Annotated in this window: 89 protein-coding genes and 2 riboswitches (2 of these 91 running past the window's edge); of the genes, 43 read left to right on the forward strand and 46 right to left on the reverse strand. The window is 59.1% G+C overall.

The window, feature by feature from the left end:
• Positions 1–301, forward strand: the 3' portion of a protein-coding gene (locus KYT97_RS27025; RefSeq protein WP_033236054.1) for a DUF6328 family protein. Its footprint begins 161 nt before the window's first position; only the last 301 of its 462 coding nucleotides appear in the window; its start codon lies off the left edge, out of view; the stop codon is at positions 299–301.
• A 3-nt stretch (positions 302–304) separates the two neighbouring features.
• On the opposite strand, the gene KYT97_RS27030 is transcribed toward KYT97_RS27025, so the two are convergent.
• Positions 305–1141, reverse strand: a complete 837-nt coding sequence (locus KYT97_RS27030) for a sulfurtransferase (protein ID WP_116104370.1) — start codon at positions 1139–1141, stop codon at positions 305–307.
• Between the two features lie 24 nt (positions 1142–1165).
• Positions 1166–1789 carry a LysE family translocator gene (locus tag KYT97_RS27035; protein ID WP_116104311.1) on the reverse strand — a complete coding sequence of 208 codons (624 nt, stop codon included), beginning with the start codon at positions 1787–1789 and terminating at the stop codon, positions 1166–1168.
• A gap of 102 nt (positions 1790–1891) precedes the next feature.
• On the opposite strand from KYT97_RS27035, the gene KYT97_RS27040 reads away from it, so the two are divergent.
• From KYT97_RS27040 to KYT97_RS27050, 3 genes are read left to right on the forward strand one after another with little or no spacing between them, the layout of a single operon-like run.
• A complete protein-coding gene (locus KYT97_RS27040) occupies positions 1892–2365 on the forward strand; it encodes an Lrp/AsnC family transcriptional regulator (RefSeq protein WP_045071385.1) in 474 nt (157 codons plus the stop codon).
• Between the two features lie 36 nt (positions 2366–2401).
• Entirely contained in the window at positions 2402–3625 is a 1224-nt protein-coding gene (locus KYT97_RS27045; RefSeq protein ID WP_116104312.1) for a benzoate/H(+) symporter BenE family transporter, read from the forward strand.
• Complete coding sequence (locus tag KYT97_RS27050; RefSeq protein ID WP_116104313.1) at positions 3622–4086, forward strand: acyl-CoA thioesterase; 465 nt, start codon at positions 3622–3624, stop codon at positions 4084–4086. The genes KYT97_RS27045 and KYT97_RS27050 overlap by 4 nt, the downstream gene beginning before the upstream one ends.
• On the opposite strand, the gene KYT97_RS27055 is transcribed toward KYT97_RS27050, so the two are convergent.
• Complete coding sequence (locus tag KYT97_RS27055) at positions 4083–5111, reverse strand: phosphotransferase family protein (RefSeq protein WP_219111151.1); 1029 nt, start codon at positions 5109–5111, stop codon at positions 4083–4085. The two genes, KYT97_RS27050 and KYT97_RS27055, sit on opposite strands and share 4 nt — an antisense overlap.
• Before the next feature lie 233 nt (positions 5112–5344).
• Between KYT97_RS27055 and pdhA the strand changes: the two genes are divergently transcribed.
• From pdhA to KYT97_RS27080, 5 genes are all read left to right on the forward strand, one after another.
• Positions 5345–6439, forward strand: coding sequence for a pyruvate dehydrogenase (acetyl-transferring) E1 component subunit alpha (gene pdhA / locus KYT97_RS27060; protein WP_219111154.1), 1095 nt, complete (start codon positions 5345–5347; stop codon positions 6437–6439).
• Positions 6436–7413, forward strand: coding sequence for an alpha-ketoacid dehydrogenase subunit beta (locus tag KYT97_RS27065; protein WP_095888617.1), 978 nt, complete (start codon positions 6436–6438; stop codon positions 7411–7413). The genes pdhA and KYT97_RS27065 overlap by 4 nt, the downstream gene beginning before the upstream one ends.
• Complete coding sequence (locus KYT97_RS27070; protein ID WP_219111157.1) at positions 7410–8423, forward strand: dihydrolipoamide acetyltransferase family protein; 1014 nt, start codon at positions 7410–7412, stop codon at positions 8421–8423. Before KYT97_RS27065 ends, KYT97_RS27070 begins: the two co-directional genes overlap by 4 nt.
• Before the next feature lie 113 nt (positions 8424–8536).
• Positions 8537–9637, forward strand: a complete 1101-nt coding sequence (locus tag KYT97_RS27075; RefSeq protein WP_245006186.1) for an MFS transporter — start codon at positions 8537–8539, stop codon at positions 9635–9637.
• 40 nt (positions 9638–9677) lie between these two features.
• Positions 9678–10316, forward strand: coding sequence for a hypothetical protein (locus tag KYT97_RS27080; RefSeq protein ID WP_219111159.1), 639 nt, complete (start codon positions 9678–9680; stop codon positions 10314–10316).
• Positions 10317–10374: 58 nt separating this feature from the next.
• Here the strand turns inward: KYT97_RS27080 and KYT97_RS27085 are convergent, their stop codons facing one another.
• The 3 genes from KYT97_RS27085 to KYT97_RS27095 are packed head-to-tail and all read right to left on the reverse strand — an operon-like array spanning position 10375 to position 13237.
• Entirely contained in the window at positions 10375–11805 is a 1431-nt protein-coding gene (locus KYT97_RS27085) for an NAD(P)(+) transhydrogenase (Re/Si-specific) subunit beta (protein ID WP_033236043.1), read from the reverse strand.
• Positions 11805–12128 carry an NAD(P) transhydrogenase subunit alpha part 2 gene (locus KYT97_RS27090; protein ID WP_033236042.1) on the reverse strand — a complete coding sequence of 108 codons (324 nt, stop codon included), beginning with the start codon at positions 12126–12128 and terminating at the stop codon, positions 11805–11807. The genes KYT97_RS27085 and KYT97_RS27090 overlap by 1 nt, the downstream gene beginning before the upstream one ends.
• On the reverse strand, positions 12128–13237 hold the full coding sequence (locus KYT97_RS27095; protein ID WP_045071404.1) for a Re/Si-specific NAD(P)(+) transhydrogenase subunit alpha: 1110 nt from the start codon (positions 13235–13237) through the stop codon (positions 12128–12130). Before KYT97_RS27095 ends, KYT97_RS27090 begins: the two co-directional genes overlap by 1 nt.
• 276 nt (positions 13238–13513) lie before the next feature.
• On the opposite strand from KYT97_RS27095, the gene KYT97_RS27100 reads away from it, so the two are divergent.
• Positions 13514–13879, forward strand: coding sequence for a DUF488 domain-containing protein (locus KYT97_RS27100; RefSeq protein ID WP_245005931.1), 366 nt, complete (start codon positions 13514–13516; stop codon positions 13877–13879).
• Positions 13880–13886: 7 nt separating this feature from the next.
• On the opposite strand, the gene KYT97_RS27105 is transcribed toward KYT97_RS27100, so the two are convergent.
• A complete protein-coding gene (locus tag KYT97_RS27105; protein WP_219111165.1) occupies positions 13887–15425 on the reverse strand; it encodes an AMP-binding protein in 1539 nt (512 codons plus the stop codon).
• Positions 15426–15587: 162 nt separating this feature from the next.
• Here KYT97_RS27105 and KYT97_RS27110 point away from each other — a divergent pair, with 162 nt between their 5' ends.
• A complete protein-coding gene (locus KYT97_RS27110; RefSeq protein ID WP_219111167.1) occupies positions 15588–16406 on the forward strand; it encodes a maleylpyruvate isomerase family mycothiol-dependent enzyme in 819 nt (272 codons plus the stop codon).
• Between the two features lie 13 nt (positions 16407–16419).
• Entirely contained in the window at positions 16420–17061 is a 642-nt protein-coding gene (locus KYT97_RS27115) for a Type 1 glutamine amidotransferase-like domain-containing protein (RefSeq protein ID WP_045071407.1), read from the forward strand.
• 23 nt (positions 17062–17084) lie between these two features.
• On the opposite strand, the gene KYT97_RS27120 is transcribed toward KYT97_RS27115, so the two are convergent.
• Positions 17085–17414: a hypothetical protein gene (locus KYT97_RS27120; protein ID WP_033236037.1), complete on the reverse strand. Its 330-nt coding sequence runs from the start codon at positions 17412–17414 to the stop codon at positions 17085–17087.
• A gap of 559 nt (positions 17415–17973) precedes the next feature.
• Here KYT97_RS27120 and KYT97_RS27125 point away from each other — a divergent pair.
• Both KYT97_RS27125 and KYT97_RS27130 read left to right on the forward strand, forming a co-directional pair.
• Positions 17974–18249 (forward strand): GNAT family N-acetyltransferase, encoded by a 276-nt coding sequence (locus tag KYT97_RS27125; RefSeq protein WP_095888612.1) that lies wholly within the window; start codon positions 17974–17976, stop codon positions 18247–18249.
• Positions 18250–18383: 134 nt separating this feature from the next.
• Entirely contained in the window at positions 18384–19631 is a 1248-nt protein-coding gene (locus KYT97_RS27130) for an MFS transporter (protein WP_233364420.1), read from the forward strand.
• A 3-nt stretch (positions 19632–19634) separates the two neighbouring features.
• Here KYT97_RS27130 and KYT97_RS27135 read toward each other — a convergent pair whose 3' ends face one another.
• The gene (locus KYT97_RS27135; protein WP_045071410.1) at positions 19635–21203 is read right to left on the reverse strand and encodes a carboxylesterase/lipase family protein; all 1569 of its coding nucleotides are present in this window, start codon (positions 21201–21203) and stop codon (positions 19635–19637) included.
• 105 nt (positions 21204–21308) lie between these two features.
• A riboswitch (TPP riboswitch) is annotated at positions 21309–21404 on the forward strand.
• Here KYT97_RS27135 and KYT97_RS27140 point away from each other — a divergent pair.
• The 7 genes from KYT97_RS27140 (at position 21392) to KYT97_RS27170 (ending at position 27706) form a co-directional block, all read left to right on the forward strand.
• Positions 21392–22150: a TenA family protein gene (locus KYT97_RS27140; protein ID WP_045071412.1), complete on the forward strand. Its 759-nt coding sequence runs from the start codon at positions 21392–21394 to the stop codon at positions 22148–22150. Its footprint overlaps the riboswitch before it by 13 nt.
• Positions 22147–23166: an ABC transporter substrate-binding protein gene (locus KYT97_RS27145; RefSeq protein WP_219111170.1), complete on the forward strand. Its 1020-nt coding sequence runs from the start codon at positions 22147–22149 to the stop codon at positions 23164–23166. Before KYT97_RS27140 ends, KYT97_RS27145 begins: the two co-directional genes overlap by 4 nt.
• Complete coding sequence (locus KYT97_RS27150) at positions 23144–23947, forward strand: ABC transporter permease (RefSeq protein WP_045071416.1); 804 nt, start codon at positions 23144–23146, stop codon at positions 23945–23947. Before KYT97_RS27145 ends, KYT97_RS27150 begins: the two co-directional genes overlap by 23 nt.
• On the forward strand, positions 23944–24747 hold the full coding sequence (locus KYT97_RS27155; protein ID WP_219111173.1) for an ABC transporter ATP-binding protein: 804 nt from the start codon (positions 23944–23946) through the stop codon (positions 24745–24747). Before KYT97_RS27150 ends, KYT97_RS27155 begins: the two co-directional genes overlap by 4 nt.
• A gap of 226 nt (positions 24748–24973) precedes the next feature.
• The gene (locus KYT97_RS27160; RefSeq protein ID WP_045071421.1) at positions 24974–25582 is read left to right on the forward strand and encodes a LysM peptidoglycan-binding domain-containing protein; all 609 of its coding nucleotides are present in this window, start codon (positions 24974–24976) and stop codon (positions 25580–25582) included.
• Between the two features lie 172 nt (positions 25583–25754).
• The gene (locus tag KYT97_RS27165) at positions 25755–26243 is read left to right on the forward strand and encodes a hypothetical protein (protein WP_045071422.1); all 489 of its coding nucleotides are present in this window, start codon (positions 25755–25757) and stop codon (positions 26241–26243) included.
• A 116-nt stretch (positions 26244–26359) separates the two neighbouring features.
• Entirely contained in the window at positions 26360–27706 is a 1347-nt protein-coding gene (locus tag KYT97_RS27170) for a T3SS (YopN, CesT) and YbjN peptide-binding chaperone 1 (RefSeq protein WP_045071423.1), read from the forward strand.
• A 10-nt stretch (positions 27707–27716) separates the two neighbouring features.
• On the opposite strand, the gene KYT97_RS27175 is transcribed toward KYT97_RS27170, so the two are convergent.
• Positions 27717–28835: a methyltransferase gene (locus tag KYT97_RS27175; protein ID WP_116104326.1), complete on the reverse strand. Its 1119-nt coding sequence runs from the start codon at positions 28833–28835 to the stop codon at positions 27717–27719.
• A 150-nt stretch (positions 28836–28985) separates the two neighbouring features.
• The gene (locus tag KYT97_RS27180) at positions 28986–30104 is read right to left on the reverse strand and encodes a Glu/Leu/Phe/Val family dehydrogenase (RefSeq protein ID WP_095888749.1); all 1119 of its coding nucleotides are present in this window, start codon (positions 30102–30104) and stop codon (positions 28986–28988) included.
• 209 nt (positions 30105–30313) lie between these two features.
• Between KYT97_RS27180 and KYT97_RS27185 the strand changes: the two genes are divergently transcribed.
• A complete protein-coding gene (locus KYT97_RS27185) occupies positions 30314–30826 on the forward strand; it encodes an Lrp/AsnC family transcriptional regulator (RefSeq protein ID WP_033236034.1) in 513 nt (170 codons plus the stop codon).
• A gap of 46 nt (positions 30827–30872) precedes the next feature.
• The gene (locus tag KYT97_RS27190; RefSeq protein ID WP_033236033.1) at positions 30873–31334 is read left to right on the forward strand and encodes a 6,7-dimethyl-8-ribityllumazine synthase; all 462 of its coding nucleotides are present in this window, start codon (positions 30873–30875) and stop codon (positions 31332–31334) included.
• A 56-nt stretch (positions 31335–31390) separates the two neighbouring features.
• Here the strand turns inward: KYT97_RS27190 and KYT97_RS27195 are convergent, their stop codons facing one another.
• From KYT97_RS27195 to KYT97_RS27215, 5 genes are all read right to left on the reverse strand, one after another.
• On the reverse strand, positions 31391–31732 hold the full coding sequence (locus tag KYT97_RS27195; protein ID WP_245005932.1) for a hypothetical protein: 342 nt from the start codon (positions 31730–31732) through the stop codon (positions 31391–31393).
• A gap of 19 nt (positions 31733–31751) precedes the next feature.
• A complete protein-coding gene (locus tag KYT97_RS27200) occupies positions 31752–32312 on the reverse strand; it encodes a DUF3558 domain-containing protein (protein WP_245005933.1) in 561 nt (186 codons plus the stop codon).
• Positions 32313–32688: 376 nt separating this feature from the next.
• Positions 32689–33246 (reverse strand): DUF3558 domain-containing protein, encoded by a 558-nt coding sequence (locus KYT97_RS27205; protein ID WP_116538763.1) that lies wholly within the window; start codon positions 33244–33246, stop codon positions 32689–32691.
• The gene (locus KYT97_RS27210) at positions 33206–33595 is read right to left on the reverse strand and encodes a hypothetical protein (protein WP_230590324.1); all 390 of its coding nucleotides are present in this window, start codon (positions 33593–33595) and stop codon (positions 33206–33208) included. Before KYT97_RS27210 ends, KYT97_RS27205 begins: the two co-directional genes overlap by 41 nt.
• Positions 33596–33625: 30 nt before the next feature.
• Positions 33626–34150 carry a DUF3558 domain-containing protein gene (locus tag KYT97_RS27215; protein ID WP_219111176.1) on the reverse strand — a complete coding sequence of 175 codons (525 nt, stop codon included), beginning with the start codon at positions 34148–34150 and terminating at the stop codon, positions 33626–33628.
• Between the two features lie 180 nt (positions 34151–34330).
• Between KYT97_RS27215 and KYT97_RS27220 the strand changes: the two genes are divergently transcribed.
• The 3 genes from KYT97_RS27220 (at position 34331) to KYT97_RS27230 (ending at position 37871) form a co-directional block, all read left to right on the forward strand.
• Complete coding sequence (locus tag KYT97_RS27220) at positions 34331–36007, forward strand: NAD(P)/FAD-dependent oxidoreductase (protein WP_033236032.1); 1677 nt, start codon at positions 34331–34333, stop codon at positions 36005–36007.
• A gap of 9 nt (positions 36008–36016) precedes the next feature.
• The gene (locus KYT97_RS27225; protein WP_219111179.1) at positions 36017–37456 is read left to right on the forward strand and encodes an ATP-binding protein; all 1440 of its coding nucleotides are present in this window, start codon (positions 36017–36019) and stop codon (positions 37454–37456) included.
• A gap of 61 nt (positions 37457–37517) precedes the next feature.
• Positions 37518–37871, forward strand: a complete 354-nt coding sequence (locus KYT97_RS27230) for a UBP-type zinc finger domain-containing protein (RefSeq protein ID WP_219111182.1) — start codon at positions 37518–37520, stop codon at positions 37869–37871.
• Between the two features lie 17 nt (positions 37872–37888).
• Here KYT97_RS27230 and KYT97_RS27235 read toward each other — a convergent pair whose 3' ends face one another.
• Positions 37889–38785, reverse strand: coding sequence for an MBL fold metallo-hydrolase (locus tag KYT97_RS27235; protein ID WP_219111185.1), 897 nt, complete (start codon positions 38783–38785; stop codon positions 37889–37891).
• Positions 38786–39143: 358 nt separating this feature from the next.
• Between KYT97_RS27235 and KYT97_RS27240 the strand changes: the two genes are divergently transcribed.
• Positions 39144–40199, forward strand: a complete 1056-nt coding sequence (locus KYT97_RS27240) for a 2,3-butanediol dehydrogenase (RefSeq protein WP_219111188.1) — start codon at positions 39144–39146, stop codon at positions 40197–40199.
• A gap of 52 nt (positions 40200–40251) precedes the next feature.
• Here the strand turns inward: KYT97_RS27240 and KYT97_RS31215 are convergent, their stop codons facing one another.
• Complete coding sequence (locus KYT97_RS31215) at positions 40252–40734, reverse strand: ribbon-helix-helix protein, CopG family (protein WP_342393898.1); 483 nt, start codon at positions 40732–40734, stop codon at positions 40252–40254.
• A 38-nt stretch (positions 40735–40772) separates the two neighbouring features.
• On the opposite strand from KYT97_RS31215, the gene KYT97_RS27250 reads away from it, so the two are divergent.
• From KYT97_RS27250 to KYT97_RS27260, 3 genes are read left to right on the forward strand one after another with little or no spacing between them, the layout of a single operon-like run.
• Entirely contained in the window at positions 40773–41039 is a 267-nt protein-coding gene (locus KYT97_RS27250; protein WP_033236027.1) for a helix-turn-helix domain-containing protein, read from the forward strand.
• Positions 41036–42265, forward strand: a complete 1230-nt coding sequence (locus KYT97_RS27255) for a type II toxin-antitoxin system HipA family toxin (protein ID WP_219111191.1) — start codon at positions 41036–41038, stop codon at positions 42263–42265. The genes KYT97_RS27250 and KYT97_RS27255 overlap by 4 nt, the downstream gene beginning before the upstream one ends.
• Before the next feature lie 24 nt (positions 42266–42289).
• Positions 42290–42670, forward strand: coding sequence for a helix-turn-helix domain-containing protein (locus KYT97_RS27260; protein WP_033236025.1), 381 nt, complete (start codon positions 42290–42292; stop codon positions 42668–42670).
• On the opposite strand, the gene KYT97_RS27265 is transcribed toward KYT97_RS27260, so the two are convergent.
• The 5 genes from KYT97_RS27265 to KYT97_RS27285 form a co-directional block, all read right to left on the reverse strand.
• Positions 42667–44460: an AMP-dependent synthetase/ligase gene (locus tag KYT97_RS27265; RefSeq protein WP_172936824.1), complete on the reverse strand. Its 1794-nt coding sequence runs from the start codon at positions 44458–44460 to the stop codon at positions 42667–42669. The two genes, KYT97_RS27260 and KYT97_RS27265, sit on opposite strands and share 4 nt — an antisense overlap.
• On the reverse strand, positions 44457–44918 hold the full coding sequence (locus tag KYT97_RS27270; RefSeq protein WP_245005934.1) for a MarR family winged helix-turn-helix transcriptional regulator: 462 nt from the start codon (positions 44916–44918) through the stop codon (positions 44457–44459). The genes KYT97_RS27265 and KYT97_RS27270 overlap by 4 nt, the downstream gene beginning before the upstream one ends.
• Positions 44919–45003: 85 nt before the next feature.
• Positions 45004–45135 carry a putative transporter small subunit gene (locus KYT97_RS27275; protein WP_003941363.1) on the reverse strand — a complete coding sequence of 44 codons (132 nt, stop codon included), beginning with the start codon at positions 45133–45135 and terminating at the stop codon, positions 45004–45006.
• Between the two features lie 27 nt (positions 45136–45162).
• Complete coding sequence (locus KYT97_RS27280; RefSeq protein WP_179300873.1) at positions 45163–46815, reverse strand: sodium:solute symporter family protein; 1653 nt, start codon at positions 46813–46815, stop codon at positions 45163–45165.
• A 390-nt stretch (positions 46816–47205) separates the two neighbouring features.
• Complete coding sequence (locus tag KYT97_RS27285) at positions 47206–48462, reverse strand: plasmid pRiA4b ORF-3 family protein (protein ID WP_219111194.1); 1257 nt, start codon at positions 48460–48462, stop codon at positions 47206–47208.
• A gap of 374 nt (positions 48463–48836) precedes the next feature.
• Between KYT97_RS27285 and KYT97_RS27290 the strand changes: the two genes are divergently transcribed.
• The 3 genes from KYT97_RS27290 (at position 48837) to KYT97_RS27300 (ending at position 52567) form a co-directional block, all read left to right on the forward strand.
• On the forward strand, positions 48837–49433 hold the full coding sequence (locus KYT97_RS27290) for a T3SS (YopN, CesT) and YbjN peptide-binding chaperone 1 (RefSeq protein ID WP_219111195.1): 597 nt from the start codon (positions 48837–48839) through the stop codon (positions 49431–49433).
• A 199-nt stretch (positions 49434–49632) separates the two neighbouring features.
• Entirely contained in the window at positions 49633–50403 is a 771-nt protein-coding gene (locus KYT97_RS27295; protein WP_219111198.1) for an 8-oxoguanine DNA glycosylase OGG fold protein, read from the forward strand.
• Positions 50404–50710: 307 nt separating this feature from the next.
• Positions 50711–52567, forward strand: coding sequence for an AAA family ATPase (locus KYT97_RS27300; protein ID WP_219111199.1), 1857 nt, complete (start codon positions 50711–50713; stop codon positions 52565–52567).
• A gap of 108 nt (positions 52568–52675) precedes the next feature.
• Here the strand turns inward: KYT97_RS27300 and KYT97_RS27305 are convergent, their stop codons facing one another.
• From KYT97_RS27305 to KYT97_RS27335, 7 genes are all read right to left on the reverse strand, one after another.
• A complete protein-coding gene (locus KYT97_RS27305; RefSeq protein ID WP_245005935.1) occupies positions 52676–54847 on the reverse strand; it encodes a UvrD-helicase domain-containing protein in 2172 nt (723 codons plus the stop codon).
• Positions 54844–61194 (reverse strand): DEAD/DEAH box helicase, encoded by a 6351-nt coding sequence (locus tag KYT97_RS27310; RefSeq protein WP_219111201.1) that lies wholly within the window; start codon positions 61192–61194, stop codon positions 54844–54846. Before KYT97_RS27310 ends, KYT97_RS27305 begins: the two co-directional genes overlap by 4 nt.
• A complete protein-coding gene (locus KYT97_RS27315; RefSeq protein ID WP_219111204.1) occupies positions 61187–65902 on the reverse strand; it encodes an Eco57I restriction-modification methylase domain-containing protein in 4716 nt (1571 codons plus the stop codon). The genes KYT97_RS27310 and KYT97_RS27315 overlap by 8 nt, the downstream gene beginning before the upstream one ends.
• Before the next feature lie 3 nt (positions 65903–65905).
• Positions 65906–68701 carry a DEAD/DEAH box helicase gene (locus KYT97_RS27320; RefSeq protein WP_219111206.1) on the reverse strand — a complete coding sequence of 932 codons (2796 nt, stop codon included), beginning with the start codon at positions 68699–68701 and terminating at the stop codon, positions 65906–65908.
• A 133-nt stretch (positions 68702–68834) separates the two neighbouring features.
• Positions 68835–70559 carry a DUF1998 domain-containing protein gene (gene drmB, locus KYT97_RS27325; protein WP_219111208.1) on the reverse strand — a complete coding sequence of 575 codons (1725 nt, stop codon included), beginning with the start codon at positions 70557–70559 and terminating at the stop codon, positions 68835–68837.
• Positions 70559–73282, reverse strand: a complete 2724-nt coding sequence (locus KYT97_RS27330) for a helicase-related protein (RefSeq protein WP_245005936.1) — start codon at positions 73280–73282, stop codon at positions 70559–70561. The genes drmB and KYT97_RS27330 overlap by 1 nt, the downstream gene beginning before the upstream one ends.
• A gap of 470 nt (positions 73283–73752) precedes the next feature.
• Complete coding sequence (locus tag KYT97_RS27335) at positions 73753–75576, reverse strand: UvrD-helicase domain-containing protein (RefSeq protein ID WP_219111211.1); 1824 nt, start codon at positions 75574–75576, stop codon at positions 73753–73755.
• A gap of 337 nt (positions 75577–75913) precedes the next feature.
• On the opposite strand from KYT97_RS27335, the gene KYT97_RS27340 reads away from it, so the two are divergent.
• The 5 genes from KYT97_RS27340 to KYT97_RS27360 all read left to right on the forward strand — a co-directional run bounded on the left by KYT97_RS27340 (position 75914) and on the right by KYT97_RS27360 (position 84127).
• A complete protein-coding gene (locus tag KYT97_RS27340) occupies positions 75914–76990 on the forward strand; it encodes a DNA cytosine methyltransferase (RefSeq protein ID WP_245005937.1) in 1077 nt (358 codons plus the stop codon).
• 77 nt (positions 76991–77067) lie between these two features.
• Entirely contained in the window at positions 77068–78021 is a 954-nt protein-coding gene (locus tag KYT97_RS27345; RefSeq protein WP_219111217.1) for a GTP pyrophosphokinase, read from the forward strand.
• Between the two features lie 34 nt (positions 78022–78055).
• Entirely contained in the window at positions 78056–79234 is a 1179-nt protein-coding gene (locus KYT97_RS27350; RefSeq protein WP_219111222.1) for a DUF6361 family protein, read from the forward strand.
• Positions 79221–80987 (forward strand): phospholipase D family protein, encoded by a 1767-nt coding sequence (locus tag KYT97_RS27355; RefSeq protein WP_219111224.1) that lies wholly within the window; start codon positions 79221–79223, stop codon positions 80985–80987. The genes KYT97_RS27350 and KYT97_RS27355 overlap by 14 nt, the downstream gene beginning before the upstream one ends.
• Positions 80984–84127 (forward strand): helicase-related protein, encoded by a 3144-nt coding sequence (locus tag KYT97_RS27360; protein WP_219111227.1) that lies wholly within the window; start codon positions 80984–80986, stop codon positions 84125–84127. The genes KYT97_RS27355 and KYT97_RS27360 overlap by 4 nt, the downstream gene beginning before the upstream one ends.
• Here the strand turns inward: KYT97_RS27360 and KYT97_RS27365 are convergent.
• Positions 84103–86007: a TerD family protein gene (locus tag KYT97_RS27365; RefSeq protein WP_219111230.1), complete on the reverse strand. Its 1905-nt coding sequence runs from the start codon at positions 86005–86007 to the stop codon at positions 84103–84105. The genes KYT97_RS27360 and KYT97_RS27365 overlap by 25 nt on opposite strands.
• Before the next feature lie 122 nt (positions 86008–86129).
• A complete protein-coding gene (locus KYT97_RS27370; protein WP_219111235.1) occupies positions 86130–89027 on the reverse strand; it encodes a DEAD/DEAH box helicase in 2898 nt (965 codons plus the stop codon).
• Between the two features lie 99 nt (positions 89028–89126).
• Between KYT97_RS27370 and KYT97_RS27375 the strand changes: the two genes are divergently transcribed.
• Complete coding sequence (locus tag KYT97_RS27375; protein WP_219111238.1) at positions 89127–91469, forward strand: GmrSD restriction endonuclease domain-containing protein; 2343 nt, start codon at positions 89127–89129, stop codon at positions 91467–91469.
• A 770-nt stretch (positions 91470–92239) separates the two neighbouring features.
• Here the strand turns inward: KYT97_RS27375 and KYT97_RS27380 are convergent.
• The 6 genes from KYT97_RS27380 to KYT97_RS27405 form a co-directional block, all read right to left on the reverse strand.
• Positions 92240–92737 carry a hypothetical protein gene (locus tag KYT97_RS27380; RefSeq protein WP_219111241.1) on the reverse strand — a complete coding sequence of 166 codons (498 nt, stop codon included), beginning with the start codon at positions 92735–92737 and terminating at the stop codon, positions 92240–92242.
• Entirely contained in the window at positions 92734–93588 is an 855-nt protein-coding gene (locus KYT97_RS27385; RefSeq protein ID WP_045071458.1) for a ParA family protein, read from the reverse strand. Before KYT97_RS27385 ends, KYT97_RS27380 begins: the two co-directional genes overlap by 4 nt.
• A gap of 33 nt (positions 93589–93621) precedes the next feature.
• The gene (locus KYT97_RS27390; RefSeq protein WP_219111244.1) at positions 93622–96546 is read right to left on the reverse strand and encodes a Z1 domain-containing protein; all 2925 of its coding nucleotides are present in this window, start codon (positions 96544–96546) and stop codon (positions 93622–93624) included.
• Positions 96543–98054: an ATP-binding protein gene (locus KYT97_RS27395; protein WP_219111247.1), complete on the reverse strand. Its 1512-nt coding sequence runs from the start codon at positions 98052–98054 to the stop codon at positions 96543–96545. Before KYT97_RS27395 ends, KYT97_RS27390 begins: the two co-directional genes overlap by 4 nt.
• Positions 98047–100140, reverse strand: coding sequence for a hypothetical protein (locus tag KYT97_RS27400; RefSeq protein WP_245005938.1), 2094 nt, complete (start codon positions 100138–100140; stop codon positions 98047–98049). Before KYT97_RS27400 ends, KYT97_RS27395 begins: the two co-directional genes overlap by 8 nt.
• Positions 100141–100238: 98 nt before the next feature.
• Positions 100239–101339, reverse strand: coding sequence for an LLM class flavin-dependent oxidoreductase (locus KYT97_RS27405; protein ID WP_219111249.1), 1101 nt, complete (start codon positions 101337–101339; stop codon positions 100239–100241).
• A gap of 300 nt (positions 101340–101639) precedes the next feature.
• Here KYT97_RS27405 and KYT97_RS27410 point away from each other — a divergent pair, with 300 nt between their 5' ends.
• Positions 101640–102641: an MBL fold metallo-hydrolase gene (locus tag KYT97_RS27410; protein ID WP_033236007.1), complete on the forward strand. Its 1002-nt coding sequence runs from the start codon at positions 101640–101642 to the stop codon at positions 102639–102641.
• 88 nt (positions 102642–102729) lie between these two features.
• Positions 102730–103584, forward strand: coding sequence for a hypothetical protein (locus KYT97_RS27415; RefSeq protein ID WP_219111252.1), 855 nt, complete (start codon positions 102730–102732; stop codon positions 103582–103584).
• A 51-nt stretch (positions 103585–103635) separates the two neighbouring features.
• Here KYT97_RS27415 and KYT97_RS27420 read toward each other — a convergent pair whose 3' ends face one another.
• Genes KYT97_RS27420 through KYT97_RS27440 form a run of 5 tightly spaced genes read right to left on the reverse strand, consistent with a single transcriptional unit; the run spans position 103636 to position 109822 of the window.
• Positions 103636–104610 (reverse strand): TauD/TfdA dioxygenase family protein, encoded by a 975-nt coding sequence (locus tag KYT97_RS27420; RefSeq protein WP_219111255.1) that lies wholly within the window; start codon positions 104608–104610, stop codon positions 103636–103638.
• 54 nt (positions 104611–104664) lie between these two features.
• Entirely contained in the window at positions 104665–106365 is a 1701-nt protein-coding gene (locus KYT97_RS27425) for an ABC transporter ATP-binding protein (protein WP_095888574.1), read from the reverse strand.
• A 33-nt stretch (positions 106366–106398) separates the two neighbouring features.
• Positions 106399–107253: an ABC transporter permease gene (locus KYT97_RS27430; protein WP_033236003.1), complete on the reverse strand. Its 855-nt coding sequence runs from the start codon at positions 107251–107253 to the stop codon at positions 106399–106401.
• Complete coding sequence (locus tag KYT97_RS27435) at positions 107253–108209, reverse strand: ABC transporter permease (RefSeq protein WP_033236002.1); 957 nt, start codon at positions 108207–108209, stop codon at positions 107253–107255. The genes KYT97_RS27430 and KYT97_RS27435 overlap by 1 nt, the downstream gene beginning before the upstream one ends.
• A gap of 8 nt (positions 108210–108217) precedes the next feature.
• Positions 108218–109822 carry an ABC transporter substrate-binding protein gene (locus KYT97_RS27440; protein WP_219111258.1) on the reverse strand — a complete coding sequence of 535 codons (1605 nt, stop codon included), beginning with the start codon at positions 109820–109822 and terminating at the stop codon, positions 108218–108220.
• A 378-nt stretch (positions 109823–110200) separates the two neighbouring features.
• Here KYT97_RS27440 and KYT97_RS27445 point away from each other — a divergent pair, with 378 nt between their 5' ends.
• Entirely contained in the window at positions 110201–110626 is a 426-nt protein-coding gene (locus tag KYT97_RS27445; protein WP_219111261.1) for a nuclear transport factor 2 family protein, read from the forward strand.
• A gap of 3 nt (positions 110627–110629) precedes the next feature.
• Here KYT97_RS27445 and KYT97_RS27450 read toward each other — a convergent pair whose 3' ends face one another.
• The 3 genes from KYT97_RS27450 to KYT97_RS27460 all read right to left on the reverse strand — a co-directional run bounded on the left by KYT97_RS27450 (position 110630) and on the right by KYT97_RS27460 (position 113557).
• Positions 110630–110863, reverse strand: a complete 234-nt coding sequence (locus tag KYT97_RS27450; protein WP_219111264.1) for a hypothetical protein — start codon at positions 110861–110863, stop codon at positions 110630–110632.
• Between the two features lie 80 nt (positions 110864–110943).
• Complete coding sequence (locus KYT97_RS27455) at positions 110944–112311, reverse strand: NtaA/DmoA family FMN-dependent monooxygenase (RefSeq protein ID WP_219111269.1); 1368 nt, start codon at positions 112309–112311, stop codon at positions 110944–110946.
• A gap of 19 nt (positions 112312–112330) precedes the next feature.
• Complete coding sequence (locus KYT97_RS27460; RefSeq protein ID WP_219111272.1) at positions 112331–113557, reverse strand: LLM class flavin-dependent oxidoreductase; 1227 nt, start codon at positions 113555–113557, stop codon at positions 112331–112333.
• Positions 113558–113646: 89 nt separating this feature from the next.
• Positions 113647–113760: riboswitch (SAM riboswitch) on the reverse strand.
• Between the two features lie 412 nt (positions 113761–114172).
• Here KYT97_RS27460 and KYT97_RS27465 point away from each other — a divergent pair.
• On the forward strand, positions 114173–115343 hold the 5' portion of the coding sequence (locus tag KYT97_RS27465; protein ID WP_425332411.1) for a stealth family protein. The gene runs 245 nt beyond the window's last position; only the first 1171 of its 1416 coding nucleotides appear in the window; the start codon lies at positions 114173–114175; its stop codon lies beyond the right edge, outside the window.

Genomic DNA, 115343 nt, shown 5'->3' on the forward strand with positions numbered 1-115343 from the left:
AACCATTCACTTGGTCACGGTCATGCTGGTTGCCATTTCCTTCGGCCTACTGATGGCACCGGCAGTGTGGCATCGAGTCCTCTTTCGGGGCGGATACCGTCAGCGCATCCTGACCATCTCCAACCGATTTGCCTTGTGCGGCACCGGTTTTCTCGCGGCGTCCATGACCGGCACAGTGCTCCTGATCGCCGAGATCGCTGTGGGTGGCGTCGGCGCAAAGATTCTGGCCGCCTGCGCCGCCGTCATGTTCACCACGCTCTGGTTCTTCGTCCCCGCACTGATCAGACGAGACGACAGCTGAGAACTACGCTCCAGTGGCTATCGGGCGCGAGCTGTCGTTGGACCATTGCGACCACGAACCGGGGAACAAGGCTGCGTCGTAGCCCGCTATCGCCAGGGCCGCAATCTGATGCGCCGCAGTCACTCCCGATCCGCAGTACACGGCAAAGCGGTCCCCGTCACCCGCTGCGGAGAACCGCTCACGCAAGGCAACGGTGCCGGCAAACTTTCCATTGCCGTCGATGTTCTCACCGGTCGGTGCACTGACCGCACCGGGAATGTGCCCGGCCACTGGGTCGATCGGCTCGACCTCGCCGCGGTACCGCTCAACAGCTCGCGCGTCGAGAAGGACACCACCGCTCGCCGACCACCCGGCCGCCTGGTCGATGTCGACAACCGGCATATGTCCGGCGTCGAGCGTCACGTTGCCCTCGGTGATTGCTGAACCTGCACCGACTGCAACCGGGAAATCGGCCGCTTCCCAGGCTTGCAACCCACCGTCGAGCAGACGGACATCAGCGAGTCCGGCCCATCGCAACAGCCACCACCCGCGCGCCGCGGCGGTGTTCCCCGTCGCGTCGTACAGGACTACCGAATCTCCGTCGTTGATTCCCCATCGACGTGCCGCGGCCTGCAGGTCCTCGATGGCAGGCAAGGGGTGACGCCCCGATTCCCTCGACGCCGGAGCGGCCAGTTCGGTGTCGAGATCCACGAATACCGCTCCGGCAATATGCCCTGACTGGAAGTGCTCGGCGCCGTGGGGATCACCCAGCGCCCAGCGAACGTCGAGCAGGACCGGCGCGGCGCCGGCCTCGATCAGTGAGGCCAGTTCGGTGACATCGACAAGAACGGGTGCAGTCATGTCCTTCATACTTGCACGGTCGTCTCAAGCAACACCGAAGAAAGCACCAAGCGCGACAAGTAGGACTCCACTCACCACGTCGATGCGCTTTCCGACGCCAGGTCGCCGCAGCTTGCGTCCGGCGCCGGCCGCGAGCACCACCACGACTGCCCACCACAGCGCAGCGGCAACCACTGTGGCGCCGGCCAACGTCAGGGTACGCAGGCCCGCGCCCTCGCCTGGTTCGACAAACTGTGGAAGCAGGCCGAGAAAGAACAACAGCGCCTTCGGGTTGAGAAGGTTGGACAGGAACCCGTAACGGTATGCCCGCAGCGGCGGGGTCGGCTCCGACGCGGCCACTAACGTGTCGCCACCACTTCGAGCTTTGAATGCACTACGAATTGCGGAGATCCCCAACCAGGTCAGATATGCCGCGCCGGCATAGGTGAGGGCCGAGAGCAGTTGCGGTCGAGTCGCGACAAGGGCCGACAGGCCGAGCGACGCGGCGGCCGTATGGACAACCAATCCCGTGATCACGCCCGCCGCGACCACGGCACCGGTCCGACGATCTGCCAGGGAATGCCGCAGGATCAGGACAAAATCCGGGCCAGGTGTGAACAAGACGATGGAAAGCAGGGAGCCAAAAGCTAGCCACTGAGTGGTACTCATCCGAATTGCCTCACACCCGAGCGGATTCGACACATGCGTTCATAGAGGGAGTGTGCAACTGGATCCGGATAGTTCAAAACAGATCCGGATACAATCCGGAGAATGACGAAGAATGAGCCTCTGGATTCGGTGGACTGGAAGATTTTGGCCGAATTGCAGAAAGATGCGTCGATCACCAACAAGGTTCTGGCCGACCGAGTGGGACTGGCGACGTCCTCGTGCCACGAACGTGTGCGGCGCTTGCGGGCAAACGGAACGATCAGCGGAATCCATGCCGTTGTCGACCCGGCCGCCGTTGGCCGGTCGATGCAGGCGATCATCGCCGTGCAATTGCGTCCCCACCGCCGCGATCTTGTCGACCGGTTCACTGCCGATGCGCTGGCGCTTCCGGAAACGCTTGCGCTGTTCAATGTCTCGGGGCCGGAAGACTTCTTTCTCCACGTCGCCGTGCGGGACAGTGCGCATCTGCAGAGGGTGCTGATCGATCACCTGGCCGCCCATCCGGAAGTGTGGCACGCGCAGACTCACCTCATCTACGGCAAAGCGGTCACAGCGCCCATCCGACCGGATCGCTGAGAACCGTTGCTCCGGCGTCGGGCAGAATCACTGACTATGTCGGACTCCCCATCTACGACCGAACCGGAAGCGACGGTAAGCAACGCACAGCCCATCAGCGCGGGGATCGTGACAGCGCTCGTGGGATTCACCAGTTCGTTCGCAGTACTCCTCACCGGCCTCAGCGCTGTAGGCGCCAACGCCACCGAGGCTGCATCAGGTCTGTTGGTTCTGTGTGTGACTCAAGCACTGGGCATGCTGTGGCTTTCCCGCCGGTACAAGATTCCGATCACCCTGGCCTGGTCGACGCCGGGTGCGGCACTGCTGGCCGGCGCCGGCGCGGTGCACGGCGGATGGCCTGCTGCGGTCGGCGCATTTGTCGTTGTCGGAATTGCCATTGTTCTCACGGGACTGTGGCCGACACTGGGCAAGATCATCGCGGCGATCCCGACACCGCTGGCACAGGCAATGCTCGCCGGGGTTCTCCTCCCCCTGTGCCTGGCTCCGATATTCGCGGTCCGGGACGCACCGCTGGCTGTAGTGCCGGTCATCGTGGTCTGGCTTGCGGCACAACGGTTCTCCAAACGGTGGGCGGTTCCACTGGCATTTCTGACCGCAGCCGTCGTGATCTGCATCAGCCTGACGACCACCGACAACAACACGCTCGACGTCGGTGCGATGATTCCCCGCGTCGATCTCACCATGCCGTCGTGGTCCTGGCAGGCGCTGATCGGAATCGCGATTCCGCTGTACATCGTCACGATGGCGTCGCAGAACATCCCCGGTGTAGCCGTGATGAAATCGTTCGGATACACGGTTCCGTGGCGACCGTCCATGCTCGTGACCGGCCTGGGCACCGTTCTCGGAGCCCCCGCCGGCGGGCACGCCATCAACCTCGCCGCGATCAGCGCCGCCCTCGCGGCAGCGCCGACGGCGCACCCTGATCCGAAGCGGCGGTGGATCGCGGCGAGCACAGCCGGTTGGGCCTACCTGGTGCTGGCCGCAGGTTCTGCCGCAGTCGCAGCTCTTGTTGCTGCGGCACCAGCCGGTGTAGTGGAAACCGTTGCCGGGCTTGCACTCATGGCAACCTTGGCAGCGTCGTTGACCGCTGCGCTCAGCGACGCCACCGAACGTGAAGGTGCGGTGGTCACGTTCCTCATCGCCGCGTCCGGCGTCAGCGTTCTGGGAATCGGATCGGCATTCTGGGCACTCCTCGTCGGGTTGATCGTCCGGGCCGTGCTGACGAGTGGTCCACTGACCTCGCTAAGGTCGAGATCGTGAGCGCAGCAGATACCGTCATCTCGATCGAGCAGTTTCCCGTCCGCTGGCCGGTACCGACCCGCTGGGACGACAACGACCACTACGGCCACGTCAACAACGTGACCTACTACTCGTACTTCGACACAGCTGTGAATGCGTGGCTCATGTCCGCCACCGGCGTCGACATCCGCACGCTGCCGGCCATCGGGGTTGTTGCGGAGACATCGTGCCGGTACTTGAGTGAACTCACGTTCCCGGAGCAGTTGCAGGTCGGCATCTCGATCGAAAAGTTGGGCACCAAGAGCATCGTGTACGCGCTCGCGATCTTCCACGAAGACGCCGCGGGGAGATGGGTCGCCGCTGCAACGGGACGGTTCGTCCACGTCTACGTCGACGCAGTCACTCGCACACCGGTCGCGATTCCGGCCGCGATCAAAGACGCGGCCGGTTCGCTTGTTGCCAGTGAGGTCAGTCCCGCTTAGTGCAATCCCAGCTTTTCGGCGGTCTCGACTGCGCGCGCAACAACTCCGTCGATCAGAGTCGAGGTCGGACCGCCGTGCTCGGCGCGGTTGCGTGGGTCGTCGAGAATGCGGCGCAGTACTCCCTCGGCGATGATCGACAACTTCCACAGCGCCAGCACGTGCCAGTAGCCCACGGCCGACACGTCGCGACCGGTGGCGGCAACATAGGCGTCGACCAGTTCGTCGCGAGTGGGGAAACCTTCGAGCGTCGACGCCATGAACGGCCCGGCAACTTTGTCGCCCGCTTCGGGCCAATACGCCAGTAGCGCACCAAGATCCGCCAGTGGATCACCCAGCGTGCACAGTTCCCAGTCCACCACTGCCAGCACCTGGCCTCGAGCCGGATCGGTGATGATGTTGTTGAGGTGGAAATCGCCGTGAACCAGGGTGACTTCGGTCTGCTCGGGAATGTTTCGGTGCAGAATGTCCGCGAGCCGCTCCACGTCGGGGATATCTCGGGTTTTCGACTTTTCCCACTGCGCTGACCATCTCTTGAGCTGCCGCTCCGCAAACGGCTTACGACTGGCCAGATCTTCCAATCCAGTCTCTTCGAGATCTACGCCGTGGATAGTGGCGAGAGCCTTGGGCAACGCCAACCCGACATTCCGCCGCTGCTCTACCGTCAATTTCTGCGCAACCGGTACACCGTCGATGACAACCCCGTCGACGTAACTCATGAGAACCAGCGGCGCATCCGTCACAGCCGGATCCTCGGTGATTCCGATGATCTTGGGCACCGGGACGGCCGTACCTTGCAGCGACGACAGGATTCGGTGCTCACGCACTACGTCATGCGCCGAGGCCAACAAGGTGCCGAGCGGAGGTCTGCGCAGCACCCACCGTGCACCGCCGGCATCGGTGACGGCATACGTGAGATTGGATTGACCGTTGCCGATCCTCTCGAAAGTCAGTGGCGTGGTGGCGCCGACGCCCAGCTCGGCGATCCACCCTGAAACAGCATCTTCGTTCAGTCCGACTGCGTTCACCGCACCGATGCTAGCCGGAGAAATCGTTGCGGCGGGTGGTTCCGACACCTTTGTTACCCACCGGTTCGGAAACTGTGACGGTCTGTCCCTCTTCGAAACCCGCAAGTACTTGCGGATTCTGCGTCGAGGGGGATGCTGGAAGTACAGCACCGAAAAACTGAATATCGCATCGGGATTGCTCGAATCGCCCACAAGGCGCGTCGGGCAGGAGCAGAAACCGAGGTGAACTCACGATGATCGACAACCTCGATTATCCAGTCCAACTCATTCAACCGGACGGCGCGCGGGTGTGCCGACCGGAATACGACCGTCTGATCGCAAACCTGGATCGAGACGATTACCTGTCGTTGTACCGCGACCTCGTGATCAGTCGCCGAATCGACACCACCGCGGTAACACTTCAACGCCAAGGCGAAATCGGTTTATGGGCACCGCTCTTGGGCCAGGAAGCCGCGCAGGTCGGATCAGCACGCGCTCTGAAGCCTGACGATTTTGCCTTCACCTCCTATCGTGAGCACGCCGTCGCCTACTGCCGCGGAGTTCCGCCCCACGCGCTGACGGTCTTGTGGCGCGGTTGCGCCCATTCTGCCTGGGACCCAGAAGAATTCAATGTGACCAACCCGGCAATCGTTGTCGGGTCCCAGGGACTTCACGCAACAGGCTACGCACTGGGTGCTCACCTCGACGGCGCAGAAATCGCCACCATCGCCTATTTTGGTGACGGCGCCACCAGCCAGGGCGATATCGCCGAAGCACTGGGATTTGCCGCCAGCTTCCGCGCCGGCGTTGTCTTCTTCTGTCAGAACAATCAGTGGGCCATCAGCGAACCGGTCTCACTGCAGTCCCGCACACCGATCTCACACCGCGCCGAAGGCTACGGCATTCCGTCGTATCGCGTTGACGGAAATGACGTACTCGCCGTCTTGGCAGTCACTCGAAAGGCGCTGGCCCACGCCCGTGAGGGAAGCGGGCCGACGTTCATCGAAGCGATCACCTGCCGCATGGGTCCACACACCACCTCCGACGATCCATCGAGGTACCGCTCCGACACGGACATGGCGCAGTGGCGGGCCCGCGATCCGATCGAGCGGATGCGGTTGTTTCTCACCTCGCGCGGACTTCTCGATGACAAGGTAGCCACCGAGATTGCCTCGGCTGCCGACGAAGTCGCTTCCGTTCTACGACGCAACACAATCGGCTTTCCTGATCCACCGCCCTCGGCACTGTTCGATCACGTCTACACCGGACCCCATCCGTTGATCGATCACGAACGTGCGCAGCACCAGGAGTATCTGGCAAGTTTCGACAATCAGGAGGTCGTGTCATGACGCTCGTCAATCTGGTGACCGCCCTCAACACCGGGCTACGACGCGCACTCGAGAGTGACCACCATGTCGTGATCCTCGGCGAGGACGTCGGCCGGCTCGGCGGCGTTTTCCGGGTCACCGATGCACTGCAGAAGGATTTTGGCGAGAACCGAGTCATCGACATGCCACTCGCCGAATCCGGCATCGTGGGAACCGCTTTCGGCCTGGCGCTGCGCGGCTACCGGCCGGTGTGCGAAATACAGTTCGACGGATTTGTCTACCCGGCCTTCGACCAGATCGTCTCGCAAGTCGCGAAGATCCACTACCGCACCCAGGGTCGGGTGCGCGCACCCATCACGATTCGCATCCCCAGCGGCGGCGGAATCGGTGCCGTGGAACATCATTCGGAATCACCGGAGGCCTACTTCGCCCACACTGCGGGGCTGAGGGTGGTGTACCCGAGCAATCCGGCCGACGGGTTCCACATGATCCGGCAAGCCGTCGAGTCCGACGATCCGGTGGTATTCCTCGAACCGAAGCGGCGCTACTGGGACTCGGCTGAGGTGGATCTGAGCGCGGAACCGCCACTGCCACTGCACAGTGCGCGGGTAATCCGCCCCGGCAGCGATGCCACTGTTGTTGCCTACGGATCTATGGTGGCTACAGCCTTGGAAGCAGCGGAAATCGCCGAGGACGAAGGCCATCACCTCGAAGTGATCGACCTTCGATCGCTCTCCCCGATCGACTTCGACACGCTCGACAAGTCGGTACGACGGACCGGGCGGCTTGTCATCGTCCACGAGGCACCGATGTTTCTCGGGATGGGCGCCGAAATCGCCGCGCATGCCGCATACGAGTGCTTCTACGACCTCAAGGCTCCTGTGCGACGCGTGACGGGTTTCGACATCCCCTATCCCCCAGCCAAACTCGAACAGTTCCACCTACCGGACGCGGATCGAATCCTCGACGCACTCGATGAAGTGCTGGCCGCATGACTACCGCGGAGTTCCGACTTCCCGATCTCGGTGAGGGTCTCACAAGCGCCGAATTGGTGTCGTGGCACGTTGATGTCGGCGAACACGTGCGCATCGATCAGGTGATTGCCGACGTCGAAACCGCCAAGGCACAAGTCGAACTTCCGTCGCCGTACGCCGGAGTTGTCACCGAACTTCTTGCCGAACCCGGCGAGTCCGTGCCAGTGGGGGCGGCGATCATTCGCATCGAGAGTACGGACTCGGCTGGTGCGAGTACGTCGACTCCGCCTGTCCTGGTCGGCTACGGGCCGCAGACGGCTCATGCAAGCCGCCGGCGCAAGCGAGTCCCGCCCGCACCCGCGCAGCACAGAGAGATGGCACGGGCGATGACCGGCAGCGCCCGCGCACCCCAGGCAACGGTATTCGTCACGATCGACGTCACCGCGTCGATGGAACTATTAGACACACTGCGCACATCCGCAGACTTCGAGAACTGCTCGGTCACGCCGTTGACTCTTGCCGCGAAATCTCTGGTGACTGCCATCGCGTCGCACCCGAGTATCAATGCGACGTGGGACGAGGCGGCCGCACGCAGTGTTGTGCATCCACGGATCAATCTGGGGATTGCCGTGGCGTCGGACCGCGGACTCCTGGTTCCCAACATCAAAGACGCAGGCAGCCTGACACTGCGAGAGATTGCGCGCCACATCACCGAACTGACCTCGATGGCCCGCGCCGGCCGAACCGACGTCGAGCATCTCACCGGCGGCACGGTCACGATCACCAATGTCGGGGTCTTCGGCGTCGACGGTGGTGTTGCACTCCTCAATCCGGGCGAGGCAGCCATCCTCGCTCTGGGTAGCGTGAACGAGCGACCGTGGGTTCGCGGCGGGCAGATTGTCATTCGACAGGTTGCGACCCTCTCGTTGACATTCGACCATCGCGCCCTCGACGGACAACAGGCGTCTCAGTTCCTCACGCTCGTGGCGTCGATGCTCGCCGACCCGGCGGTCCTTCTCGCCCATCTGTGACGCAACCTCAGTCCTGGCAGACTGTCACGGTGAGCATCGCCCCCTCTCCCACTCTGATTCGTGCACGCGCCGGCATTTTCGGCATCTTCGGTATCAACGGCTTCCTGCTCGCGATGTGGGTGGTGCACATCCCGTCGATCGAGCACCGCGTCGGCATCAGCCACTCCACGCTGGGGTCTCTGCTTCTCCTGCTTGCCGTGGGCGCCATTGCCGGCATGCAACTCAGTGGCCCGCTCGCCGACCGCTACGGGAGCCGAAGGATGGTAATCCTGGCGGGAACCGGCCTGTCCGCCGCCGTGCTCGGTCCGGGATTTGCCACCAACGCGTGGCAATTGGGCGCTGCACTGGTGGCTTTCGGTTTTGCCAACGGCGCCTTGGATGTCTCGATGAATTCCCAAGCCGTCGAGGCCGAACAGTTGTACCGGCGGCCGATCATGTCCGCGTTCCATGGCATGTTCTCTGTTGGCGGAGTGGTGGGTTCGGTCATCGGAGCGGGCACTCTGGCACTCGGCCTTGCACCCTCCGTGACGCTGACCGCCGCATCACTGGTCGGCTTTGGTGCCGTCACAATCTGCTCCCGGCCACTGCTGCCCCGCGCCCTGCACCACGCCGACGACGTCGCAACGGAACAACCGCACGGCCACTTCTCTGCCAAGGTGCTTGCGCTGGGCGCGCTGGCGTTTGTACTCATGCTCGCCGAAGGTGTGGCAAACGATTGGAGTGCACTGCAAGTCAAGGAAGATCTTGGCGTCTCGAATGCCGTTGCGGCCCTGTCCTTCGGAGCTTTCTCCGCGATGATGACAGTCGGCCGATTCACCGCGGATCGCATCAGCGCCGCCCTCGGCCCCGTCGCGGTTGTTCGCTACGGCGCCATGATCGCTTCGGTGGGAATGTTGACTGTCGTTCTTTCCGGGTGGCTTCCGCTCACGCTCTTCGGCTGGGCGCTCTTCGGCGCGGGACTGTCCGGCTGCATCCCCCAGATCTTCACGACCGCCGGCAACCTGGGCTCAGGATCAGCTGGTACCAACATGTCTCGGGTTGTGGGTTTGGGCTACATCGGGTTTCTCGCCGGCCCCGCGACGATCGGGTGGGCGACGCAGATTGTGCCACTCACCACAGCGATGCTCATCCCACTTCTCTGTGTGCTGGTCGCAGCACTGTCCGCCGGTGTCGTTCGTCGCGATTCTTCGACCACCCACCGAGATCACAGCTGATCCTCACGCTTGTCACAGACAAAGCAGGGATGCTGGACATGTGACCGTCTCGACCTCCGCCCCCCACTCCCCGTCCGCCACAACCCGCTTGCTCGCCCTTGCCGCATTCTGTGCCGCAGCGCTCGGTATTTTGTACTTTCTCCGACCTGATTCACCGACGGTCACTGTTCCGGAATCGTTGAGATCCGTTGCCGATCAGATCGTCCGCGTCGTGGACGTCACTGCGGTATTGACGGCCACCGCCGCCCTCGCCGCAGTATCGATGATCCGCACATTGCCGTACGGTATCGGCGCCATACTCATGCTTGGGGTGGGCGCAAATCTGACCAGTGCTGCGCTGGGTTCATGGCTCACGGATGCGCCGACGGCCTTGCTTCCCAGCGGGCATGTTGTTGCCGCAGCAGCGTTGTACGGTTCGGCGGTTCTGATCTCTGCGCCGCGGTGGCGACCCGTCATTGTCGGACTGGGCATCTCAGGAGTTGCCGTGGTCGCGGTCAGTGTGGTCGCCACCGAGATGAGCGGAATCTTTGGTGTGGTTGCCGGACTCCTGATCGCAGCGGCCTGGGGTTGTGTGGCAGCCATTCTGATGGAGCACTCGCCGGTCGCCGCGAAACGTGAAGCAGCACGACCTGATACGGCAGCCATCGCGTTCTCCCGCGATCGGCGCATCCACCTGTAAACCGAAAGGGCGCCTACTCACCCTCGTGAGTAGGCGCCCTTTGCTGCAGCAGAAAAACTTACAGAGCCTTGAGTTCTTCCGTGACCTCGGCGACGGACTTCTTCGCGTCACCGAAGAGCATCGAAGTGCCCTCGGCGAAGAACAGCGGGTTGTCGATACCGGCGAAGCCCGAGTTCATCGAACGCTTGAGCACGATGACGGACTTCGACTGATCCACGTTCAGGATCGGCATCCCGTGAATCGGCGAGTTCGGATCATTACGTGCCGACGGGTTGGTGACATCGTTCGCGCCGATCACCAACGTGACGTCGGTGCGGGAGAACTCGTCGTTGATGTCGTCCATTTCCTTCATCGCGTCGTACGAGACATCTGCCTCGGCGAGAAGAACATTCATGTGACCGGGCATACGACCGGCAACGGGGTGAATGGCGTACTTGACCTCGACGCCCTTCGACTCGAGCAACTTCGCCATGTCCTTGACGGCGTGCTGAGCCTGCGCCACGGCCAAACCGTAACCGGGAACCACGATCACCTGATTGGCGTACGCCATCTGGATAGCAGCATCGGCCGCGGAGGTCGCCTTCGCGGTGCGCACGACACCGTCGGAGGATGCGGCTTCTCCGCCGCCGCCACCGAAGCCGCCGGCAACAATAGCCGGGATGGAACGGTTCATGGCCTTCGCCATGAGGTTGGTCAAGATGGTGCCCGACGCGCCGACGATCATGCCGGCCACGATCATGGCCTGGTTGTCGAGCGCCAAACCTGCTGCAGCAGCCGACAAACCGGTGAGGGCGTTGAGCAGCGAGATCACGACGGGCATGTCGGCGCCGCCGATAGGCAGCACCACCATCAGCCCGAGGATGCCCGAGAGCACGAGGACACCGACGATCCAGAGGGAACTGGTCGGGCCTTCCGGGGAGATCGCCTTGATACCGATGATCACCGAGAACGCAACAGCGGCGATGAGCAGCAGAGCGTTGAGGGGTTGCTGCAACTTGCCGATGCCGATCGGACGACCCGGCAGGGTTTCCTGCAACTTCAGGAACGCGATCACGCTGCCCCAGAAGGAGATCGAACCGATCACCGCAGCAAAGAGAGATGCGATGACGATGTGCACCGTCGGGGACTCACCGTGCTGGAACGCGGTGAAACCGTCGGAGTCGAGGAATTCTGCGTACGCGATCAACGCGACGGTACCGCCGCCGACACCGTTGAACAGTGCCACCAACTGCGGCATGGCCGTCATCTTCGTGCGCAGCGCCGGCGGAACACCGAGCACAACGCCGATGATCAGACCGGCTGCGATGAGGATCCAGTTCCCCATCTCCGTGTCACGGATGGAGATCAGCGTCGCGATGACGGCGATGAGCATGCCGACAGCCGCGATCTGGTTGCCGCGCACCGCGGTCTTCGGGCCGGTAAGACCCATGAGACCGTAGATGAACATCGAGAACGCGACAATGTACAAACCATTGACCAGGTATTCCATTACTGGTCACCATCCTTCGAAACAGTCTTGGCGGCGGGCTTGGCCTTGAACATCGCCAGCATGCGGTCCGTGACCACAAAGCCACCGACAACGTTGACCGTTCCGAAGACAAGTGCGACAAACAAGATGATCTGCAACCCGATGGACGGATCGTGCACCTTGCCCAAAACCACGAGCGCGCCGAGAACGACGATGCCGTGGATGGCGTTGGTACCCGACATCAGCGGCGTGTGCAGAGTGTTCGGGACCTTCGAGATCACCGCGAAACCGACGAACCCGGACAACACCAGGATCGCGATATTCGACAACAACGATGTGTACATCAGGCGCCCTTCTCTTCACGGGTGACGCACGCACCGGCCAGAACCTCGTCGGAGAAATCGGGCGCGAGTGCGCCTTCCACCAACATCAGTTCGATCAGCGCGGAAATGTTCTTCGAGTACAGCTCCGAGGCATGCTCGGGCATCGACGCCGGCAAATTCAGCGGCGAGCAAATCGTGACGCCGTGCTTGACGACGGTCTGACCCGGCTCGGTCAACTCGCAGTTTCCACCCGTCTCACCGGCAAGGTCCACGACAACACTGCCGGGCTTCATACCCTCCACAGCGGCCGCGGTCACAAGACGCGGAGCGGGACGACCCGGAACCAACGCCGTGGTGATCACAACGTCGAATCCCTTGATGGCGTCTTCGAGAGCCTGCTGCTGCTTCGCGCGCTCGTCGTCGGTGAGCTCACGGGCGTATCCGCCCTCACCGGCTGCGTCGATACCGAGATCGAGCCACTGAGCGCCCACCGAGCGCACCTGATCGGCTACCTCAGGTCGCACGTCGTAGCCGGTGGCGCGGCCACCGAGACGCTTCGCCGTGGCCAGTGCCTGCAGACCGGCAACACCGACACCGAGAACAAGCACCGTCGCGGGCTTGACCGTACCGGCGGCCGTGGTGAGCATCGGGAAGAATCGCGTCGACTCCGACGCCGCCAGCAACACAGCCTTGTAGCCGGACACGTTTGCCTGCGAGGACAAAGCGTCCATCACCTGGGCACGAGAAATACGCGGAATGGCTTCCACCGCATATCCCTCGATCCCGGCAGCCTTGAGCTCGGCGATGCGGTTGTCCGCGTTGCGCGGGTTCAGGAACCCGATCAACTTGGCGCCGGAGCTGATCTTGCCGATCTCGTCCGACGACGGCGGCGCGACCTTGACGACAACATCGGCGGTCCACGGATCGCCGATCTTCGCGCCGGCAGCGGTGTACAGCTCGTCCGGGATCAACGCACCAAGACCGGCACCGGACTCGACAACAACGTCGACGCCCTTACCGATCAGAGCCGCGACGATCTTCGGCACCAACGCGACCCGACGCTCACCGTCACTCGACTCCCGAGGGACGCCGACCGACGGACGCACTTGTGCGCTCTTCGATGTTTCCATTTGTTCCATTACCTTCTGCGGTTGGTGGTTCGCCTGCTGCGATGAGCGGCGGCCAACATGGGATGAGCGGAAGATGACCCGCTTTTGGGTGAATGGTGACTGATACTAGCCAGACTTCTCCGTGGAAAGTGAACACGGAGAACTACTTTCTTCATCTGAATCGAGTCCGAACAGTATCTTTACCTAGATACAAGTCATTATAATGTGAGCCCCATCACATCGAGGTGTCGACCTATTCCACGATGTGAACCACAATCGATGCATGAGGTGTCGATCGTGAAGCGTCGAAAAATTGTCGTAGAACGGGTCTACGAAAAGTCCGACGCCGAAAAGTCAGTGCGACTGTTAGTGGATCGACTCTGGCCGCGCGGGATACGACGCGACGAGTTGCCGTTCGACGACTGGGCCAAGGAATTGACACCCTCTACCGAACTACGAAAGTGGTACGGCCACGACGCGACTCGCTTCGACACGTTTTCCGCAAAATATCTCGCAGAACTCGACGCACGTCCGGTCCGCGAGTACCTGGAGCGCGTCACACCCACAGCGGACACACGCCTCATCGTGCTGCTCACGGCGAGCAAGGACCTCGCCCACAGCCACGCGTCGGTACTGGCCGACTATCTCCGCACAATCGTGTAACGATTGGTCAACTATTCACATAGTGGGATCGCAGCTTGTGCTTGACAAGTTTTCCCGTGGCAGTTCGAGGCAATTCGTCGGCGAAGTCGATGGAACGCGGCGCCTTGAAATGCGAAACGCGGTCGCGCACGTACTTCAGCAATTCTTCGGCGACATCTGCCGAAGGTTCAATTCCGTCTACTAACTGGACGACCGCCTTGACTTGTTCACCCATCTCCTCGTCGGGCACTCCGATTACCGCGACGTCGAAAACCTTCGGATGGAGAGTCAGAACATTCTCCGACTCCTGCGGATAGATATTGACGCCACCCGAAATAATGGTGAATGCCGCCCGGTCGGTCAGATAGAGGAACCTCTCGTCGTCGATGTACCCGATGTCGCCGCTCGTGGTCCAGTTCGGATGATCGGGGTGCTGCGCGGACGCAGTTTTCTCCGGATCGTTGTGATAGCGGAATGGCAGCTTCTCACGTTCCCAGAAGACTGTGCCGATCTCACCGACGGGAAGGTCCGCGCCGGAATCGTCGCAGATATGGACAATTCCCATTACCCCGTCGCGACCGACCGAACCTGGGTGCGACAGCGACTGCTCACTGTTGATGAACGTCGCACCCGCGCCTTCCGTCGACGCGTAGTACTCGTTGATCACCGGACCCCACCAGTCGATCATCGACGCCTTGACCTCCGGCGGGCACGGCGCCGCGGCATGAATGGCCACCTTCATACTCGACACGTCGTATCCGAGTCGTGTCTCCTCGGGAAGTTTGAGCATCCGCACAAACATCGTCGGCACCCACTGACTGTGCGTGACGCCGTACTCGCCGATCAGAGACAGCGCCGTCTCGGCGTCGAAGCTGTCCATCAAGATCACAGTGCCGCCCACCGAGTTGATGACTCCGCAGAACCGCAGCGGCGCAGCATGATAGATCGGCGCCGGGCACAAATAGACTGTGCTGGAATCGAATCCGTACATCGGTGCGAACACCGCGGTGAACGGATCCATCGTTACGTCGACCTCGCCTTCCGGGAGGTCTCCCTTGATCCCTTTGGGGCGACCGGTTGTTCCCGAGGAATACAGCATGTCGGTGCCGCGGGGTTGCGAATCCAAAGGCTCCGTCGATTGCGCCGAGACAGCCGCGTCGTAGTCCTCGAATCCCGCCAGCTCACCCCCGTACGCCAATCTGTGGAGAACTCGCGGCGTCAGCGCCGGATCTGTCGGAACAGCGTGTGCTGCTCCAGCGGACGCGATCAGTACTTTCGCCTCGCAATCGTCGACGATGTACGCCGACTCCTGCGCCGTCAGGTGACAGTTGACTGCGGTGATGTAGAAGCCGGACCGCAGTGCGGCCCAATACACTTCGAACGCACGCAAGTCGTTGTTCGATATGAGCGCAACATGATCGCCAGGCTTCATCCCCAGCCCGCGCAGATGCCGGGCGAGTGCGATCGACCGCTCGTCGAGTTCCCGGTACGTGATCGACTCACCGGTCGACGGACGGACGATCGCCGGCTTGTCCGGTGTGGAAGCAACAAAATTTCCAGGAAACACGCGCACTCCTCAATCAGCTTCTCGTCCGTCCACCCCGGTCTATCACAAGGCGGCGCGGTCCGATTCGATTTCGGCAGAACGGCACCGTTGGCTCGGCGGCCGAACTTTCTCGCCCTACAGTGAGAAGTCAGTGAACCATCGAAATCTACGGAGAAAAGTCTTATGAGCGACTGGCCCCAGGAATCCGTCACCGGTTTGTTGATCGAGCAATGGCAGGTCATCGACTCGCTTTTGTCCGCCCTCGACGGCGACGGCTGGTTCTCCCCCACCAATCTGCCGGGCTGGACGGTGCACGACATCACCGCGCACCTGATCGGAACCGAATCGCTGCTCTCGGGAATCGAACCGCCGACCACAGACGTCAACGTTCACGCCCTCCCCCACGTTCACAACGAGATCGGCGCATTCAACGAGCGCTGGGTCGAGGGACTTCGACGGGTCCCGTCGCCGCAACTACTCGAGCAGTACCGCGAGATCACGACTGCTCGCACCGCTACCCTTCGCACTTTGAGCGAATCCGACTGGAATGCAGAGTCTTCCACTCCCGTCGGCCCGGCGCCGTACGGCCGCTTCATGCGAATCCGATTGTTCGACTGCTGGCTACACGAGCTCGACATCCGCGACGCCGTCAGCGCTCCCGGGGACGAGGGCGGTCCGCGCGCCGACATGGCGTTCAAGGAAATCTCGAGTTCCCTCGGATTTGTTGTCGGTAAACGGGGCAAAGCACCGGACGGCTCTCGCATCACCTTCGATCTCGGCGGCCCACTGGCCCGCGAACTACACATCGCCGTCGACGGTCGCGCCGCTCTGGTTCCCACGCTCGATGAGCCGCCCACCGTGACCGTGCGGATGAGTGCCTCGCTCTTCACGAGACTTGCCTGCGGACGGGTCCGCGCGGCTGATCATCTTGACGAGATCACGATCGTAGGCGATCACGCGCTCGGCAAACGGATTCTCGACAACCTTGCGTTCACGATCTGAACCACGCCGTCCGATGAAGTTGTTCCTGGCGTCGTACCGGTTCGGCGACCACCACACACGGTTCGCGGAACTGGTCGGCCCTGGCGCTCGGATCGCCGTCATCGCGGCGGCTGCAGACGCTTGGCCGGCAGCCGCCCGAGCGTCCGCGGTCACCAGCGAACTGACGCCACTACGCCGAGCGGGATACGACGCCGAGGAACTCGACATCCGCGACTACGCTCCCTCACCCGACGCACTGGAGCACGCACTGCGGACGTTCGACTGCGTCTGGGTCCGCGGCGGAAACACCTTTGTCCTGCGGGCGCAGTTAGCGCGGACGGGAGCGGACGACGTCCTCGAACGCCTTGTCCGTAATGGAGATCTTGCCTACGCGGGATACAGCGCCGGCGCTGCTGTGGCCACACCGACCTTGACCGGGTTGGACGTCACCGATGATCCGTCCGATGTACTGGCCACGTGCGGAATCGAGACGGTGTGGACCGGGCTCGGACTCGTCGATTTCGCGATTGTTCCACACGGCGGTGGTTCTGTACTCGAGGATCCTGCGGCCACGGCACGAACAATCGCCATACTTACAAAAGAACGGATTCCGTTCAGGGTGCTGAGCGATCAGCAGGTTGTGGTTGTCGACGGCGGCGAGGCAGACGTCATCTGACGACCTCAGTCGTCAGTTGCCCTTCAACCGTGCTCGGCGACGGGCGCCGGGTGAACGCTATGTGACTGGCGATCGAGTCGCGCCCACGCGATTTCCCACCGCTTGACCGACACTTCGTCCGCATCTTCGAGGAGCGCGTCGAGAAGGAGCCGTGGGTTCTTGTGCCACGCGAGTTCTGCCGCTCGAACCTCGGCCGCGGAAAAGAGTCCGGATGCCGCAAGGTCGCGGATCCAGTCATCGATCTCGCCGCGGTGAATGCGTGCAATCGTCTCGTATCCGATGTGCTCATCGAGGAAGTCGTACGAAAATATTGCAGCCAGGTAACTGTTCGACTCACGCTGTCCGAAAATCATGTGCGTTCCTTCCTCGAAGTGTTCGACGACGATGTGACGACTGCCCGTTGCCTGGATACACCCGAGACCTTTTTTCCGGTGACCCTGTAACGCTTCGTTTATCCCCGACGATGCACACGCTAACCCCCCAAGGCTTCGTTTGGGTTGCGCTCTGGAAAACGTTGCCGTGTCAGTGCCTATTCGAGACCTAAGGCCATCGCCTTCACGACATTGGTCCATATCTGGAGCCAGTCGGCCTGACCTGCGATTTGCCCGTTTTTTCGGCCTCCATGAGAGCAACACGCCCGGTTGCGAAAAAATCTTTTTCAACTATCTCATCAGGTGGGATCGTTACGGTAGCAAATCACGTGTATCGCCGTTTTCCCAGGCATCTTCACACCAAGAATCCCTAGTACACAGCCTATTTCTGACGACACAACGCCCTACACGATCAGCTTTGAACGGCTGTCCAATTGGGCGAGCAGCAATCGAAGAGCGCTGACTCGAAGCGCCTCCCGCGCCGTCCACAGACCCGGGTACCGTCGAGGAGACATCCCTCACCGATACGGAGCCACCAACAATGACCGACAAGATCGTGCACAACGTCGACGAGAGCCGCTTCGATATTTATTCGGACGACGAACTCGCAGGTTTTGCGGAGTATTCCGAATCGAATGGTGTGCGCGATTTCCACCACACCGTCACCTACCCGCAGTTCCGTGGCCGTGGGCTCGCTGCCGTCGTCGTGCGGCAAGCCCTCACACAAACGCAGTCGGACGGCAAGAAGATCGTCCCGTCCTGCTCGTACGTCGAAAAGTTCGTCGCGCAGAATCCGGAGTTTCAGATCCTCCTGTAACTCGCTTGTTGCCTCGGGGATAACTGACCCCGAGGCCGAGCGAGCCGTCAAAAATCAGTCGCGGACATGACGCGCGTCGGGCAGTGTTGGTGGAAACAGCACTTTTGCTGCCCCGCTGCCCGGAAGGAATGTCCGTGACTGTCACGCCCCGACTCGGACGCGCGGGCACGTCCGAACAGATCCACTACCTTCCGTTGGTTCTGATCAACCTCGCGACGCTGTTCTCCGCAATCGGAAACGGCATCTCCATGGTGGTCATCCCCTGGCTCGTTCTCGAGCGCACCGGGCGCGCCACCGACGCGGCAATTGTTGCCGGTGCCGCCGCCGTGCCCCTACTGATCGCAAGTTTGTTCTCCGGCACTCTCGTCGATCGATTCGGTCGTCGGCGCACCTCGCTGGTGTCCGACGCGTTGTCCGCTGTGTCAGCTTCGGCCATTCCCATCTTCGCGGTCACCTCAGGTCTGAGCATTCCGGTGATTGCCGCTCTCGCTGCGCTCGGTGCAACATTCGATCCGGCCGGCATGGCAGCGCGAGAATCGATGCTGCCGGCGGCGACGCGCGCCGCGGGGTGGAAGCTCGATCGGACCAACAGCCTGTACGAGGCGAACTACAACGTCGCGTATCTGATCGGTCCCGGAGTCGGCGGCGTCCTGATCGCCACGATCGGCGCGGTCAGCACCCTCTGGGTGACTGCGGCGGGGTTCGTGCTTTCGATCATCGTCGTTGCCTTCATCCGTCTGGCCGACGCCGGAACACCAGACCCCGGCCTACGTCCGGCGTCCATCTGGCACGGCACACTCGAGGGCTTGAAGTTCGTGTGGAACAACAAGCTTCTCCGAACTCTGGCACTGGTCGACATGGCCGTCGTGGCTTTGTACATGCCGGTGGAGAGTGTTGTTTTCCCCGTGTATTTCACCGAGCTCGATCAACCCGCACAGCTCGGGTCGGTGTTGATGGCGTTGGCGATCGGTGGAATCGTGGGCGCCTTGGCGTACGCGCCGCTTGCTCCCCTGATGTCTCGGCGACTGATCATGATCTGTGCAGTCGGCGTGCTCGGCGTTGCCATGCTCGCGATGGCCCTGCTCCCGCCGTTGTGGGTGATTCTGGTCCTGGCGGGCCTGCAAGGTCTTGTGTACGGCCCGGTGGGGCCGATAGCCAACTACGCCATGCAGACTCGCAGCCCCGAGCACATGCGAGGCCGGGTTGTCGGTGTGATGACGTCGACGGCCTACGCCGCCGGTCCACTCGGATACCTCGTTGTCGGCCCACTTCTCGATCAGCTCGGTATTGCATCAACCTTTGTGGCACTGTCGATTCCGATCGTTGTCATCGCGATCGTGTGCGCGGCGCTTCCGGTGCTGCGCGAACTCGATCACCCCTGACCGCTATTTGAATCCCATCACCTCGGTCCCCCAGGCGATGCGCAGCACCTCGTCAGCGTCGTGGACCAACGAGTCCGGCGAATCGATCAGTAGCGTGGATCGAGCCTCTTCGTCATACGGCGGCCAGTGTTTGGACCCGTCGAGCGCGGCCGGCACTCCATGCCGGGCAAATGCCAGCCACCGTCGTTGCATCCGACCGGCCACCTCCATTGCAGCCTTGCGTCCACCCAACCAGAATGTCGGATCGACGTCCAGGGTTCCGAAATTGCCGAATACATACGGCAATTCGGTTGCGTGCCCGGCTCCGATGCGCGCGGCCTTGAGCATGGGCGTGGCGTGGTCGAATCGATAGAGCCACGTCGGCGAGTGCCGTGCATGCGCGTCGGCAATCCATAGTGTCGGCATCCGAAACGCCGCGTCACGCGAGAGCGCCAAGGCACCGCTGGGTTTGGCGTGATCAGGATAGGCGGACATGATCTCGGCCAGCCGCGTCGGCGAAATGTCCGGGTGGTCGTCGGCCAGTGCCTGCAGCATCGCCTCCACCGACTGCGCACTCACCGGCATCAACGGCGATTTCATGAATTTGAAGATCGACGCCTCGTCCTTGTTCGATCCGATGATCAGTGGGATTCTGTGGGCATACCCCTTCTGGAAAGCTGCAACGGGGTAGTGCGGCACCAGATCTCGATCCACCACTGGGGCCATGGCGAGGGTTCCTGGAATGCGGGTCGGGATTTCGTTGACCAGTTCGTCACCGGCCTTGATGATCAGTTCGAGATCGGCGTCGATCAGATCGCCGGCATCGCCTGGGGCAATCGAGATCAGTTCGAGGAAGCGGAGTGCCACCGAGCGCGCGCGATCACGTCCGTATACCGATGTGGCCGGCGGGCTTTGAGCGATCGCGCGATGAAATAGGCCTTCGGCTGTTGGGCACGTCATCAACGTCGTGATGGAACCGGCACCCGACGACTCCCCGAATACCGTCACCTCACCCGGGTCACCGCCAAACGCAGCAATGTTGTCACGCACCCACTCGAGCGCTGCAATCTGGTCGCGCAAGCCACAATTCGACTCGAACACCACGTTTGGTGTCGAGAAGGAAGACAAGTCCAGGAACCCCATCGCGCCGACGCGGTAGTTGAACGAGACGAGAACAACGTCACCGGTCTCCGCCAGGTGCCGACCGTCGTAGATGCTTTGGGCTGCCGAACCCAGACAATAGGCACCGCCGTGAATCCACACCATAACCGGCCGCGGCGTGCCGTCTGGTCGTGGCGCCCACACATTGACGGACAGACAATCCTCGTCGACCACAAACGCCCGATCTATCGGCACCGCCGGGCTTTGCCCCTGCGGTGCGATGGGACCGAAGGCGCGGCCATCCCGCACGCCGTCCCATGGTTCGGCCGGTAGTGGCGCTCGGAACCTTCGCTCCCCGGTCGGGGCGGCCGCGTACGGGATACCCTTCCAGGCGAAAACCGAACCATCGGCATATCCCCGGACGTCACCGGCTGGGGTATGGACGACAAGGGTGCTCTCGCCTGTGTCTCCCGGTCGAATTTCGGTGTCCATGCCTGAATCTCCTCACGACCTCGACTTTGAGAGAATCTGTCCCAAACCTACCAATTTCCGAGAGGTGGGGACGAGCAACGAAAAGCGGCGGTGTTAAGGTCGCCTTGTTCTGACACGGGGTGCTCCGCATGGGCGGGGCTGAGATCAAACCCGGGAACCTGATCAGGTAATGCTGACGAAGGGATGTCATGGCTACCACACAGCCTGCATACAGTTCTGCCGAAAATACGTCCGTCTCGAACACGGCGCTCATCGAATCGACTTCGGACCGATTCACCGACCGCCTCTGGGACGAGACCAAAGTGCTGCGTGAGTCCATCGACTCACTCGAATTCCTGCGCCGACTCGGCGACGGCACCTTGCCGCTCGACGCGTTCCGCACCTACATCGAGCAAGACAAGCTCTATCTCGAGGGGTACTCCCAAGCGCTGTCTCTTGTTGCCGCTCACGCCCCGAACCCGCAGGCAGCGGGATTCTGGTCCAACTCCGCATCCACGGCAGCCACAGTCGAGTCGTCACTGCATGACGGCCTTCTCGCCGGCGGGATTCTGCCGGCCGAGACCAGTCGGCTCGAGCATTCACAAGCCTGCTTGGGATACGTGTCCTATCTGATCGCGACTGCCGCCACGGCGCCGTACGCCGTCTCGGCCGCTGCGGTACTCCCCTGCTTCTGGATTTACGCCGAGGTCGGCCGCGACCTGGCCGCGTCAGCGCGGGAAGTTCTGGACGCAGATCCGACGCATCCCTACGCGCAGTGGGTCAGCACCTACGACGCGCCGGAGTTCCACGAGTCCGTCGCGAAGGCACGGGAGCTCGTCGACGCAGCAGCCGACGCCGCTACCGAAGCAGATCGAGAAGCGATGAGCGAGGCGTTCCGAATCGCAAGTCGATTCGAGCTGATGTTCTGGGATTCGGCATTGCACCCGCAGCCTTGGCCCGCGTCATGATCTCGGTAAGGCGTGTTCTCGCCACGACCGCAGCTCTCGCAGCCACACTGACCATGATCAGTGGATGTTCCAGTGGCACAGAATCTTCGGATGCCATCCGGTTTGCACTCGACTGGACTCCCAACACCAACCACACCGGGCTCTACGTCGCGATGCAGGAGGGCTACTTCGACGACGCTGGACTGGACGTGTCGATCCTTCCCTACAACAACACCTCCCCCGACACCCTGGTGGATGCCGGCAACGCCGAGTTCGGGATCAGCACCCAGAGCCAGGCGACGTTCGCTCGCGCTGCGGGCGCGGACACTGTCTCCGTCATCGCGCCACTTCAGCACCGTGCCACGGGAATCGGCGTCAAAGCCGACCGATCGGACATCACCCGTCCGCGAGATCTCGACGGCAAGGTCTACGCCGGCTTCGGCGATCCCGGCGAGGTCGAAACGCTGCAACAGGTGATTCGCAATGACGGCGGGACCGGCGACTTCACGACCGTCACGTTGGGTACGTCGGCCTACGAAGCTGTGTATTCGGGGCAGGCTGATTTCACGGTGTCCTACTTTGCGTGGGAAGGTCTCGAAGCGGAGCGCAACGGAACCCCGATGCGGTACTTCCAGTACACCGATTACGGATTCCCCGACGCGTATTCCATTGTGATCAACGGTAATCAGCAGTGGATGAAGGATCACCCCGAGGAAGCTGCCAAGTTCGTCAAGGCCGTGCAGCGCGGATATCAGACCGCCGCCGAGAATCCCGATCGCGCTGCACAGGATCTCATCGATGCCAATCCCGGCGCCTTCACCGACGAGGACCTCGTGCGGGACAGCCAACGGATGCTTGCCGCTGATTACATGTTGGACGCAAACGGCGTTGTCGGAACCCAGAATCTCGAAACATGGTCCGGCTATTCGGGTTTCCTCTTCGACAACGGCCTACTGGCAGGCCCGGACGGCAATACGCTGACTCAGAAACCGAATTGGTCGGAATACTTCACCAATGAGTACCTCGACGCGCCCTGAAGTGGCGACTCGATGGGGATCCGTCACACGGCGAGCGTTGCCTGCGCTCGCCGTGGTGATCCTGCTCGTTGCGGCCTGGCAGATCTACGTCGATGTCAGCGGTATCCGTCCCCAAGTTCTGCCGTCGCCAGGCCGAGTGCTCTCGCAGGGGTGGAACAACCGCGACGTGATCTCCGGCCATGCGTTGTCGACGCTTCAGGTGACACTGATCGGATTCACCGTCTCTTTGGCACTCGCATGGATTCTTGCTGTGGTGGTGGACTTTTCACCATGGCTCTCGCGCGCGTTGGTTCCACTGTTTGTCGTCTCGCAGACGTTGCCGATCATCGCGATCGCCCCACTCATGATCATCTGGTTCGGATTCGGACTGTTGCCGAAGGTTCTGGTGATCGCGCTGGCAACGTTCTTCCCGATGACTATCGGTTTGATCGAGGGTTTTGCCGCGGCCGATCGTGAAGCCGGTGCCCTCCTGCGCAGCATGGGTGCCTCCCGCTGGCAAGAATTCCGGTACGTGCGACTCCCGTCGGCAATTCCACGGTTCTTCACGGCGCTGCGCATCGGTATCACCTACGCCGTCGTGGGGGCGGTGTTCTCCGAATACGTCGGCGCGACCTCCGGTTTGGGCATCTACATGAGCACCCAGAAGAATTCCTTCCGCACCGACCTGGTCCTTGCTGCGGTTCTGGTGACCGCTCTGATCAGTGTCACCTTGTACCTACTGACCTTTGCGGTGGAACGCGTCGTTGCGCCGTGGGCTCTGAGCGAAAGGACACCGCGATGAGCACCGAACGCATTGTCGACGTGGCCTCACTCAGCAAGGAATTCAGCACCCGGGCAGACACGCGACAGGTTCTCGACGACGTGTCGTTCTACGCTGCCCCAGGCGAATTCGTGTCGATCATCGGACCGAGTGGATGCGGCAAGAGCACCATCTTCAATGTCTTGGCCGGACTCGAAACACCCACGTCGGGAACCGTCTCCGTTGGTCTACCGGACTCGGGAAGCGGCATCCCGACTGCCTACATGCCTCAGAAGGATCTCCTGTTTCCGTGGCGTTCGGTTCTCGACAACACCGCACTGGGACTCGAAGTACAGGGTGTGCCGCGGAAAACCGCACGCAACAAGGCACGAGAGCTGTTTGCCGCCTTCGGACTGTCGGGTTTCGAGGATGCCACTCCGTCGCAGCTGTCGGGAGGCATGCGCCAGCGGGCTGCCCTGCTGCGCACCGTAGTTCAGGGCAAGCCCGTTCTGCTGCTCGACGAACCGTTCGGCGCCCTCGACTCGTTGACCCGAACCGAAATGCAGTCCTGGCTCCAGGATGTGTGGCAGCAGTATCGGTGGACAGTTCTGATGATCACCCACGACATTCGTGAGGCCATCTATCTGTCCGATCGCGTCGTCGTTCTCTCCGCAAGGCCCGCCACGGTCAAACGCGTCGTCGACGTGCCACTTCCGCGTCCCCGCGAACTGGACATGATCACCTCGCCAGAATTTGCCGCGGTCGAGCGCGAATTGCTCCGGGTACTGCACAGCGAGACTTTGGCCGCGTTGTCCGATCAGTCCCCTCCTGGCGATTACTGAAGATAAGCTGAGAGTCACACGCAGTTCACCGAGAGTTCAGGCCAGACCGATTGATCGACGCCCAGGTCAACCCCCGGAAAAATCTCTCGGCGACCAAAACTGCTCACTACCAGAGAGATCGCGCTCGCCGAAATTCAAGTATGTGTGTCGGACGTTCCACAAAACTCTCCGGTAACGTAGTGTGGACCGCCTACGCAACCACTCACCGCAAGGTAACTGGCGAGTGATGCTTGCGTGGCAGGACCCCACCGCAACAGATTTGGAAAGGGACAGTGTGAGCACACTGCAGTCAGGCCAGAGTCTCGCTATCGGCCAGGAACTCAAGTCCGACAACGGTTCCTACGCCCTCACCCTGCAGGAAGACGGCAACCTGGTTCTCTCCGAGGACGGCCGCGCAGTCTGGGCAGCCGGCACAAACGGATCGGGCGCTAACCGCGCGGACGTGCAGGCTGACGGCAACTTCGTCCTCTACAAGGACGGGGACGCAGTCTGGGCATCGCAGACCTCCGGCAACGAAGGGGTCTCCCTCTCGGTGCAGGACGATCGCAACGTCGTTCTGTCCGCAGGCGACCGCATCCTGTGGTCCACTGACACCGCCGTCGCAGCTCCCGCACCTGAGCCCACCCCGGAGCCTGCCCCGGCAGCACCGGAGCCCGAACCGGCTCCCGCCGCTCCGGCAGCGCAGACCTACACCGTCGAGGGCGGCGACACCCTCTGGGCGATCGCCGAACGCTTCTACGGCGACGGCAACCAGTACCAGCGCATCGCCGATGCCAACGGTATTGCCAACCCGGATCTCATCAACGCCGGCCAGGTTTTGACCATCCCGGCATAGCTTGTTTCGCCGCGAGGCCCCGGGCGTTCAACGCCCGGGGTTTTGCACGTGAAGCGGCCTTTGTGTTCTACAACACACTTATTCGCGTCCCACCCAATAGTTTTCGATGTGCCACTACTGTTCGATTTCGCCTACAGTGCTTTGCGTACTGCTCCCGGAGAACAGGTTGTGCATGAGAGACAGAACTGTCATGGTCGGCGCGCTCACAGTTGCCGGCATTTCTGTCGCTTCCGGCTTCCTCTTCGGTGGAGCAGCCGGAGCATTCGGCGGCGGCGGCCCGATCGTCACCCCGCCAGCGCTGGTATCCACGGTCACCGTCGACTCACTTGCGGATATCGAACCTGCCTCGTTCTACACCTCGATAGTCGTACCTACCGTCGTGATTCCACCGACACCGACGTGGCAGGTCGCACCCGAGCTCACGGCCCCGCGCAACGTACCGCTGACATCCGTAGTGGCGTCGACGACAACGTCCACCACCGCTGTATCAAGCACCAGTTCCACCACTGCAGTGTCATCGACGCCTGCTTCGTCCACTCCTGCGTCAGCGACGCCGTCGAGCGCACGCCCGTCCGGAACCGTGACTTCTACGACGGTCCCGACCAGCACGGGAATCCCGGTCGTCACCATCGATTCAGAGCGCCCGTCCAGCGGAGACTGACACATTCGCCGTGAACTATCACGGTGACCGGCGTTACATCCCCTACCTGCAAACAGCTGCTTTGTCGGCACCTCGCGTTACCGTATAGGTCTCAGCGTTGCGTTAGGAGGTGACTGATGGCCGTGCACGGATTCGACCTCGATATCAGTGTCGACCGAGCGTGGGCGGAATTTCAGGCACGCCTGGCCGACCACATCTCGATCATGGTGGACGGTGACGTCCTTGCTGTCGAGGCTGCAACCTCCGACATCGACACCGCTGAAGGCGGAGCGCCCTGCGTCCAGTTCCTGATCTGGGACACCGACATGGTGCGGTGTGAGGTTCCCTCCAACAATTTTCTGCACCCGCGGTTCGCCCTCGACGAGTCCGGCCTCGAGACTCTCGTCGCGCTCGGCTGGGCTCCCCCGTCGGACGGTCCCGATACCGACAACAGCTCCCCCGCCTTCTGCGTCGACAAGAGGCAGAACTGGTCGGACCAACTGGCTTCGATGACCGTTGCGGCATTTCGCACGGTTTTCGGCGTCCACCACCCGGCGTTTCTGTCCAGTGATCTCACCGGCAATCAGCTGACACCGGATTTCGATCCGTCGGCCACCACCGTCGACGAGTTACCGCTGCTCGATCCCGCTGCGGCGTACCTGCCCAACGACGTCGACCATCTCAAAGAACTTGTCACCCTTGCCCTGGTTCCCATGCTCGGCAGTCTCCCCGAACGCGACAGCGACGGAGACATCCCCATTCGCGTCGGCTCCACCGTCATGTTCGTCGGACCGCTCTCGGATTCGCTTGACGTTCAACTGTTCTCACCGCTGGTACAGGACATCAGCGATCGCACCCGCGCCAGCGAGGTCATCGCGGACCTCAACCGCAAATGGTCCCGGATCAAGTTCGTTCTGATCGACGACAGGTTGTCCGTCTTCCTCGAAGTCGCGGGCTCACCGTTTGTGCCCAAACATCTCACCGATACGTGCGCCTCGTTGACGTCGTTCCTTCGTACCGTCGACGACGAGTTCGCGTCGCGCTTGGGCGGCGATCTCTTCTTCGCGAACAAGGGCGGCGAGTCTGGCACACTTCAGCCTGAACTCACCATGGAAGATCTGCCGCCGGAACTCGAGACGCTGCTTCATCTCGATCTCGATGTAGCCGATGACCTCGAGGCCGTCGCGGACGTGTGCGGACGCGACCGCGACCTGATCCTGCAGTTGCTGCACATCAGCAACGAGTGGCAGATCCAGTTGCGGAGCCAAGCCGTCGACGCACACAGCCGCGACGACGCTGAAGAAGCCGCCGGATTCAATGATCAGGTCAGTACGTGGGAACGCATGGTCGATCGCCTGCGCGGTGCACTTCGTCTGGTTGTGTTGCCCGATGCCAAGTCGGATCCGCCGGCAAAACCGCAGCCAGAACAAATGGGGTTATTTGCCGACCCCACTCAGGAAACGCTGTTCGACGACCCGTCCTGACGTCGAAAATTCAGCGCCGACGAAGCCGCCACAACGAGGTGGTTTCACGCGCACGCGCGGCATGCAGAGCGTCCGTTCGGTCACTCACCTTGGCGTGCGTCGGTTTGACGTCGATGCGATCGATCACCGTCAATCCACCTGCTGCGATCATCGCGTGCAGTTCGGTCCGCGTGCGCAGGCCCAGGTGTTCGGCGATATCGGAGAGAATCAGCCAGGCCTCGCCGCCCTCCGCGAGATGATCCCCCACTCCGGTCAGAAAGCCATTCAACATCGCTCCGGCCGGGTCGTAAATCGCGTACTCGATCGGTGAGGTTGCCTTGGCCGGAATCCACGGCGGATTGCAGACCACTAGTGGCGCAACACCTTCCGGGAACAGATCCGCCTCGATCACTGTCACCTGATCGCTGTAACCCAACCTGTCGAGGTTGGACCGCGCGCACTGCAGGGCCCGAGGATCTTGATCCGTCGCCGTCACTTCTGTGACTCCACGCGCAGCGAGCACAGCGGCCAACACCCCCGTGCCGGTGCCGATGTCGAAAGCGCTTTCAGTCGACGGCAACGGCGCAGCGGCCACCAGGTCGATGTACTCACCGCGCACGGGCGAGAACACTCCGAATGCCGGATGTATCCGAGCGTCCAACGCGGGAATCAGAACGCCTTTGCGATTCCACTCGTGCGCGCCGATTGCACCCAACAGATCACGCAGCGAACGAACCGACGGCTGATCCGTGACGCCGAATGCCTCGGTGAACGCGACGTGGGCGTCGGGCGCACGACGCAACGGGATCGAGAGATCCGCGTCGAGGGGAATCAGGAGCATGCCGAGAATCTGTGCGCGCCGGCCCTGTGTCTGGCGGTGAAGATGGAAGGCCTGTGCCGGATCATCCGAGTCTCTGCGCGGTTTGCGATCCATCCGGGCAGCCACAGCCTTGGACAGTTGACGCGCGTTCTGGAAGTCACCGCGCCATAGAAGGGCTGTTCCCTCGCACGCCAATCGGTAGGCTTCATCCGCCTTCATCGTGTCGTCTGCGACCAGTATCCGCTTGGGGGCCGGTGCCCCGCTCGTGGACCCCCAGAGCGCACGGCGCTCGGTATCGTTCTCGGTCCACACAACGTACTGTTCGGTCATCAAAGGCCCTTCCGGCGTCGGACATGGAGCGGATAGGGCGTTCGACGCACTGCGGCCGGTCCCGGCTCGCGTGTTCCAGTTCTGCACATCTGCTTGTCTGGTTCCACACTAGCCGGGACCGGCCGAATTAATGACCTCTCGCGGGGCGTCTCAGCTCGCCGTGCGCAAACGAACTGCCTGTGCGATACGCGCCTCGGCGACGGAGTCTGCTGCATCGCCCGCGAGGATTGCTTCAGCCTTCGCCTTGGCAAGAATCTCGGCTACCGTGTCGAAAATCTTCTCCACCTGAGCCCTGACCTGCTCAGCCGTATGCTCTTTCAGCTCGCCCGCAACCTGAATGAGGCCACCACCGTTGGCGACATAATCAGGTACCCACGTAATGCCGCGCTCGCTCAGAACGGACTCGACCTCGGGTTCGGTCAGCTGATTGTTGGCTGCGCCGCAGATCACCGCGGCTGTGATTGCCTCTGCTGTGGCGTGCGAAAGCGTCGCCCCCATTGCGCAGGGCGCATAAACATCGAGATCGGCGTCGATGACACTGTCCACGATCTGCACCTGCGGGAAATCCGCCTTCACGCGGTCGAGTGCCGTCGCGTTGACATCAGTGGCCAGCACGGTCGCGCCGTCGGCCAGGAGCAGCTTGATGAGTTCGTACCCAACCTTGCCGGTGCCCTCGACTCCCACCGTCTTTCCGGCCAGATCACGCGAGCCCCAGTGAGCCTGCGCAGCCGCCAACAGTGACTGGAAAACGCCGAGGGCCGTCATCGGCGCGCTGTCGCCCGAGCCACCTGCCTTCGCATTGCGACCCACCACGAAGTCCGTTCCGAGCCCGATCACGTCGAGATCGTCCGAGTTGGTTCCCACATCTCCGGCCGTGATGTAGCGGCCGCCGAGTGTCTGAACGAATTTTGCGTAGGCGCCGAGCAATTCGGCAGACTTCGCCGTTGCCGGGTCGCCGATGATGACGGCCTTTCCGCCGCCCAGATCAACACCCGCAACTGCGGCCTTGTAGGTCATTCCGCGAGAGAGCCGCAAAACGTCTGTGACAGCGGAAGATTCGTCCGCGTACGGGTAGAACCGGGTGCCGCCGAGCGCCGGCCCGAGCGTCGTGGAGTGGATTGCAACAATCGCCTTGAGTCCACTCGCCGGATCCTGGAAGAAGCTCACCTGCTCGTGTGGGTAATCGCGAAGATAGTCTGCGCGATCGAATACGCCGGCGGTGTCGTCGGAGATGTGGGCGGAGTTCACAGGCTCGGCGGTGAGAGTCATTGTGAGATAGACCTTTCCAAAGGACTTGTACGACACAGGCGTGAGATCGAGACGAATCGTCGATGGGTACAGTGATCTACGCAAACTGTTCCGCTGAGCAATTCGTAGAACCAATGCTCTTCCTGAGCTACGATTTGGTCAATGCAAATCTAATGAACTAAGCAATACGATCATCCAGTGACCTCGATCACTGAAGAAAGGTTCGCAAAGTGCTCAGCATCGACAAGCTCGACGTCCAGCTACTCGGATTGCTCAGCAAGGATTCGCGCATGAGTGTCGCCGAACTCGCGAACTCGTTGGGAGTCGCCCGGAACACTGTCCAGGCTCGGATGAAGCGCATGGAATCAGGCGGAATTCTCACCGGGTTCCGCCCCAATCTCGATCTCCCCGAAGTTGGCATCCCCATCCAGGCATTTGTGGGCCTCGAACTGGAGCAGGGAAAGATCAGCGCCATCGCGAGGAGCTTGGCCGAGTTGCCCGAGGTGATCGAAATTCACGCCACCACGGGACGCGAAGATCTGCTGGTGCGGGTAGCCACCTCCACTCACGCTGCGCTGCAGAAGTTGGCGGAGCAGATCGTCAGCCTTCCGGGTGTCACTCATTCCACCACCACGATCGCGCTGACCAATCCTCTTCCCTACCGAATCCAGCCGCTGCTCGAGCACCTCACCAACGATGCAGGCTGGGGGCGCTCCACGGCGTTCCCGCGGCAGCAGGATTGAGACATGCATTCGCGACGACGCTTCCTGGTGCAGTAGTTTTGTCGTTATGAGTGACATCCAGGGACAGCGCATCGCGTTCATTCAGGCGACGTGGCATCGCAACATCGTGGACCGTGCACGTGACGGATTCACAGACGAAATAGTCGGTTTGGGCTACGCCCGCGATTCAGTCGATTTCTTCGAGGTGCCGGGCGCTTTCGAGATCCCGCTGCATGCGCGCCGTTTGGCGCAGACGGGCCGTTACCAGGCAATTGTTGCTGCTGGCCTCGTCGTCGACGGTGGCATCTACCGCCACGATTTTGTGGCGACCGCCGTCATCGACGGTTTGATGCGAGTGCAGCTTGATACTGATGTTCCGGTCTTCTCCGTCGTTCTGACGCCGCACAACTTCCACGAGCATGCCGAGCATGTCGACTACTTCAGCACCCATTTCGTGAAGAAGGGCGCCGAAGCAGCACGCGCCGTGGACGCTACGGTCACCTCGCTGAAGTCTCTGCCCACCGCCTAGTCGTTCAACAGTCTCGCTGAGTCGGATGGCCTCCCGCTCAGCGAGATTTTTTGTGCCTATTCGAGGATCTCGAGCCTCCCATGGGCGGCGGCGTTCTCCGTGTCCACGGATTCATAGCGGTCGATGCCGGCTTGGAAGTAGGCTCGCATCTCCTTCACCACGGCGATATGGCTGTCGAGAGATTTCTCCAGCGAGTCCTCGCCACCAATGGCCTTCTTTGCAAACTTGTCCGCCAAGGCGCGTCCCGATTCCAGAGTTCCCATGCCTTTGACGTCGCTGAGTCGCTCGCTGAGCACGACCATCAACTTAAGTTCACCTATCCATGCGTCACACGCTGCAACCATTGGTTTGGCCACTTTCGGATCGACGAACAGTTCGCCAGATTCCTGACTCGCCACTGGACCTACTCTCGGAGATTTATCGGGGCAAGGACGAAACAAGCTGCAATGCAAAACTTTCGACAAGTCCACAGGTAGAGCCTTGGTGCGGCGTCCCCGCGTCTGCTTCGATGTTGAGCCACACCGAACCTTGAGATGCCGCAAACGCTAGGTAGCACCCGTCGATGGTTTCGTCAGATTCCCGCTGAAACCACAGTCCGACTCGATCAGCAATTATCGACTCATCGAATTTTGTGTAATCCGAATTGCTTCGCACATCATCAAGCGTGTATTTCGTCGACATGATCGTGAAGAAGTACCACGTCGATTTCCACATACACATCTTCCATCCTGGTTGCTCTACACCGTCAATATCGATGAGCTCCGTCGAAGGGTCGAGACCGACCTCCTCGATCACCGAGTCCGGAATGTCCGTACAGGGGTTGAACAATCCCTCCTGACCAGATGCACGCTCAGGCACACCCTCGACGGTTGAACCACACCCCACCGCAAACAACCCCATGACAATGGCCGCCGCAATAAGTCGAAGCCCCGCCAATTTAGGATCCCGATACTTCATGCCGGGCCAGTCGATTCGCATTGTCCCCGTCCACAGATTCATAGCGGTCGATGCAGGCTTGGAAGTAGGCTCGCATCTCCTTCACAACGGCGATGTGGCTGTCGAGAGATTTCTCCAACGAGTCCGCGCCGCCAACGGCTTTTTGTGAGAACTTGGCCGCTAAGGCTCGCCCCGATTCCAGGGTTCCCATCCCCGAAACCGTTGCAATGCGAGTCAATCCATTCCTAATTGAACCGAGTTCACCCAGCCACGCATTACATGCAAGTAAGATGTCTTTAGCGACTATCGGATCTAGTGTCAGTTGTAGATCTGTCGCCGACTGTGGTGAACTCACGACTCTCTTACCCCCGATTTGATTAGCAGCCAGATCTTGCAGTTTTCAAAGTTCTGCGTTGGGTCAGCGTGGAAGATAGCTGTCGAGCTCATCGGTCAACCTCCTCGCCTCGTCACAACTGTTCCCTGTGTGCTCGCTCAAGGCATCCTTTTCGGCATTGATCCAAACTGAACCCTGATCCACCGCGAAGATCACATAGCAAGCTTCGTCTGTGCTGTCTGCACGACGGTATTGCGTGGCACGTCGATCACCGATGTCGACATCAATGAAATCCACGTAGTCCGGATTGCTGCGAACATCCGATATGGTGTAACTCGTCGAATAGATGGTGACGTTGTACCAACTTCCGTCCCAAGAACAGATCTTCCACCCGGGCTGTTCGACCCCGAAAATATCGGCGCTTTCCGTCGCCGGATCAAGCCCAACTCCCTCGATCACCGAGTCCGGTATGTCCGTACACGGGTTAAATAAACCTTCCTGACCAGACGCACGCTCAGGTTCACCCTCGACGGTTGAGCCACACCCCACCGCAAACAACCCAATGACAATGGCCGCCACAATAAGTCGAAGCCCCGCCAATCTAGGATCCTGACACTTCATGTCGCGCCAGACGACCCGCATTCTCCGCCTCCACAGCGAAATAGCGCGTCACGCATTCCTGAAAGTACGCTTCCATCTCATTGAGAACGTCGATGTGACTGAGGAGCGACTTCTCGAGCGAGTCCTCGCCTCCAGACGCTTTCAGGGAGAATTTGCGCGCCAAATCAATACCTGATTGGAGCGTGCCCATTCCCTTCACATTTGATACCCAATCGACCTCCCCAAGGGCCATTTCCAACTCCGCACGCAATGCGCTGCAGCTATCACGGAGTTTGCGGGCCACCTCAAAGTCCACCGCGATGGCGCCGCCTTCGATTCCGTCTTTCCAAGTCAGCCACTGTGACAGTTGGGATCCGTCAGGATTAGCCACTTCACTTCCCCTTGTCCAGTAATTCAATTATCAACTTGGCCAATAAGTTTCAAGTTCCAAACCATATCTCTGCATGAGCACGCATGTAGGCTCCTCGATCGGACGCAGGCCCATCCGGGAGATTTGAAGCCAGATCGAACCTTGTTTAACTTGCGTCGCGAAATAGCAGGACGCACCAACTTGATCCTGAGCACTGGAGTACTGAACACCTTGCCTCTGGCCGATTTCAACTTCGTGAAATCCGGTGAAATCGGTGTTCGCCCGAATATCTTGCAATGAGTGCATGTTCGAAAAAATGACAACGAAGTACCACGGGCCTTTCCACGAGCAGATCTTCCATCCGGGGATTTCAACACCCTCGATGTCAACCTCCTTCGTGTACGGATCAAGTCCGACGCCCCTGATCGCAGAATCCGGAATGTCCGTACACGGATCGAATAATCCCGCTTGACCGGATAGCGGCTCAGCCTCCCCCTCCACGGCTGAGCCGCATCCGACCAGAGCCCATACCAATATCCCTGCCGCGAGAAGCCGACCCCCCATCGACATTCTCATCGGGCCCCCTTCGGTATGAACTCACTCTATTTGATGCGCCGGCGACTCAATCGGTTCCCGCTACCGACAAATTCCCAGTTCACGTCCCCATGTTCGCTTGCAGCGCATCTGTAGCGATTGACGCTGCTCGTGACAGTCGCATACTGGAGGGGTTGACTACAACGTCGGGGAGGGCACCGAGTGAACACGCCGAAAGCACCTGCCAAACCAGCTATCCTCAGCGTCGACGACGACCCCGGGGTTTCCCGCGCCGTCGTCCGCGACCTTCGTAAACGCTACGGCGAGAAATATCGGATCATCCGCGCCGAATCGGGCGATCAAGCGCTCGAAACTCTGCGCGAAATGAAGCTTCGCGGAGACGCTGTCGCCGTTATCGTCGCCGACTACCGCATGCCCGGTTTGAGCGGAATCGAATTCCTCGAGCAGGCAATGGATCTCTACCCGATAGCTCGGCGCGTACTGCTCACTGCGTATGCAGATACCGAGGCCGCGATCGACGCCATCAACGTCGTCGACCTCGATCACTACCTGCTCAAACCCTGGGACCCACCGGAAGAAAAGCTCTATCCGGTCATCGACGCTCTCCTCGACGCCTGGGCCGGCTCCAGTCACCACCCTGCCGAGGAGACCAAAGTCGTCGGTCATCGTTGGTCTGGACGATCCTCTGATGTTCGAGAGTTCCTGGCACGCAATCAACTTGCATACCGTTGGTACATGTCGGACGAGCCTGAGGGACAACGACTCCTCACCGCCGCAGGGGTCGACGAGTTAAACCTTCCCGTCGTCATTGCTCCCAATGGTGACGTGCTGGTCGAGCCGACGGACACCGAACTCGCGGACAAACTCGGCCTGAGCACCACCCTGTCCGAGGACTTCTACGATTTGGTTGTCATTGGCGGTGGACCGGCGGGGTTGGGTGCTGCTCTCTATGGAGCCTCGGAGGGTTTGCGAACTGTCCTCATCGAACGACGCGCCACAGGTGGACAGGCCGGTCAAAGCTCGCGTATCGAGAACTATCTCGGCTTCCCGGACGGTGTTTCCGGATCACAGTTGGCCGATCGCGCGCGGAGGCAGGCAACAAAGTTCGGCGCTGAGGTCATCACAGCCCGCGATGTGACGGGTCTCGAAATCAACGGTTCTGCCCGCACAGTTCGTTTCGACGACGGCACATCCGTTGATGCGCATTCTGTCATCTTGGCCACGGGTGTTTCGTACCGTCAACTTTCGGCTCCCGGTCTCGACACGTTCACCGGCCGAGGCGTGTACTACGGGTCTTCTGTCACCGAGGCCGCGCGATGTAGCGAGCAGGATGTCTACATCGTGGGTGGGGCAAACTCCGCCGGCCAAGCAGCTGTTTATCTTTCACGCGGTGCACGATCCGTCACGATCCTCATCCGGGGCGCTTCACTCGAAGCATCCATGTCCTACTACCTGATTCAGCAGATCGAGAAAAATCCGAAGATATCGGTTCGCGCCTGCACCGAAGTAATCGCCGCTGACGGTGACGATCACCTCGAGCGAATCACGCTGCTGAACAGAGCAACTGGTGAAGAAGAGATCGTCGACGCACATTGGCTGTTCATCTTCATCGGCGCCGCTCCGCTGACGGATTGGCTCGGCGACGTTGTTGTTCGCGATCGACATGGATTTATCGTCGCCGGCCCCGACCTCGCCGCCGACGGCATCACACCGCAAGGGTGGCCCCTCGACCGAGCACCCCACCACCTCGAAACCAGTGTTCCCGGAGTCTTTGTCGCCGGTGACGTGCACGCCGAATCAGCCAAGCGGGTCGCGTCGGCTGTCGGTGAAGGAGCGATGGCCGTGATGTTCGTCCACCGCTATCTCGCTCAACAATAGGGAGATTTGATGTCTGTCCCAGAATGCAGTCCAGAACTTCTTCGCACACTGTTCCTGTTCGAGGAGCTCACCGACGATCAACTCGAAACACTCTGCCAGAGTGGCCACATCACTGAAATCGACCGCGGCCAGGTCTACCTCGAAGGCGACCCGGCATCGTGCTTCTACGTCCTGATCGAGGGCGAGCTGATCATGTCGAAACTCTCCGGCGGCGAAGACATCGAGATGGTGCGCACCTCCCAGAGAGGCGTCTACTCCGGCGGTTGGACGTCGTACTTGGGTGATCGTGTCCCGCAAATCTATTCGGCGTCGCTGCGCGTAACGAAGCCGTCGACCTTCTTCGTTCTCGACGCCGACAAGTTCGGCGCTGTAGTGCGCGAATGGTTTCCGATGGCTGTGCACCTTCTCGAAGGAGTGTTCTTCGGGAACCAGAACACCCGCCAGATCATGGATCAACGTGAGCGTCTTCTCGCCCTCGGCTCCCTCTCCGCCGGATTGACCCACGAACTGAACAATCCCGCAGCCGCCGCAGTGCGGGCGACCGCGTCGTTGCGCGAACGCGTCGCCGGCATGCGGCGAAAACTGGGGATGATCGCCTCAGGCTTCTACGATCGCGACTCACTTGTCACCCTCATGCATATGCAAGAGGAAGTCGCCGAAGTTGTTGCCAAGGCTCCGACGCTCACGCCCCTTGAAGCATCCGATCGAGAAGACTCCCTGGGTGAATGGTTCGAGGACCATTCCATCCGCGAAGGTTGGGACCTAGCACCAACCTTCGTCCAAGCTGGCCTCGACACCAACTGGCTGGAGACTGTTGCCGCAGCAGTGGACGAGTCCGTGCTCGAGGGGGCAATCCGTTGGTTGAACTACACCATCGAGTCTGAGCTACTGATGAACGAGATCGCCGATTCCACCACCCGAATCTCCACGCTTGTCGGTGCGGCCAAACAGTATTCGCAAATGGACCGCGCGCCCTTCCAGACCATCGACGTTCACGAATTGCTTGACAGCACGCTGATTATGTTGGGACAGAAAATCGGTGACATCGCCGTCGTCAAGGAATACGACCGGGCACTCCCACCCATCGATGCGTATGCAGGCGAACTCAATCAAGTGTGGACCAATCTGATCGACAACGCTGTCGCTGCTATGGGTGGCACTGGGACCTTGACTGTTCGCACCAGCCGCGACGGCGATCGAGTCTGCATCGAAATCTGCGATACAGGATCGGGAATCCCCGACGACGTCATCGACAGAATCTTCCAGCCCTTCTTCACCACCAAACCTGTCGGTGAGGGAACGGGCTTGGGCCTGGACATTTCGTGGAGAATCGTTGTCGGCAAACATCACGGTGAACTTCGGGTCACATCCGCACCCGGGGACACCCGCTTCCGTGTTCTCCTGCCGATCTCTGGACCAGAGCGCAACCATGTCGACGATGCCGACTAGCGCACGCCCGACTCGGCGCGCACGATGAATAAGCAGAGCCACTTCAACGAAGGGACTGACCATGACCGACGGACTTCCAGCTGGAATTGATCCGAGTGTGCCGCCGAGCGGTGCCGGGTGCGTCGAATGCGACGCTGCTGGCGGTTGGTGGGTGCATCTGCGTCGATGCGCTCAGTGCGGTCACATCGGATGTTGTGACTCATCCCCGTCACAACATGCCAGCGCTCACGCCGCGGCTACCAAGCACCCCTTCATGCAGAGTTTCGAGCCTGGCGAGGATTGGTTCTGGAGCTTCGAAACTCAGGAAGCCTACGACGGTCCTGAATTGGCCCCGCCCACTTCGCACCCCGCCAACCAGCCGGTTCCTGGCCCGGCCGGCCGAGTGCCAGCTGATTGGCAGGAGCACATCGACTGAATCTGAATCGACGTCAGTCACTTCACCGGTATGTCGAACGTGAGCCGTGAAGGCTGGACATAGTCTGCCGGATCGGTGAGCAGTCGTAGTTCGGGTGATGTCGGCAAGCCTGCAAGCGCTTGACGCAGTCTCTCTTCGTACGCGACGGCCGGCGCGGAGAGCGGCGCGAGCCAATTGTCATGGTGCGCCGGAACGAAGAGCGAAGGCCGCAGTGCTCGGATGTAGTCGAGCGGGTCGCTGAGCCCGTTCGAGTATTGGTTGTAACCCTGAATAGACCCGATCTGAACTGTGGACACCGGCAACGCTCGCATAGCCTCCAGGATCTCCGGGGCGTCGGTGAAGAGCGGCCCTGTGCTGTCGTGCCACGTCAGTACGAAGTCACCGACCACGAACTGGTACAGCAACGATCCACCCTCGGCGTCGTTGAAATGCGACGCCAGGTGTGCAGTGTCGTGAGGTGTCGGCGGATGTTCGATGGCCGGACTGAAATCGGGCACAAGAACAAGTGGTGGTTGTTCGCCTCGCGGGGCACGCAGCGCGGAGTGCAAGTGTCGAACAGAGTGCACGGCAACACCGTTGGATAGCGAGAAGTCAGTTCGGTCAGAGTCCAGCGGCAACGTTCGGAGCTCAGTTGTGGCTTGCTCTGCGATCTGACTGCAATGCTCGTCTGTTCCAACTATGGTTGCTCCACACATCGAGGCAATTTCGGCAGCGTCAGCGGCGTGATCGAAATGCCCATGACCAATCAGGATGTGGCTCGGAGCTAGCGCGGCCAGTTCTTCAGGGCTGGTCGGCACATAGTTCGAGAACTCGCCTCGAGGAACCCATGCGTCCAGTAGAACGACGTTGCCCGCGATGGCTATCGCAAAATTCGTGACACCGAACCACGAAAGAATCGTCTTTGACGAATCCACTGCGCCGGTCGATGGATCAACATTCTCGGGCCCGAAGAACCTTTGGCGCGCAGTGATAGTCGGATTCACTGATGCTGGAACGGAAGCCGACGCGTTCGTCATTACAAGGGTTGAGGCAGCCGCGGCGGCAGCTCCCACGACAAAGCTCCGACGGCTAACTTCGTTCGAAAACATGACTGCAGTCTAGGTGGCGAGTGCGCACATCAAACTTCATTCCCCACTGTCAGATCATCGACGACACCATTGGACACGCTCCCCGTTCCACCACATTGCAATCCATTGCAACCCTTCACACCCCACCATCGGAGTCCTAGCGTTGATCTACCAGCGGATTCACAACGAAGTGAGGTGCGGATCTATGAAGGCAGCACGGTTCCACGGTCAGAAAGACATCCGAATCGAAGACATTCCCGAGCCCGAAGTGCGGCCCGGTACCGTCAAATTGAAGGTCGCCTGGTGCGGGATTTGTGGCACCGATCTCCATGAGTACCTCGAAGGCCCAATCTTCATCTCGGCACCCGGTCACCCGCACCCCCTCTCTCATGAGAACGCGCCAGTCACTATGGGGCACGAATTCTCGGCCACCGTCGAAGAAGTCGGCGAGGGCGTGACTGACGTCGAAGTGGGTGAAAACGTCGTCGTTGAACCGTATTTCGTCTGCAACGAATGTGCTCCGTGTAAAGCCGGCAACTATCACCTGTGCACTCAGATGGGATTCATCGGATTGGCCGGCGGCGGTGGCGGACTCAGCGAAAAGGTGGTGGTTGACCGACGTTGGGTTCACAAGATCGGCAACATCCCATTGGACGAAGCTGCGCTGATCGAGCCGTTGAGCGTTGCACACCATGCGGTCGTTCGTAGCGGCGCCCAAAGTGGCGACATCGCGATAGTCGGAGGCGCCGGACCTATCGGGCTGCTGGTCGCCGCAGTACTCAAAGGTCTTGGCGCAACAACGATCGTCACGGAACTCAGCGGTGCGCGTAAAGAAAAGGCACTGTCCAGCGGTGTCGCTGACTATGTCATCGATCCGAGCAGCGAGGACGTGAAGGCCCGTGTTCTCGAGATCAGCGATGGCATCGGCGCGGATATCGGATTCGAATGTGCCGGTGTCAACGCAGTGCTCGACACCATGCTCGACACCGTTCGACCCGCGGGAGTGGTTGTCAACGTTTCAATTTGGGGCAAGCCCGCGACCATCGACATGCAGAAGCTGGTCCTCAAAGAGATCGATCTGCGAGGAACAATCGCGTACGTCCGCGATCATGAAGCTGTCATCAAAATGGTTCAGGACGGAGTTGTCGACCTCGCCCCGTTCATCACCGGACGCATTCAACTCGAAGAGTTGATTTCAGAAGGCTTCACAACTTTGATCGAACACAACGACACAGCAGTCAAGATTCTAGTTCGTTCATAATTCAACAACCGGGAAATGCGGTGGGGACGTCATGTCTCCACCGCTCCTTGGTTTAGGAGGCTTCCCGCTCCTGCTCAACACACATCGCCGAGTATCGCGCGAAGGCATCGTTCAAGGTCAGGGACTTACGCTTGTCTCCGATATCGCGCGGCGGCGCCTGCCTGGCACATCGCTTCGCGTGCTCGATGACTGCTTCGCGCACGACGCTGGATATGTCCGCGCCCGTAAGCTCCCGGAGAGCCTCGAGAGCCTCCAGTTCCTCTGAATCAAATCTCACTGTTACCGATCGTCTAGCCACATTCAGGATGCTACGTCGAGTCACAGCAATATTGGGAGCTGGGTTCGAGCGACACCCGAAAACTCTTCTCGCCAAACGACTTGAATTCCGATCAGGCTGGTCTGAAAGCTGGGGAACACCAACTCTGTCGGTAGGTCGACGCTCCGATGGGCGATCTCTTCGACTACCCTGCCAAGGGAAAGCTAATGCACGAAAATGCAAGCATAACGAGCATTTGAGATTGCCCTGCGACCCCACCCTGACTTATGCTTGCAAAATAAGGCATAGGAGCGGCAATGAGTCAGCCACGTAGAAGTTCACCGACGCGCAGCAGTCCTATGCCTGAAATTGCACGCATAGGCGAGTTGTTTGCCGAACGCAGGGTCCAACTCCGACTCACCCAGCAAACTCTCGCCGACCTAGCCGGGGTGTCCCGATCCAGCGTTCAAGCGCTCGAATACGGCACCGGATCCGTGAAGCTGGCATCAATCGTCGAAATTGCCGACGCCCTCGGACTGCGCCTGCAGCCAATCACGATCGCCGAACTCGAGGCGCCTCAATGAGCAGCCCTCTCAGCACGACGCTGACGGACATCGACAATGCAGACGTCTACATCGACGACGTGCAGGTTGCCACCCTCACACGCCAAACAAACGACACGATCGAATTCGACTACAGCACGCTGTCATCGACCGGGTCATCGATCCGATCTCACTCAGTGTCATGGTCGTTGCTCGCGAATGGGCACTACCCCGTGGTCACCACCGGCGGTGCGGTTCCCCCCTTCTTCGCAGGCCTTCTCCCGGAGGGTGTTCGCCTCGGCGCGGTAGTTTCCTCGACCAAAACCTCGATCGACGACCATCTGACTCTGCTATTGGCCGTCGGCGCCGACACCATCGGAAATGTGCGGATCGTGCCCGCAGGTAGTGTCCCACCGGAACCGCAACCGATGTTTGCGCCGGAACGAGACGCCAACTTCCACAGCCTATTCAATCGCCTGGCCGGTTCGGTCGACGCAGATCCGCTTGCACTTTCCGGAGTCCAACCCAAGGTCAGTGCAAATATGTGGTCGGTACCGACAAACACTCCCTCTGGGCCCGCGATCCTCAAACTCACTCCGCCCGTTGGATTCCCACTGTTGTCGGAGAACGAACACTTTTTCATGAGAATGGCGGCAGCATGTGGGCTACGCGTGCCGACCACTCGACTTCTCCACGACGCCGACGGCAGGAGTGCGTTACTTGTCGAGCGTTTCGACCGCCGCGATGGCCACCGCATCGCTCAAGAGGATGCATGCCAAGTTGCCGGCATCTATCCGGCGTCCAAGTACCGGATGAAAACCGAGACTGCCATCACGGCGCTTACCGATGCCTGCGAAGCGGGCGGCGGCTCCAAATCTGCATCCACACTGGAATTGCTTCGCACAGTGGTCTTTTCATGGATCATCGGCAATGGAGACTTACACGGAAAGAACCTGTCGATCTACGCGCCGAACGCATTGTGGCAACCGAGTCCGGCTTACGATCTACTCAGCACTCAGCCGTACACCGGCTGGAATGATCCGATGGCGATGAACCTGTACGGGCGCGCCAATCGCCTGACCCGCGCCAACTTCATCGACGCCGGACTACGGCTCGGACTTCGCGAACGCGCGGTAACCCGAATGATCGACGCGCTGGTCAAAGCTGCACACGGCTGGGCCGAGCGATGCACCGAGATCGGATTCGATGCAAGGACAACAGAACTTCTCGCCGGCCTTCTTCGCCATCGCCTGACAACACTGATGTGACAACTACTTCGATCGGAGCTCGACGTGAGCATTGACCACGTAATTTCAGCAGTCGGTAGCGCCGACGCAGAAAAGATCAAGACCGCGCTGTCAGCGCTCGCTCAAACCTCAACTGCCACGACGACGCTCGTGATCGACGGCGTGACAATCGACGTCCCGGCCTCAGTGGGCGATGCCGTCGTAGCGCTGCTGAAATACCTCGCCAACGGTGACAGTGTTGCGCTCGGTGCCGTTGCCGAACTACTCACGACGTCTCAAGCTGCGGAGATTCTCGGCGTCTCGGACACGTATGTCCGCAAGCTTGCCGATGCCGGCAAGCTCCCGATCGAGCTACGCGGAACCCACCGCAGATTCCGACTCGACGACGTCATGGCCTACCGCGAGCAGTTCCCCAAGCGCTCCTAGCTCTTGGTGTACATACCTTCGATTTCCTTGGAGAACCGGTCGACGACTACGTTTCGCTTGATCTTGAGGGTTGCCGTCATCTCACCGTCTTCCTCGGTGAGATCCCGATCGAGAATCACGAACTTCTTGATCGACTCGGCATGCGAGACAGCAGAATTGGCGTCATCGATCGCCTTCTGCATTTCTGCCCGAAGATCCTTGTCGTCACGCAGTTCAGCGACGGTTGCTTCGGCGGGCTTGCCGTTATCGGCCTTCCACTTCTCGAACACCTCGGGATCAACCGTCAGAAGTGCCGTGACGTAAGACTTTCCATCGCCGACGACCACTGCCTGCGAGATGATGGAATGCGACCGAATACGGTCTTCCATCGGGCCGGGTGAAACGTTTTTGCCACCTGCCGTCACCAGAAGGTCTTTCTTACGGCCGGTGATGGATAGGTAACCGTCGCTGTCGAGTTCACCGAGATCGCCGGTGCGGAGCCAACCGTTGTCGAAGGACTCTTCGGTGGCCTTCTCGTTCTTCCAATAGCCCTTGAAGACCACTCCGCCGTTGAGCTCGATCTCGCCGTCTTCGGCAATGCGAACTCCGTTGCCGCCCATAGGCTGCCCGACGGTGCCGATCTTCTGAGCCCCGGGAATGTTCACGCAATGCGCTGCAGTGGTTTCAGTGAGTCCGTAACCTTCGTAGATCGGAACGCCGAGCCCACGGAAGAAGTGGCCGAGTTCCGGGGTAAGTGCACCGCCGCCGGAAATGGCGAACCAGCACTCGCCGCCGAGTGCTGCGCGCAGCTTCGAGTACACAAGCTTGTCTGCGACAGCATGCTTCGCCTTGAGCACCAGGGACGGGCCACCGGCGTCGAGAGACTGGCTGTACTCCTTGGCCGTTGCTTCTGCAAAAGCAAAGATTGCACCGGGAACCTTGCCGCCGGATTCCGCCTTCCGCGCCGCACCGTCGCGAACCTTCTCGAAGACCCGCGGGACGCCGAGGATCGTATTGGGCTTGTACCGCTCGAATTGCGTTGTGATGTTCGAGAAATCAGACCAATGCGCCTGCGCAGCACCAGCTTCGAACGTCGCCAAGGACACTGCACGAGCAAGTACATGGGCCAGGGGAAGGAAGGTCAGAACTCGGTTCCCCGGAACCGCGACCTTACCGATCGACGCAGTCAGAATGCCGCGCACCTCGGACAAGAAATTCCGATGAGTGAGGATGCAGCCCTTCGGCCGGCCCGTCGTTCCGGATGTGTAGACAAGCGATGCAAGGTCGTCAGCGCGGATACCGTCGAGGCGCTTCTTCAGCTCGGTTTCGTCGACGTCGATGCCCTGCTTGGTCAGCTCTGCCACAGCGCCGGCGTCGATCTGCATGACAGCGCGCAGGCTAGGGGGCGCATCCTGGAACAACTGCTCGTGCGTCCCCGTCTCCACGATGGCCATGACGGACTCGGAATCCTCGAGGATCCAAGCAACCTGGCCCTTCGATGACGAGTCGTAGATCGGAACCGTCGCAGCGCCGGCCGCCCAGATGGCGAAGTCGAAAAGCGTCCACTCGTAGCGAGTGGCCGACAGAAGCGCGACGCGGTCCCCTGGCTGAACACCGGCGGCAATCAACCCGTTTGCCACGCCCATGACCTGCTCGGCAAATTCTTTCGCCGAGACGTCGACCCACCCGTTGCCCATCGGCCGCGAGAACACCGTGAGGTTCGGGGTGCGCTCGGCGTGAGTGAAGACTGTGTGCACCACCGACTCGTTGTCGGAGATAGTGAACTGGGCTTTGGCGCTGTACTCACTCACAGGGTGTCATCTCCGTCGGTCTGCGATTCTGTGCTGATTCTGAAGCGGTGAAGTGCACGGGCGAATTCCTCGATCTCGGACTCAGTCCAATCGTGCAGCCTGCTGACGACTTGGTCGAGTCGACGCGCGTCGGCGGCGTCGAGATATTTGCGACCCTCGTCAGTGAGGTGGAGCGGATTGCCCAAGCGAACGGGTCCCGGATCGGCATACACCCAGCCTGCGTCGATGCATCCACGCACTTGGCGCGAGATGGTCGAGCGGTTGACGCCGAAAACGTCGGAGATCTCTGTTGCCCGGCAGCCGTCATTGCGGCCGATGAACGAGAGGAACGAGTGCTGCGCGATGGACGGCTGATCGTCGGAATGCCGATCCCCCGTCATCAGCTGTCGCGTCAGATGCACCAGCTCGTCATGGACGGACGGCGGCCCGGTGAGCGACATTGCTCCGTTGTGTTGCACTGAGCAACTATAACGCCGACCCCTGTGTCCGACGCAATATGACCGCCGCCACCGACAGCAAGTGCGTCGGTGGCGGCGTGAACAGCTAGACCAGATCCTCACCGTTGCGGCGAGCAGTTGCCCAATCCTTGAAGAATCCCTTGCTGATGACTCCCAAGACAACCAGCACCAACGCCGGCCAGATCAGAACATAAATGGTCAGTAGAGCTGTACTCATTCGTATCCCTTCCACTTGTCTCGACGGTTACTTTCCGGACGCTCCCACAGCAGGAAACTCTTCCTCGTCGAAGTCTCCCGTCCGCTGCTTGATCAGTTCGAAATCGAACGTCTCACGCTGATTGACGGACATCGCAAAACACACGACGGTACTGACGGCATAGGCCACCAAAGATCCGCTGAGCGTTGGGTAGTCGTGCAGGAAGCCGATCGCGAACGGCGCGGACAGCACGATCGCCAGGCCACCGACGATCTGCGCAACCTTCAGACCGAAGAATCCAAATGTCATGAGCCCCAGCACCACTCCGATACCGACAACGGCAACGATGTCGGAGAGTATCCCGAACATCCCATCCATCGGCACCCAACTGAATCGGACGGGCAAGAAGGCAGCAAGAGCCACCAGCACCGACACAGTGAAGGCTTTGTTGGTGACCTTGCCCCAGTAGAAGCTCGCGATAACCGGGAACACCAAAGCGCCCCACAGCGCGCCGACGAACACCAACAGATCCAGAATGCTCAATTGCAGACTTGCCAAGGAAATAGCCGCCGCCGTCGCAACAATCATCGTTACTCGGCCGATAAGCAGCATCCGTCGAGGGTTCGCATTAGCCTTGCCGGCGACAGCCTGGCCGTAGACGTCGGTCATCACGATGGACGAGAGTGCAGCAAGGTCCGAGTCCGCCGTCGACGACAGCGCGCCGATGATCATGACAAAGAAGACAGCAAGCAAAATTCCGGGCAGGTACGACGCGGCCATCTGCGGAATCAGGTTGTTGACGTCACCATCAGTTGGCTCGATTCCGAGGTACAGCGCGAGAACACCCAGCATTCCGACACCGATGACCGTTGCGCCGTATCCCACAGTTGCGGTGATGAAGGTGGGCTTGATCAGGTCTTCGCGGACCGCGAAGAGTCGTTGGGCGATGGTCTGGTTGCCGATTGCGTAGGCAAGAACTGCCGCGATGTACGGCGCACCCTGTTCGAAGAAGGCAACGCTCGAGAAGAAGTTGCCCTGCTCAGCAGTGAGGTTGCCTGCGCCGGATTCGAAGGCCGCCGGGAACCCAGCTGCGAAGAAGATGAACGGCACCAAAACCGCTACCGCACCGAGCATTCCGATCAGCTGAACGAAGTCGGTCAGCACCGAAGCACGGAAACCCGACCACAACGTGTACAGCAAAACGCCCAACGCGACGATGAACACACCCTGAATGAAGTTGAACGGCGAAAGCAACGCGATCAGCAGACCACCAGCGAGGAAGTTCGACATCAGACTGATGAGACTGCCGACGATATTGGAACCCGCGAGCATCAGCTGACTCGAGCGTCCGTGCCGCGCGTACATGACCTCGGCCAGAGTATGGGCTTTCGGTGCCACTTTACGAATTCGCTGACCAAAGGGATAAATGAAGAGAATCATCAACGCGCCCCACAAACCGTAGTGAATGGGGCCGGAGATTCCGTAGGTGTAGCCAGAAGTGGCGGATGCGTACATCGACGACGCCCAAATCCAAGTGGCCGTCATACTCGCGGCCGAAACACCAAATCCTAATTTGTTTCCGGCGGTCATAAAACCGTCGGCATTTTCCTGCTTCTTACCGATACGAAGAGAAATCAGAAAAGTTCCACCATAAAAAGCAACAAGCAGTGAAACAATTACCAAGGTACTGAACTGGACCATGTCGGACCCCGTCACATGCCACATCCTTCGCACATAATCGGCAGAACAACGCGCAAAAACCCCTGTTCAGGATCTTTGCGCTTCGCTTCTGCACGCCCTAGGAGCGACCGTCATACCAACACCGGTCACATATTCAATTGACTAGCAACACGCACTTCGTCTTTTCCGAAACCCAACCTCCACAAAATAAAATCTTCTGCGCAAGCTTTTGGCTCGACCACGCAATTCAACAACTGAGAATCGACCATAGCATGATGGCAATTTCGAACAAAAACTCCGATATTTCTCCACCCGAAAATATTCGGGATTCCGTCGCCGAAAAATCGTGCGCTTCCAGCGCGTATAACAACTCCGCATCGATTGAAATCGATGCTCGATTCGATCGATTAACTACTTCGATAGGACCATCCGGGCAAACCGTCGGCCCCACTCGGGATCGGCGGAAACATGCTGGTCCAGCGGATTGGAGACAATCGCCCCGATCATTCGCAGGTACAGAAGAGTGTCTCTCACCATCCACGTCCAATCGTCGTCGCCAAGTCGTGTTCCGTCTGTTGTCGACCAACCCAACGCCGTCAGGCCCTCGATCATCACTTCACTACGTTCGGACTCCGACAAGCCGGCAGCCAACGTAAGGAACAGAATTCGGCCGGCTTCCTGCGCCAGCTCGCCCTTTCCCAACGGCATGGTCATCACGATATGGCGCCACAACTCGCCTTCATACGCAATCACCGACGCACCGAGGCGGGTAAGAATCAATGTGCCTCGGAGTTTTCGGACCAATCTCAGGGTCTTGGCGACTTCAACAAGTACTGCTAATTGCGAGTCACTCCCTGCCGCGGCATCGATCCACTCACTGTCCCAATCGAGTTCGTCTCGGGCAGACGCACCAAGGTCCGGAGGCAGGGCCCCGGACGACGCCAACACAATCCCTCCGCCTCGCGCAGTGTTCAGTAGCCACAGCAGCTGGCGGGTTGCTCCCTCACGCATCGTCTCGAAGTAGTTGTCATATCCGCCGCAAAGTTCCGCTTTGGCAACTGCGGCAAACAGTTTCGGCGCGGAATGAACCGACATACGGCGTAAGAACTTCTCGAACAGCGAGCTGCCCACGGGCGGTGACTTATGCAGTGCCACCGACGTGGTGACTGCCGCATTGGACTCTGTGAGAACAAAACGTTCGGGATCGAACAGCCTGGTACTCACCTGCGCGTTCAGGAACTCGAGATACCCGACTGGACCGCCAGAATCCTCCGGCGGGCACGCTCTCGCGCCATCAAGACAGGATGGCGCAGAAATCGGCTGGTCTTCGACAATCTGCTCGAGAACCAACGTGTGGCTCCACCTCGCGCGGACGTTGTACTCGTATCGGACGTAGTCCCCTACCCCGGTGACCGCCTCGTCGATCCGGACTTCGTCCTCACCAAACTCGTCTTCCTGATATCCATCGCGCTCGATCGCCTCTCGCGCGATATACCGATCTGGGCCATTGCTCGTTGAATGATGGACGCTCACCCACTGATGTGCGTGTTGATCACCCCATCCCATGACCGCCTGGACGATCGAATGCAGTTGGTCGAGTTCGATATTCGACGGCACCGAAAACCGTCGCCAAATGGGTGGCGCGACGCAATCAAGTTCGATCCGCATGACAAAGTTCGCCACCTCCGGCCGTCGACGCTGATTCCGCATCTGCCTCGGCGTACGGACGGTTTGTGCCGCTTGAAATGCAGGCACCAAACGCAGATGTGAAGCTCGTCGAACTCGCTGACCCGTCATTTGTGGAGACTAGATCTACCTACCGACAAGCCGAGATACTCACTGCCACAACGCTGCCGGATTTGTCGGGACCCGAGTCACGTCGCTCTGCGCCGGCGAAGTTCTACTCAGCGCCCGTCGAAAGGGACACTATTGGATGATCCACTAAGCGGACAAGAGTGTGCGCCGACTACCGTAGACCTGACACCCACCGCACGAAAACAGTGCCCAGCGCCTGCTCGGACTGGCACGGAACATGAGGATCCATGAGCGACCACGACACGACCGCCGACCAGCCCCTCCACATCAACGGCGCCATTGCCCTAGTGACGGACGAGCGCGACGAATTGGTTCGCCTGTGCGTTCAGACCCTCGCCGAACTGCTGGGCAGCGAGCCCGACACCGACGATGACGGCGACATTGTCGTGCCGGTTCACGGGTTTGTCGTTTACGTGACGGTCGCGGATGACGGCCCCCAGATCAACGTCTGGTCCTCGGTCCTCACGGGTCTCGGGAATCCCGCCCATGCTGCAACCCAGCTGATCGAACTCGCACAGGAATGGCCGCGCCTGCGCTTCGCCTTCAGCGGCGACCACCTGCTGGTCTCGACGATGCTCGATGCGGACCCCTTCGCCCCGCAGCATCTCCTCAACCTGGTCGACGAGGTTCACGCCTTCACTCACGAGCTCGACGACGATTTTGCTGAATCCTTCGGCGGCACCCTCGACTGCGACGAAGACGACGACAGCTACGCCGGCGAATGCAACACCGGTGGCTGCGGCGACGATTGTGACTGCGATTGCGGCGATGACGCCGACGGTGAGCCTGGCATCACGGCAGTCGCCTCGACGCCCAGCAAGTAGCTAGCGGCCCACGATTTATATTGCGCGCGTGCATCTCTGCGATTGCAGGGGTGTACGCGCGTTGACGTTTGTCGTCGCTTGCAGGGACTGCCGGAAGCGACAGAATCCAACCTTCGACGGCGAACGCTAATTCAGTCAATACCGTGAAGTGCAAGCGCGGCTACCCCACTACGGTCGCAAAACGTGCCAGGATCGCCACATGCCGATCGAAGACGCTGGATTCGAACCGCCAGAGGCATGCGTTTACTGGTGCCAGGCAAGAACTTACGATCTGCATATCCTCGACGACGAAGCCAGCGTCGACCTCGACTGGTGGAACTCCCACCTGCGCGATTCCGAGCACGAGATTCAGCTACGCGGTCGAAACGACGATGGAAAAATCGTCACCGAGGAAATAGCAACCGTACAGCGAAATGACCTTCGGCCTGGCAGCGAACTCATTATCGCGACCCACGACGGTCTCGGACTGCTATTTCTCTGCGCGGCGTGGCAAAGCGCTCACCGGGGACGTCGCTTCAAACGCCGATTTCCCGACGTATTCGGCGCACCAATCGCGAAGGGCGAGGATCCGCTACAGCCGATCAAGTCCATCCTCGATTACTGCTTGAAAACTCGCACGTTGCCAGCCATCCACCGCGGCACCTGGTCAGGGTGGCCGGTGACACCTGGCGTTGGAGTTTCCCTCCTTGCTGCATTCATGTGGGCAGCGGAAGTATCAGAGGCAGGTGGCCGTGCCCAGTTGATCGACCAATTCGGTGTCTCGACCCTGATTCACGAAGGCTGGCTAGAAGATCCATCGGTCAGCGGTTTCACACTTCGCAGGTACCACCGCTACAACGAGTTGCTCAATTCCTGGGCAACGACGGCCCAGGCACGCCCCGAGCTAATCGAGATGTGGCTCGTAAAACGCTGGACTGCCCGGGTACAGGAAGCTCGTCACGGCGAACGTGCGATGCCTACGCTGTTCTGAACTCCGTCTCAACAGGCACACAATTACACGGGACGTCAGTCGTCGACCCCGGCAAACATGGGCGAAGAATGGAACACCCCTCGACGTCGGCCATGAATACGCCTGCGGTACAACATTTCCACACACAACGAGATGCCCATCTGGGGAGAATTCTCAGGTAACGAGTTCCAAGAGGAGCGAAACCTGTCCCAGAGAGATGGGCCGGGCGGATCGACGCGATACCCAACGACGCAACGCCAAGACTCGGACAAGGCACTGCTAGATTCAATGAGGCAAAAATCACGAGAATTGACGGGGAGAATCACAGATGGCTGGGGTCGACGACAAGAAACTTCGGAAGCGCTTTCAAGACAAAAAGGTTGACCCCGTCATCACGGAAATCCGGTTCCCTTTATACAAGGCACTCACGCCCAACCTGACAATTAACTTTTCTTTTCCCATCACAGCCCTGGTTGGCCCTAACGGTTCAAATAAGTCATCCATCCTCCACGCACTGTACGGCTCGCCGGGCGGAAAGAGCCTCTCTGATTTCTGGTTCTCGAGCGCCATGGATGACATAGATAGCAGATCACTGAAGCGCGCCAATAGTGACACACTTCAGCGATTCATCTATAAATATAGAACCCACATCGGAAATCGCACAATTATCGCAGAGTGCCGAAAAGCGCGAGGTAGTAAACCATATCGCCAGTCCGAAATTCCTAAAGCATTTTCAAATAAGAAGGATCCAGATTACTGGGAAACCACCAAACGTGTCAAATATGATGGGATGGCAGAAATACCAACCGACGACCTGGGCCTGGTAGATCATTTGTCGGACACTAAAACGCGATGGAATGCAATCAATAAGGAAGTCGTTTATCTAGACTTTCGATCCGAGCTATCGGCATACGATAAATACATGTACCATGCTGCATACGACCGATGGACCCGCATTCCAAATGGAAAGAAATTTCGCGTGCTAAATCAAGCCCTTGGGCTCGCGCGGTCCTTCAATAAAGAAAAAACACTGGCGGACACTACCCGAATAATTGAAGACGTTCGCGAATTGGAACCTCAAATTGTCGAAGAAATATCGAAGATACTCGGAAAAGAATTCTCATCAATCAAGATTATAAAACACACTTTCTACTCGTCAATAGGATATTCAGCCAAGCTCACCCTCGCTGGGTCCGAATACTCTGAGGCTCACGCCGGCAGCGGGGAATTTGCGATAGTTCGATTGGTAGATGCGATTTCAAATATGGGAGAAAATGCTCTTCTTCTACTCGACGAACCCGAAGTATCCCTACATCCAGGAGCCCAGAAGTACCTCCTCAGCTACCTGAAGGCACAGGTGATCCAAAAGGGAACACAGATTGTAATCTCGACACATTCACCGTCTATCGTGGAGGAACTCCCACCTGATGCGATTAAATTACTGGGCGCAGACCCCTCGACAGGCGACGTCTCGTTAATATCAAACGAAACGCATCATACTAACGCCTTCTTTCACATTGGGCATGTCACCGGCCTGACAAAGAAGCGAATAATGGTCGAAGATTCCCTAGTGAAGGAAGTACTTCTTTGCGCAATTCGATTGAATTGCACGGAGCTTCTAGGGACGATTGATCCTGTCATATTTCCTGGAGGGTCAGGAAATCTAATAAAATATTCAATCCCCGCCCTCGCACTGTCCCAATCATCAGATACGGTACTTCTTTTGGACGGTGACCAGCGCATAGAAAATGCAGATTGGTCCCTAATTGACTCTCTGCCTACAACTCCAGAAAATCGAAAGAATTGGGAAGATCTCGCGACTAGCCTGCTTGGTTGTGTACCTACTCATTTCGCCGACACTAGAGACTCAAAGGTGGATGATTCGAGTGTAGCAATCAATCTTCAGACAATTCTGAAGTGGAGCCGTCAGAACGTCTTCTACCTCGACGGCAAGGTCCCTGAGGCAGCAATATTGAGCGAGACCGAGGGGACCTCGATCGACATGAGCACAGCGGAATCGAAGGGTCGATTCGTCGAGATCGCACGAACCACCTACAACCTTTCGCAAAACGAGGCAGTGCCAGCACGGGATATTCTGTCCGCACAGCGGATTTCGTTGTCCAAGCTAGGCAAAGACAGCCCTCTTTTGAAATCAGCATTTGCGGCGATAGAAGCAATTCGTTAGGCCGCAAGTCCCAGACACCCCTCACCGCAGGCTGCAGTGGCGTCGATGAATGGCACAGCTAGGTCCCCCGAAGGTCGTCGTTCGGGGGACCTAGCCAACTCACGATTGTTACAATGCTTCTCCTACAAGGTCGGAAATCTTCCCTGTGCCGAACAGCGCCAGTTGCTCCCGGGCGCGCGAGCCCGCGACATAAAGAATCCGGCGCAGCTTTAGTTCCCCTTGAACCCGATCCACCCCGGTCAACCTCTTGACATAGAAGGGCGGGAATTCGCCTTCACCGAGCCTGCACATTGCGACAGCACGAAACTCCAGCCCCTTCGCCCGGTGCATCGTCATCACTCGGACTGCGTCTCCACTCTTGTCCTCGTCTGAACGATCAGTCACGATGACGCTCTGAATACCCGAGGATTGGAGCGATTCAGCTAGGTCTTTGACGCTGTCTTTGTCCAACGCGAAGACTGCGATGTCGGAGAGATTCAAGCCTTCGCCGACCCATTTCTGAACCTGGGCAGCAAGACCGTTGTTCTCATCCGCGATGTTTTTACGTACGAGGACCTCAGGCGCAGGCCCGCCGAAGACTGACCGCGCACCCGCGAGGGTGTCCGCTGCCAGATCGAGGTCGTCGACTTCAGTGTCTGCGACGCCCAAGCACCATTGCAGAATTTCTTTCGATGTTCGGTAGTTGATTGTGAGGCGACGCGATCGGCCTCTCGTCTCAATTCCGAAGCGAGAGAGCGGTGCCGGTCGACCGTAGATGCGTTGGTGGGCGTCACCAACGATGAACATGTCGTCGCTATCCGCAGGCACCAACGCTCGTAGCAGCTTCCAATGGGCAGGATGAAGATCCTGCGCCTCGTCAACCACTACATGTCGATACCCCAGCTGGTCCCGGAGCGTCGAGTCAGACAGCAAAGTTGCGGCTGCTTGAGAGGCCAGCTGTGTGAAGGTCATCAGACCCTGGGACCGCATCAGACTTTCGAATTGCTCGATCACCTTCCAGACATCAGCGCGCTGAGGCCGGCTCAGACGCTGACTCCGACCACTTCGGGGCACCCTGAGATAGCCGGCTTCATCGACAATCGCGTTGCCCAAGACAACCTGCGACCATTCATCGGCCAAGAAAGTGGCATCCCAGGTTCCCGTGGCAACCAGTGCAGCGGAAGACCACAGTTCTCTCACCTCGGAACTATCGGACGACACAAACTTCGTGTTTGCGACTGCAATGCGTCCGGCATCCGATGCTGTGACAACGCGCCGCGCCAAGGCGTCGATGTTGACTACATCAACTCGATCCAGGACCTTGGGTCCGGCCAGCTGTTTGAGCTGGGATTCAATTGTCCGAGCAAGGTTCTTGGTGAATGTAGTGAACAGAACCTTCGTCACGGCTTCTTGCGAATCTAGCTGTCGAGCAAGGAATCTCGCGCGGTGAATTGCCGTTACGGTCTTGCCTGTGCCAGCTCCACCCGTAACACGGAAGGGGCCGTTCCAACCCTTGTGCGTCGCGAGTTTGCGCTGAAGTGGATGCAGCCACACGCGCCACTTCGCGAAGTCTCCTTCGAGAACTGCCCGAAGCTCGTCTTCATTTTCACCATCGAAGCTTGTGAAGCTCAGTCGTGACAGCGGTCGTTGCAGTGCAGCGGAGAGATCCTCGACGTCGACTTCACCAGGCTCGTCAACCACGAGATCTGCCCACACATCATCCGGACTTTTGCCGTACACCAAATCAAGCACAGCACTGCCTTGCGACGAAGGGAGTGCAGTAACAATGGATTCCAGGGTGTCCTCGTCGGACACCTTCTTCAACTGCTCGGCGATCTCGGATTCGACGCCAAATCGTTCCAGGTCCTTCTGACTGACCTTCGCAGGCATCAAGGGTTTGACGGTGTCGGTCGCCTGCTGAACCTGTCGCGCTTTGTCCACTGCTTCGTCAAGGGCCAATGAATCGAACAGCTCGGCAGCGCCAGTCTTCGGATTGACCTGAAGCGTGAGCTTGCTGGCGTACTCGTACGCGTCGTCATGCTTCTTTACTGCGACGAGGTACAAGGTGCTGGTTTCCGAGTCATCCCCTGCGGCAATGAGAACAGCACGATAGTTGTCAGTGACTCGGGCAGTACGCACGTGCTTGGTTTTTGCGAGCTTCGGGATCTTGAAATCCAACCCGGTTGCATCCGGATCCTGCTGCAGCTTCACCATGAAACTGAGCACACGACTGCGCACGCTGCCGTCGAGGCTGTCATAGGAGTCTTGAAACAGGTCATGCATCAGGACGTGTGTCTTCACTTGCTACTCCCATTCACGGCATTCTCCAGATCGCGGGCAAGCGTATCCGGAACGTTCTCGTCCTCGACGGTTCGTACTGTCCACCCGTCCTTCGCGAGCCATTGATCACGGTCATCGTCAATATCAACGACGACGGCAACCTTTGCAGCGGGCCATGCAAGTTCTACCTGCCAGATACTTTGATCTGGGCCCACTTCTGCACCAGCTTCTGGCACATCCATGGCGGCTGCTGCCATGATCTCGATCAGCTTCGCAAGGACTGGATCTGTGTAGTCCCGAACAACGGCCCATTCAGGCGCCAGCTCGGCAATCTGGCCGGCGGTCACGGATTGCGCAGGAGCCGACAATGGAATATGCGACTGCGCCAACGGATCAACGGAACGTCGAGTCCATATCTCCACCATTCGCATCGGCATTTGATGTCCAAAGCGCGGCAAGGTGAGGAACTGCAGAACGTTCGCCCATCGCAGCCAGTCACGCCATCGCGCCGCGTGCTCGGGACCACCAACCTCTGTGTGGCGGTCGTCCAGCACGCTGAGTACTCCCGTTGTGGCAACGTGGTTCGCGGGATCGGCAACCACGATCAGCGGTAATCCACTCAAGCCGTTCCGGGGCACCAGCATTACGGTTCCATCTGATTCTGAATCCGCCTGGGTGCCACTGAGGAATGAATTCAGGCTCGCATCAAAGCTGCCTGGTTTCACCTTAATCAATGCGTCCGATCCGTGTCTTCCCGGATTCACAATCGCAAATACGGTTCCTTGCGCGCCATCACCCCACACTTCTGCGTCGGGATCAGCCAGGTACTCGATCAGGAAGTCGATCGGGTTGCCCCACAACAGTTTCAACCGTGGGTCGTCAATACCAACACTCGCAGCATTCTGTACCTGTTGGTGGACGAGGTCCGGCACTGCAGCCTTCAGCGAATTCGAAATAAAGGCCTGAACATCATCCCAGGATATCGACCACACTCGCCGACCATCACGGCGTAATGCATCGCGCTTCACCGCATCGTCGTCGGTTCGGTTGTGCTCAACGCTCGCATGGAATTTCGCGCCGTCCAGGTAGACTGCAACGTCGCACCCCTGCGCGTCGCTTCGTGTCAGGAGGAAGTCCGGTTGCGTCGCAATCGATCCTGCTTTGACGTCAACCAGCGGTCGCATACGCCACCGCCGGGGCTCTCCGTCGGGATTCGCGAGTCGCAGGTCAAGCTCTTCGCCCTTGGAGCCAATCGCGGCTTCGATTGACCATCCTTCGCGAGACGCGATCCGTTCCTTGAGTGCCTCCCGGAACTGCAGTTCCAATTCACTGAGTTGAACTTTGGCTATGTCAACTGTGCTGACGGTTTGGATCTTCTCGACATCCCAATCTTGAAGGAAGTTGTCGAGCAGTCCTAACGCCGATTCTCTTGATGCATTGGGCATTTCACGGGACTGAAGGACTCCGTACAAGCATCGGTGGCACGCGGCACGGCCTTCGAGTCTGCACGGGCATGCCGCAAGAACATCCCGCGCGAGGGTGAGAATATGCCGCAACCGTTCAGGCTGCCCGAATCGGTCTAGGTAGCCGGTGCCGCCAGGGACAGTGTCATGCAAGACGAGGAAACGCCTCACCGAACCCGTACCGTCACTCATGCTCGAGGAAACAACCGCAAGGTGCTGGGGGTCGCCACCGAAATCACGTCGCAGACCGAGTAGCAACGCTCCCTTGAAGGACGTCATCGTCGTCTCGAAATGCAACAACGAAACCGGCAGCAACAGCCGGACAGCCTGCGTTTTCAGCTCATGAGAGAGCAGCAGCTTCTCCCATTTTTCAGCTGTGCCCCGCCTGGTCGCGCAGTAGCCCCGGTGGCGGGCCTTATCCTTTTCGGTCGCTTTCTTGGCCACAACGCCGCAGTGAGAACACGTGGTGAATCCTGCTGCCGAGAGCGTCTCTCCGGCAATGATCATCTCGTTGCCAGGGATATCACCTAGCCCGACGTTGATCGAACGTATTACCGCAGACCGCGCGTACTCGGCGCCGAAGACCGTCTCTTTCAGCTTCCATGCGTCGACGATGTCCGCGGGGTCGATATCAACCCCGGTGACGCGCCCGAAGTACGTTTTGGTTCTGTCGTCAGCGTCCTCATCAATCAGAACATCGTCGAGACGGTGCACCGCTGATACCCGCTGCAATGGCAGAACCTTATGCACTGCACCGGCGTCGGTCACTGCCGAGCTGTGGCATCGCGGACATGCGGTCAACGGCGCCGACGCGTTAGTTGTCCCCCATCCGCAGGACGGGCACAACCTGGCGTTGGCCCACAGCGGTTGCGAAAGCGGCCCGACGTCAACGGCATCAACCTCCACGCGCTTGCCGCTGGCATAGAAGTACGCTCCCGGCGCCAACTCGGTGAGCGCGCTACTGCTGCTTCGTTGGTAGGTGAGGTCGAGTGCTTGCGGCTCTGGGGAGTCATTCTCGTTTGCGGTCCACCAGAGGTGCACGTCGAGCGTGGTGGAATCGTCGAGCAGGTTGTAGTTCGGTAGTAGGCCTACCCCACTCAAGCCTGTCAACGTCTCCTGACGTCCGCGCTCACGTAATTGATCGCCAAGTGCTCGCGACTCTCCCATACAGCGCTTGCGGTCATCCTTTTGCTTGTCGTCAAGATGACCATGCTTGTCGATCTCCGCCACGGTTTTGGCGAGATCGTTGAGACGACTGCGAATTTCGTCAGAATCCGTTTGCCACGCCAGTGCTACTCGCGCCGCGCTCTCACGGAGCCCTCCGCCAGCGAAGTCCTTCACCGCGGACTGTGCTTCCGGCACAAGCTTCTTGCCGAACAGCCCAAGGAACTCTGAGCTCAGAGAGTCAGCGTCCGCAGTCGCAGCGTCGATCACAGCACGCAACCACGCTCCATCCGCCATACCTCCGCTCAACGCTGCGCTGAGCTTGGGTGGCATCACGGGTACGACGCCAAGACCACCAGTTGCGAGGCGGTCTAACGTGAATGCGAAGAACTGCCGATAGAGCAACTCCGTCGCATTGAGGTACGCACCGGGCGGCAGCACCTCACCGGCGAGAAGGTGGCCTGGCTGGGCAAAGTAGTAGAGGTCACGGGGCGAGCTGGGCACGGCAGCGAGAACGAACGCATTGCCTGTCGAACGGCCGGCACGTCCGATCCGCTGAAGATAGCTCGCGGTGGACCGTGGCAGCGAGGCTAGTGCGACGGTACTGAGATCGCCGATATCGATACCGAGTTCCAGTGTCGGCGTACACGCAAGGATGTTGGGGTCAACAGGCGAGCCACCGCTCTTGAAGCGCGCCTCCACTTCCTCTCGCTCTTCCCTGTCAAGCAGCCCGGTGTGCTCCGCACTGACAATGCGCCGGATGCGTCCCGACTGATACATCTTCCGGTAGAAGTTTTCGGACTCCATCTCAACTAAACTCAGAGTGCCCGGGCACCGCATTCGTGGGCACGAAGCCCCGGTCCACAGTGACTGCCGCTGCTTCGAGCTGGGCTGCACGTGATGACAGATCGGGCACTGCAACCGAGCAATGTCGTTGGGGTCCAGAATGATCCGGTCCGGCGTGATGCCGTAAACCTTGGATCCCTTTTCGCCACTGCGTCGTTCGAGTGGCCCGTCTTCGCTTGCGAGAGTGTCGATCACGTCTGCGAGTAGCGCTCTAGCTTCAGGCGCTGTCACTCCAAGGCACCGCCTCGTCCAATCGGTCAGCCAGGACTCACCCCGCGGATTGACTGCCATGAAGTCTGTGTCGCCAGCCGCACCGGTGGTCAAAAACCCGGGAGCAGGTCGCCCAAGCGGGAATTTAGGCATTCCCTCAGCACTACCGCCCCAAATCGACCAGCGTCGGCCTTCATCAAGGATGTAGCGCGTGAGCCATTGGTGGTAGACACCGCCGTTCACCCGAACATGCTCCAACAACCCCAAGATCCAGATGTCATAGCGAGGGCCGCCCACGGACTCAGATTCAAGCTCGAGCTGTTGTGGCCTCTGGTCAGGTACCTCAAGACTTAGCTGACCTGACGGTCCCCCACCAAGATTCAGGCTCAGCTGTGGCAGGTTCTGGTGAATGTCGTGAGCGCGCTGCGAAAACAGCAGCAGATCGACGTCAACATCGACGGCCATCGCGCCAGTGAGCTCGAGCGTACGACCCACGCGGGCATTCAGCCCTGCTTCCAGTTGCGCTTGGAAGGCGATCCGCACTCCCAACAGTTCACGCATCCACCCTTTAGGATCGTTCTCCAACCACGCGCCGTCGACTCCCGTACGACGTACAAAGTCAGGCGGAGTAATCGAGTAAAGCTGATCGACGGGAATGTCGGCGACAAGTCGATCGGATGTGTCCTTGAGAGTTGTCCGTTCGCCGTGCGTCGCGCCCAGCAGAGCGGATCGAAAGTTGAATTGGAACGCGCGCCCCTCGATGAATGCCGCACGGTGTGCGGCGTCCTGCACCGAATCGGTGAAAACGAGGGTCTTCTTCTCGCTATCGGCGAGAAGAGTGGATCCGAACTCACTGGTGAGCCCAACACTCAGGAGGGTGGCGACACTCGATCCCATGAATCGGATTGCGTTCTTCGCGCCGCACGAGGGGCATGTCTGATCGAATGCCGCCTTTTCGTCTGGAGTGCAATGGACCGCAAGCGCATTCGCACTCGGGACTGACCCGATTTCAAGGGTATCTGGGTCGAGATAGCTGACGCCTTTATCACTTTCGTCGGCTAGGAGCAGGGCACGTGTTTTGAATCGGGTGGTCAGCCTGGCACTGTCTCGCCAGATTGTGACGGGATCATGGCCGAGCTCGTCACCGAGTTCTGTTGTCGTTGCAATCCATCCGGAGTGTCCGCACACGCGGCAATGTGCCGCGGGCAGAAACGTGCCTTCGGTTGGTAGCCCGTCATGCCACCAGTCAAATCTGGTTTCGCGACTGAGACTTCGGAGCATGCGGGTAAGTTCCCGTACCCACAGCTGAACCTGGACGTTGATCATCGGCCGCAGGTTGCCGTTGTCGTCCTTGATTCTCGCCACGGACATCAACGCAAGAAACTTGAGCAACGCCTGTTGCACCTCGAGAGGTTTCGTCGAGTTATGCACCCCCCACGGGAGGACACCGGCCTGAGTGATCCTCGTGACCGCATCAGCCGGCGTGAGGGGCTCACCACCAAGAGTGTCGATCACGACGCGAGTCAGGAAATGAGTCCGCAGAGTTTCGCCAATTTCTACCGGGTCGGCATAGTCAATCTCAGCCGCGTGCGCGCCAGGTTCCGCCGAGGGCTGAAGCACGGCTCGCGCCAACGGTTCCCATGATCCGGCGACTGAGGCATCGACCTCAGGAGCATCCCGAATCGCCTCGACTGAGGGTATCTCTAGCCCAAAGTCGACGTGCGGCACAACATCCGCAGCGGACAATGACGTTTCGGTGATCAGCGATTCGGGTGAGAACTCGGTACCAAAGATCGTTTCAGCGAACTCTCGCAGTTCATCCGAGCGAGAACCTCCACCAAGTGTCGCAGAGGTTGCGACTGGAGTGATGCGGCCCAGCGGCCGTCCGGCCTCCGCCACGCCGGTTCGTGCGCCGAGCCTGCGGATAAGCATCGCCACATCGGTTCCCTGAGCCCCGTCGTAGGTGTGAAACTCGTCGAGCACAAGGTACTGCAGGGTTGCTGCAGTGTTGTCCCACAATGGTTTATCGCCTGAGCGCAGCAACAAAAGATCAAGCATCTTGTAGTTGGTAAGCAGGATGTCGGGCGGGTTTTTCCGTAGCTCGTCGCGGTGGTCGACCAGCTGGTTGCGGGTGCGAGTTCTTCGCCGGCCCTCACCACCGATGTATACGCCAGCCGTGACATCACTGAGCTGAGGATCGTCGTGGAGATAGTTCGCCAAGCGACGAGCCTGGTCGGTGACCAGCGCGTTCATCGGGTACAAGATGATCGCTTTGATCCCGCGCTCTCCGCGAGCGGCTGATCGCCGGGCATGGTCAAGCAGTGGAACGAGGAAGGACTCAGTTTTACCTGAGCCTGTCCCGGTGGTCACGATCGTCGGCTGCGCGGCTCGTCCATGCGTTGATAGTCGATCGAATGCCTGCGCTTGATGCTGAAAAGGTAGGAACCCCTTTGGCATCCATTCCAGCGGCGATTTCCAACTCTTTTCCACCTGTTGGTATGGCGTGCGGAGCTTGAGGTATGGCCCACGGAAGATCCCAGTTTCGGGATCGCGTAGGAACTCGCTGAGCGCCTTGCCCGCGTTGACATCTGCCAGCGAGAAGGTGGTGGACAGGTACTCCGTAATTGAGTCCCGCGTTTCCTCTGCCAGCAGCGAGGGAAATGTCGGTGCGGCGTCCTTAACCATCTAGCCCAAGCCTCCGCTCAAATTCAGCGTAGGCAGTGCGCATCTCAGCTTCGCGGTCAGGTTTGTAGAACCACGGTTCATCGTGGTTCTCGTCCGGAGGGAAGGGCTTGTAGCGATCGAGGAGGTCCCCGCTGTCATTTCCATCAAGATATGCCTGCAGCAGTTTGTAGTCTTCCTTCTGCTGCTTAACGCCTTGCGCGTGATGATCCTTTGCGATCTTTCGCCCCTTCGCATCGAAGTACATCTCATACTCATATTTTCGCAGAACAGGAAACTGGGCACGGAACATCAACGCCAGATGCTCGGCTGAGAGTCCCAGCATTAGTGCAGCCAACGCATCAATCTCGACCAGCGCCGCCCGCCGTTCGAAATCGGACCTAAGTGGAGTTTCCATCTCCCATATCGATGCACATATCCCCATTTCTGATATATTCGGCATCGCCGATGTCCATGAATCCTTCACGAAGGACTCTCGATAGAGAGCCTCAAAAAGGTCGCCATATTTTCGTGTCAAACAATTGAGACGAAGTGTGCGCAACAACAAGAAACGTGATGCGGGATGATCAAGAGGCGATGGAAACCTATCGATCAACTCAGCTTGCACATGGGTCTTGCCACTGACCTTAACCAGATAATCCAAGGGCAATGAAGACCACATTCCCGCAGTAAGAACTGTATTCAGAGCGTCCGCCGCACGCGTGGAATTCGATCCATCAAGCGCCTCTACCGATCCAACAAAACTTGAATGCACAGTATGCACATGAGCGGTACCTGGAGAAAGCATCGCCGAATGCAGTGATCTTTCGAGACCTGGCTGGGTCATGGCTCTCCAACCAACTCGCCAGTAGTCCGTAGCCGGACGCCCTCCCCACACAGGGATACCTGCCTCATATGTTTCACGACTCGTAGCACGATGGTAGTTGGTCCGAGGAATTACTGAATCACCGAGCAATTCGAGGTCCCAGGCCGAATAGTCGCCTTTGCTGTTGCAGAATTCGTTAGGCTCCTTCGCGAAGGGGTTCCCAACAGTGAAGTGCGGGCCCTGAAAAACAACTTCATCCCAAGAATCGACATACCCCGTTTGCCACTCGACAAGACCATCTTTCTTCGCCTTATCTTCTTCGAAGCAACGCATCCATTTGTAGCCCATGTCAGCAAGGCGCTGCGCCTGATGCGCAAACAGAGACAACACCTCTACATGCTCATGCGTCAGCGGACGAACTAACCGAGCCCGTGACGCACACGTACCAACCGGATCGAATAGTAGAGCCCAGTCACGAAGTGTCTCTTCGCCGATTTGGATAACGCGTGATCCGTGTGAGCGAAGATCACGCTCACCCGAAGGATATGCCATACCAGGAATTTCATCCGATCCCACACCAGATAGACTCCCATCGATAGTCGAAATCGACTGAAGATTGGTCATCATATTGAACGAAATTGGCCCGGCAGCAGAATAGATGTGAATACCAAATGTTTGCGACGGGCTGTCAACTCCATCGAACCACCGATTAGCCTCAATAAAGTTAAAGTAGGTCGTGAGCCTTGAATAAGTTTCGGCTCGAAGATTCCCTGCCTTCGGATCGGTCAAATGCCCCTCGGGGTGCAAGAGACCAACAACACCTCCGCCCTCCGAATTTCTCCAGGCTCTCTCCATGAAATTTGTATAAAGGTTGGTCTGCACTCCTGCCAACACTGGATGCTCCAGAGCCGACCCCAAATGCGCCGCGGTACCCGCCCATGACGACAAATCATCGAAGTACCGCTCTCGCACCAATCTCTCCTCTAGCAAAACGATTCGTCGCGCCTTAAATGTCTTCTCGGGAATCTTCTCCTGCAAAAGGAAATACGGATCAGATTCCGCAAGCGCTACATCGTCCCTCCACACAGGCCGCACCCATGGGGGGTTACCGACTTGCAGATCGAAACCGCCGCGCTTGAAAATATGTGCAAAGTCCAGCTCCCAATGGAAGAATCCTTGCTCGTCCGCGATGCCTCGTGCCGTTCCGAGCCACTCGTGCTTCGAGAGGAGGTTTGGCACCGACTGCATCCCGTAGAAGCCACGCTCAAGTTCATCCATCTTCGACAGCTGATCGAAACGCTCGACTGTCTCATGGAACATACCCTGGTCTTCTGCACCCCTGCGTACGCCATCAGCGCCAAGGAGACCTTCGAGCGCCTTCGTCCATGCGTCCAGATCTGGCGGACCTGGATGGTTGTCCTCATCGTTGCCAGAATCCTCGACCGATCCTGTCAAAGGCCAGAACCACATCGCACACCAAACGTCCATCGCCAGCCTCAGGCGCATGTACGGCCCCTCTGGATCGAGCAGCTCAGATTCAACTTGTTCACGACTTACCGCTGCGGTGATTGCTGAAAGGTCAGCTCCCCACACGTTAATCTGCCGCGAAACCTCTCGTTCGCTAATCTCGAGGCGACGCATCGCTAGCTCCCACAGCCGTTCCACACGTCGCGACAATGCACGCAGGCGATCGAGTTGCCTCGCACTAGGCTTCTTCGTCACCTCAGCGCGCCACTTCTTTAGCGCTGCAGCAGCTTCCGGCGCCAGCTCTTTGGCTTGCTTTGCGTCAGCTACGGCCGCCCATCCATCAGCAGGCAGAAGGAAATGGTGGATCTCACCATCACCAATAGGACCTTCAGCCAAAGGTCTGTCAATCGGAGGTGTCTTCAACCAGCTTTTCTTCGCCCTCCCGAGCGAGGTGAAATCGTAGGTCGCGCGGCGCGCCCCGATCAAAGAGTTGCCACGGCGAAGGTGCAGACCGAACCACGGCGCTTGCAGCCCCTTGTGCATGACATTGAGCCAGAGCGACACCTCCGCAAGTTCAACAGCAGTGGCATTAAGGTCCACACCGTAAGCGCGATGAAGCGCCAGGTAGGCCTTCACCTTCTGTAGCTCGGTCGCATAGTCCTCCGGCTGAATGCGGTCGCCTAGTTCATCCTGGCGGCGGGTCAGATACTCAGCAGAAAGCTGATTGATTGCCTCGTTCAGAAAGGCGCCACTACCGAGCGCTGGCTCACAGATCCGGTACTCGAGAATCTCAGCGGCAGTCGTCTCGTCCGTGATCAATTCGGCCAACGAATGCTTAACGACAGTCTTGGTCAACACTTCTGGGGTGTAATACGAGGCACTACGCTGGCGATCACGGCCTGAAAGTCGAAAAACGTAGCTGCCCTTCGGATGTCGAACGATATCCTTGCGACCCGTCAGGCGATCCTCGCGCCAAACAACATCGTCAGCATCGTAGTCGCCCGACTTGGTGGACGGCACGAGCCATGAGCCCTTGTCCGCATTGCCATCCTTCGCAACTTCGACCATATCGCCGTCGGCGATCAGACCTGAGTAGGACATCAGGCCCTCGTAGACGGCACCTAACTGGTTGATACCGAGCTGCGCGTAGGAGATGTAACCACGTTGCTTGTTTTTGTTCTTCGAAGGCTTGGACAGGAGAAGCAAAGTCAGCACTTCTTGCAACACCTTGTTGCTGATCGTCGCATCGTCAATCAACGGCGTACGCGCAGGATCGAATAGGTCCGAACGCATCGCCTCGAACACGAGTCCGTCGCCATTTCGATTCTCAGCGCCATGCCCATCGTTGACGAGCCTGAACAGCAAGTTCAGAGACTCATGCAGGTGATGTCCGCCAGCCGATTTTCCTGTCAGCGGCACCTGGGTGATTTCACGCAGGCGGTCAAGACCATAGCCGGATCCGTACTCGGGTGCTCCAACAGGCAGAATTCCAAGCTCTGGGCGTGCTTCAGCGAAGAGTAGGAACAAGATTCGATACAGAAAGCGCAACGACTGGATCGTCAATTCCTTGGGAAGCTCCGGAATTCCATTGACCGGCCTGCCAGCGACACGACGTTGATCGAGAACCTCGTTGGCGATCTTCTCGATCGAAATACGAAGGCCCTCACGAAGATCTTCGCTGACACCTACTGCATGCTTCTCGGAATCCTCAGTAAAGGCGTCCAGCGCCGTCTTGCCGTCGTCATTCGGGAGCAACACATCGGCAGACCAGAGCCCCGCATGGTGTGCGAGCTCGCCGGTTGCCTTTTCATCGCGTCGGTCCAATGCCGTTGCAATATCGAACGCCAGGTATCGGCCTTCGGACCAGCGAGCAGCGTCAGTCAGGAGCACGACGCTGCCCGCAACCACGAGGAGATATCGCGGAGCGTGGTCACTAACAAAAAGCTGCGTGACAGCTTTCGATACTGATCCCAGCAGCTCTGTCGTTGCCCCCGTAATCGACAGTTGCAGAGGGGAAATCAACTCCGCATCGGCCGAGAAGAGCGAATCCGCATCGAGAGTCGGAACAGCCTGCAGAATATGCAAAGCGTCGGTTGCGGTAGCACTGGCGAAGCGTCCCAACAATGGGACGGCAATCGGGGTTTCACCCTGGAAAGTTTCGAGAACGGTTTCGGCACTATCGAAACCCACAGCGCTGAGCAACATCCCGTGAAGTTCCGTCACTGATGTGTCGTAATCCGGCTGAGTCGGGTCGGGCAGTTTGCCCAATGCAGTTAGATAGCTACCGCTGATCGCCGACAGCCCCTTCATGGGAGTGTCCTTGCCCGGGGAATCGAGTTCCTTCCAACCCTTCGCCAGATCCTTCAGCTTGTTGGGGAAGACTTCGGCGAGCCAATGCTCAGACAGATAGTCGTTGACGTTGGAGACTGAATCGAACATTGGTTACAGACCTGCTTTCGGCACAATCACAGCAACGACGCGAACAAAGGGGTCACCGCTGGCGGCGAGGGAATCGATGAGAGCGGAAGATTCGTCGATGGTCTCGGAGATTTCGAGCTTCGATCCGGTTCGCCGTCCCGAGTCCGTCACTATATCGAGAACTGTTTGTTCCCAACCTTTCAGGCTCTTTCGATACTCATCGATACGCCGGAGCAAGTCCGCTTCGAAGTCGTCGCGGCGGTCGCGAAGGTGTTCAGTCGCAGCATCCACCGCAGCAGGGACCAGGGCCTGCAGCACTTCCAAATCTACGTCGCCGAAACCAGCATTGGAGGCGCCTTCCCTGATGCCTGCTTGATCCAAGGTCTCGTCGAAATCGCCGATTTCGGGATTGCCAGGCAACCCACGAACTGCGCCCCAGTGCGCAATTGCCGGTTGCCCCTTGGCATTCGACCAGACTGCTTGAGTCAAGAAGACTGGCTCGCTGACAGCTCCTGACAGGACTGGTATCTCGTTGCGTCCGAACCGAGACACCGATCGGTCAGCCGCCCAATCAAGAACTGGGTGCACCGGAGCAAGGAAATGAACGTCCGGCCACGCACTGTCAGTTGACTTCCGAGCTTTATCGAGCCGGCCTTCGGCGAATTCAACACTCCCCGATACTCGGAGGCGGTCGACAATTTTCTGTTCGACGAGATATTCAGAGGGCAGATCACGAAACCGCGGCACAAGATCTGCCGGCGGGTTGAAGGCGATCATGTCTGTATCTTCGTCGCGAGCGATATCCAAGCCGTGGCCGCCGGGTTCGGACGCGACGTCCTTCAATGCGTCCGCGAGGAAATTGTCGTCGTCCTGGAACAACGAACGCTGTGGGGCGCGCTCGGGTGTCGGGTCGCCGTTGTGGCTGCCAGCCGTTACTTGGAGTTGCGCAAACGGATTCAGGGCTGCAGGCGTCGGCTCCGGAACAACGTCATCCAGATCCTTCCCTTCACGAATCGCCTGGATAACGGTCTTCTCTTCGATGTCAGCATCATGCACATCAAGGAGTACTCCGGCGTCACCCAACGCGAGATTGGCTTCGTGTTCCTTCTGGAGCAGCTTGGTGACCACGCGCAAGTCGCTCGGCACGTCATCGGAGTCGCTGGTCAGAGCAAGAGCGGCAATCTGCGGTTCATGCATTTGTCCATATCTGTCGATGCGGCCGTTGCGCTGCTGAATCCGAATGAACGACCAGGGGAGGTCATAGTGCACGAGCTGGTGACATTCCTTGTGCAGGTTCAGACCTTCGGAAGCCATGTCCGAGGCGAGTAACACTCGAATCTCAGAATTGGCCTGGCCGAAGCCCTCCACTACCGACTGAACCTTCTCATCAGGAAGTCCGGCATGCAGCACCTGCACTGCCTTGGCTGGAAGTTTGAGCGCCTTCGAGACCTCAGCCCCCAGCCACGTCAGGGTGTCGATTCGCTCCGAGAACACGACGACGCGGGTCGTAGATCCCTTCCCCACACCGACAGATTTCAGATGTTCGACGAGCGATTTGAGCTTCGACGATCCTTGTTGATCAGCTTCTTCGGCGAGAGCATCCAAGCGCACCAGCGCTTTTGCCTCTGGAGAGGGTGCGGAGTCGAGAGACTTCAACCGTCGACCGACGCTTGCGCGGAGGGCTTTCGGGGACGAGAGAAATGCCTTGAACAAAGTCCAGGGAAATAGTTGGCGCCCTTGCCCTGTGACGACAGAATCGCCCGTCGGGTGAAGCCATACGTCCTCGAGTTCGCGCAACACAGCTACCTCGGCCGCATTGGGAACAACCTCGATCACGCGGGGGGTACGTCGTTGCTTCCACCGATGTGCGACATCCAACTTGACGTCGGGTGAATTGCGGTGCCTTCGGACATAGAGGTGCTCGATATCCTTGGCGGTGTACTCCTCACGATCTGCAATGGCGGTTGGATCGAGAAGATTGATCAGTTCTGCAAATGACTTTGATTCCCCGTTATGGGGCGTGGCACTAGCCAGAATTAGTGCATCAGTCTGTGCTGCAAGAAGTCTGGCGAGTTCGTTGTTCTGGGATGTGCGGTTGATCAAGTTGTGGCACTCGTCGATCACGACGGCGTCCCATTGCTGATCCTTCAGATGATGCTTGTACTTCGCAGGGTTCTTGAGTGTGTCAATCGAAACGATGACCCGCTTGTAGTAGCTGAACGGATTTCGTGAACTCGGCAAAGTCTGCTTGACCTTCTGAATGCCATTCGAGTCCAGGCGCACCAACGGTATTGCGAACCGCGTCCACAGCTCATGCTGAAACTGTTCAAGCACCGCTCGTGGAGTTACAACCAGGATGCGCTCGCCACGACCACGCCGGATAAGTTCCGACAGCAAGATACCGATCTCGAGTGTCTTGCCGAGTCCCACCGCATCCCCGATGAGGATTCGGGGCCGGAGATTCTGTAGCGCTTGTGCAGCCGGCCGCAGCTGGTAGTCCATTCGGTCAAGCAGTGCCCGGTCGCCCACGGCGATACGGGTGTCGCTGGTGGGAAGTGGACTGCCGCGTCGTACAGATTCGAGCCAGAGCCTCGAACGGCGGAATCCTGCAGACTCATCGATCACCAGCTTGCCGTCGCGCGGGTCGAGTCGATCAATCGTGTCGAGTACTCCGAAGAACACCGCGTCCTGATCACGAACCAACTCACTGACCCCAGTGACCTCGACGCGAGCCCCATCACTTTCGGTGTTCCGGACTGCTCGAACGAGCCATTCCTCGTCACGAACAACTACGCGTTCACCTGCGGCAATATCAGCCACGTGTCACTCCTCATATCGGACAGCCAGATCAGATTAGCCCGCGAAACAAACCCGTCCGTGCAGCACTCCAGGCAACGGCCAGACACATCACATGGTGGGGTGCCATTCACCACCCCACCATGTGATGCCAGACCTAGCCGGCAGCGACAACGGCGCTGAACAATCCTTCGTTCTCCTGGTTGTTTTCGGGAGAACCGAACAACAACGCACGATCCAAAAAGGTGTTGTTCAGCTCGCACGATGTCTCAGGAACCAGCACACATGCATGACACGCTGCCAGGTTAAGCGCGTCAGTTCCGGATGCACCTGCCTCGACACAGACTGGGTCGGCTGAGCACCAGGACAGTCGGATTAGTCCTTCATGGAGTGCACTTGCGAAGGACTCGGGTTCTGCCTGTGAAGCCACGCCTCCCAGGCTTCCTGCCGAGTCAGAACTTGCTGTGTAGATCAGCAGCCCGGCCATCTCGTCATCGACAAACAGCCGTTCGCGCAGCGATGCCGCCGGATACCCCGCGTCAAGCGACAGCTGATCGATCAACACATGCGCGAGCGTATGAATCGCCACCTTCACGATGTCGACCTCGGAAGCCTCGGTTCGCCCAAATTCGACTGCCTGTCGATCTGCGGCTCGCTTCAGTGACTTGCGACGATCCTGAGCGAATCGCTTCTTCGCCCAATCATCGAGTTGAGTCCGATCAAACGCTACAAACACGCCCTCACCGATGACTTCAATTGCCGGAAGCCAGCTTTTCCGGCCATGCGACAGTTCACAGAGACCGTCAGCACCAAGTTCATTCACGCCGTTAAGCCGTGAAAATCCGTACAGAGCACGAACTTCCCGAAGTCGGGTCACCTTACGCACTTCCGTGACACAGTCCGGCAGCGACGAGTCACGATCCATTTTGATACTGACAAAGTCGGAGCCTTGACTCTCGTCACGGCCGTCAATCAGCGCCGAATACTCTTGCTTCCGTAGCGCTTCTTCCGTGAGTTCCTCATCCTCGTCGTCTCCTCGGCGACGTTCAGCCTCGGCGTTGATCTGATCGACCGAGAACTTTCCGTTCGAGGAAGCCGCGATATTCGCCAAGAGTTTGTCAGTCACGGCCTCCGGGTCCGCCAGAGCGATCCAATGCCGGTCTACAAATTTCGCCAGTGCTTCCGAATATGGCGGAATCGAGATCGCAGATCGCACGGCTGGCAACCAGACGTTCGACGCACCGCGCTGAAGTACTCGGGGGATCTCCGCGCAATCCTGCTTGTGATCGAACCCCAGCCACGGCCGCGCACCACTGCAGTGACCGTATTCGGCAAGCGCTTTAGGGCCAAAGGTTCCGTCCAACGACTTCGGTTTCACGCCGCAGGTACACGTCAGAACCAAGTCAGCCAGCGACGAAGTCTTACCAAGGGACTTCATTTGCATCTCATGGTTCTCGCCCTCACCGGTCTGTCCCTTGTGAAGCCAGCGGTAGTACGGAAATTCGTCGATGTGCCCCTTGCTACATGCAGTGATCAAGCGAAACGGCGCCAGGTCGGCTTTGTCCTTACATTTATTACATTTCGCGACGTTCCAGTCCCCCGAGAGGTCAAAGATCGATCCGATCCTGCGGCAAGACGGGCATACCTGTGTGTAGGGAAATCTGATGACAGGGACATCACGAGCCGTTCCTGCAGGCGGCGACTTCAACTCCCGAACCCGCAACGAACGCGCAAGGCGCGGCTCACTGACGATTGGCGCTCGACTCTCATTCCAGTCGTCCAACCCTGTGATCATGAAACTTGTTGATTCTGAAGGGAATAGCCCACCAATACCGTAGGTGCTCAGGAGCTGGCTACGGCGTGCTTTGGCGCCAGTCGTCATTATTTTCTCCTCATCGGAATCTGGTACAAGCCAGTTTCTGCATCAACGTCGCGCATGCTCTGAAGGGTTGGCCAGGGAGCCTCGTCTTGCGAATACTCGATCGTGTCGTTGGTCAATGCGGTCGCGGGATCCACCAAGAGTGCCGCATCTAGATTCTTGGAATTTCGGTACTTCATACGAGGCTTTTGTTCGCCGGCTTCGGCCCAAACTTCCAGCAGTTTGTCGATCTGGTCGCGCGTATCGTCAGATTCTTCCAAAGCCACTTCTGCGACCCGCCGCTCCAAGATGTCCGCCACCTGCCGGAGACCGTCCCAGTTGTCCTCCGCCAGATATGCAGAACCGTCGGCAGCAAGTCCTGGAACCAGCAGTCTCGCAAGTGAAACCAAAACACCGTGCAGCCCTCGATCTCGGGCACGCGCCGCGAAAGGTGTCGCACTTGTCGCCTCCACTGCCCGGTAAAGAGCTTGGTGGTAAGGAATGAAGCTCTCGTAATGTGAACGGTCACGAGATCTCGCGGAGTTGAAGATTGTGACTACCAGCCCCGGATACTTTCGGCCCACCCGGCTGGTGGACTGGATGTACTCGGCACTCGATTGTGGTTGGCCCATCACCGCCATCAATCCGAGGCGATCGATGTCGACACCCACAGAAATCATGTTGGTCGCCAACACGACGTCGTCTGGTGTTCCGTCGCTGACCGTTCTTTCCATCTGCTTCAACGCACCTGGAATTTCCGAGGATGACACACGACTGGTGAGCTCATTCAGTCGACGAATCTCTCGTGGGTCTCCCTCGCTCCTATTAGCTACGACCCGTAGACGTTCTCTAACGTCTCCTTCGACCTGGAGATACGCACTTCCGAGAACACGCAAACTGTTGAAGTAACCTAGCAGGGTCCAATAGGGATCGCGCGTGTCGTCGTCTCCCTCGAGATCCTTTGCCGCCTGAAGCAGCGCCGAATAGACACGCACCAACAGCGTTGCGTGGCTTGTGCCCGGCGTCATGATGCCCACGTATCGACGTGTCCCGTGGGTGTCACGCGGTGCCGGTTCCGCAAAGAAAGACTGATCTGGGTCGATTCCTGGCGGCGGGAACTGTGCTGCCTCCCTGGCAAATACCGACCTGATCTGCTTCTCAGCACGCCTGATAGTGGCCGTCGATGCGATGACTTTGGCCCGGCCGCGAGTAGTCCCTTCCGCCAAATTCTTCACCTCGCAGGCAGCGTCAATCGCGGTTTCATACAGCCCGACCATCGAGCCCAACGGACCCGAAATGAGGTGCAACTCATCCTGAATGATCAAATCCGGGGCATATCCGATACCGTCACGAGCAAACAACTTGCCTACGTTCGCATTCCACGCCATTGCCGCAAACTTGTCGACAGTGCCCAGGATCAGCTCAGGGCGAGCCTGATAGATGTCCTCGTCTACAACATGCACTGGTAGGCCGTCCGCGAAGTCGCAACCAGCCGTTCCACATGCAATATGCAAGTGTCGTTCCGGCGCAGTTTTCACCGAGTAATTCTGATAGTCCAATTCACTTCCACACCATGGACACTGCGTAAGTTGAACCGGATTCTTCTCGGTCAACTCACGACCAGATTTCAAGTCACGTAAGGACCGCTTAGCCTCATCCAGGGTATTGGGTGTGCCACCTGAACCAACCCATAGACCGATGGAGAATGCGCGCGATCCCAGTTCTGAGTTTGCCAACCGCACAGTTTCAAGAGAACACACGAGCATGGTTGCGCGTTCGAACTGCTGAATTGTCAAGAGCCGCAGCGTGTAGCGCATGATGACAGCCACACCGACGGCATTCGGATCTTTCAGACGTCGATGAAAGATCGAGAATGCAACCAGGCCGAGGTATGCCTCGGTTTTTCCTCCGCCTGTGGGGAACCACAGTAGGTCTGCGATGTCACGGTCGGGATGGTTCGGATCACTCAAGCCAGGCAAGTTAAGAAGAATGTACGCAATTTGGAAGGGATACCACTGCTGATCCAAACCCTGATCAGCTGTGCCTGTCGCTCCCGAACGAACCCATACCTGCCTTGCACGCTGTAACTGCATCGCCTTGTTGGACAACCGGAATGCCCGCATGGTGTCAGCATCGTTCTGCAAGCGGGAGATTCCTGCATCGATCCGATCGGCCGCCTGCTTCGCAGCTTTCATATTGTTGCGTGCGATGTCCACCAGGTCCGTCTCGACGTCAGCGGTACCGTCGTCGAGCGTCGCCTCGAGGTTTTCAATCCACTGTCGATACTGCCGCGACATTGCGCGCAGGCTCCCCAGAACCTCCGCATCGGGCGCGTCGGAGAGGAAAGACATGCGCAGATTGACCGAATCATCAAGGATGCCCGGCCTCGCACGTGGGACTTCGTGTGTCGGGAGGAACGTTGTCGCAACTTGCGCGATGCACTCGCCGACGGCATTTGCACCCACCCATTCGACCGCACAGCCGTGACCGATCGCGAAAGTCCGCATGTTACGGTACAAGAGAGCTGCGCCGTCAAGGTCAGGATCAGAACCAAGATTTCGCTGACGAGAGCGGTCAACGATCGCCGGCGAATCGGTGTCAATGATCAACCCGACTTGGAACCACGCTTTCGCGTCGCGCAGTTCACCTTTCACGGATTCCTGGGTGTTGCGCAAGGCCACAGATACCGTTACTGAACCTTCGCGGACTGGTCGCACATACACATAAAGCTCCAGCCCTTCCGGCATTTCGGGCCGGTAAGTTCCTGGCACGTCAACTGCATGAATGACGGGTTCGATGTCGAGCTCATGACGCTGCCAATCACTTTCCCGGCGGCGTTTCGGCTTCTCCCCGCCGTCCTCTCGCGACTCCAACGGAAGGTAGTACGCGGCCTTGGCGGAGATCTTGACCGCCGTTGCGGCGTCCAACTTCACCGAGAACGTGAGCCCCATCGATGACGGAAATCGCATACGAGCCTGAGCGACCGGGCTGTCTTCGGTCGCAGTCTGATCGCTCGGCTCGGTCCCGTCCGGCTCAGGTTCTTCCTGCAATACCTCATCAGCCGGCCACAAGACCCCGACGATGTACCGATCCAATGGCGCTTCCTTGATCACCTCAGATGCACCACCCCCCGGACCAATGACATCACGGGACAGCTCCTCGACCATCTCGTCGCGGAACCGATATTTTTCGTCAAGCGAAGAATCAACTGGCGAGCTCACTGCATGTCCTCCATATTCGACCAATCAGGTTGTGCCAGACCAAAAACTCGCGGAGCCAACCAGAATCCTGCAAAACTGACATCCATCTTTTCCGTCTTCGCCGGATCTCCTGCCACTGTCTCCACCGAGACAACCGACAACCCGGTTACCGAAGCAGGCCACGACCCGCCTTTCAGGTTGAATGCCCTCTTGAACTCCTCGTTGAAGGTCTCACTGGTCCGTCCGATCGTGTGACCGTCTTCCGTCGTCAGCAAGTACATCGGCAGCTCTGACGTAGACAAATCCAGGTCGAGTGTTGCCTCAAGTCTCTGACCAACCAATGCGTCATCACTAAGTCGAGACTGAATCGCTGCCGCGCTCACTTTGCCGTTACCGACAGGGGCATCAACTTCGACATCGTTGTATCGAAATTCCACAGATCTCGTTCGCTTGGTCTTTGGCTTCTTGCCCGGCACCCGCTCCATCAACCGATCCCGCAACCAAAACTCGGATCTAAAACTCGCCCAGTCCTTCGGAAGCCTGCACAGAAATAGGTCATCGCGCGCCCTACTCAGCGCAACGTACCGACCGCGCATCACTACCCACGGGTCTTCGTCCTTACGAGAGAAATTCGGTTCGACAACGAAGACACGTTCAAACTCGAGCCCCTTGGCTTTATGAACCGTCGAGACGATGACGTCGGCCGTGTCCGGTTCAGTCAGAGTCAATGGAATGGCACCGGATCGAATCACGGTCCGCAAACGGGAAAGATTGAGCTGATTGTGATTCCGCGAGTCACCTTCTGCCGACTTCAGTAGATACCATCGGTCCTCTGCCACCTCTGGCGAGCAGAACTTCGACAGCGCCTCCTCGACCTCTGATCTGGGAATGCGCTGCCCGACCAATGAGCCCAGCGATTGCGCGACCCACCTCGCAGCCCCGAACTCTTGTGCGGTTCGTCTAACAACATGGCGCACACCGGCTTCGCGCAGGTACCTCGACACACGAAAGACCTCAGCATTGGTGTTACACAGGATCGCAGTGCGCGAGCCTTCCTGTTGAACTGATGAAGCCCATTCCTCGATGTCTCCACGGTCGATGAGGTTCTGTTCAAATTCGTCGAGGACAGCTCGCCCTTCGTCTGCGTCTGCTACCTCACGCAGAACTTCCCCCAGCTCGATAACCTGCTTGGGGTCCAACCCACGTGCACGATAGTTGTCGCCTAGCCCAACTTGCTTGAGCCCGAATTCATCTCGCAGGGCTTCGAACACAGCGGAGGACGGAGTCTTTGTCTTGGAATCCTGGAGTTGAAAATCGTAGATCCCTTGAAGCGGATCGCCGAGCGCAGTGATACCGACATCACGATCCAACTTGCGAAGCAATGCCAGCACAAAATCCGCGCGGTCCCCCACCAAATCCTGCACCTCGTCCATCACGATATGTCGAAGTGTCTCGACGTCGTACGGAACTTCGTCACTTTCGATCAGCAACTTGGTTGCCTGCCGAATCCTTGCCTCGAAGGAACCGACAGGCTCGATATCTGCGTCCAGCAAAAGGCGGCCGGCCAGTGAATCAAATGTACGTACATTCGCGCGAGCTATGTCTCGTGCATCTAAACGTAGCTTGACCGCTTGCACCGCGGCGCGCGAAAAGCTCAACACCAAGATCTCGGTTGAAGCAGACAACTCCTCCTCGGCAACCAGACGACCGATACGTGACGCCACCACTTCGGTCTTGCCTTGACCGGCCCCCGCAACGACGAGCAATCGCTCACCGATGGAAGCGTCTGAAACCTCGCGCTGTGCAGCATTCAATTCCAACGCACACTCTGCCCCACTCATCACTACCTCTTTCGCAATCACCGAAATGATGGATCGCCGCTTCGGGTTCAAATGCGTCAATATTGTCATGTTCCGAATGGATCGCCCTCGCACCCTGCGCGCGATTCGTCGATCAAAGTAATGCCGCCACCACGGCAGAGCTTTCAATCTATATCGGTCAGTAATCGCTTACTGTTGCACCAACGCCAAACACCTGGTTCCAAGGAAAATCAATCACCTGCATCTCTCCGACAACTTCTCGTCGCCTCGCTCGATGTATTCCCTCCGAGCCTCAATAGACGGACAACCGTCGCCAAGCCATGCCGTCCCAGTCGGCGCTACCAGGTACTCTTCACCTGTGCACGCGAACGAATCGACGATCCAGGTACTCGACCTCTTCGCAGGCGCCGGCGGGCTGACGCAGGGCCTCCACGAATCCAGCGCGAGATACCGAATCGCTGGCGCAGTAGAAATGGATCGAGCCGCTGCTGAAACGTACAAACAGGTCTTCGGGGACGTTATGCACCAAGGCCGAATCGAGGATTGGCTCGAGACCCACGCGGTCCCTGAAGTCGATCTCGTTGTCGGTGGACCGCCCTGTCAGGGGTTCTCCGCACTTGGTCGTCAGGACGCAGACGACGCCAGAAATCAGATGTGGCGTCACTATGCAAAAACGGTGGCCCTTGCCGCCCCGAAGTACTTTGTACTCGAGAATGTCCCGCAGTTCCTGAAGTCGCCTGAGTTTCAAATATTCTGCAAGATCACCGAGACAGGCGGCGAACTCGCCGACTATGTCTTGACACCTCACACGCTGAACGCTGCAGATTACGGCGCGCCACAAGCACGGAAACGTGTTGTGGTCATTGGACGGCATCGCGACATGGAGGACCCTGGCGAACCACAGAAAACCCACGTGGACGCACATGTCACCGTTGGTGAAGCTCTCCGTGGGATCAAAGCCCATGTAACCGAACAACTCCTGCCAGAAGGTCGCTTCGTAGAATTGGAAGACGGCAAGATGCTGCCCGGTGAATTCAAAACAACCGAACTGCATCTAACTCGAAACTTCGAGCAGCTCTCGCTGGATCGATTCGCAAGCATCCCGATCGGCGGAAACAGATTCGATCTGCCCGACGAGCTGAAGGCGCCGTGCTGGCGAAGGCACACAACTGGTTCCGGCGACGTCATGGGACGGCTCCACTCGGACCGACCGTCGGTGACCATACGCACCGAATTCTTCAAGCCAGAAAAGGGTCGCTACCTCCATCCCACAGAGAACCGAGCAATCACCCACTTCGAAGCAGCTCGATTGCAGGGATTTCCAGACGATTACAAGTGGGTAGGCTCGAAAACCGCGATCGCGAAGCAGATCGGAAATGCAGTGCCCATCAAGCTCGCATCAGCAATCGGAACACTTCTCTCTCGGCATTTATAACTGTGCGACGGATAAGGTGTCGGTGAACGGGATTCGGCGACGCCAGTCTCGATACTGATCTTGGGGGAGGTGCTTCAATGGAGCAAGACAACATTCAGAAGCTCGTCGACGAGCTCTACCGGGGCCGCTCGCGAGCGTGGGACGCAGCGCTGGTAACCACTCAGACGTTTCTGGAAACACTGGCAGACGAGCTGTTGGACAACGTCGACCGTGACCGAATGAACGCCAAGAACGCGCGTATCAAGTCGCCCGAACGCGCCGCAGACAAAGTTCGTCGCAAGATCGCCGAAGCAAAGATTGCGGTGCCAACGACACCGGAAGCGGTGATTGACGCCCTCGGCGATCTGGTCGGCATCAAGGTATTGTGCAAAAGTCCCAGAGACCAGCTTGCGTTCAGTCAAGCACTCGAGACGTCCTGCCGTTCGTCTCAATGCTCGATGCGTTTTGCAGAAGAACCAATCGACTACGTCTCCAGCCCCAAGGACAGCGGATACCGCGCGCACCACGCCGTTCTCCTCGTTCGGGTCCCAACCCATCAAGGCGATCTCGATGTAAAGGTCGAAGTTCAGATCAAGACCAGACTCCAAGACGCATGGGGCGAGTTGACGCACGAAGACATGTACAAGCCTGGAGAGGCGCTGAAGCCAAACGAGTTTCACAATAACTACGCCAAACAAATGGCGGGATTGCTGGCGCAAGTTGACGAAATGGCTGACAGTCTCGCTGAAGAGCTTGATCAGCAGACTTCTCCATTGGCACCGTCTGAACGTGGGCCGGCCCCTGTCTCAAATGGGAATAGTGAGCGCCCCGCAACCATATCTGCGCGGGTCACGAAGACCGGGCCCAAATATGCCCTTGCCGTCGGTCCCGATGGGCGTCGTGGATTGATTCCTGCTCGCTCTGTTCGTGAAGCCGTCCGTGAGACAAAACGGATCGATGTTGATGCGTATCTCAGCATTGGCGATGAAGTGTCCGTCAATGTCGAAGAAACCGACGACGCTCTGTATTACCACCCGATCAAAATCGGGTGATTCGCTCGTCCCGACTTGATCTTGGAGTGCTCACTTGTCGCTGATCGCCTGGCTCGACACGTCCGCTGAGGAAGAACGACGAATGCGCGAACTCGTTGTGCTCTTCAGCGAACCCGGAACCCTCGACAATCTCGGTATCGGTCAGATCCGAGACGGACTCGCAGACCGCCTGTTCCCCGGGATCTCCACCGTCCAGACGCGGGCCCGCTATCTGGTCCTGATTCCGTGGACATTCCAACGAGCAGCGCTGCGCAAATCAGGTGCAGCGCTGGTCAAAGCTGCAGACCGAGAACAACGCGAGGTACTGCTCGCACTCCGCGAGGCCGGCCACACTCAGGGGCTGATCGGACGGGTCGCCGGCGCAGCGGTGCGGGTACTCCCCTCCGCGATCTACTGGAATGCACTGCAGACCTACAGGATCCTTCGCCACGACACCCGACCACAGCACCTGCCACAGTCGCGCAAGGGGGAGGCAAATGACGACGAGACGCACGACACCTCACCGTGGTCGACGCTCCCTCTGCCTGAGTCATTCCCCGCGGACGTGACAGACCAGGGGTTTGATCTCTCTGCGGCGGAGGCTAATTGGCTTCGCGAGCGGATGGTCGTGACCTGCGACGGTTCCTTGCTCGCGCATCTACTGAGCCAACCGACGATGCCTGACCTCAACGTCGATTACCTCTGGGATCTCGATCTGGATGCAGCACCGCAGGAGCTTCACGGCCTGGTCGAAGACACCGAGCTGTTCTCGCTTGCCCTGCACGGCGCGTCGCTACTCTACAACTTGATGGTGGGCGAAGCGTACGAGCGCCACGAGCTGACAAGCGTGGAGGCACCCGCGCAGCGGTACCGTGACGAACTCGAGCAGTGGAGCGAGCGGTACTGGAATCATCCACTTGCCCCGACCTGGGACCGGTCGCGGTTGTGGAGCCGGTTCCCAGCACTGCCATCGCGAACGCGGCAATTTGCCGAAACCTGGATCGACGGCATCAATGACCTTGGAGCGGGCGCGCCGGCAGATTCCGTCGAACTGCGAAAACTCATCGGCGATCGTGAGTTTCAGAACAAGGGCGCGCAGTCGCGTCTGACAAACGAGAAACAACTGCGACTCTGGCAAGGCGCGTCCGGCGCCAGTCGACTCCAATTCCGTTGGCCACAAGCATCACAAATACTGAGCGACATCTCCGAAGGACTGAACAATGCTGGCGCCTGACGAACGAGCCACACTGGTGGATCAACTGCGGCCACCGGCAGGCTCTCGGCTCGACCACCTGGTGGGAACTACATTCACCCTCGACCTACAGGCCGCGTTGGTACCTGCACTCGCCTTTGCGTCACCGTCCCATGCGACGGATCCCCTTGCAATGCTGGCGTCTATCCGCATCTGCGCCAACGCTATCGACATATTCCATCAAGCCGGACACATTCGAGTTCCTGAGCGAACGAATGCACTCATGGCCTTCCTCGAGCCCGCAGTCCATGCTGTGCGCAGCAGACCAGGGACACTCTTTCACCCCAAGATCTGGTTGGCCAAGTACATTGATGACGAAGACGCGGTCAGTTTCCGACTCCTCGTTCAGAGCCGAAACCTGACGCGGGACAATTCCTGGGACATGGTTGTGGCACTCGACGGCACTATGGGGAGCGCGCGAAACAAGACCAACAAGCCGCTGAGGGCATTGCTTCAATACCTAGCTGACGATGCCACTGTCTCGCCGTTGGAGCCGACTCGACGCGGACGTGTGCATGCATTGGCCGACGACGTCAGGTTTGCCGAGTGGACTGCGCCGGAGGGACTCTCGGATATCGCCTTCCATGTGTTCGGCGTGCCAGGCCATAAACCATCACCAAACTTCGAAGGCACACGGCACCTCGCCATTTCACCGTTCCTGGGCGACGACGGCTTCGACACTGTGATTCCGGGTGAACGGGTACTCGCGAATGTCATCAGCCGCGCAGAATCCTTGGAACAGCTCCGCCCAGACACCCTGAGCTGGTTCGAGGCGTCGTACGTGCTCAACTCTGACGCAGGAATTCCTGATCCCGAATCAGACTCGGCAAATGTCCAGGGCGGTTTACACGCTAAGGCCTATGTAGTTGAATACAACCACTCAGCAAGACTTTTCATCGGTTCTGCAAATGCAACCGCTGCGGCATTCAGCAAAAACGTCGAGATTCTGGTCGAAATGACCGGCGCAAAAAAGAAATTCGGAATCAATGCCATGCTTAGCAGCGGCGGACTCGGACCCATCATCAGCCCGTACGAAGCCACCGGTGGCGCAGAACCGGATGAAGCCGATGCCGTTCGCCGTGAACTCGACAAGACCTTGCGAGCTGTTGCATCAACTCCGTTCACCGCGACGGTCCAACCGGCCGGAGAATTCTTCGATTTGCTGATCGAAACTGCTGTAGCCATACAACTTCCCGATGGTTACACCGCCACGATCGAACTGACCTCCCGCCCCGGATCGGCAGTTACCATGACGGCCGACAAACCCGTTGACTTCATCAGTCCCGGGCTGACGCTGGTCGACATCACGCAGTTCCTCGCAGTTCGTGTCGCTGAACCTGGCGGATCGAGCGGCGGCACAGTGGTTGTTGCCAACCTGATCAACGAGCCCGACGAGCGCCTCGACGAAATCCTTGCATCGCAGCTGAAGAAGCCCGAGGATGTTTTGCGCTTTATTGCGCTAATGCTGTCCGTCTCCAATGGCGGGGACAGTGCAGGCGGAGCATTCGACCAGATGATCCGCGGTCAAGGCTCCCAATCCGGACCGCTCCCCGGCATTCTCGAATCACTCCTACTCGCTCTGGCGACGGCCCCGGCCGTCCTCACCGATATGGACGGCTTCATTCGCCGACTCCATCGTGACGACACACGTCGCGACCTGCTGCCTCCAGGATTCTCCGCACTTTGGACGGATATTCACTCTGCCGCAACGGTTCTGAATCGGAGAAACGCATGAACAAGAAATTCCGCGCCGAAACAATACTCTCCGGACTACGCGACTTTCAGCGGGACACCGTTGACCATGTATTCGAGCAGTTCTACAAACCGGATCCCAGTCGCCACTTCCTCGTCGCAGACGAAACTGGACTCGGCAAGTCGATGGTGGCGCGCGGAATCATTGCGCGCACAATCGAACACCTTCAACAAGGCCCGCCCGGTACCGAGATCAACATCGTGTACATCTGCTCCAACATCGACCTCGCGCGACAGAATCTCGAACGTCTCAATGTCACCGACAACAAAGACATCACACACACCAGCCGGTTGACACTGCTCGCCACTCACAACCGCAGACTGGACTCCGTAGAAGACAACCTGCGCGTACCCGTCAATCTTGTTTCACTGACTCCGGATACATCATTCAAGACGGGACTAAGGACCGGCCGTTCCGATGAGAGGCAACTGCTGTTTCTGTTGCTCGATCGCGAGTTCCAGTTCTCAGCCACCCAACGCGTGGCTGCGCTGACGATCCTGCAGGGTTCCGTCGCTTCCTTCGATACCTTCGAAAGGGACGTCGCAGTTTTCGAGGAGAAATTCGGCGATTCGATTGATCCGTCGATCTTGGAAGCGTTTGTTGCCACGATTAACGCCGGCGAACCGTCCATCGCCGACAGGTTGTTCGACCTGATGAAAAAGCCGATCAACGATCCCGGTCGAAACTCCGCCATCACGACCCTCATTGCAGATTTGCGGTACGAACTTGCTCATGCCAGCGTAAATTCGCTGGCGCCCGATCTTGTGATCATGGACGAGTTTCAGCGGTTCACAGAGTTGATGGACGAGACGACATCCGCCGGCGAACTTGCGCGCCATCTGTTCGGTCACCACGGGACACGGGTACTTCTTCTGTCTGCAACGCCATACAAGCCTTATACCGAGGCCGACGATTCCGGTGCCGATCACTACTCCGATTTCACCAAGACGATTGATTTCCTCGCTGATGGTTCGAAGCTGGTGAAATCCAGTGACGTCATGGCGTTGCTAGAGCAGTTCCGCAATGCCGTTATCGAGGATCGCGAAGCCACGCAAACGATGTCAGACCTACGAAACCTCCTCTTGTCCTTGATGTGTCGCGTGGAACGCCCGGCCAATTCAGACAACACAATGGTTCGGGAACGCAGGTCCACGATCTCTGGAATCGAACCTCGAGAATTACTCGGGTACGCGGCCCTGCGCCGCCTCGCCAGGGAACTCGACGCCCAGTTCAGCGTGGACTACTGGAAGTCCGTTCCCTACTTCGTCAACTTCATGAGCAACTATCAGTTCGGTCGGAAGTACGCTGCAACCGTCGGCAGTAGCGAGTCGCGTTTACTCGACATCAGCAGAGTCGACGCCGCTGCTGTCAGACAGTTCGCTGAGATCGAAGCGGGCAACGCTCGGACTCGAAATTTCCGCGACGATACCGTCGATACGGGCTGGGAAAAACTACTGTGGATCCCGCCCAGCCTTCCGTACCTGACCCCCGGAGGTCCGTTTGCTGATCCCAATCTGGCACAGACGACGAAGCGACTGGTGTTCTCCAGCTGGTCGTCAACTCCTCCCGCCGTCGCATCAATTCTGAGCTATCACGCGGAACATCGCTTGATGCAAGGACATTCCTCGATAGTTCCCAACGATCCGGATAGTCTCCGAGCCATCGGTTCACCGCTCGAATACCGCGGATCCAATCCGCAGATGACCACCCTTGCCCTCTTCTGGCCGATGCCACATCTCGCAACAATGTCGGATCCACTCGCCCTTGCTCGAGACCACGTCGACCCGGTTGATACCGTGTCCTTCGAAGCCACTGTGGTGGAGCGACTTCAGTCGACCATTCCGCGTGGTCGCGAAACTTCGTCTGCGACCGGGGCACAACACTTCTATTGGTCGTGGCCGATGCATATCGATCGAGAGCAATTCGACGTGTTCGATTTCAGCTCGGACGATCAAGGATGGCTCCGCAATATCTTACAGTCGCACCATGACTCAGATGCCGAGGCAACCCACGAAGCAACTAATCTCGATCCATTCCTGACCCTCGCCGAGAGCACCACAACGCTGACCGACGGTCGGATACCGCCCGACCTCGTCGAGGTAACTGCCAAACTGGCGGCGCACTCTCCAGCGAATTGCGCGTGGCGATCGCTGAAACGATTACGGATTGCCCCGAGCGTTGCAGAAGGCGACATCTGGGGAGCTGCTGCCACTATCGCGTCAGGACTCCGATCAACGTTCAATCGTTGGCAATCCGCAGTGCTTCTGCGGCAGCTCTATCCGGACTTACCGTATTGGCGACAGGTTCTGCAGTACTGCGCCGACGGTAATCTCCAAGCAGTCCTCGACGAATATCTCGGACAATTGACACCGACCCACGACAGTGAGCCTCTCGACGTCGATCAGATCTACGCCATCGCCAATTCTGCAGCCGAGGCGATGTCACTTCGAGTGGGTCAGAGCCTGTCGCACGACCCCATAGACGAAGCCGATAACATCCGCTTCCGAACTCACCTTGCCGTTCAATACGGCGGTAAATCAGAGAGCGACGAGTCGTTTCGACCTGCCCTTATTCGCCATGCATTCAACAGTCCGTTCTGGCCGTTCATCGTCATCTCGACCAGCGCCGGCCAAGAGGGAATCGACTTCCACCCTTGGTGTCACCATGTGGTGCATTGGAATACACCGTCGAACCCCGTTGACTTCGAACAACGCGACGGTCGCGTCAACCGGTTCCGTGGCCATGCTGTGCGGCGCAACCTAGTCGAGCGCCACCGGATCAGCATTTTGGGTGCTCACGACGTCCACCCCTGGACGGCCGCGTACGCAATCCCGGACGAAGAACTCGGCGGACTGGTACCGGATTGGATCTACTCTGGATCTCACAAGGTGATTCGCGAACTGATGCCCTATGAGTTGAGCATCGACGGCCCTCGACTGGAGAAATCCAAAGCCGGAGTTGCCCTCTACCGCCTGGCATTTGGGCAACCGCGACAAGAAGACCTGATCGAACTACTCCAGCATCGGGATGTAGACGCCGAAGCAGCCGCCGCAATGCGACTGGACCTCACTCCACCTTCTAGAGAAAAAAATCGAGGTCACTCGTCCACCTCGACGCCGTAGCCGACAGCCAAAGCGCCAAGTCCGTGATTATGCCCCTGACCTACCGCCCGAAGGCGCCAAACATCTCCGCGGCGGTAGATCTCGGCGAGAACCATGGTTCGTTCGACCGTTCCGAGATCGAGTACAAATGTGGCAAATGTTCCGTCAGGACCATCAATGCTGACTGAGACTGCTCCTAAGTCGCCGAAAGTCTTGTCACCGTCGACCGCGGCCGCGATGACAACACGCCGGCATTCCTCAGGCAATGCATCGAGATCTGCGCGGACACTTTGCTCGCTGTCACCGTCGACGGAAAGCTCGACCGCCCCGTCCTCATCGACGGTGTTGTTGTAGAAAACAAAATCTTGATCCGAATCGACCTTGTTGGTTCCGTCCAGGAGAAAGGCCACCACATCAACGTCGAATTCGTCTCCAACGTTCTCTGCCCGCCACGCAACGTTGATCGACCATGACGATTGAGCGGCAGGAAGATCGACGACCTCGCCGCGCATCAAAATCGGTGCAGACAAGCGAGATTCGAGCTTCATGTGCGCCGGAACAGCGCCCGAAACCAGGGACTCGTTAACATCGGCTTCCTTGATCTGCGGAAGCCCTCGTTCGATCACCCGTGCCATTCGCTTGTCGGATTCACCGCCCTCCAACACCAAAACCTCGGTGACCGCGGTTGTGAAGTTGAGAGACGGGCGAGCACCGAGCTGCAGGATGCGGGACCGCATGATCACGCCGTCGAGATGACTGCCGCCGAGAATCAGAACACGGCGCCCCTGCCACGCCTTCGCCTTCCGATTCGCAAGTGGCGATGCCGTCGCAATGGTCGATGGACGGATGACGGGACGAGGTTGCGCAGGTTCGACAATCTCCGGCACTAGGACAGCCCCACGCTCGACCTCGATAGCCACAGGCGCCGTCGCGGTTTCGGGCTCTGGAACGACCGTGGACACCACCGCCAGGGCACCGTCGTTCTTGATCTCACCCGGCAGCGCACGGGCCAACAAGTCTTCGAGCTGCTGCTCCGAGATAATGGGAATCCCGTCGAATGCGGCCTTTCGCACTTTCCCGCTCTGCGATGCCGCGTTGTCGCACACCACAACACTCGTCTGTCGGCTCACGGTGTTCAATACATCGAAACCCGCGTCTGTGAGGCGGGCTGCCAGCGTAATCCGAGGTGTACGGGTCGGACCGCTGATTACTACCTTCATGCCCTGGACCAGCCCTCGCGTCGGATCGAGACGTCCAGGATTCGTGAATGACGACGGTACTCTCTTGATCTGTTGTGGGTGCGCCGTGACCCGGCGGTCCTTACAGCCGACTACCGGAAGTGGAAGTTGCAGAGTGTCAGCAAGTGATGCGCTCCGCCCGAAAACCTCGACGAGTACGCGAGCGTCGTCGTACGCATCGTGCGCGTTGAGTTGCTCGATCTTCCAGTACTCGGCCAACGTTGCGAGCCGATGATTGGGCACATCGAGCTCCAAACGACGCGAGAGCGCCAACGTGCACAGTCGCTTCTCGATCGGGGTACCGAAACCGGCACGCTGAAACTCTGCGTCGAGGAAGCCGTAGTCGAACGACGCGTTGTGCGCCACCATGGTCCGACCCGAGAGCAAGTCGGCGAATTCCTCAGCAATGTCTTCGAAACGCGGCGCACCAGCCAAGCGATCGGGAGTGAGGCTGTGAACGTGGACGGGCCCCGGATCGCATCCCGGATTAAGCAGAGTCGAGAACTGACGCTCTACGGAACCGTCCTCACGCAGTACTAATGCGGCGATACTGAGCACACGGTGCGATGCCGACCGCATCCCTGACGTCTCGACGTCGAGAACAACCCAGCGGTGGTCCGCAGGCAGACGAAACGCCTCGGCGTGGCTCAACGCACTAGTCATTCGGTACCTCCTATAACGCCCGTCAGCTGTTTGACTGCGGGCACCAATTTCACCTGGATATCTTCGCGCATGGGACCGACACATCGGTTTTCGACCCGAGCGATTCGCCAAATTACTCATCGTCACGGCCCTTTGCCGACTGCTTGTGCTAAGGAGAATCCGGATCCGTCGTCAACTATCCAATCGATCCATCCATTGCCTTCGACGTCGTCGCCGGCAATTACTGATTTGGCAGCAGTCGCCGCGCCACCCGGATCTGCGAACGTTCGCCCTTCCAGTACTTGGAACCCAGCAGCGCGCATGATCTTTACTTCGCCTCCAACCGAGTCGTAGAGCGCCACAACACGGTATCCCTCAACATCCATGTAGATGCGAATGCTGTTCTTGTTCGTCAGCGTCCGTACGACGACCTTCCGGGTGCTTGCTCTCAGCGACAATGACTTCTGCCCCACTGAATTCGAGTTGGTCACACGCTTCGCTGGAGTTTCAGTCGACATCGATGTCAGAGCAATTCGTGGGACTGCGATATTTGTCTTGGCAATGCCACCACTGCCACAGCCAATGTAGTCCCAGCGATCCTGGCCGCTCACCACGATCGATCGCGGAACCGGATGCAATTCACGTGTCAGTCCCGGATTCGCGATCATCCACTCGCCGATTTCGTTGCGGACTGACCGTGAGATATCGAATGCCGAACATATGTAATGGGTCTGGGGCTGTTCAGAGGGATCGACAAAGATCCACGACGTGGCATGAGTGTCATCAAGCGATCGATTTCCGTCATCTTTCGTTACGAACCAATCGCCGGCTGTTCGGGCCAGCACTCGCGCAACGCGACGGATACCGTCTGAGCCAATGACGGTCAGAGCAGTCCGACGTGAGTTCTCGACCAAAGTGGCTCTACCACCCTGAGTTTCGATTGCTTGGATCAGGGCGCGAAGTGCCTGATCACTCGGAGGCTCGACCTCTTGCTTGGGAGGTTGATCAGCAACGACCTCGACACCGGGCACCGAATGGTCGACCGGTGATTCGAGTACCTGACAGCTACTTTCTGCCAAAGACCCCCATAGTTCTGCCAACCTTTGAAGAGAAACACTCTCGAGCGGAGTGCCTTTCGCAGCACAGCGCAGCTGCTTCAGTCCGGGATTGGGCGCGAGAGCTGCTCGGGCATCCCTGAGCGCCCATAACCGCGCAACACGATCTTTCCGACTCGTCCGGTCCTGCCCACCGTCACCGACCAACACGCCATCAACCAAGGTCCAGCTGACGCGGCCTTCCAAGTTTCCTGCCATAAGAGTTTTTCGGATCTCGTCATCGGGCAATAATTCAATCAGTTCGTCCCAAGTTGCAAGCCCCTCAAAATCGTCGAAAACGTCGAGGATGGCTTCCTTCGTCCAGCTATTGGGCTCCGACGCAATCACGTCTGCATGATCCGGATCGAACTCGTTCGGATCGCTTTTCACAGCCGCATCTAATACTTCTGCAGCAATGTTCATTTCTACGTCTTCTGGGCGCTCCAACAACCAACGACTCAGCAAAGCTGCGGCATCTGCACCGCTTACTGAACGTACCTCGTCGGCAATGTCCAAGATCTGTCTAAGAAACGTTTCATGCGCACCCGACGCCGGATCCTCCGAGGTACCTTCGACATACACAATTGCAAAGATCGCATGGCGGCCATCATGTTTGGGCCGAATGATCCGGCCCATCCGCTGGACCATCTGACGCCGGCTTCTACTTGCCGCGAGAATGAGCCCGAGTTCTGCTTCTGGTACGTCAATTCCCTCGTCCAAAAGCCGCGGCGTCGCAAGTGCAACCACCTCACCGACCCTAAATCGTCCCAGCAACGCTGCTCGTTCAGAAGGTTTCATCCCACTAGTCATCGCTTCCGCAGCAACACCTTGGTCTGCGATCATCGCTGCCGCCGCTTCAGCGGCCGCCACTGTCTCAGAAAAGAGAATCGACCGAGCAGGCCCCCGCATTGCGGAACCAATCTGTCTGAGCAGATCCAGCTTTGCATGGCTCTGAGCGAGAATAGAGCGTCGATCGTTGAATGCCTTCATGAACTTTCGCGCCAGAAATGTTGCAGGACCGGCATTTTCGTCGTTCGATAGTCGATCAACTTCCTGCATGAATAGCCCGAACGGCTCGGCGGGGATGCCACAGTTGTTGATCAGCTTCGTGCGCGCGGACCTTGCCCGCTCGTCAGCATCTTCGTAATCGTGACGCTCCTTCGGAGTGAACTGAACCGCTATGTTCACTACTCGGACAGGAGCGAGGATCCCCTCTTCGTAACCACGCCTGTAGTCACAACCGTCGATGGTCGATCCGAAATACGGACTCAGTATTGTATCGATCGAATCATCACTGCGTTCATAGGTCGCCGTCAGACCGAGCCGCTCCTGAAAGTCATCGGTCAGTGCCCGCGCAAATGCCGAAGCCCCGTAACGGTGGACTTCATCCGCCACCAGCAGACAACCGGAAGTAGCAGGGAACGATTCACCGCGAACTGCGGATTGAACGGTCGAGATCAAAATGCGATGCGAGACAAGCGTATCCCTGAATTTGTCACCTCGCCGACCAATTTTTGTGTTTGGGACAGCTCGCTGAAGGACTGAATGCCATTGCTCCATCAGGTCTATTCCAGGCACTAGAACCAGGCTCCGGAGCCCTCTCGAATACGCATCTGCAATCGCAGCGACGCCGACGGCCGTCTTACCCGTCCCCGTGACAGCTTCTACAACGCCACCTCGCCCCGCCACAATCCACTCCTGAAGCGCATGTTCCTGCCACTTTCTCAGTGGCCGTTCAAGGTAGCTACGTGCGATCGGGAACGCCCTCCCGCTCAGCACATGCCACTTGCGAGACATGCCGCCGTCATGATCAAACACGTCCGGGTGGTCGAACAATATTCGCTCCACCAGACTGGCCGTGCAATTCGATTCCGCGAGCCGGCCTACCAACTCCTCTACCGAAGACTCGGGGACTTCCCGTAGCAAGTTCAGCACGCGCGACGACACGGTTAGCACTTGGCGCCCCTCCCTCATGTCAGACAGCTCGACTAACGTGTCATTTTGTTCCCTAGAGATATCACCACACACCGACACCAAGGATGCGCAATGGATGCTCGACCCCACACCATCCGAGAAATATTTGGTTCGGACGAGTGTCTGATCGTCCCGATCTTTCAAAGACCATACGTATGGAAAGAAGATCGTAACTGGGAGCCTCTATGGAACGACGTCACGAGCATGGTGACGCTATTCGCGGATGACGACGACGCCAATCCTCACTTCCTCGGGGCGGTAGTTCTGGATCATCTCAAGGCCACGAAAGGCTCGATTCCGTCGCGTCAAGTTGTGGACGGTCAACAGCGCCTCACCACATTGCAAGTGCTACTTGCAGCAGTGAGAGATGCATTTACGACGCGAGGTGTTCCCGACCGATACATCAATGCACTGCGCCAGCTCACACGTAACCAAGACGAACTATCCACTGACCGCCATGCACGCTTCAAAGTCTGGCCGACGTTAACTGATCGTGGTCCGTTTTCAAACATCATCGTGTCGGACACCCAGCACCAGATCGACGAACTACTCACCGACAGCGATTCTGATTCGGTACTCCTTGACGCATACAGATACTTCTTTCGACGTGCCCTCCAATGGCTCGATGAGTTCGTTGGATCCGAGGCCCAAGATGCCGCTGCCAATTCGCTGGTAAACGTCCTCCGCGATGGGCTGCAGCTAGTCGTGATCAATCTCAGCCAGCACGACAATGCACAAGTGATCTTTGAGAGCCTCAATGACCGTGGCACACCCCTGCTTCCGAGCGATCTCATCAAGAATCTCCTATTCCAACTAGCAGAGTCTTACGGCCATGACCCCGAGAGCCTTTACAACCTCTACTGGCAACCGTTGGAATCGAAGGCATGGAAATCAGAGATCCGGCAAGGCCGACTGAACCGATCGCGGCTCGACGCCTTTTTCGCCCACTATCTGACGATGCGGCTGGGCAAGGAGATCCTGGCACCAGCACTCTTCACTCAATTTCGAAGCTTCACGGCGACTCTTAGTCGCGACACCATTCCGGATCTGATGTCAGAGATCAAGCGATTCAGCACAATTTACGAGAACCTTACGGAATCGGGGGGTGAAAGCGCCGATGAGACACTCTTCCTCTCCCGCCTGAATGTCCTTGATACAACCGTTGTTACGCCAGTATTGTTGTTTTTATTTGACAGCTATCCATCACACGAGAGAAGTGCCGCCCTCCAACTGCTCGAATCATGGCTGGTTCGTCGAATGGTATGCAGACTTACCAGTAAAAACTACAACCGCATGATGCTTGAACTCCTTCATTTGTTGAAACGCCAAGCAGAACCTCCAACTACGACGATCCGCCAGTACTTGCTAAACCAGTCCGCGGAGTCCGGGTATTGGCCGACCGACGAGGCCGTTCAAGATGTACTCCTTACACAACCTGTGTACAGCCAACTGACCCGCGCACGAATGCGACTGGTACTCGGTGGATGCAATCGAGCGCTAGCCCCTACAGAAGAGCCTGCTGGCGCCGATCTGGCTATCGAATATCTTCTAGCGCACAATGTTCGGGACAATCCAGGCGAAATTCTCGACACGCTAGGTAACCTAACTCTAATGCCGAAAAAGCTTGGCGCACCAGCTTCCACTGCGTCTTGGGAGACACGACGATCGTTGATTCTGGAGACCGCCCCATCTGGAATCAACCAACTGCTTCCACTCGATTTCGGGCCTCAGCAAATTCTGCAGCGGAGTATCAGACTTGCCGATTCCTTCTGCAAAGAATGGCCGCACCCCCTCTCCGTCCCTGTCCCCGTCCCTGTCCCTTCAAGTCGCCCCACGCCAACAGGTCGACCTCGAATACAACCTCCTGCCCCGCCCCAGTTGGACATCGCCGGCCATGTCAACGAAGTGTTCGAATCAATGCCGATCGGCACTGTGTTGACCTCAGTGCAAATTGCCAGCCTGCCGTCAGGTTTTTTCGGGCTAGGTCAGCTCAGGGCGTCCCACGTTGAATCAGGTTTGCGACTGTTGCCTGCCTACCTCAACATCATCGAACATGATCCTCTGACAATCGAAAAGATATATGTTGCAGCACTTTCCGAAGAATCTCAGCCTCAAAATTTCGCAATCAAGCGAAAACACTACACCGAAACAATCCAGATGCTCCTGAGACAGGGATTGTTGCAACCCGACGACGAACTTGTTTATCGCGAACCGAAGAAAAACCTTGTCCATCGAGCCCGCGTTCGACATGACGGTGCGATCTTCGCTGGTGGGCGCGAGTTTTCTTCCGTATCAGCAGCACTCACGCACTCAGTCGGCCGGTCGGCGAACGGATGGGAATGGACCGTTGTTCGGACGAACCTAACGCTCAGCGATATGCGAATCCAGGCTCAAGCACCGAGGTTCAGCAGCTAGCTGGTCTTTTTTGCACCGTGCCAAAATACGCAAAGCCAGCGATCCAGGAACTACAACCACAACCAACTTTCAGCAAGTGCATCGCACCCACACCTCAGGAGCTATTGGTGAGTCAAAAATACTGGCGCAAATCGGCTTTCATGAAGACTCGGCACGCCTGCACACTCGTCGCGCTGGCAGGTCTACTGGCGCTCTCAGCCTGCTCGACACCGCCAGCCGAAACCACACCCTCGACGACCGCGGCCTCGTCCATTCCTCGATCGGAGGCCACAGCGAATCCCCTGACTACCCCAAGCACATCCGACGTCGCGGTCACGTCAGTAGGCGCGACGGCTGTTGAATCCAGTCCACCCACCACCGAAGCGCCTACTTCTGCGGCGCCGGTCGTGGTCGAATGTTTACAGGGCACACCCGGCCCTGCGCGGATGAGCGACGGAACGATGGCGTTTTCACAGTGGTGCTTCGATCAACTCGGAGGAAACAAATACTTGGAGAGCGAGCGCCAGGCAAATACCTTCAATTGTGACGGGACTGTCTGCCGAAATCCGTACACGGGTGGTTCATATCCAGATCCGAATGCAACCGTGCCGGTTACTACCGTGAGACCTGCAACTCCGGCTGAAGTTCTCCAAAACCAACAAGGAGTCGCCGAATCAGGATGCTCGACGTCGGGTTGCATTCAGACCTACTTCGGATGCCGCGATGGGTACATAACCGGAGAAGTTTGCAGTCGGTGGGGATTCTGAATCGGCCAGAGAGTCAAGGCGTCACTAGCCGTACCGGAACGCATTCCCCTTCGAAGTGAGAGTCTTCACCCTCTCAACGGTCCAGACTGCGAGCACATCAACCTTGCGTTTGCGACCCGTCTCCTTGTGCGTATCCATTTCCTGTTCCGCGATGATGTCCTTGATCCCGTCGGCATCGAGGGACGAAAGACGCTCCAAGAGAGCCTCTTCCCCATCGAGCTTGAAGACCTCGAACGGGTCGAAAGCCCCCGGCTCCCGTTTCACCTTCGGGGCAGCAGCACGACGACGCGGCGCCGGCGCAGCAGCAGGCAACGCAACCGTCGCTCCATCCGATGGAACCGCAAAAGCCTCTTCGATTGCCTTCGCAAAACGCGGAGTGCGGGCGGCTTCCTCCGCCACGACCTGAACGAGCTTGGCCAGTAACACCGATGCTGAGGCGTTGGTTGCTCCCAGTTTCAGGAGCGCTGCACCGGTTTCCTGCACCTGCACCCGACGACGCGCTTCATCGATACCCGCACTCATAGCTTCGCCTGCGCTTCCGTGAGAATGTTCTGCGTAATTGCACGCATCTGATCGAACTGACCTGCGTTGCCGTACTTCACTTTCAAGGTGCCGTACGGGTGAAACTCAGCTGACGCGGCAATCTGATTCGACTCCGCGAGATACTCCGGCAGGACGTGTGGGACGTTGGGGTCGCGTCGGAGATTCCTGACGGTGGTCCGGTGCACGGCGGAATTGGACTTGTACTTGGTGATCACCAACCCCAACTCGAAGAGCTCACGGCCGATCTCCTTGCCGAACTTGGCGATGTGCGTCTGGATCTGCGGAATGCCGTAAGTGGAAAGCACATCCGGGATCGTGGGAATGACATAGCCGTCGGCCATCGCCAACCCGTTGAGCGTGATCGGGCCCAGATTGGGTGGGCAGTCGATCAAGACGTAGTCGTAGTAATCCATCACGGGAGCCACGGCATCGCGTAACAACTCAACCGGCTTGGTGGAACTGCGGTCAGCCACCCGAAGGGCACTGATCTCCTCCTGCAGCTCGATCAAGTCCAGCGACGAGGGCAGCAGATCTACGCCAGTCACGTGTTTGACCGGCGAGACCGACTTCTGAATTGTCCCCTGCAGATCGAAGTTCGACGTACCTTCAACCGCGTCACGGAAGATGGTCGCGCTGGTGAGCCCCTTCTTGTTCAGCTCGAGCCAGTGATCCTCACTGATCATCATGGTGGTGAGATTGATCTGGGCATCCAGGTCGATCAGCAACACACGCTGGCCGAATTCGAGCGACATGAACTCCGCCAACCCCGCCGTGATCGTCGTCTTACCGACGCCACCCTTGAGATTGATTGTCGCAATGGTCTTTGCCATCAGAATCCGTCCCTGTCCTTCACCGCTACACACCTAGCTTGCATCGACTATCGCACCTGTCCCTGATTGTTTGACCCGAAAACCGATCCGCCCCAACGGTTCCGCAGCTTGCGGCAGGGCGTACGAAAACAGCGTCGCGAAGTCACGCGAATCCACCGGACCAGCCTGTGCCCGCTTCAACTGACGTGGACCCGGATCATTGGCAAAAACCAGAATCAACGCGCCGCGAGTCTTACGGTGCAGTGCCCCGGCCAGGGGCCCACCGTTCTTCTTCGGGCTGCCGGCAATGTGCTCGATGGCATCACGCTCGCGAACGGCGGTACCGGTGAAACCTGTTCGATACTCACGCTCTTGACGCTTGCGATTGACGATCGGAAGTTTCTCGTGCCAGCCCTTGATCTCGATGGGCTCGCGTGTCTTCGGTTGTGGCAGAAGAACGGCAAAATCCTCGAGCAACCCGGATTCGATTGCCGCCGAGAGTGCTTCACGGTGCGGCCCGAAGTTCCAGCCCGTCGCCCACTCGAATTGATCGACTGCATCCAGAACAACGGGAGCGGGGACGATTCCGTACCGTGCGGTGAAGGACCGCACAACATCGTCCTTGTCCACAAAGTTGAAGGTCCCGGAATCGCCGAGCGACTTCAGCACCGGACCGACAGCAGCAAAATGTCGGGCATTGATCGAGCCGTCACCGCGCGGCGGCTGCATCGTGAAACTGAAACTCTCGCCGCCCATACCGCGATAAGCCAGCTCGGCGTTGAACATCTTGTTCCGCGCAGTGGGCTTGAGCCACGGAAGCTGCTGGAACACCATTGGCGGCACATCGCGCGGGGTGACCCACGGTTCGCCATTCTCGTTCACACCGCTGAACCTGGTGAGCTCACGCCGGAACTCTTCCTCGTCCCGCACGATGGCCTCGAACGCCTTGTACATGTCGTACTCGGCACCGGCTGGCCCGCCGACCGTACGACCGATGAACAGCCGCACCAGGTCTCGGTAGCCTGGACGAAAACCGAACCATCGACCCATCTGCATCAGCGTGTCGGCTTGGCCGGTTCTGCGGGTGTAGTACGTGATGGTGAGTCCCTCGACCGTGAAGCCTCGACTCAGCTTCGTACCGCCGACGAGAATCTTCCAGACGCCGCGTTCCTGGAAGTCGAGGGAATCCTGCTTGTAGTCCTTCTCGGCCGCACCATTGACCACGATAACGGGGCTGGTTCCCTCGGAAATCTTGTCGTAGGCAGCGCCGATGAATTCCTCCAACTCGGCAAACGAACCAGGATTCTCCAGTTCACTGCCCCGAGCCGCACTCACCACCGCAAAGTCTTCGGCCCAGAGCTTGTCCAGCCGGGAAAGACTCTTGGCCTGGCTGTATCCGGCCGATTTCCACAAGGCCTTGAAGTCGTCGGCTACGGCGTCATGCTCGGCCTGCTTCACCGATTCGTGCACCAGCATCGTGTGATGCCGATACGACTTGGCGCCCTTTGATTCCCGGAATAGTTTGATTGCCCCGGTCAGGACAAACGAGTCGAGCGCTCGCAACTGCTCGGCTGAGCGATCCTCGTCGCACTCGGCTCGAAGATCCCGTACGTATGCCTTCTCGTTCGAATTGGCCGGCGTCTTGTCATCGTCATCCACATCGTCGAGATCGTGAAAGTCCGCACCACCCATGTACGGGCCGGGCCGCTCGAGGCTGACGATGAAGTCCGAAGGGAAGACGTTGACACTGTCTTCCGGATCGACAAACACATTGGCAAAAGGTGTTGCGGTGTAACCGATGTACTGAGCCCGCTTGAGAAGACCGAGGATCTCGGCAATCTGACCGTTGATCGCAGTCCGCTCGATCTGCTCGGTTTCCATTTTCTTCGGATCGATCGTGTTCACCGACGCCTGATCGGCCTCGTCGTCGATGATCAGAGCCGGGATCTGATCGAGTTCGGTGGGGACTTTCTTCAGATCCGCGACCAGCTTCTTGAGACTGGAGACGTTCTTCTTGACAACAGCGATCCGAATATTGCTGGGGTACAGATTCTTCGGATCATTGAGCGGAAATGAGTGATCGACGGTCTCGAAGTGCAACGCGCTCAAGCCCGCAAGCAGGCTCTTGTAATCGAACGTCGACGTGGTGAGTCGACGGATTGCCGGAATCTCGTTTGTCTTGTTGGGATCGATTTCGTGCTCGAGAAAGTTCCCCGCGCGCCAATCTTCGTCATTGGTGTAGTCGTCGTCGACGCCGGCGCTGATGTTCTGACGGCCGACCAGTTCCATGTCGAGACGTCGCTGAGTCTGGCTCCGCAGAATCTCGATCGTGCCGGTCAAGACGATGACCAATCGGTAGCCGGCGTCGATCGCCTTGGCCACTACACCACTGAAATTCGCCGTTTTTCCACTCTGGACGTACCCGACCACCAGCCCCTTGGACTGATACGGCTCCGGCCGGGTTGGGTCGGCGAGCCGGTGAACGACTTCGGTGGTGGCTACATCCAGTTTGCCGATCGTCGCGTCGTCCCAATTCTTGTCCGCCAGAACACGCTTGTACGCACGCCAGTAGAAGTCATGCTCGCGTCGTCGCTCTGCGGTGTACCAGGGATCCCACGGCTGCTGAGCCGCAATGACCACTGGTCCACCGTCGCGAGGAAACCTCGCACTGAGGTCGTCGTGCACCTGAGCGGGCAGTCCGAGCAATTCGTAAATCAGAGTTCGACGCTCGTCGCTCTGCGCGGCGGTGGCTCTTACCCACGTTTCGACACTCTCGGCATCCCACTGACGCAATCGTGACCGCAGAGCCGTACGCACGGCAACAGCGCTGTCGTCCAGGAAGACGTCAACGATGTCGGCGATGGTCAACCCGTCGGGAAAGCTGGCCCGCAACCGCGCATTGACCGGGTACAGAACGTTTTCAGGTGGAAACCCGTCGCCCAGTTCGCGTGCCACGGCACGGAAGACTTCCTCGCTCACTGCGCTACCTGCTCTCGATGTGCCGCCATTGCAGAGATCAGGACTTCCTGCCACGCCTGCATCTTTTCCTTCTGCCGCGCGCTGATCCTGACACCCTCGAACATTTCACCGACCAGCAGATAGATGAGCGACTTCAGCACCGGCGCGTCCGTGTTGTCGAGACTTCGGCGCCCTAGCAGGTCGCGCCGAAAACGCGCATTGATCCACAAGGTGCGGGTTTTGAGATCTACTTCGAAGAATTGATCCCGTGCCAATGCTCGCCATCCAATGGCAACAGGGTCGGCGCCAACAGTGAATTCGAATGCGTCGCTGAAAGAATCGAGCACATCCTCGGGAAGACCGGAAGAAGGTTCTACGACGCTGATGGGCCGGGGCTGATGGCTGCGCGCTGCGCGGACGGAGTTTTCGGCGTCATCGAGATAAGAACGGAAGTTCGCCGTTCCATCGGCGAATACTCCGCCGTCGATGGCAGCCGTTGCAGTGGCATCAAGAGTGACTCCCGACTTTTCGGGGTTGATCGTGATGTGCTGCAACACATTGTCGTCGAGGTCTATCGAGACGCGGGCCAATCCGTAATCGGGACGACCGCGAACAATCCCGTTCCAGCCACCGATCTGCAAGAGTCGGTCATGTCGATAGAAGTACAACCCTTGCTGATCCCTGCCTGGTGCACCGTGCAGCCGAAACTCCGGCGCATTGCTCCGCGGCGGCCAGATGTGGGCGTGAGCAACTGGAGTCGATCCGTTGATCGACACAGTCAGTTGTCGAGGGTAATTCGGCGAACCAGTGCGCGGATAGGCAAACGGATCAACTGCGCCCACCGAGCGCAACGCCCCTGCCCGCCCAGCCTCGACGTCGAAGACATCTACAGTCAACGCAACTCGGCCGGATTCGATCAATCGATGAAACACCACACCGAGGTGGCTGCGCACGTCGTTGATGGTTTGCTCGAGCCAACTGGTCTGCTCGTCCGCGTTCGCTGACATCAGAAAGGTTGTGATGCCGCGCCATTCGACGATGGTGCCGGCCTCGAACGGAAAGCGAGGTATGACGGCATCGAAGAAAGCAGCAGCCTCCCCCTCGTCGATTACCGAAACCGCCTGGCGTCCCTGCCCAGAGTCGATCTCACGGCCCTGGGTGGAGTTACCCGAGCGCCTCGACCACACCCGCAGCACTCTCGCCTGACTCAACGATGCGGCCTTCATACCAACGCCGAAATGACCCAAATCTGCTGCACCGTAATCGCGTCGGCGCCCGTATGTCATCGCTGCATCGATGGTGACGGCATCCATTCCACAGCCGTCGTCGATCAGCAGCATCGAGACGATTCGAGTCCCGTCCTGCACAAAGCGAATCAACACGTGCGCAGCACCGGCGTCGAGGCTGTTGTCCACCAGGTCGGCGAGGGCCGTGGTGATGGTGTGGTGCAGTCCCACTGCACCGGCGAGAGATTCGTCAGCCGTCAGCGCCTGGGTTCCGACGATCGAGACCTCGGAGATGTCAGGCATCGCCGATCTCCGAGTCCGCCGATACGTCGGAGTGGACCCAGGCCGCTTCCAACAAATCGAGGATTATGTCCTCACCTCGATCTTCATAGGCTCGCAGCAGTTTTCGCGGCCGATCTTCCCCGGGAAGACTCACCGCCTCGGCAAGAATACGCACGACGTGCCGATCAGCGGTGCGCAACGGTTCGCGGTTTCCGATTTCGGCAAGTGCCTGCCGCAACGGATCGACATCGGCATGCACAACAACCGGACGCACCACCCGGAACGTCCCGTCCTGCCACAATTCGAGCAAGATGTCCTCGCCCACAACAGCAGACAACTCACGCAGGAACCGGCGGATCGTGCCGAAGGTCGGCTGAGCACCACTCCACCGAATAGCCTGCACGCCAAGATGACTCTCGAGCTCCACGCTCTCGCCGCGCGCACAACCAGCTGCGACCGCCAGGCCGGCGGGCACCGCAAAGCTCGAACCTCGCAAGTGCTCGGCCGTGACCGCCGTACGGTATCGCCAGACATTGCCGGAGCGGTACAGGCGACGCGTCTGCTCCGGCGGTTTAGCGGTATCGCGTGTGCGCTTACGTCGCACAATGCCGTCGCCGTCGACGTTGAACTCGCTCTGCTCCGGAACAGGCTCTTCCACAATGGAATCCGCACTACCCCACGCCTGAAGGTGCCATAAACCGGCGTCGAGGACGGCGCGATCATCCGATTCGAGGGCCCGCTCGATCGACCGTTCGGTGCGATCCGTCTTCAGCAGCGCCGCCAACTCGGGAACGGTCTTCGGCGTCCCTAGTGCCTCCAGCGCACCAACTGCCAGGTCGGAGATTCGACGCGCCCTCGTCAACGCGGACCCGGAAACAACGGTGATTCCGCACCAGGTGAGCCATTTCTCAAGTTCGCCGGCAGACATCGACACCGTATCGGCAACGTCGCCGAGAGCAACTACGCCGTTGGGTGATTCGAAGTCCTCGAGCAATGTCTGCGTACGCTTCTTTGCTGCCGCAACGCCGGGCGCGGCGGCCCAACCATCGGTGACCTCGAAGTAGTCGTCGATTCGATCGAGAACCAACCACAGTGGAACGCCATACCCGGGCACTTCGGCAGCAATGCTCGGATGCAGCTCCAGAAGGCGCTCGAGCAACGCGACCGGCTGAATCTCGACCCGCAAGCTGGCAAGCAGATTTCCGACGGCAGTTCCGAACCCGCAGGCGTCGTTGATCTTGGCTTTCACCTCAGCCTCGATCTGCCCTACCCGTCCCGAACCCACACCAAACTTCGCGCCAACCGCTCCGCGTCGCTGCGGCACCGGCGCCACAATGCGCTCCCGCAACACTATCGACTCGCGTTCGTCGAGTTGCGAGAAAAGGTTGTCGATCTCGTCCATCGCGTCGGTACGATCCATGGCAGGTAGATCGTTGGGTGTCAACGCAGAAATCCGGGCAGCCAGCTCCTGGATGGGTTCCGGCGACTCGTCATCGATCTCGACAGTGACGAGCGGGCGCGCATCCTGTCCGCGGACCCGTCGCCACATCGCCAGCTGCTCGAGATCGTCGAGCAAGGCCGTGATCGCGGGCGGGGCGGCTCCGTCGTCCGGCGTCTCGATGCGCGAGCGCGGATCTGTCATCACCGCACACACCAGCAAGCTCAGAACCACATCGTGAACTGTCTGCTCGCTGGTGCCGCGAACACCAAAAATCTCAGCGGTGGCGTGAGTCAGCAGGTCGCCGACGTTCCCTTGTGAGGCCAAACGGGCCAGCGACGTCACAGCCCGTGTATCGAGCGCGAGGGCACTGATCGGCACAGTCGGATCGAGGAGCGGGAAACTCTCCTTCAGAACCGCCGACGAGTGGTGGGAAATGTACAGCGACGCCAACTCGGACAGCAGTTTTTCGAGATCGACCTCGAGAACGGTGAACGACGGCGACTCACTGAACCACCAGTCCGGGGACGGTGCCAACGGTTCGAGCAAGGCGGCACGGTCAGACACGTAGTCGTCCAGCCATGGGAGAATATCGACCCAGAGCGTGTCCGACAGTTCTGTCGCGGGTAGCGAGTTCACACCCAACGTCAACGCACTACTCCCACTCACAGAACTTTCATTGCAGTGTAAAACCGACCACGATGTCGGTAATAAGCTACTGCAGGCTGTGACTCGTCGCAGCGTCGGACCTGACGACGCTCACCTGCTCAGTCGACTGCGGTGAAACCCTTCGCCCGATCCTCGTCGCCGACGCTCCACAGGTTGGTCGACACTTCCGCTTTCACGAGGGGAATCACTTCGTCGGCAAAACGGCGCAACGTGTCCTTCTGCTGCTCGAAGTCGAGGACGTGATTGACGGATACGGACTGGAAGTCGTGACCGTAACTCTCGTAGTAGTCCAGGATCTTCTCGGCGACACGCTCCGAGGAGCCCACCAAAGCGGGGCCACGGTCGACGGCTTCCTCGATGGTCCGGAAGCTCGTGGACTTACCGACCGCTTTGGGGTCGTGCTTACGCTTGTCAGCCTGCGCGACAGCACCCTCGTAGATGGGACGGAATTCCTCGACGGCTTGTTCGGTCGTGTCAGCGAGGAACAGCCCACCCGAGCCGGAGCCGACGTACGCACGGGAGGGATCGTGGCCGTGAGCGAGATACCGCTCGCGATAGTGGTCGATGAGCACCTTGTAGTTCTCGCGGGGCTGGAGCGCATTGGCCGTAACGATGGGATCTCCCCACTTCGCTGCAAGTTCCACTGCCTCGAAGGACGTCGCGGACCCGTGCCAGATGCGGAAAGGCCCGTCGTACGGACGCGGTAGCGTCGTTGCGTCCTCGAGGGAGGGCCGGTGGGTACCCACCCACTTGACGTTTTCCTCGCTGATCAGCAGTTTGAGGAGTTCGTAGTTCTCGGTCAGGTATTCGTACTGCTTGGAGATATCGAGTCCGAGCAGCGGGTACTGCAGCACCTCGTTTCCCTTGCCGATCACGATTTCGAGGCGCCCGCGGCTGAGCTGGTCGATGGTTCCGAAGTCCTCGGCCACCCGAATCGGGTCCAGCAAAGACAGGACGGTGACGCCTGTCGAGAGCAGAATTCGATCTGTGGCCTGCGCAATTGCACCCAAGATCACAGTCGGCGCAGAGGACAGCACCGGGCCGGCGTGACGCTCCCCCACCGAGAAGGAGTCGATGCCCAGCTCTTCGGCGAGAACGGCGAGTTCGACCACGCGATTGAGTCGGTCAGAGGGTGCTACTTCCTCTCCGGTCACTGGATGGGGTGGGTTGAAGATGATGTCCAGAACCTGAAAACGCATGACCCGTCTTTCTCGAGACCGCCGCACGGCGCCTGTCCCTCGACACGCTAGTTCGCTTGCCTCCAGCGAACCGCCGTGGCAGCGCAACCCTCAAGCCGGAAGAACAACGAAACATGCACTGCTTCAACAGTTCTCCACAAATACCGACAAGTAGGAAGGTTAAACTCTCGCCGATCCGAAATGCACTCCGACGGTCACACATTCCCGCCAGGTAGGACCTGCGTCACGGGCTAATCGAGCGCACGGTAAACATGAAGGACATAGAAACAGATTCCTTAATCGGTAAACGAGGTACTACAGATGAACGGTGCAGCTGCCATCGGCGATGGCATATTCCAGATTCCGGTGCCCATCACCGACAACCCACTCGGTGCAACGCTGGTGTACGCGATGGAGTCCCCGAACGGCCTGATCCTGGTTGATGCGGGTTGGGACGACGACAACGGCTGGCAGGGCCTCAATGCCGGGTTGGCGGAGATCGGTCATTCGGTCACCGATATCGAAGGCGTTGTTGTGACCCATTTCCATCCGGATCACACCGGGTTGTGTGGTCGCGTGCGTGAGGCGTCGGGTGCCTGGATCGCGATGCATGAGGACGATCACGACCTGTTCAACAAGATGGCCAGCAGCAAGGGCGAAGAGTGGATGGCCTACCAGCTGTCCAATATGGCCAAGGCCGGAGCCCCTGAGGCCGATCGCGAAGCATTCCGGCAGGCAGCCGACGGAAACCCACCGACGAGCGCGGACTCCGCTCCCGACAGGATCCTCTCGGACAACGAGATCATCAGCCTCACCGGTCGCGGACTCCGCGTTGTCTACACACCAGGCCATACCCCCGGGCATGTCTGCTTCTATCTCGACGACGCAAACGTCATGTTCACCGGCGACCACGTCCTGCAGAAGACAACGCCGCACGTCGGCAACTTCACGTACCCCCTCGAGGAACGCGACGCCCTGGCCGATTTCTTCGCGTCTCTACGACGCGTCCAGACCATGGACATCACGCGTGGACTCGGCGCACACGGCATCCCCATCGACAGCGTGGGTGGCCGCGCGGGTGAGCTGATCGAGCACCACGAAGAACGCCTGGATCACCTACTCGAGGCCTTCGGCGATCAGAAGCTGACGGTGTGGGATGTTGCGGCACATATGAAGTGGTACAAGCCGTGGTCGGATATTTCTCCGCTGGGCAAGACCATGGCACTGTCCGAGGGTGCCGCACATTTGCGTCATCTGGTTGCGCGCGAGCAGGTTACGCAGGTTTCCGATACGGAACCGGCACTGTTCGCCCGTACGTACTGAAATGACCGGTCAGGGCCGACAGCACAGCCGGCCCTGACCAGTGTCTCGATAGCCGAGCCCTGTCGGCACCCAGTGCAATACTTCGCAGATGATTACGCGCAGCGCAGGTCAGCACGTATTTATCGCTCTCGGTACACCCTGGCTCGACGCCGCGGTAGCATTTCTCGAACCCAAGGCGAAAGTCGATCCGTGGAGCTTTCACGGTCACATGGCTGCCGGCGACGTCCTGATCACCGTCTTGGACACCGATCCCCGAACTGTCCTTTGCGCGGAAACCCTGACAGCGCCGTTCGCCGACGGCATGGCTCGCCTGGAAGTGAGCGAAAACTACGACACTTTCTCTCGACTTCCGCTGGTTCCGGACATCGAAAAGGCAATGTCAATCCAATTCCCCAGCGAGACAGGTCAAATCGACGACGCACTCGGTGACCGCATCCTGTGGGTGCTCCACTCCGCCGTCGGTCTCGATTCCTTCGAAATCGACACCACGGACCCAACGTCAACCGCTGCCCACGCCCGGACCCTACTCGGCAGCTACGGCTCATGCACCGCCTGTGATGCGCCGCTGCGTTTGAATAAGTTCACAGCCGGGGATTCGATGCATTTTCACTCGGCGTCGCGCAGCTTCAGACAATTCGAGCCCGGAGACGACTGTCCGGCCGTTCTGTGCCGAAAATGCGCGGGCAGAATTGCGTCATCCGCTTACACGAACCTTGTTGAATACATGGTCTCGACACACCCGCTATGCCCGCAGTGCCGGGCTCGCTGGACCTCGCGCTGTTCCCCGGGAATGCCGGCCTACCTCCACAACGAAAGACCCTGGATCTCGGTCACCGGTTGCGTCGTAGGCCCGAACACTCCCCAATGGAGTTGCCTTAAGTGCCACCATTCGTGGGGAAATATGTTCGAGCTGCCCCCTGAACTCGACGAGCGCGTTTGGTGACCGCACAATCGGCCACCAAACGCGCTTCGTTGTCAGACGCTCTACATCAGATCAGTTCGCGGCAAACCCGGGGAGCCGCTCGATGTCCGCGACGATCGAGAACTCGGACGCGTCGCCCTTGATGATGCGGCTGGATTCACCGTGGACGTCCACCGGCACGTCGCCGGCCAACGTCACTCGGTGCACGCTGCGCGCCTGGGTTCCGTAATCGGAGACGCCGTAGTGCTGGGTAGCCTGGTTGTCCCAGATCGCCAGATCTCCCGCCTCCCAGGCCCAACGAACTGTGTTTTCCAACTTGATAACTCGTGCCTGCAGTAGCTGGAACAGCGCAACCGACTCCGACGGTTTGAGCCCGACGAACTCCTTCACGAAGTGACCCAGCAGCAGGGTCTTCTCCCCGGTTGCCGGGTGGATGCGAACCACCGGGTGCTCCGTTTCGTAGATCTCGCGAGTGAACTCTCCGTAGTTGGTCAGACGCTCGCCCTCGCCCTGCTTCACCTTGTCGACAATTTCGGAGTAGTCGTACGCATTGGTGTGCACGGCCCGTAGGTTCTCGACCAGAACCTGGAGCGAATGCGGGAGCTGGTTGTAGGCGGCGGTCGTGGACGCCCAGGTCGTTGCTCCGCCGTACTCGGGAATTGTGGTGGGGCGCAGGATCGATGCCTTCGGGATACGGTCGATGAATGTGACGTCGGTGTGCCAGCTGCTGGCCGCACCGTCGAGAACCAGCAGCTTGTTGTCAGCAGACTTCAGCGTCGGGTGGGTGGTGGTCTGCGTGCCAAGTGTGCCGGCAAATTCATACTGCGACACGTCATCGAGATGCTGCTGACCGCGGAAGAATACAACCTTGTGGGCGGCGAGTGCGTAGTTGATTGCGTACGCGGTCTCCGCGGACAGGTCACCCGAAAGGTGAACGCCGTCGATGCGTGCGCCAATCAGCTCACCCACCTTGTGGACGGTGATTCCGCCTGCGGCGTAGATCTCTTCAGGGGTGAGTGCGACGCGTTCGAGTTCGGTGATAGACATGAAATTCTCCTGTGAAGTGAGAGTGAAAGGTTGTGTGTCGTGCGAGCGGATCGGTCAGACAGCAACAGTCAGGCTTGGCTCCACTCGAGTAGTTCCCCGTCCTTCGCGCTGGCGCAGCGGGTCCGGAAGCGGCACCGCTGCAACCAATCTCCTGGTGTAGTCCTGGCGCGGTGAGCTGAATACCTCCGCAGCGGGGCCCTCTTCGACCAATTCCCCGCTGCGCAGCACCGCTACCCGGTCGGCCACCTGATGGACGACGGCCAAGTCGTGGCTGATGAACAGGCATGCGAACTTGTATTCCTCTCGTAGGTCGGCAAATAGTGAAAGAACGTCGGCTTGGACTGAAACGTCGAGCGCACTGGTCGGCTCGTCGGCAACCAACAGTCGTGGCCCGAGTGCGAGTGCTCGCGCCAGCGCCACCCGCTGGCGCTGACCACCGGACAACTCTCCCGGTGCCCGGTGAGCAAATGACTTGGGGAGACGAACGGATTCGAGCAACTCCTCGACCTTGTTCCGAAGCAGGGCCCCGGTAGCAAAGCGGTGGACTTCGAGGGGTTCACCGATGCTCTGCCCGACGGTCCGCCGGGGATCGAGTGACGCCGCCGGATCCTGATGGACAAGTGCCATACCCTTACGCAGACCTCGAAGATTCGCTGCGGATATCGTGCCCAGGTCGGTTCCGTCGAAGCTCACGGTGCCACTGCTGGCCCGAATGACACCCAGCGCGCTGCGCCCGAGAGTTGTTTTCCCCGAGCCCGACTCACCGACCAGACCCACTACTTCACCAGGCCGCACACTCAGGCTCACCTGATCAACAGCCCGAAACGCCTTGTTACCCAGACGGGCCGGGTACACGATCGAGACGTCGTCGAACCGGAGAATGGGCTCGGTGAGCGCGCGCTCGACATCATCGACCAGCGCAACTGCTGGTTTGGCGTGCTCGGCTTCCGGCAGCCGAGGCACCGCTGCCAGCAGAGCCTGCGTGTAGCTCGCCCGCGGTGACGCAAACAGATCGAAAACCGACTGCTGTTCCACCACCTGACCGGATTTCATCACCAGCACGCGATCGGCGATATCCGCAACGACTCCCATGTTGTGTGTGATCAACAGAATCGCCGTCCCTGACCGATCGCGCAGATCCCGCAGTAACTGCAGAATCTCGGCCTGCACCGTCACATCGAGTGCAGTCGTCGGCTCATCTGCGATCAGCAGATCCGGCGAGCCCGACAGAGCCAGCGCGATAACTACTCGCTGCTTCTGACCGCCCGACAGCTGATGTGGATACCAATCGACCCGACGCTCCGGTTCCGGAATCTCCACCATCCGCAGCAGTTCGACGGCACGGGCCCGAGCGTCGGCCCGGGATATCTTGCCGTGCGCCCGCAGGACCTGAGCAATCTGCCACCCCACCTTCTGGACGGGGTTGAGTGCGGTCTGGGGTTCCTGAAACACCATTGCGGCGCGGGTGCCGCGCACCTTGTTCAAGGTTGCCTCGTCAGCTCCGAGAACCTGCTGACCACCGAGTTCGATCGAGCCGCTTGCCTGAGCCCCTTCCGGGAGCAAGCCGAGGACTGCACGCGCTGTGAGCGACTTACCCGATCCGGATTCTCCGACCAGTGCCAGAATTTCACCCTGTGCCACTTCGAGATTCACCTGATCGACAACGGTGGTTGATTCACGTCGGCTATCCGCGGTACCGAACCGGATCACCAGATCCTCGATGGCGAGGACCGCCTGCTGCTTTACTGCGTTCATGCTTGTGTCCTTGAAGTGGTCGTTTAGGCGGCGTCAGATCCGACGGGCTTTGCCGAGCGCCTGGGCGATCAGGAGGAAACTCAAGACCAAGGCGGAGACGATGATCAGCGGCCCGACGGCGTAAGCGGGATTGACGTCGAGATTGGGGATGGCGTCGGAGATGATGGACCCCAGTGACGGATCCGGCGGTCGCACACCGATACCCAGGAAGCTCATCGCACTTTCGGCAAATACGGCCACCGACATCGACAGGGCGATCTGCACGCTCAACGGTTCGACCACGTTGGGCAGCACATGTTTACGCAGTACCCACCAACGGCCGGCCCCGATCACTTCCGCCGATTCCACGAACGGTAGCTCACGAACTTTCAGCACGCTGGTACGTACGAGTCGCCCGAACATAGGGATCTCGGCGGCCACGATCACCGCGACCACCGGAAAAATACCGGGACCGGTAATCGCCACCAGCGTGATCGCGAGAATCAGCAGCGGAAAAGCAAGGATCACATCAAAGATTCGTTGCGCGATGACATCGGCAACCGGATTGATGCTAGAGATCAAGCCGGCAAGCGAGCCGATGATCGCACCCAACGGCACCGCGACAAGCACGATGACCAGGTTGATTCGGATGCCGTACAGCGAGCGAGTGAAGACGTCGCGGTTCACCTGATCAGTGCCGAACCAGTGTTGTGCGCTGGCGCCCAACAGGTTTGCGCCCTCGATCTGTTCGTTGGGTCCGTAGTTCGTCAACAGCGGTGCCGCGATGCCCGCCGCTGCGATGACCAGCACGATCAGGACACCCGCAAGTCCCTGGCCGTGAGTCAGCGCGTCACGAACCGGGTGCGAACGTCGAGTCTGCGTGTCCTGGCGTTGATCAACGACAGTCATTACTGTCCTCCAATGCGGATACGCGGATCGAGGTAGGCGTGCACGATGTCTGTCAGCAACTGAATCAGCACGAAGATCGTGACCGAGAGCAGCAGAAGCACCTGCACCACGGGGTAGTCGCGCCGACCGATTCCCTGCTGAATCAGTTGACCGATTCCCGGCCAGGCAAAGATGGCCTCGACCAGCACGGCTCCACCAAGGAGATGCCCGGTCTGAATTCCGAGGACAGTCAACATGGTCGGCAGCGCGTTGCGTAAAGCGCTGCGGGTCACCAGGTTCCAGCGCGTGACTCCCGCAGCCTGAGCGGTGATCACATACTGCTGCGCCATCTCGGTGCGCAGGGCCTCCGAGAGAAATCTGGTCAGAGCGGCTGTGACCGGCAAGGCCAAGCACAGTGCCGGAAGCACCAAATACTGCAGCGTGATGTCGGGGCGAGCCAGGTACCCGCCCGGAGGAACACCACCGGAAGGCAGCACCGGGATCAGCACCGCAAACACCAGGACCAGTAGAACACCCGTCACAAAATTGGGCAGCGCGACAGAGAGCGTGTTGAGCACGTTCACCACACTGGTCAGCCACTTCTTCGGCCAGACCACCACGGCCACACTGAGAATCAGGCTCAACGTTACCGCTAACAGCAATGCGCTGCCGGCAAGCACCGCAGTATTGCCCAACCCGGCCAGCACTAGATCCGAGATCTGACCACCGAGGACAAACGACCGACCCAGATCCAATGTCAGAACGTCGCCGATCCACGACAGGTACTGAGCGGGGACCGACTTGTCGAGACCAAGCGAATGACGAATCGCCTCAATCGCTTCCGGCGTGGCATCGGGACCGGCCAGCGCCAAGGCCGGATCACCGGGAACCAGTCGCATTACCGAGAAAATCAACAACGACGCAAGAAAGAGAACTACCACCGCCGACGGCAGTCGGCCGACAACATAGCGAAACATGTTCTCCCCTAAGCCAGGAAGGTGTTGGCGAACTGTGGCTGACGGCCTTTGGTCCACGCAAGATCATGCACGGTGGAAGCAGCCGATACCTGCGGAACCACCACACCGATCTCGATCAGGAACAACTCTTCCAACAGTTGGGTACCGAGGTCCGCGTACAGCTTCTTTGCGGCATCGCTCGAACCGTCGGGCACCTGCCACGCTGAGTCGGCGGCCGCGGAGTATGCCGGCGAACTGAACTTCGACGCATTGTGCGCGGCATTGAAAGGGTAGGCGCTGACGGTCAGCGTCGACGGAACATACTGCGCAAAGGTGTGACTGGTCAGCCACAGCCCCTTGAACTCTGCGCCGATCAACTGCTTGAAGAAGATAGTCGCCTCGACTGGGTCCAACTCGACGCGAATTCCCGCTTCAGCAAGATTGGCCTGCACGATCTGGGCTGCCGCTTCGAAGTCCGGGCTGGCACCCGTGTACGTCAACGGAATGGTCGGCAGTGTTCCCACCTCACTCACCAGTGACCGAGCCTTGGCAACGTCACGCGTATACGTGGAGTTCTTGGCCGCGTCGTATGCGGGCGACGACTTCGGCCACGGCAGGTTCACGGCGTAGCCTGCGTCGCGGTACACCTCACTCATGATGCGATCCCGATCGATGGCATACGCCACGGCTTTCCGGGTTCGTACATCGGTCAATCCGTCAGCCGTGACGTTGGCGCCCAGATACGTCTGCAGTTCCGCCCCGTCGAGAGCTGAAGTTGCGAAACCGCTTGTCTTGCCAACTGTCTGAGAATCACGGAAGGTCAACGATCCCGGGGCGACGAGCGCAACCTGACCTGATTTGAGAGACGTCAGACGGGCTTGTGAATCGGGGACGATACGAGCCTCGACGCGGTCGAGGAAGGGACGCTCCGCAACCCAGTAGTTCGGATTGCGATCGAAGGAGATTGAGCTGTTCGGGGTGCGCGAGGCGAAGACGAACGGTCCTGTCCCGATGAAGGATTCACCGCTGACCGCCTTGTCGAAGGTCTCCGAGTCGAAGATCGGCGCCAGGTCCAGCAAGTCGAAGATGTTACCGGTTCGGTGTGCGAGCGTCAGCACCAGCTTTTTCGGATCCGAGGAGTCGAAGCCCGTGATGGTGGCCGCTGTGCTGCGCAGCTGTGCGGAGAACTTGGGATCGGCGTACGTACGCAGCGAAAACTCCGCATCCGCAGAGGTGAACGGGCGGCCGGTGTGGAAGGTGACGTCGTCGCGCAGATTCAGTGTCAACGTCAGACCGTCGTCCGAGAGCTTCCAGTCCTTGGCGAGAAGAGGTTGCGGCACTACGGAATCGATTGGGTAGCGGGTCAATGTCTCGAAGACAAGCCCGGAGATGGTAGTGCCGGCAATTGTTGTGCTGGTCAAAAGAGCAGATGGGCTGACATCGTCCGGAATTGCCAGGGTGAGCGTGCCGCCGCGCACTGGTTCCACCGATTCACTTGCATCCGAACGCTGTTCACCAACAGCCGAGGAGCACGCGGCCAGTGAGCCGGTACCAAGAATTGCGAATGCGGCAATAGCGCTGCCACGGAAAAAGGCACGGCGATCAAGCCCGGCCGTCGGAAATGACGAGTTCACGGAGGTGTGGTCCTTCGTATGAGGGTGCGCAGCGACGCGCGCTGAGCGCGGCACGCAAAAGGGAAAGTGGTCGTCCTGGTGGCCTCGAAGAACCCGAACCGTGAAGTTCAGTGGGCAATGAGGGCTACACCAGCCGGTGTGGCGCTGAAGAAGTCAGCGCAGACATCGCAGAGGGACGGACACGGTAAACCTTCCGGTCAGATTCAAGGCACTTGCCTTCGTGAACACACTTAATCATTTCCCCTTATGTTGGGGAAATAGTTGGACTCACGGTGATTCGAACTCACGAATAATAGGCCCGCTCAACGAGACCGGGCCCACTATTCCCAGCTCTTCGCGGTAGCGTCCGGAAGGTCCGCCCTAATACCAAGGAGACAGATGCAGCCCGAAAGCCCAGCCGAGCAGATCCGAACCACACTCGCGCGGATCGCCCACCTCGCCGATACGGGAGCAGTCGACGATTACGTCGAACAATTCACTCAGCAGGCCGAGTGGACAATGCCGGCCAACCCCGACCGCGGGTTGCCGCTCCAGGTACGACGCGGCCGCGAGGAAATCGCTGCCGGTGTGCGCGAACGCCGTGCTGCGGGAATTCAGGGACCGGGGACCTTCACCCGCCACGTGACCACCGCAGTCGCCGTCGAGGTCACGTCGGACACCACGGCCCGCGCCGAAGCGGTATGGACGTTTTACGTCGACACCGCCATGGCGCCTCGCCTCAGTGGCGTCGGAAGTTACGCAGACGAGTTCGAGCTGGAGGACGGCCGCTGGCGACTCTCACGACGCGTCATAGCGCGCGGCTGACGGTCAGTCCTCTTCACCGGTGATCGACTCGCACCAGTCTTCGACCTGGTCGATCCCCTCCTCCGTCCACTCCGGACTCTGATCCTCCAAGGCGTCGAAGACGCTCTCGCAGGTCAGCGAGTCTGGCAGGCTATCCGAGCCCGGAGCCACTGAGCCTTCCGCGGATGCTTGGGCAAGGGGACCGGCAACCAGGGCAACTGCCACTGCGCCGGCTCCGACCAGGCTTTTCACACGCATGGCCTTCCTCCTCCAGGACTGCCGACGTTAGGTGCCGACGTTGTCGGGGTACCCCGATCCCCACGCGCTACTCGCACGCGTCATCGCGGCGCCACAAGACCACGATCAGCCGGAATTGCCAGACCAAGATTGTCGCGTAGCGTCGTTCCCTCGTATTCGGCGCGCAGAGCGCCACGATCCTGCAGCAGTGGTACTACCTCGTCGACAAACTCGTCCAATCCTGTTGGTACGAGGTGCGAACCAAGGATGAATCCATCAGAACCGTCGTTCTGCACAAACGAATCGATCTTTTCGGCGATCTGTTGCGCTGTACCGACTATCGGCCCGCGCTCGAACTGATCGATCACGACCTCACGCAGATTCAGCTTCTTGTTCTCGGCCACGGCGCGCAACTTCGCGACGGTCTCGAAGCGGTCCTGATGGATGAATGCCCGTCCTTGAATGATCGGGGATGCTTCGGGATCCGGTGCGATATCAGGTAGCGGTCCTTCCGGGTCGTAACCCGAAAGATCGAGATTCCAGATCTGCTCGAGCAGGATCAACGCCGTCTGGCCTGTTACTTGCTGATCGCGAATGTCACGGTACTTCTCGATAGCATCAGCCTCGGACGTGCCGAGCACAAAGCTCGCCGACGGCAGAATCTTGATGTCACCCGGATCACGCCCGGCTGCAACAGCACGGGCCTTGATGTCCCGATAGAAGTCCGACGCCTCAGGCAGTTGCCCGTACGGCGAGAAGATCGCGTCGGCATTGCCGGCCGCAAAATCCCGCCCCTGCGGCGAGACACCAGCTTGAAGAATGACCGGGCGACCCTGCGGACTGCGCGGAACAGTGAACCGACCGTTCACATCGAATTGTGATCCGTGGAAAGCGAATTCACCAGCCTCTGCTCGCGCGAGGAAACGACCGGAATCCTTGTCTGCGACGATATCGTCACTTCGCCACGAATCCCAGATTTCACGGACGAGTGCGACGGTTTCCTCGGCGCGCTCGTACCGCTGCGCACGATCGAGGTAACCGCCGCGACGGAAGTTCTGCCCGGTGAAGGCATCGAACGACGTCACGACGTTCCAGGCCGCGCGGCCACCGGACAGTTGATCAAGTGTCGCGAACTGTCTGGCCAATTCGTACGGCTCGTTGAACGTCGAGTTGATGGTGCCGGCCAATCCGAGGTGTTCGGTTACTGCCGCCAATGAGGCGAGCACCGTGAAGGTATCCGGCCTGCCGATGATGTCCTGATCGAAGATCTGTCCCGCGCGTTCGCGAAGTGCCAGTCCTTCTGCCAGGAAGAAGAAGTCGAATTTTCCGCGCTCGGCGGTTCTAGCGGTGTGTTCGAAGGAGTCGAATTCGATCTGGCTGCCCGCCTGCGGATCCCACCACGCCGTCTGATGGTTGACGCCGCCCAGGTAGGCACCCAAGATGACCTGCTTACGCTGCTGAGAACTCATGAAAGTATTCCTCGTCTGTTCAGGCAGCCGGAGTGCCGGCGGCGTAGCGGTTGGGGACGTCGATCGGCAATCCGAGAAGTCCGCGGAGATTCGTATCTGGATACGCTGGGCGGAATACGTTGCGCTTCTGCAGTTCTGGTACCAGGTCATTCACAATCGTGTCAAGATCGTCCACGGCAACACCGGGTCGCAAACGAAAGCCCTCGATCCCCAACTGCTGCCAGCGGAGAAGGTGATCGGCCAATTCAGCCGGCGTGCCGGTGAAGATCAGTGCATCAGAGCGGTACTGGGTACCCGACGCATTGTCCAGGCGGTCGAGTCGTTCTCGACCCGATTCCCCTGCCGCATCGAAGAACACAACAATGTCGCCGTATACCCGGAGCGGTTCGCCCGAGCGCTCAACCCGTTCCTGCGCCGCCCGCACTTCGGCGAGAATCGAGGGCACCTGACCATCGTCGAGAGGAGTCACAAACACCAGATCGGCTGTTCGAGCAGCCAGCTCGTACGGAACGCGCTGGTGTGCCAAAGCTGCGACAAGTGGCTGCCCCTGCGGCGGCCGCGGAGTGACCGACGGTCCACGCACGGATAGGTACTTGCCCTCGAAGTCGATGTAATGCAACTTGTCTCGATCGATGAACCGTCGATGCTCCACGTCACGAATTTCGGCGTCATTCTCCCAGCTGTCCCAGAGGCGCCGAACCACATCGACGGCCTCAGCCGACTCTTCGAACAGATCCCGTACGAAATCGGGAAGGTTGCCTGAAACCAGCAACGCCCGATCATCTTCGGTCAACGCGGGGATATCGCGCCGGCCGAAATGCGAGGCCTCCGCTTCGGACGCTGAGACTTTCACCTGCAACCCGCCGCGGCCTCGCGACGTGTAGTCGAGTGTTGCAACAGCTTTGGAGACATGAAACGGCTCGGTATGCGTCGTGGTGATCGTCGGAATCAACCCGATATTGCGCGTCACCGGTGCCAGCCTGGCTGCCACGAGATGTGCGTCCAGTCGAGCGCGCACACGATCGACTGCGTCACCGACTGGCTCGAATGGGTTACCCGGTACGGAAAGACTGTCCTCGATACTCACGAAGTCGAGCAGACCGCGTTCGGCTGTAGTAACGAGATCGGTCCAGTACGACGCGGTGAACAGCTCGCTCGGACGCGAATGGGGTTCTCGCCAGGCCGCCGGGTGCCAGCCGGCGCCGTCAAGCGCTACGGCGAGGTGGATGGGAAGGGTGGAGGTCATCGGCTTCTACTCCTGTTCGAGGACTACTCGGGAGCGCACAGTGCCGGCCGCAGAACCGTCAGCCCTCTTTCACTGACGGGTAGTGCCGCAACTGCCGCTTGCGACACACACCACGCGTGTCGCCAGGTGTGATCCCGGGGCACCCCATCGGCATGAAGGGTTGCCGTCCAGCTAGCCGGTCCTTGTCGCTGGAACTCTGCACCTGCTGTGATCGTATCGAGAACAGCGCTTGGTCCCTATGAACCCGAGATGCCAGAAGATGGCAGAAACCACGCGCCACCTGCCACAACCGACACCCGATCCTTTTCACTCTCGAGGATTCGAATTCGCGTGTCGGTACCGAGTATGCGCAAACTCCCCACCAACACGAATCGCTCCAATTCCCGACTAGACTGGCACGACACCGCCTCCGCGCGCCCTGTCATCGAAAGGCACGTCATCACACAATCTCCCGCTCCGCACGACATCTACTTCGTACCCCCGGAGCAGGACACCACTGACACAGTGAAACCCGTCTCGTCCTCCGTGCGCGCTCGATTGGAGGACCGTCCGGAAACTGTGCGGTTCAAGAATCGGTTTGCCCTCCCTATCGTCACCACAACCCCGCTCGAAGCGATGATCGAGGACCTGCTGTTCATCCGCGATATTCTCGACGCGGCAGGTGTCGAATACCTCCTCGTACGCGGCAACGACGAACGAGCAGTCATCGCGGTCAACTGGGACAACCGAAAGAAATTGCGCCGCGCGCTGATCGACGGATGCCAGAACACACCCTTCTATTCGAAGACTCTCGACGCTAAGAAGAGTCCAGCGCTCTTGATAGCCGACGGCGCACTGTCCACCACACCAAAAGCCCGCATCTTTCGACTTTTTCGGCCGCGTGTTCATCTGGCGAGTGGTCTCAACTACGGCGCGAATATCGGACTTCAGATCGAACTGTGGTCGATGTCCGACACAGAGATCGTTTTGCCCATCGAAAATTCACTGACCCGGCGGACGGTGCGTCCGGAAGAAGCAGTTCGTGGAACGGTGGAGCGTTTCGGCCGTGTGTGGCCGACGATCGAGAACATGTTTGCCGCCCATGCCTCCGACATCAATTTCGACATCGACCTCGTCTTTTCCTGGGTGGACGGTTCTTCCGAGGAATTTCAGGCGCAACGCGCACTTCGGATGCAGAACTACATTGTCGGTGAAGGTGACGAATCCGCAGCACGATTCCGTCAAATCGACGAATTGAAGTACGCACTACGGTCCGTGCACATGTATGCGCCGTGGATCCGAAGAATCTTTGTCGCCACCGATTCCGATCGTCCGGCCTGGCTGGCCGACGATCCTCGGGTCACTTTCATGCCCAGCGAAAAGTTCTTTGCCGACCCGTCTGTACTGCCCACTCACAATTCTCAAGCGGTCGAATGCCAACTGCATCACATCCCCGGACTCTCCGAACATTTCCTCTATTCGAACGACGACATGTTCTTCGGCAGATCCGTCGGCCCCGACATGTTCTTCTCGCCCGGTGGAATCAGCATGTTCATCGAGGCGGATACGCGAATAGGTTTGGGACACAACGACGACGATCGCAGCGGATTCGAGAATGCGGCTCGGGTCAATCGACGTCTACTACAAGAGCGATTCGGATTGATGACAACTCGACACCTCGAGCATGCCGCCACCCCGCTACGCAAAAGTGTCATGGCGGAAATGGAACGCGAATTCGCGGACGATTTTGCGGCCACCGCTGCGAGTACCTTCCGCGCAAGCACCAACATTTCGGTCACCAATTCGC

Source organism: Rhodococcus globerulus, from assembly GCF_019334125.1.
GTDB classification, from domain to species: Bacteria; Actinomycetota; Actinomycetes; order Mycobacteriales; family Mycobacteriaceae; genus Rhodococcus_F; species Rhodococcus_F globerula.

What these genes read in the sequence shown, in the direction of transcription:
- pdhA (WP_219111154.1), top strand. Translation starts at nt 5,345, where the DNA reads ATGATCGACAACCTCGATTATCCAGTCCAACTCATTCAACCGGACGGC.
- KYT97_RS27385 (WP_045071458.1), bottom strand. Translation starts at nt 93,588, where the DNA reads ATGGCAAAGACCATTGCGACAATCAATCTCAAGGGTGGCGTCGGTAAG.
- KYT97_RS27200 (WP_245005933.1), bottom strand. Translation starts at nt 32,312, where the DNA reads ATGCGAATCGACTGGCCCGGCATGAAGTATCGGGATCCTAAATTGGCG.
- KYT97_RS27250 (WP_033236027.1), top strand. Translation starts at nt 40,773, where the DNA reads ATGAGTCAGCCACGTAGAAGTTCACCGACGCGCAGCAGTCCTATGCCT.
- KYT97_RS27455 (WP_219111269.1), bottom strand. Translation starts at nt 112,311, where the DNA reads ATGAGTTCTCAGCAGCGTAAGCAGGTCATCTTGGGTGCCTACCTGGGC.
- KYT97_RS27160 (WP_045071421.1), top strand. Translation starts at nt 24,974, where the DNA reads ATGCTTGCGTGGCAGGACCCCACCGCAACAGATTTGGAAAGGGACAGT.
- KYT97_RS27140 (WP_045071412.1), top strand. Translation starts at nt 21,392, where the DNA reads ATGGCTACCACACAGCCTGCATACAGTTCTGCCGAAAATACGTCCGTC.
- KYT97_RS27415 (WP_219111252.1), top strand. Translation starts at nt 102,730, where the DNA reads ATGATTACGCGCAGCGCAGGTCAGCACGTATTTATCGCTCTCGGTACA.
- KYT97_RS27285 (WP_219111194.1), bottom strand. Translation starts at nt 48,462, where the DNA reads ATGCGGATCGAACTTGATTGCGTCGCGCCACCCATTTGGCGACGGTTT.
- KYT97_RS27095 (WP_045071404.1), bottom strand. Translation starts at nt 13,237, where the DNA reads ATGGAAACATCGAAGAGCGCACAAGTGCGTCCGTCGGTCGGCGTCCCT.
- KYT97_RS27430 (WP_033236003.1), bottom strand. Translation starts at nt 107,253, where the DNA reads ATGACTGTCGTTGATCAACGCCAGGACACGCAGACTCGACGTTCGCAC.
- KYT97_RS27290 (WP_219111195.1), top strand. Translation starts at nt 48,837, where the DNA reads ATGAGCGACCACGACACGACCGCCGACCAGCCCCTCCACATCAACGGC.
- KYT97_RS27295 (WP_219111198.1), top strand. Translation starts at nt 49,633, where the DNA reads ATGCCGATCGAAGACGCTGGATTCGAACCGCCAGAGGCATGCGTTTAC.
- KYT97_RS27345 (WP_219111217.1), top strand. Translation starts at nt 77,068, where the DNA reads ATGGAGCAAGACAACATTCAGAAGCTCGTCGACGAGCTCTACCGGGGC.
- KYT97_RS27040 (WP_045071385.1), top strand. Translation starts at nt 1,892, where the DNA reads ATGACGAAGAATGAGCCTCTGGATTCGGTGGACTGGAAGATTTTGGCC.
- KYT97_RS27395 (WP_219111247.1), bottom strand. Translation starts at nt 98,054, where the DNA reads ATGCCTGACATCTCCGAGGTCTCGATCGTCGGAACCCAGGCGCTGACG.
- KYT97_RS27405 (WP_219111249.1), bottom strand. Translation starts at nt 101,339, where the DNA reads ATGCGTTTTCAGGTTCTGGACATCATCTTCAACCCACCCCATCCAGTG.
- KYT97_RS27375 (WP_219111238.1), top strand. Translation starts at nt 89,127, where the DNA reads ATGGATGCTCGACCCCACACCATCCGAGAAATATTTGGTTCGGACGAG.
- KYT97_RS27045 (WP_116104312.1), top strand. Translation starts at nt 2,402, where the DNA reads ATGTCGGACTCCCCATCTACGACCGAACCGGAAGCGACGGTAAGCAAC.
- KYT97_RS27155 (WP_219111173.1), top strand. Translation starts at nt 23,944, where the DNA reads ATGAGCACCGAACGCATTGTCGACGTGGCCTCACTCAGCAAGGAATTC.
- KYT97_RS27165 (WP_045071422.1), top strand. Translation starts at nt 25,755, where the DNA reads ATGAGAGACAGAACTGTCATGGTCGGCGCGCTCACAGTTGCCGGCATT.
- KYT97_RS27175 (WP_116104326.1), bottom strand. Translation starts at nt 28,835, where the DNA reads ATGACCGAACAGTACGTTGTGTGGACCGAGAACGATACCGAGCGCCGT.
- KYT97_RS27125 (WP_095888612.1), top strand. Translation starts at nt 17,974, where the DNA reads ATGACCGACAAGATCGTGCACAACGTCGACGAGAGCCGCTTCGATATT.
- KYT97_RS27170 (WP_045071423.1), top strand. Translation starts at nt 26,360, where the DNA reads ATGGCCGTGCACGGATTCGACCTCGATATCAGTGTCGACCGAGCGTGG.
- KYT97_RS27280 (WP_179300873.1), bottom strand. Translation starts at nt 46,815, where the DNA reads ATGGTCCAGTTCAGTACCTTGGTAATTGTTTCACTGCTTGTTGCTTTT.
- KYT97_RS27225 (WP_219111179.1), top strand. Translation starts at nt 36,017, where the DNA reads ATGTCTGTCCCAGAATGCAGTCCAGAACTTCTTCGCACACTGTTCCTG.
- KYT97_RS27380 (WP_219111241.1), bottom strand. Translation starts at nt 92,737, where the DNA reads ATGAGTGCGGGTATCGATGAAGCGCGTCGTCGGGTGCAGGTGCAGGAA.
- KYT97_RS27090 (WP_033236042.1), bottom strand. Translation starts at nt 12,128, where the DNA reads ATGTACACATCGTTGTTGTCGAATATCGCGATCCTGGTGTTGTCCGGG.
- KYT97_RS27450 (WP_219111264.1), bottom strand. Translation starts at nt 110,863, where the DNA reads ATGCGTGTGAAAAGCCTGGTCGGAGCCGGCGCAGTGGCAGTTGCCCTG.
- KYT97_RS27145 (WP_219111170.1), top strand. Translation starts at nt 22,147, where the DNA reads ATGATCTCGGTAAGGCGTGTTCTCGCCACGACCGCAGCTCTCGCAGCC.
- KYT97_RS27215 (WP_219111176.1), bottom strand. Translation starts at nt 34,150, where the DNA reads ATGAGAATGTCGATGGGGGGTCGGCTTCTCGCGGCAGGGATATTGGTA.
- KYT97_RS27425 (WP_095888574.1), bottom strand. Translation starts at nt 106,365, where the DNA reads ATGAACGCAGTAAAGCAGCAGGCGGTCCTCGCCATCGAGGATCTGGTG.
- KYT97_RS27030 (WP_116104370.1), bottom strand. Translation starts at nt 1,141, where the DNA reads ATGACTGCACCCGTTCTTGTCGATGTCACCGAACTGGCCTCACTGATC.
- KYT97_RS27255 (WP_219111191.1), top strand. Translation starts at nt 41,036, where the DNA reads ATGAGCAGCCCTCTCAGCACGACGCTGACGGACATCGACAATGCAGAC.
- KYT97_RS27150 (WP_045071416.1), top strand. Translation starts at nt 23,144, where the DNA reads ATGAGTACCTCGACGCGCCCTGAAGTGGCGACTCGATGGGGATCCGTC.
- KYT97_RS27240 (WP_219111188.1), top strand. Translation starts at nt 39,144, where the DNA reads ATGAAGGCAGCACGGTTCCACGGTCAGAAAGACATCCGAATCGAAGAC.
- KYT97_RS27230 (WP_219111182.1), top strand. Translation starts at nt 37,518, where the DNA reads ATGACCGACGGACTTCCAGCTGGAATTGATCCGAGTGTGCCGCCGAGC.
- KYT97_RS27070 (WP_219111157.1), top strand. Translation starts at nt 7,410, where the DNA reads ATGACTACCGCGGAGTTCCGACTTCCCGATCTCGGTGAGGGTCTCACA.
- KYT97_RS27360 (WP_219111227.1), top strand. Translation starts at nt 80,984, where the DNA reads ATGAACAAGAAATTCCGCGCCGAAACAATACTCTCCGGACTACGCGAC.
- KYT97_RS27365 (WP_219111230.1), bottom strand. Translation starts at nt 86,007, where the DNA reads ATGACTAGTGCGTTGAGCCACGCCGAGGCGTTTCGTCTGCCTGCGGAC.
- KYT97_RS27180 (WP_095888749.1), bottom strand. Translation starts at nt 30,104, where the DNA reads ATGACTCTCACCGCCGAGCCTGTGAACTCCGCCCACATCTCCGACGAC.
- KYT97_RS27445 (WP_219111261.1), top strand. Translation starts at nt 110,201, where the DNA reads ATGCAGCCCGAAAGCCCAGCCGAGCAGATCCGAACCACACTCGCGCGG.
- KYT97_RS27300 (WP_219111199.1), top strand. Translation starts at nt 50,711, where the DNA reads ATGGCTGGGGTCGACGACAAGAAACTTCGGAAGCGCTTTCAAGACAAA.
- KYT97_RS27315 (WP_219111204.1), bottom strand. Translation starts at nt 65,902, where the DNA reads ATGTTCGATTCAGTCTCCAACGTCAACGACTATCTGTCTGAGCATTGG.
- KYT97_RS27085 (WP_033236043.1), bottom strand. Translation starts at nt 11,805, where the DNA reads ATGGAATACCTGGTCAATGGTTTGTACATTGTCGCGTTCTCGATGTTC.
- KYT97_RS27205 (WP_116538763.1), bottom strand. Translation starts at nt 33,246, where the DNA reads ATGCGGGTCGTCTGGCGCGACATGAAGTGTCAGGATCCTAGATTGGCG.
- KYT97_RS27075 (WP_245006186.1), top strand. Translation starts at nt 8,537, where the DNA reads ATGTGGGTGGTGCACATCCCGTCGATCGAGCACCGCGTCGGCATCAGC.
- KYT97_RS27190 (WP_033236033.1), top strand. Translation starts at nt 30,873, where the DNA reads ATGAGTGACATCCAGGGACAGCGCATCGCGTTCATTCAGGCGACGTGG.
- KYT97_RS27355 (WP_219111224.1), top strand. Translation starts at nt 79,221, where the DNA reads ATGCTGGCGCCTGACGAACGAGCCACACTGGTGGATCAACTGCGGCCA.
- drmB (WP_219111208.1), bottom strand. Translation starts at nt 70,559, where the DNA reads ATGACGACTGGCGCCAAAGCACGCCGTAGCCAGCTCCTGAGCACCTAC.
- KYT97_RS27035 (WP_116104311.1), bottom strand. Translation starts at nt 1,789, where the DNA reads ATGAGTACCACTCAGTGGCTAGCTTTTGGCTCCCTGCTTTCCATCGTC.
- KYT97_RS27420 (WP_219111255.1), bottom strand. Translation starts at nt 104,610, where the DNA reads ATGTCTATCACCGAACTCGAACGCGTCGCACTCACCCCTGAAGAGATC.
- KYT97_RS27110 (WP_219111167.1), top strand. Translation starts at nt 15,588, where the DNA reads ATGAGCGACTGGCCCCAGGAATCCGTCACCGGTTTGTTGATCGAGCAA.
- KYT97_RS27310 (WP_219111201.1), bottom strand. Translation starts at nt 61,194, where the DNA reads ATGGTTAAGGACGCCGCACCGACATTTCCCTCGCTGCTGGCAGAGGAA.
- KYT97_RS27135 (WP_045071410.1), bottom strand. Translation starts at nt 21,203, where the DNA reads ATGGACACCGAAATTCGACCGGGAGACACAGGCGAGAGCACCCTTGTC.
- KYT97_RS27460 (WP_219111272.1), bottom strand. Translation starts at nt 113,557, where the DNA reads ATGACCTCCACCCTTCCCATCCACCTCGCCGTAGCGCTTGACGGCGCC.
- KYT97_RS27120 (WP_033236037.1), bottom strand. Translation starts at nt 17,414, where the DNA reads ATGATTTTCGGACAGCGTGAGTCGAACAGTTACCTGGCTGCAATATTT.
- KYT97_RS27330 (WP_245005936.1), bottom strand. Translation starts at nt 73,282, where the DNA reads ATGCCGGAAGGGCTGGAGCTTTATGTGTATGTGCGACCAGTCCGCGAA.
- KYT97_RS27410 (WP_033236007.1), top strand. Translation starts at nt 101,640, where the DNA reads ATGAACGGTGCAGCTGCCATCGGCGATGGCATATTCCAGATTCCGGTG.
- KYT97_RS27335 (WP_219111211.1), bottom strand. Translation starts at nt 75,576, where the DNA reads ATGAGTGGGGCAGAGTGTGCGTTGGAATTGAATGCTGCACAGCGCGAG.
- KYT97_RS27065 (WP_095888617.1), top strand. Translation starts at nt 6,436, where the DNA reads ATGACGCTCGTCAATCTGGTGACCGCCCTCAACACCGGGCTACGACGC.
- KYT97_RS27435 (WP_033236002.1), bottom strand. Translation starts at nt 108,209, where the DNA reads ATGTTTCGCTATGTTGTCGGCCGACTGCCGTCGGCGGTGGTAGTTCTC.
- KYT97_RS27115 (WP_045071407.1), top strand. Translation starts at nt 16,420, where the DNA reads ATGAAGTTGTTCCTGGCGTCGTACCGGTTCGGCGACCACCACACACGG.
- KYT97_RS27275 (WP_003941363.1), bottom strand. Translation starts at nt 45,135, where the DNA reads ATGAGTACAGCTCTACTGACCATTTATGTTCTGATCTGGCCGGCGTTG.